91 protein-coding genes, 1 tRNA gene and 2 pseudogenes (1 of these 94 cut by a window edge) are annotated in these 115,343 nt (G+C 63.2%); 50 read left to right on the top strand and 44 right to left on the bottom strand.

Annotation, left to right across the window (positions count from 1 at the left end; genetic code table 11):
* The 11 genes from ACTYOL_RS26065 to tssA form a co-directional block, all read right to left on the bottom strand.
* Positions 1-1,837, bottom strand: the beginning of a protein-coding gene (locus ACTYOL_RS26065) for an RHS repeat-associated core domain-containing protein (protein WP_444757311.1). Its footprint begins 2,468 nt before the window's first position; the window shows 1,837 of its 4,305 coding nt (coding positions 1-1,837); its start codon is at positions 1,835-1,837; its stop codon lies beyond the left edge, outside the window.
* Between the two features lie 9 nt (positions 1,838-1,846).
* Positions 1,847-2,281, bottom strand: coding sequence for a DcrB-related protein (locus ACTYOL_RS26060; RefSeq protein WP_153773318.1), 435 nt, complete (start codon positions 2,279-2,281; stop codon positions 1,847-1,849).
* Between the two features lie 14 nt (positions 2,282-2,295).
* Complete coding sequence (locus ACTYOL_RS26055) at positions 2,296-4,230, bottom strand: type VI secretion system Vgr family protein (protein ID WP_444757310.1); 1,935 nt, start codon at positions 4,228-4,230, stop codon at positions 2,296-2,298.
* Positions 4,231-4,253: 23 nt separating this feature from the next.
* A complete protein-coding gene (gene tssH / locus ACTYOL_RS26050) occupies positions 4,254-6,926 on the bottom strand; it encodes a type VI secretion system ATPase TssH (protein WP_063541561.1) in 2,673 nt (890 codons plus the stop codon).
* Positions 6,919-7,968 carry a type VI secretion system baseplate subunit TssG gene (gene tssG / locus ACTYOL_RS26045; RefSeq protein WP_200602907.1) on the bottom strand — a complete coding sequence of 350 codons (1,050 nt, stop codon included), beginning with the start codon at positions 7,966-7,968 and terminating at the stop codon, positions 6,919-6,921. Before tssG ends, tssH begins: the two co-directional genes overlap by 8 nt.
* Positions 7,932-9,794, bottom strand: a complete 1,863-nt coding sequence (tssF, locus tag ACTYOL_RS26040; RefSeq protein WP_054891225.1) for a type VI secretion system baseplate subunit TssF — start codon at positions 9,792-9,794, stop codon at positions 7,932-7,934. Before tssF ends, tssG begins: the two co-directional genes overlap by 37 nt.
* Positions 9,791-10,306: a type VI secretion system baseplate subunit TssE gene (gene tssE / locus ACTYOL_RS26035; protein ID WP_063541559.1), complete on the bottom strand. Its 516-nt coding sequence runs from the start codon at positions 10,304-10,306 to the stop codon at positions 9,791-9,793. The genes tssF and tssE overlap by 4 nt, the downstream gene beginning before the upstream one ends.
* 129 nt (positions 10,307-10,435) lie before the next feature.
* Positions 10,436-10,924: an Hcp family type VI secretion system effector gene (locus ACTYOL_RS26030; protein WP_054891227.1), complete on the bottom strand. Its 489-nt coding sequence runs from the start codon at positions 10,922-10,924 to the stop codon at positions 10,436-10,438.
* A 65-nt stretch (positions 10,925-10,989) separates the two neighbouring features.
* Positions 10,990-12,483, bottom strand: coding sequence for a type VI secretion system contractile sheath large subunit (gene tssC / locus ACTYOL_RS26025; protein ID WP_063541557.1), 1,494 nt, complete (start codon positions 12,481-12,483; stop codon positions 10,990-10,992).
* Between the two features lie 10 nt (positions 12,484-12,493).
* Positions 12,494-13,009 carry a type VI secretion system contractile sheath small subunit gene (tssB, locus tag ACTYOL_RS26020; protein WP_054891229.1) on the bottom strand — a complete coding sequence of 172 codons (516 nt, stop codon included), beginning with the start codon at positions 13,007-13,009 and terminating at the stop codon, positions 12,494-12,496.
* A gap of 57 nt (positions 13,010-13,066) precedes the next feature.
* Positions 13,067-14,104 (bottom strand): type VI secretion system protein TssA, encoded by a 1,038-nt coding sequence (gene tssA / locus ACTYOL_RS26015; RefSeq protein ID WP_153773323.1) that lies wholly within the window; start codon positions 14,102-14,104, stop codon positions 13,067-13,069.
* A 396-nt stretch (positions 14,105-14,500) separates the two neighbouring features.
* Here tssA and tagH point away from each other — a divergent pair, with 396 nt between their 5' ends.
* The 15 genes from tagH (at position 14,501) to ACTYOL_RS25940 (ending at position 33,539) form a co-directional block, all read left to right on the top strand.
* Positions 14,501-15,856: a type VI secretion system-associated FHA domain protein TagH gene (gene tagH, locus ACTYOL_RS26010; RefSeq protein ID WP_444757309.1), complete on the top strand. Its 1,356-nt coding sequence runs from the start codon at positions 14,501-14,503 to the stop codon at positions 15,854-15,856.
* 48 nt (positions 15,857-15,904) lie between these two features.
* Positions 15,905-16,402, top strand: coding sequence for a type VI secretion system lipoprotein TssJ (gene tssJ / locus ACTYOL_RS26005; RefSeq protein WP_153773938.1), 498 nt, complete (start codon positions 15,905-15,907; stop codon positions 16,400-16,402).
* 15 nt (positions 16,403-16,417) lie between these two features.
* A complete protein-coding gene (gene tssK / locus ACTYOL_RS26000; protein WP_054891233.1) occupies positions 16,418-17,752 on the top strand; it encodes a type VI secretion system baseplate subunit TssK in 1,335 nt (444 codons plus the stop codon).
* A gap of 6 nt (positions 17,753-17,758) precedes the next feature.
* The gene (locus ACTYOL_RS25995) at positions 17,759-19,066 is read left to right on the top strand and encodes a DotU family type VI secretion system protein (protein WP_063541553.1); all 1,308 of its coding nucleotides are present in this window, start codon (positions 17,759-17,761) and stop codon (positions 19,064-19,066) included.
* Positions 19,063-22,569 carry a type VI secretion system membrane subunit TssM gene (gene tssM / locus ACTYOL_RS25990; RefSeq protein ID WP_197890360.1) on the top strand — a complete coding sequence of 1,169 codons (3,507 nt, stop codon included), beginning with the start codon at positions 19,063-19,065 and terminating at the stop codon, positions 22,567-22,569. The genes ACTYOL_RS25995 and tssM overlap by 4 nt, the downstream gene beginning before the upstream one ends.
* Positions 22,566-23,228, top strand: coding sequence for a type VI secretion system-associated protein TagF (gene tagF / locus ACTYOL_RS25985; RefSeq protein WP_112899385.1), 663 nt, complete (start codon positions 22,566-22,568; stop codon positions 23,226-23,228). The genes tssM and tagF overlap by 4 nt, the downstream gene beginning before the upstream one ends.
* The gene (locus ACTYOL_RS25980) at positions 23,225-23,944 is read left to right on the top strand and encodes a PP2C family protein-serine/threonine phosphatase (RefSeq protein ID WP_065863914.1); all 720 of its coding nucleotides are present in this window, start codon (positions 23,225-23,227) and stop codon (positions 23,942-23,944) included. Before tagF ends, ACTYOL_RS25980 begins: the two co-directional genes overlap by 4 nt.
* Positions 23,945-23,952: 8 nt before the next feature.
* Positions 23,953-26,943, top strand: a complete 2,991-nt coding sequence (locus ACTYOL_RS25975) for a serine/threonine-protein kinase (RefSeq protein ID WP_200602774.1) — start codon at positions 23,953-23,955, stop codon at positions 26,941-26,943.
* On the top strand, positions 26,943-27,647 hold the full coding sequence (locus ACTYOL_RS25970) for an ABC transporter ATP-binding protein (protein ID WP_054891238.1): 705 nt from the start codon (positions 26,943-26,945) through the stop codon (positions 27,645-27,647). The genes ACTYOL_RS25975 and ACTYOL_RS25970 overlap by 1 nt, the downstream gene beginning before the upstream one ends.
* Positions 27,647-28,855, top strand: coding sequence for an FtsX-like permease family protein (locus tag ACTYOL_RS25965; RefSeq protein ID WP_444757308.1), 1,209 nt, complete (start codon positions 27,647-27,649; stop codon positions 28,853-28,855). The genes ACTYOL_RS25970 and ACTYOL_RS25965 overlap by 1 nt, the downstream gene beginning before the upstream one ends.
* The gene (locus ACTYOL_RS25960; RefSeq protein WP_444757307.1) at positions 28,848-30,626 is read left to right on the top strand and encodes a formylglycine-generating enzyme family protein; all 1,779 of its coding nucleotides are present in this window, start codon (positions 28,848-28,850) and stop codon (positions 30,624-30,626) included. Before ACTYOL_RS25965 ends, ACTYOL_RS25960 begins: the two co-directional genes overlap by 8 nt.
* 72 nt (positions 30,627-30,698) lie before the next feature.
* Positions 30,699-31,622 (top strand): type VI secretion system-associated lipoprotein TagQ, encoded by a 924-nt coding sequence (tagQ, locus tag ACTYOL_RS25955; RefSeq protein ID WP_054891241.1) that lies wholly within the window; start codon positions 30,699-30,701, stop codon positions 31,620-31,622.
* A 110-nt stretch (positions 31,623-31,732) separates the two neighbouring features.
* Positions 31,733-32,647 carry a hypothetical protein gene (locus ACTYOL_RS25950; protein ID WP_054891242.1) on the top strand — a complete coding sequence of 305 codons (915 nt, stop codon included), beginning with the start codon at positions 31,733-31,735 and terminating at the stop codon, positions 32,645-32,647.
* On the top strand, positions 32,647-33,108 hold the full coding sequence (locus tag ACTYOL_RS25945; protein ID WP_197890335.1) for a hypothetical protein: 462 nt from the start codon (positions 32,647-32,649) through the stop codon (positions 33,106-33,108). The genes ACTYOL_RS25950 and ACTYOL_RS25945 overlap by 1 nt, the downstream gene beginning before the upstream one ends.
* Complete coding sequence (locus ACTYOL_RS25940; RefSeq protein WP_444757306.1) at positions 33,108-33,539, top strand: hypothetical protein; 432 nt, start codon at positions 33,108-33,110, stop codon at positions 33,537-33,539. Before ACTYOL_RS25945 ends, ACTYOL_RS25940 begins: the two co-directional genes overlap by 1 nt.
* 30 nt (positions 33,540-33,569) lie before the next feature.
* Here the strand turns inward: ACTYOL_RS25940 and ACTYOL_RS25935 are convergent, their stop codons facing one another.
* From ACTYOL_RS25935 to ACTYOL_RS25910, 6 genes are all read right to left on the bottom strand, one after another.
* Positions 33,570-34,952: a flavin-containing monooxygenase gene (locus tag ACTYOL_RS25935; RefSeq protein ID WP_416766395.1), complete on the bottom strand. Its 1,383-nt coding sequence runs from the start codon at positions 34,950-34,952 to the stop codon at positions 33,570-33,572.
* 525 nt (positions 34,953-35,477) lie between these two features.
* Positions 35,478-37,991: a TonB-dependent siderophore receptor gene (locus ACTYOL_RS25930; protein WP_444757305.1), complete on the bottom strand. Its 2,514-nt coding sequence runs from the start codon at positions 37,989-37,991 to the stop codon at positions 35,478-35,480.
* A 105-nt stretch (positions 37,992-38,096) separates the two neighbouring features.
* Positions 38,097-39,065 carry a FecR domain-containing protein gene (locus ACTYOL_RS25925; RefSeq protein ID WP_444757304.1) on the bottom strand — a complete coding sequence of 323 codons (969 nt, stop codon included), beginning with the start codon at positions 39,063-39,065 and terminating at the stop codon, positions 38,097-38,099.
* Entirely contained in the window at positions 39,062-39,577 is a 516-nt protein-coding gene (locus ACTYOL_RS25920) for a sigma-70 family RNA polymerase sigma factor (protein WP_151925965.1), read from the bottom strand. The genes ACTYOL_RS25925 and ACTYOL_RS25920 overlap by 4 nt, the downstream gene beginning before the upstream one ends.
* Before the next feature lie 100 nt (positions 39,578-39,677).
* The gene (locus ACTYOL_RS25915) at positions 39,678-41,045 is read right to left on the bottom strand and encodes an ATP-binding protein (protein WP_444757303.1); all 1,368 of its coding nucleotides are present in this window, start codon (positions 41,043-41,045) and stop codon (positions 39,678-39,680) included.
* 1 nt (position 41,046) lies between these two features.
* A complete protein-coding gene (locus ACTYOL_RS25910) occupies positions 41,047-41,763 on the bottom strand; it encodes a response regulator (RefSeq protein WP_372821884.1) in 717 nt (238 codons plus the stop codon).
* Positions 41,764-41,902: 139 nt separating this feature from the next.
* On the opposite strand from ACTYOL_RS25910, the gene ACTYOL_RS25905 reads away from it, so the two are divergent.
* The 8 genes and pseudogenes from ACTYOL_RS25905 (at position 41,903) to ACTYOL_RS25870 (ending at position 51,526) form a co-directional block, all read left to right on the top strand.
* Positions 41,903-44,200 carry a TonB-dependent siderophore receptor gene (locus ACTYOL_RS25905; RefSeq protein WP_444757302.1) on the top strand — a complete coding sequence of 766 codons (2,298 nt, stop codon included), beginning with the start codon at positions 41,903-41,905 and terminating at the stop codon, positions 44,198-44,200.
* Positions 44,201-44,275: 75 nt separating this feature from the next.
* On the top strand, positions 44,276-44,623 hold the full coding sequence (locus tag ACTYOL_RS25900; protein WP_153773949.1) for a metalloregulator ArsR/SmtB family transcription factor: 348 nt from the start codon (positions 44,276-44,278) through the stop codon (positions 44,621-44,623).
* An 18-nt stretch (positions 44,624-44,641) separates the two neighbouring features.
* The gene (locus ACTYOL_RS25895; RefSeq protein ID WP_444758178.1) at positions 44,642-45,925 is read left to right on the top strand and encodes an arsenic transporter; all 1,284 of its coding nucleotides are present in this window, start codon (positions 44,642-44,644) and stop codon (positions 45,923-45,925) included.
* 27 nt (positions 45,926-45,952) lie between these two features.
* Positions 45,953-46,423, top strand: a complete 471-nt coding sequence (locus ACTYOL_RS25890; RefSeq protein WP_444757301.1) for an arsenate reductase ArsC — start codon at positions 45,953-45,955, stop codon at positions 46,421-46,423.
* 186 nt (positions 46,424-46,609) lie between these two features.
* Positions 46,610-47,263: a glycosyltransferase family 25 protein gene (locus ACTYOL_RS25885; RefSeq protein WP_153773952.1), complete on the top strand. Its 654-nt coding sequence runs from the start codon at positions 46,610-46,612 to the stop codon at positions 47,261-47,263.
* A gap of 243 nt (positions 47,264-47,506) precedes the next feature.
* A complete protein-coding gene (locus tag ACTYOL_RS25880) occupies positions 47,507-47,746 on the top strand; it encodes a type II toxin-antitoxin system RelB/DinJ family antitoxin (protein WP_060478286.1) in 240 nt (79 codons plus the stop codon).
* Positions 47,736-48,034: pseudogene (locus ACTYOL_RS25875) on the top strand (type II toxin-antitoxin system RelE family toxin). The gene ACTYOL_RS25880 and the pseudogene ACTYOL_RS25875 overlap by 11 nt, the downstream one beginning before the upstream one ends.
* A gap of 480 nt (positions 48,035-48,514) precedes the next feature.
* Positions 48,515-51,526, top strand: coding sequence for a DEAD/DEAH box helicase (locus ACTYOL_RS25870; RefSeq protein WP_444757300.1), 3,012 nt, complete (start codon positions 48,515-48,517; stop codon positions 51,524-51,526).
* A gap of 209 nt (positions 51,527-51,735) precedes the next feature.
* Here ACTYOL_RS25870 and ACTYOL_RS25865 read toward each other — a convergent pair whose 3' ends face one another.
* The 14 genes from ACTYOL_RS25865 to ACTYOL_RS25800 all read right to left on the bottom strand — a co-directional run bounded on the left by ACTYOL_RS25865 (position 51,736) and on the right by ACTYOL_RS25800 (position 63,033).
* Entirely contained in the window at positions 51,736-52,608 is an 873-nt protein-coding gene (locus ACTYOL_RS25865) for a hypothetical protein (RefSeq protein WP_426739243.1), read from the bottom strand.
* 310 nt (positions 52,609-52,918) lie between these two features.
* Entirely contained in the window at positions 52,919-53,194 is a 276-nt protein-coding gene (locus ACTYOL_RS25860; RefSeq protein ID WP_125488208.1) for a hypothetical protein, read from the bottom strand.
* Complete coding sequence (locus tag ACTYOL_RS25855) at positions 53,191-54,171, bottom strand: integrase domain-containing protein (RefSeq protein WP_426739242.1); 981 nt, start codon at positions 54,169-54,171, stop codon at positions 53,191-53,193. The genes ACTYOL_RS25860 and ACTYOL_RS25855 overlap by 4 nt, the downstream gene beginning before the upstream one ends.
* A 931-nt stretch (positions 54,172-55,102) precedes the next feature.
* Positions 55,103-56,422, bottom strand: coding sequence for a tyrosine-type recombinase/integrase (locus ACTYOL_RS25850; RefSeq protein WP_426739241.1), 1,320 nt, complete (start codon positions 56,420-56,422; stop codon positions 55,103-55,105).
* A gap of 163 nt (positions 56,423-56,585) precedes the next feature.
* Positions 56,586-56,661 (bottom strand) — tRNA-Thr (locus ACTYOL_RS25845).
* Between the two features lie 97 nt (positions 56,662-56,758).
* Positions 56,759-57,013 (bottom strand): hypothetical protein, encoded by a 255-nt coding sequence (locus tag ACTYOL_RS25840; protein ID WP_226938352.1) that lies wholly within the window; start codon positions 57,011-57,013, stop codon positions 56,759-56,761.
* Between the two features lie 21 nt (positions 57,014-57,034).
* A complete protein-coding gene (locus ACTYOL_RS25835; RefSeq protein WP_153774287.1) occupies positions 57,035-57,415 on the bottom strand; it encodes a hypothetical protein in 381 nt (126 codons plus the stop codon).
* An 18-nt stretch (positions 57,416-57,433) separates the two neighbouring features.
* Complete coding sequence (locus tag ACTYOL_RS25830) at positions 57,434-57,640, bottom strand: helix-turn-helix domain-containing protein (RefSeq protein ID WP_043211003.1); 207 nt, start codon at positions 57,638-57,640, stop codon at positions 57,434-57,436.
* Between the two features lie 9 nt (positions 57,641-57,649).
* Complete coding sequence (locus ACTYOL_RS25825) at positions 57,650-58,228, bottom strand: hypothetical protein (protein ID WP_054895538.1); 579 nt, start codon at positions 58,226-58,228, stop codon at positions 57,650-57,652.
* Positions 58,229-58,720: 492 nt separating this feature from the next.
* Positions 58,721-59,938 carry a methyltransferase gene (locus tag ACTYOL_RS25820; RefSeq protein ID WP_444757299.1) on the bottom strand — a complete coding sequence of 406 codons (1,218 nt, stop codon included), beginning with the start codon at positions 59,936-59,938 and terminating at the stop codon, positions 58,721-58,723.
* Positions 59,939-60,055: 117 nt separating this feature from the next.
* The gene (locus tag ACTYOL_RS25815; RefSeq protein WP_063541436.1) at positions 60,056-60,745 is read right to left on the bottom strand and encodes an ABC transporter permease; all 690 of its coding nucleotides are present in this window, start codon (positions 60,743-60,745) and stop codon (positions 60,056-60,058) included.
* Entirely contained in the window at positions 60,742-61,437 is a 696-nt protein-coding gene (locus ACTYOL_RS25810) for an ABC transporter permease (protein ID WP_063541434.1), read from the bottom strand. The genes ACTYOL_RS25815 and ACTYOL_RS25810 overlap by 4 nt, the downstream gene beginning before the upstream one ends.
* A 57-nt stretch (positions 61,438-61,494) precedes the next feature.
* On the bottom strand, positions 61,495-62,247 hold the full coding sequence (locus ACTYOL_RS25805; RefSeq protein ID WP_054895292.1) for an ABC transporter substrate-binding protein: 753 nt from the start codon (positions 62,245-62,247) through the stop codon (positions 61,495-61,497).
* A 12-nt stretch (positions 62,248-62,259) separates the two neighbouring features.
* The gene (locus tag ACTYOL_RS25800; RefSeq protein ID WP_444757298.1) at positions 62,260-63,033 is read right to left on the bottom strand and encodes an ABC transporter ATP-binding protein; all 774 of its coding nucleotides are present in this window, start codon (positions 63,031-63,033) and stop codon (positions 62,260-62,262) included.
* A 644-nt stretch (positions 63,034-63,677) separates the two neighbouring features.
* Between ACTYOL_RS25800 and gabP the strand changes: the two genes are divergently transcribed.
* Entirely contained in the window at positions 63,678-65,066 is a 1,389-nt protein-coding gene (gene gabP / locus ACTYOL_RS25795) for a GABA permease (RefSeq protein WP_054895290.1), read from the top strand.
* A 77-nt stretch (positions 65,067-65,143) separates the two neighbouring features.
* Here gabP and trmL read toward each other — a convergent pair whose 3' ends face one another.
* Positions 65,144-65,599 (bottom strand): tRNA (uridine(34)/cytosine(34)/5-carboxymethylaminomethyluridine(34)-2'-O)-methyltransferase TrmL, encoded by a 456-nt coding sequence (trmL, locus tag ACTYOL_RS25790; RefSeq protein WP_112899365.1) that lies wholly within the window; start codon positions 65,597-65,599, stop codon positions 65,144-65,146.
* Here trmL and ACTYOL_RS25785 point away from each other — a divergent pair.
* Positions 65,598-66,035, top strand: a complete 438-nt coding sequence (locus tag ACTYOL_RS25785; protein ID WP_444757297.1) for a hypothetical protein — start codon at positions 65,598-65,600, stop codon at positions 66,033-66,035. The genes trmL and ACTYOL_RS25785 overlap by 2 nt on opposite strands.
* Before the next feature lie 578 nt (positions 66,036-66,613).
* On the opposite strand, the gene ntrC is transcribed toward ACTYOL_RS25785, so the two are convergent.
* From ntrC to glnA, 4 genes are all read right to left on the bottom strand, one after another.
* Positions 66,614-68,050, bottom strand: a complete 1,437-nt coding sequence (gene ntrC / locus ACTYOL_RS25780; protein ID WP_063541426.1) for a nitrogen regulation protein NR(I) — start codon at positions 68,048-68,050, stop codon at positions 66,614-66,616.
* A complete protein-coding gene (gene glnL, locus ACTYOL_RS25775) occupies positions 68,047-69,132 on the bottom strand; it encodes a nitrogen regulation protein NR(II) (protein ID WP_063541424.1) in 1,086 nt (361 codons plus the stop codon). Before glnL ends, ntrC begins: the two co-directional genes overlap by 4 nt.
* A 263-nt stretch (positions 69,133-69,395) precedes the next feature.
* Entirely contained in the window at positions 69,396-69,938 is a 543-nt protein-coding gene (locus ACTYOL_RS25770; RefSeq protein WP_112899363.1) for a chorismate mutase, read from the bottom strand.
* Positions 69,939-70,089: 151 nt separating this feature from the next.
* Positions 70,090-71,496 carry a glutamate--ammonia ligase gene (glnA, locus tag ACTYOL_RS25765; protein ID WP_065863890.1) on the bottom strand — a complete coding sequence of 469 codons (1,407 nt, stop codon included), beginning with the start codon at positions 71,494-71,496 and terminating at the stop codon, positions 70,090-70,092.
* A 480-nt stretch (positions 71,497-71,976) separates the two neighbouring features.
* On the opposite strand from glnA, the gene thiI reads away from it, so the two are divergent.
* Together thiI and typA are read left to right on the top strand one after the other, a co-directional pair.
* The gene (gene thiI / locus ACTYOL_RS25760) at positions 71,977-73,431 is read left to right on the top strand and encodes a tRNA uracil 4-sulfurtransferase ThiI (protein ID WP_444757296.1); all 1,455 of its coding nucleotides are present in this window, start codon (positions 71,977-71,979) and stop codon (positions 73,429-73,431) included.
* A gap of 127 nt (positions 73,432-73,558) precedes the next feature.
* Positions 73,559-75,379, top strand: coding sequence for a translational GTPase TypA (gene typA / locus ACTYOL_RS25755; RefSeq protein ID WP_054895282.1), 1,821 nt, complete (start codon positions 73,559-73,561; stop codon positions 75,377-75,379).
* Positions 75,380-75,595: 216 nt separating this feature from the next.
* Here the strand turns inward: typA and ACTYOL_RS25750 are convergent, their stop codons facing one another.
* Positions 75,596-76,000 carry a YkgJ family cysteine cluster protein gene (locus ACTYOL_RS25750; protein WP_054895281.1) on the bottom strand — a complete coding sequence of 135 codons (405 nt, stop codon included), beginning with the start codon at positions 75,998-76,000 and terminating at the stop codon, positions 75,596-75,598.
* Positions 76,001-76,186: 186 nt separating this feature from the next.
* On the opposite strand from ACTYOL_RS25750, the gene ACTYOL_RS25745 reads away from it, so the two are divergent.
* From ACTYOL_RS25745 to ACTYOL_RS25735, 3 genes are all read left to right on the top strand, one after another.
* Entirely contained in the window at positions 76,187-78,637 is a 2,451-nt protein-coding gene (locus ACTYOL_RS25745) for a glycogen/starch/alpha-glucan phosphorylase (RefSeq protein WP_444757295.1), read from the top strand.
* Positions 78,638-78,865: 228 nt separating this feature from the next.
* A complete protein-coding gene (locus tag ACTYOL_RS25740; RefSeq protein WP_054895279.1) occupies positions 78,866-79,876 on the top strand; it encodes a class 1 fructose-bisphosphatase in 1,011 nt (336 codons plus the stop codon).
* A 3-nt stretch (positions 79,877-79,879) separates the two neighbouring features.
* The gene (locus tag ACTYOL_RS25735; protein ID WP_054895278.1) at positions 79,880-80,476 is read left to right on the top strand and encodes a DUF924 family protein; all 597 of its coding nucleotides are present in this window, start codon (positions 79,880-79,882) and stop codon (positions 80,474-80,476) included.
* Between the two features lie 52 nt (positions 80,477-80,528).
* Here the strand turns inward: ACTYOL_RS25735 and ACTYOL_RS25730 are convergent, their stop codons facing one another.
* Positions 80,529-81,254: a methyl-accepting chemotaxis protein gene (locus ACTYOL_RS25730; RefSeq protein ID WP_370671317.1), complete on the bottom strand. Its 726-nt coding sequence runs from the start codon at positions 81,252-81,254 to the stop codon at positions 80,529-80,531.
* A gap of 129 nt (positions 81,255-81,383) precedes the next feature.
* Positions 81,384-82,418, bottom strand: a pseudogene (locus ACTYOL_RS25725) (HAMP domain-containing protein); the annotation flags it as partial.
* Positions 82,419-82,640: 222 nt separating this feature from the next.
* Here ACTYOL_RS25725 and bamE point away from each other — a divergent pair.
* Both bamE and ACTYOL_RS25715 read left to right on the top strand, forming a co-directional pair.
* Positions 82,641-82,895, top strand: coding sequence for an outer membrane protein assembly factor BamE domain-containing protein (gene bamE / locus ACTYOL_RS25720; protein WP_054895277.1), 255 nt, complete (start codon positions 82,641-82,643; stop codon positions 82,893-82,895).
* Complete coding sequence (locus ACTYOL_RS25715; RefSeq protein WP_065863888.1) at positions 82,892-83,464, top strand: lipocalin family protein; 573 nt, start codon at positions 82,892-82,894, stop codon at positions 83,462-83,464. Before bamE ends, ACTYOL_RS25715 begins: the two co-directional genes overlap by 4 nt.
* 55 nt (positions 83,465-83,519) lie before the next feature.
* On the opposite strand, the gene ACTYOL_RS25710 is transcribed toward ACTYOL_RS25715, so the two are convergent.
* Positions 83,520-84,884, bottom strand: coding sequence for a formimidoylglutamate deiminase (locus tag ACTYOL_RS25710; RefSeq protein ID WP_444757294.1), 1,365 nt, complete (start codon positions 84,882-84,884; stop codon positions 83,520-83,522).
* 143 nt (positions 84,885-85,027) lie between these two features.
* On the opposite strand from ACTYOL_RS25710, the gene hutC reads away from it, so the two are divergent.
* Both hutC and ACTYOL_RS25700 read left to right on the top strand, forming a co-directional pair.
* Positions 85,028-85,738 carry a histidine utilization repressor gene (gene hutC / locus ACTYOL_RS25705; RefSeq protein ID WP_172964844.1) on the top strand — a complete coding sequence of 237 codons (711 nt, stop codon included), beginning with the start codon at positions 85,028-85,030 and terminating at the stop codon, positions 85,736-85,738.
* Positions 85,735-86,310: a HutD/Ves family protein gene (locus ACTYOL_RS25700; protein WP_063541408.1), complete on the top strand. Its 576-nt coding sequence runs from the start codon at positions 85,735-85,737 to the stop codon at positions 86,308-86,310. Before hutC ends, ACTYOL_RS25700 begins: the two co-directional genes overlap by 4 nt.
* Positions 86,311-86,414: 104 nt before the next feature.
* On the opposite strand, the gene ACTYOL_RS25695 is transcribed toward ACTYOL_RS25700, so the two are convergent.
* Positions 86,415-86,747, bottom strand: coding sequence for a hypothetical protein (locus tag ACTYOL_RS25695; RefSeq protein ID WP_444757293.1), 333 nt, complete (start codon positions 86,745-86,747; stop codon positions 86,415-86,417).
* Positions 86,748-86,759: 12 nt separating this feature from the next.
* Here ACTYOL_RS25695 and hutU point away from each other — a divergent pair, with 12 nt between their 5' ends.
* The 9 genes from hutU (at position 86,760) to hutG (ending at position 97,904) form a co-directional block, all read left to right on the top strand.
* Positions 86,760-88,439, top strand: coding sequence for a urocanate hydratase (hutU, locus tag ACTYOL_RS25690; protein ID WP_063541406.1), 1,680 nt, complete (start codon positions 86,760-86,762; stop codon positions 88,437-88,439).
* Positions 88,440-88,599: 160 nt separating this feature from the next.
* Positions 88,600-89,568, top strand: a complete 969-nt coding sequence (locus ACTYOL_RS25685; RefSeq protein WP_444757292.1) for an ABC transporter substrate-binding protein — start codon at positions 88,600-88,602, stop codon at positions 89,566-89,568.
* 26 nt (positions 89,569-89,594) lie between these two features.
* Positions 89,595-90,446 carry an ABC transporter permease gene (locus tag ACTYOL_RS25680; protein WP_063541402.1) on the top strand — a complete coding sequence of 284 codons (852 nt, stop codon included), beginning with the start codon at positions 89,595-89,597 and terminating at the stop codon, positions 90,444-90,446.
* Positions 90,443-91,273, top strand: a complete 831-nt coding sequence (locus tag ACTYOL_RS25675; RefSeq protein ID WP_054894807.1) for a quaternary amine ABC transporter ATP-binding protein — start codon at positions 90,443-90,445, stop codon at positions 91,271-91,273. Before ACTYOL_RS25680 ends, ACTYOL_RS25675 begins: the two co-directional genes overlap by 4 nt.
* 8 nt (positions 91,274-91,281) lie before the next feature.
* Positions 91,282-92,805 (top strand): HAL/PAL/TAL family ammonia-lyase, encoded by a 1,524-nt coding sequence (locus ACTYOL_RS25670; protein WP_444757291.1) that lies wholly within the window; start codon positions 91,282-91,284, stop codon positions 92,803-92,805.
* A gap of 23 nt (positions 92,806-92,828) precedes the next feature.
* The gene (gene hutH, locus ACTYOL_RS25665; RefSeq protein ID WP_444757290.1) at positions 92,829-94,361 is read left to right on the top strand and encodes a histidine ammonia-lyase; all 1,533 of its coding nucleotides are present in this window, start codon (positions 92,829-92,831) and stop codon (positions 94,359-94,361) included.
* A gap of 104 nt (positions 94,362-94,465) precedes the next feature.
* The gene (locus ACTYOL_RS25660; RefSeq protein ID WP_444757289.1) at positions 94,466-95,869 is read left to right on the top strand and encodes an amino acid permease; all 1,404 of its coding nucleotides are present in this window, start codon (positions 94,466-94,468) and stop codon (positions 95,867-95,869) included.
* A 15-nt stretch (positions 95,870-95,884) separates the two neighbouring features.
* Positions 95,885-97,090, top strand: a complete 1,206-nt coding sequence (gene hutI, locus ACTYOL_RS25655) for an imidazolonepropionase (protein ID WP_112899353.1) — start codon at positions 95,885-95,887, stop codon at positions 97,088-97,090.
* 10 nt (positions 97,091-97,100) lie between these two features.
* A complete protein-coding gene (hutG, locus tag ACTYOL_RS25650; RefSeq protein ID WP_197893376.1) occupies positions 97,101-97,904 on the top strand; it encodes an N-formylglutamate deformylase in 804 nt (267 codons plus the stop codon).
* A gap of 56 nt (positions 97,905-97,960) precedes the next feature.
* Here the strand turns inward: hutG and ACTYOL_RS25645 are convergent, their stop codons facing one another.
* Positions 97,961-103,462 (bottom strand): dermonecrotic toxin domain-containing protein, encoded by a 5,502-nt coding sequence (locus ACTYOL_RS25645; RefSeq protein WP_444757288.1) that lies wholly within the window; start codon positions 103,460-103,462, stop codon positions 97,961-97,963.
* Positions 103,463-103,639: 177 nt separating this feature from the next.
* Here ACTYOL_RS25645 and pip point away from each other — a divergent pair, with 177 nt between their 5' ends.
* From pip to ACTYOL_RS25610, 7 genes are all read left to right on the top strand, one after another.
* Entirely contained in the window at positions 103,640-104,611 is a 972-nt protein-coding gene (pip, locus tag ACTYOL_RS25640) for a prolyl aminopeptidase (RefSeq protein ID WP_054894800.1), read from the top strand.
* Positions 104,608-105,045, top strand: coding sequence for a D-aminoacyl-tRNA deacylase (dtd, locus tag ACTYOL_RS25635; RefSeq protein WP_065863878.1), 438 nt, complete (start codon positions 104,608-104,610; stop codon positions 105,043-105,045). Before pip ends, dtd begins: the two co-directional genes overlap by 4 nt.
* Positions 105,046-105,308: 263 nt before the next feature.
* Positions 105,309-107,054, top strand: a complete 1,746-nt coding sequence (locus ACTYOL_RS25630; protein ID WP_081255321.1) for a glucan biosynthesis protein G — start codon at positions 105,309-105,311, stop codon at positions 107,052-107,054.
* A complete protein-coding gene (gene mdoH, locus ACTYOL_RS25625) occupies positions 107,047-109,620 on the top strand; it encodes a glucans biosynthesis glucosyltransferase MdoH (RefSeq protein WP_444757287.1) in 2,574 nt (857 codons plus the stop codon). The genes ACTYOL_RS25630 and mdoH overlap by 8 nt, the downstream gene beginning before the upstream one ends.
* Positions 109,621-109,841: 221 nt before the next feature.
* A complete protein-coding gene (locus ACTYOL_RS25620) occupies positions 109,842-110,639 on the top strand; it encodes a transporter substrate-binding domain-containing protein (RefSeq protein ID WP_054894813.1) in 798 nt (265 codons plus the stop codon).
* Positions 110,640-110,717: 78 nt separating this feature from the next.
* The gene (locus ACTYOL_RS25615) at positions 110,718-111,680 is read left to right on the top strand and encodes an amino acid ABC transporter permease (protein ID WP_054894812.1); all 963 of its coding nucleotides are present in this window, start codon (positions 110,718-110,720) and stop codon (positions 111,678-111,680) included.
* The gene (locus ACTYOL_RS25610; protein WP_153774291.1) at positions 111,673-112,407 is read left to right on the top strand and encodes an amino acid ABC transporter ATP-binding protein; all 735 of its coding nucleotides are present in this window, start codon (positions 111,673-111,675) and stop codon (positions 112,405-112,407) included. Before ACTYOL_RS25615 ends, ACTYOL_RS25610 begins: the two co-directional genes overlap by 8 nt.
* A gap of 74 nt (positions 112,408-112,481) precedes the next feature.
* Here the strand turns inward: ACTYOL_RS25610 and ACTYOL_RS25605 are convergent, their stop codons facing one another.
* Entirely contained in the window at positions 112,482-114,425 is a 1,944-nt protein-coding gene (locus ACTYOL_RS25605) for a HAMP domain-containing methyl-accepting chemotaxis protein (RefSeq protein WP_444757286.1), read from the bottom strand.
* 152 nt (positions 114,426-114,577) lie between these two features.
* Positions 114,578-115,291, bottom strand: a complete 714-nt coding sequence (locus ACTYOL_RS25600) for a methyl-accepting chemotaxis protein (RefSeq protein ID WP_444758177.1) — start codon at positions 115,289-115,291, stop codon at positions 114,578-114,580.
* Between the last annotated feature and the right edge of the window lie 52 nt (positions 115,292-115,343).

Here is a 115,343-nt window from a genome sequence, read left to right as displayed (position 1 = left end):
CTTGAGGGTCTACCGCGCCCAACAGCTGACGTTCATCGTTCCATTCGAAATGCCAGGTGTTCGCCAGGGCGTCGGTGTGTTCCACGACTTGATATTGGTCGTTCCAGCGATGCGTATTAGTGCGTTGCAGGCTGTCCGTAACATGGGTCAGCCCGGCGATCAGGTCGTAGGAAAACTGGTATTGATCACCCTCGGAAGTCCAGTGCCGACAGACGCGCCATTCATCGCCGAGGGCTTGCCACTCATAGTGACAACGTAATCCCGAGGCGTTCCGGTGTTCAATCAGCCGTCGGTGTTCACCATAGACGAAAAGCCGCTGCACTTGGCCGCTGCCATCCCTGACTTCAGCCAGCTCCCCGAACGCGTCGTAGTCATAGACAACCAGCGGTTCGTTGCTCCCGTCACTGTACACGCGAACAATCTGGGCGACGCGAGAGGGCCATCGGGAGCTATAGCGCAATTCCATTCTGGTAGCGCCGTACGTGTCATCGAGCCCGATCAGGCGACCATGCTCGTCGTACCGAAGGTGCACCCGATTGTCATTGCGGTCACCCAACAGGCGCAGGCGCAGGCGTTGGGGATCTATTGGGGAGGGTTCGAATAATCGATAGAGGCCGTCCATATCCTCGATCAACAACTCGCCATCAGCCGCGCGTCTTACGCTCAAACCTTCGCCGGCACTGAATACTGCGTCGCCTGGGGGGATCGTGCCCATATCGATGATCCGCGCCTGCTCATCCGTGTACAGCAGGCGTTCTCCGCCATCCGAATCGGCGATCAGGTTCACGCAGACTTCGTAGGGAACGCTCCAACCTCTGCCGAGCAAACCGTCCTGGCGTTCGTCCAGGCTGCTATAGAAGCGCTGCCAGACCAGTGGCATCAGCGCCGGTAGTGTGAAGTCCAGCTCCTGCTCGCCGCTCAACACTTTCGCGCCAGTGGCTGCATGCACCGGGTTGGGTGCACCGGTTATGGCACGTGTGAGTGCCCCCGTCACCTGGCTACTGACGACACTCGCGGCGCCACCGAGCAGCATGCAGCCAAACTTGCTGTAGAACTTGCCCCCACGGCCACGCAACATCATCAGCGCGGTGATGGCCAAGCCTATGCCTGGCGTCTTACCGCTGCGGATCTCTCGTACGACGATTTTCTCGCCACCAATGCGGACGTTGTCCGATATCAGGCCGGAGTCGACGATCACCGCGTCGCAGGTGCTGCGATCGCCGCTGCGCGCCGCTGGTTGGCCATTGATGCTGACCTTGTCAGAGCCCTCGGCGATATATTGGGGAGGCATCGCCGGATGCTTGGTGCACAGCACCTTGTCATCGTCCGCAGGTTCGGTGTTCGGTGCTGGCGAGGCTACGGTAGGCCGCCACATTTGCGAAAAGAACGCCTTCGTCATGTCGAGGAAGGTTTGCTCTTGTTCTTCTTCTCCTTCATCAGCCTGGCCAGCGGCGGGGGGAGGCAACACCACACCTGCAGCCCGGGCTGCAGGTTTTGAGTTTATGTAGGTATTTTGCGAACCACTGGCAATGTGGGCCTGCACTGTCGGTGGAAAAAGCGCGTTACCTATACCTTCGCAGAACCGACTCAGTGCGGTGTCCGCTCCGGTGCTCGCCATTGCCACGCCGACCACCACCCCCACGACAGCGCCCAGCACAACGCAGCCCAGACCACCGGTAGCAGCAGTGATGCCAAGCGCAGCCCCGACCGCAGCCGTGGCCAAGGCCCCGATGGCGATGGTGGCGGCGACTTCGAGTACTCCGCCGACGATGTCGGCCATCATCGAGGTGTGCATCAGTGCGTCGCCTTCGCGCGCAGCCCAGAGTGCGTCGGACATGGCAGTCGTTCAGCCGAGGTTGTCGAAGTCGAGCGACTGTTTGAGAGCCGCCCAGTGCGCCGCTTCCTCCTCACCCAATGGCTGCGGCTTCACGTAGCTCAGGGCGAGCATCTTGCGCGAGCCCGGCAGCAACAGCGCCAGTTGATATTGGTGAACCTTCTCTTTGCCCTTGGTGAACTGGCTCTGCAACTCGATGCCTTCCAGTTGCCCATCTGCTCCCAGCTTCACCGGCTGGGGTGTGTGCAAGCGCAGATCCAGCACCTGCTGGCGCAATCGCTGGATCTGGTCGTCGAAGTTGCTTTGCAACGTTTCCCCTTCGTTCAACAGGCTGCGGCTGACTACCAGTGAGGTGCCCAGTGTCTCGAAACGCAGGATGTTGATGCTGGTATCTCGCACCTGATCGGTCGGAAGGTCGAAGCGAAATTCGTTGAGGCGATAGTTCATGATTCGGGTGTCCGTCACTGGCGGGGGAATTTGTCGCTGACCCTACCGTCGATGCTGCCTTTGTCACCATGGCTGCCCGGTGTGGTGCCTGCTGCTCCACCGATGTTCAGGTCGAGAGTGCCTTTGGGGGTATTGATCTGTGCATGTTCGCTGGCGTTGATGTTCAGGCGTATGCCTGTGAGATTGATGTGACCGTTGGCGTTGAGCTCCAGCACACTGTCGCCGCACACCAGACGCAACTTTTCCCCGGCCTCCATCAGGTAGGTGGTGCTGATGCTGTCGGTCTTGCTGGCGCCAACCAGCAAGGTATCGTGATGGCGTACTGCGCGTACTCGATCCTGGCCGATGGTCACCATCTCCACCATTCCGACGCTCTTGGTCCGGCTTATGCCCACCGACAACGTCTCATTCTGCTCCACCACCGTGTCCATGTTGCGCTCGGCATGCACATACAACTGCTCCTGCCCGCGCTTGTCCTCCATGCGAATCTCGTTGAAGTTGGCCGGGCTGCCGCCCTTGCTCGAACGGCTCTTCATGCCGCTCTGGGTGGCGTTGCCGGGCAGATCGTAGGGCACGGCCTGCTCGGCGTTGTACACCCGGCCAGTGATGATCGGCCGGTCGGGGTCGCCCTCGAGGAAGCTGACGATCACTTCCTGGCCGATCCGCGGGATCTGCATCGAGCCCCAGTTCTTCCCGGCCCAGGCCTGGGATACGCGGATCCAGCACGAGCTGTTCTCGTTGGACTGGTCGTGGCGGTCCCAGTGGAAGTGCACCTTCACCCGACCGTACTGGTCGGTCCAGATCTCCTCGCCGGCCGGGCCAACCACCACGGCAGTCTGCGGGCCCTTGACCAGCGGGCGCAGGGTGCTCGATACCGGCCGGTAGCTCTGCTGGGCGTCGATGCAGCTCAGGTTGCTCTCGAACTGCGCCGAGCCGCTGCCGCCGCCGGTTTCCAGGCGCTCCTGCACCACGTAGTAGCGGGCGGCGACGATCAGGTACTCGCGGTTCTGATCCTGGCGGGAGAAGCCGCTGAGGCTGAACAGGTGGCCACTGCCAAGACCACGGGCGTTGCCGCGCAGCTCCACGCGTTCATGCAGGCTCTGCAGCGACTCGAGACGGGTGCGCGCATAGTGCTCGCCATCCTGGGTCTGCTCATAGGCGCCGGGGTAGTCGTACAGCGGGTAGTCGCCGGCCTGGTGCGGACGTGGCATGACCGAGCGCACATCGATGCGCGCGCTGGGCCGCTGGAAGTCGTAGTCGTTGAGCTCCATCGAGCCGGACTGCACCTCTTGCGCCAGGTGCCAGTCGTTGATGTGGTCGCGCTCGCGGTGCTGGCCGTCGGGCGGATAGAACGGCACCGACTCGTAGCCCGGCGCCTTCTGGTGTGCGCCATAGGCGTCGGCCAGCACCAGGACGTGACGCGCCTCCTCATGGCGGAAGAAGTAGTAGATGCCTTCTTCTTCCATCAGCCGGCTGACGAAGTCGAAGCTGGTCTCGCGGTATTGCACGCAGTATTCGCGCTCGCGATAGCTGCGGCTCAGGGCATCCTCGAAGTCCGAAAAGCCCAGGTCGCGGAATACCTGCTTGATGATCTGCGGTGCGCTCAGGTGCTGGAAGATCCGGCAGTCGCTGGTGCGCGTCAGCAACCACAGCCAGGGCCGCAGGGTGACGCGGTAGCTGGCGAACTGCCCGCGATCGACCGACTGGCTGCAGCGCGCGACGATGCCGTGGAAGTGACGCGAAGTCATGCCGCTCAATTGCAGCGACAGGCTCATGGGTTTGCCGAGCAGCTGGTTGAGGTCGATGGCCGGATCGTCGCTGGTCAGCTGCAGCTCATAGTCGAACAGGCGGCCGAGCTCCTCGCTGCCGCCCATCTCGCTGAGGATCAGCACGTTCGGCCCCAGGGGGCTGTTGATCTGCGCCAGGCGCGTCAGTTGCGTGAACAGCATGGATGTTCCTGTATGCGCGAGACTCAGGCCGCGCTGAAGTCATAGTGCAGTTCGTTGTCGCGCGCGCCGATGCTGACGCTGGCCAGCGGCTTGCCTTCGAGCAGACGGGTAAGGAACTCGCGGCTCATGTCCGGCAGCAGGCCGTTGGTCAGGATCGCATCGATCATCCGCCCGCCGCTCTCGGTCTCGGTGCAGCGCGAGACGATCAGGTCCACCACCGCATCGTCGTAGGCGAAGCCGACCTTGTGCGTAGCCTCCACGCGCTTGCGGATGCGCTCCAGCTGCAGGCGGGTGATGGCCTTGAGCATGGCGTCGCTGAGCGGGTAGTAGGGGATGGTCACCAGGCGACCGAGCAGCGCGGGCGGGAAGATCTCCAGCAGCGGCTTACGCAGCAAGGTGGCGACTGCATCCGGTTCGGGCAAGGTCTGCGGGTCCTTGCAGATGTCGGCGATCAGCTCGGTGCCGGCATTGGTGGTGAGCAGGATCAGGGTGTTGCGAAAATCGATCTGGCGCCCCTCGCCATCTTCCATCACGCCCTTGTCGAACACCTGGAAGAAGATCTCGTGTACGTCAGGGTGGGCCTTTTCAACCTCGTCGAGCAGCACCACGCTGTAGGGGCGACGGCGCACGGCCTCGGTCAGCACGCCACCTTCGCCGTAACCGACATAGCCGGGCGGCGCGCCCTTGAGGGTGGAGACGGTGTGCGCCTCCTGGAACTCGCTCATGTTGATGGTGATCAGGTTCTGCTCGCCGCCATACATGGCCTCGGCCAGCGCCAGGGCGGTCTCGGTCTTGCCCACGCCCGAGGTGCCGGCAAGCATGAACACGCCAATGGGTTTGTTGGGGTTGTCGAGGCCGGCGCGGGAGGTCTGGATACGCTTGGCGATCATCTTCAGGGCGTGGTCCTGGCCGATGATGCGCTTGCCCAAGTGGCTGTCGAGGTTGAGCACCGTCTCGATCTCGTTGCGTGCCATACGCCCCACCGGAATACCGGTCCAGTCGGCAACCACAGAGGCCACGGCCTGGTAGTCGACGGTCGGCAGGATCAGCGGGCTTTCGCCTTGCAGGGCGCTCAGGCGCTGCTGCAAGTCGACGAGTCGCTCGCGCAGCTCATGGCTGCCTTGGGCATCGACCTCCTGATCGACCACCCCGACCTGCTCACGCAACTGGGCGCGGGTGGCCAGCAGTTCGTCGACCAGGGTCTTTTCTTCGGCCCAGCGGCCTTCCAGCTCGAGCAGGCGCTGACGCTCTTCGGTCAACAGCGTGTCGGCCTGTGTCTGGCGTTGCTCGGTGGCGACGCCAATGGCGGCTTCGCGGGCGATGATCTGCAGCTCGACTTCCAGCGCCTCGATACGCCGGCGGCTGTCATCGACCTCTGCAGGCACTGCATGCAGGCTGATGGCCACGCGTGCGCAGGCGGTATCGAGCAAGCTCACCGACTTGTCCGGCAGTTGGCGTGCGGGGATGTAGCGGTGCGACAGCTTGACCGCGGCTTCCAGCGCTTCGTCGAGGATCTGCACCTGATGGTGCTTCTCCATGGTCGAGGCCACGCCGCGCATCATCAGCAGCGCCTTTGGCTCGCTCGGCTCATCGACCTGCACCACCTGGAAGCGGCGGGTCAGTGCCGGGTCCTTCTCGATGTGTTTCTTGTACTCAGCCCAGGTGGTCGCGGCCACGGTGCGCAGGCTGCCACGGGCCAGTGCCGGCTTGAGCAGGTTGGCGGCATCGCCGGTCCCGGCAGCGCCACCGGCACCTACCAGGGTGTGGGCTTCGTCGATGAACAGGATGATGGGCTTGGGCGAGGCCTGGACGTCCTCGATGACCTGGCGCAGACGCTGCTCGAACTCACCCTTCATGCTGGCGCCGGCTTGCAGCAGGCCGACATCCAGGCTGCGCAACTCGACATCCTTGAGCGCAGGCGGTACGTCGCCGGCAACGATGCGCAAGGCGAAGCCCTCGACGACAGCGGTTTTGCCGACGCCCGCTTCGCCGGTGAGGATCGGGTTGTTCTGGCGGCGACGCATGAGGATGTCGACCAGTTGGCGGATCTCTTCGTCGCGGCCCACGATCGGGTCGAGCTTGCCACTGCGCGCCTGTTCGGTCAGGTCGACGGTGAAGCGCTTGAGTGCTTCCTGCTTGCCCATCGCCGCGGGGGCCACGGCGCCGCTGGCTTCGCCCGGCGCTGCCGCGGTGAAGCCGTCGCTGGCGGCCAGATTGTTCTCGGGGGAGTCGCCGACGTACTCGTCGAAACGTTCACTCAGGGCCTCGACCTTGAGCTTGGCGAACTCGCTCGACAGACCCAGCAGGGCATTGCGCAGGCTCGGGGTCTTGAGGATGCCGACCAGCAGGTAGCCGGTGCGCACCTGGCTCTCGCCGAACATCAGGCTGCCGTAGACCCAACCGCGTTCCACTGCCTCTTCGACCTGCGAGGACAGGTCGGTGATCGAGGTGGAGCCCCGCGGCAGGCGGTCGAGGGCGTCGGTCAGGTCGCGGGCCAGGCGCGCCGGCTCGACGTTGAACTGGCGCACGATACGGTGCAGGTCGCTGTCCTGCAATTGCAGCAACTGGTGCAACCAGTGCACCAGTTCCACGTAGGGGTTGCCGCGCAGCTTGCAGAACACCGTGGCGGCTTCGATGGCCTTGTAGGCGACGCTGTTGAGTTTGCCGAACAGCGCGGCGCGGCTGATTTCACCCATGTTCCTGACTCCTTGTGCAAGTCGGTTGGACCGGCTGCGCGGCGTAGTAGCGAGCGAGCTTGAGGTCGTTGGCATCGTGTTGTGGACGGCCGAGCCAGGTGTCGAAACCCAGGCGCCTGCCGGCATCGAGTTCCAGCGCGGGCACGTGCTCGCGCGCGAGAATGAGGTTCAGGTCCCAGTCCAGTTCGTGGCCCTGGTACTCGGCGACCCAGGCCGCCAGTTCGATGAACGCCTGCCCGCCCGGCAGCAGCGCGTGGTATTGCTCCAGCGTCAGCGGGCCGAGGCACAGGCGGAACTTGTGCTGGCGATCCCAGACGTAGCGGCCCAGGCACAGGTCCATGCCCAGGCGGTTGGCGTGCACGCCGAGGCGGCTGCGCTCGGGCAGTTCCAGCCATTGGCCGACGTACTCCTCGATGCGCACCGGCACGCCGAAATAGCTCGCCAGGATGCTGGCCAGCCCGTCCGGATAGCGCGTCTGTGCGGCGAGGTGGCCGGAGTAGTGCAGCTTGGCGGTATGCGGCAGCGGGCCCTGGTCCTGCAGTTCGGGCTGGCCGCGCCCGCTCAGGGCCGCCAGACGCGCGGCCCAGTAGTCATCGCCGGGGCGGTCGTGACTGACGGTTGGCCGCGCTTCGGCCCAGGCACGGTAGAACAGGCTCAGCAGGCGGTGATGGAAGATGTCGAGGAAGCGCTTGCTGGTGTGGTCGGCGTGGTTGCGCTGGCGTTCGCGCATGTACTCGGTCAGGTGCAACGGCAGCGGTCCGTTGGGGCCGCCGAGGCCGAAGAAGAACTGTTCCAGGCGCGCCGGCCCTTCGCCGTCTTGCGTTACCGAGGCCAGGGTGGCCGGGGCGAAGCTGCAGTCCAGGCGCTGGCCGAGGCGCACCGGCTCATCGGCCAGGCGCTGGGCGTGACCGAAGCGAGGCAGCTCGGGGTGCTCGGCCTCGAGGCGACGCAGCGCCTGGAAGAAGTCGAACTCCCAGGGTTCGGCCTGCATGGCCTCGAGTATGTTCACAGGGTCGGCCTGCGTCCGGGCTTGGCTTTCCATCGCATGATCTCGCCGCGCTCGCTGGTGCGCAGCACGGTTTCGGTGAAGCTGTTGATGGACACGTAGCGGGTCAGGAAGCGTTCGAACACCGCGCCGAGCAGGAAGACGCCGGTGCCGCGGAAGGCGTTCTCGTCGAATTCCAGGGTAATTTCCAGGCCACGGCCAAAAACGATCGGGCCGGGCATCGGCAGGCGCCGGGTGCAGGGCTTGCTGCTGACCTCGCGCAGGCCGTCGATCTGCAGGTGCAGTGCGCTGTCCTGGCTGTCGCCGTACAGGCGCAGCAGCTCGCGCAGGGCGGCAGCCCCCTGGCCTTGCTCGGCCAGCGACAGGTAGTTCAGCGACAGTTGGCTGATCAGGCGCCAGGCGCGGTTGTCATGGGCATGGCTGGCTTTGGGCCGGCTGGGGCCGGCCAGGCAGCGCACGGCAGACACGGGGGCGCTGTCGGCGAGGCTGAAGTCGCTGCGCCCATCGCCCACGCTCATGAACAGCGGCAGGTCGCGGTTGCTGCACAGCGCGCTGATGCCCAGCTGGCGCAGGTCGTGGCGGTGTGGCGCTTGTTGGCCATCGACCAGGCTGATGAAGGTTTCGCTGCCCATGTAGCTTGAGCGCGTGCCGTTGCGCCGCTGTTCGCTCGACAGCACTCGCTGCTCGCGGCGCACGATGTAGTAGGCCTGATCGCGGCCATAGCGCGAGGGGTCACGCACGGCGTAGAAGGGCAGGAACTCCTGGTCTGCACCGGTGCCGTGACCGGTGACGCGCTGCAGCGAGTGGATCTCGAAGTCGGTGGGGCGGGTACGGTCGGCGATCACATGGTGTTCGTTGACCTTGTCGGTCAGGTGGATGCGGTCGACCCGGCGGGGGAACAGGTTGATCGCCGGGGTACAGAAGGGCACCAGGCGCTCGGCGCCGACGCTGCTTTCCAGCGCCGAGTCGAAACGCTCGAACAGCACCAGCAGCTCCAGCTCCTGGCCGTTGCAGCGCTTGACCGCCCGTTCCAGGCCCGCGAAATCGACGAACAGAAAACGTTGTGGCAGGGCAAAGTATTCCTGCAGCAGTCGGTAGCCCTGGAACGCCTGCGGCACCACCGGCAATGCCGCTTCGCTGTCATCGAAACCGCAGGGGCGCAGGGCGTGCTCCAGCGGGATACGCTCGACCCAATCAGCGCCGGGCTGGCGGGCGAACACTGCACAGGCGTTGCCCAGCAGTTGTTCGTAGAGACGGTAGGGCGTTTCGTCGGCACCGTTGAGGTACAGCGGCAGGTGCGTCAGCGGCAGGCTCGAGAACGGGATCTCGGCACCGCTGCGCAGTGTCAGCCGCAATGCGGCGCGGGCCTTGGGTTCGCTGGCGGCGAGGCGGCCGAGCACGGTGCCAGGGTTGCCGAAATATTCGGCGCGGGCCACCTGCAGCGGCCACAGGGTGACGTCCTGGGTGCTGCGAAACTCGCACGGGGTCTGCGAGTCGCGGCCAAGGTTGGCGCGCAATACGCTGCCGCGTGGCAGCGGGAAACCGGCGCTGAGCGAACCTTCGTCAGGATCGGTCTGCAGCTGCACCACGGTCATCGAGGGCGTCGGCGCCAGGTAGTGCGGGTAGGCGATTTCCAGCAGGTTGTGGGTGAAGGTCGGGTACTCGGCGTCGAGCTTGAGCTGCACGCGCGCGGTGAGATAGGCGAAACCTTCGAGCAGGCGCTCGACGTACGGGTCGGCACAGTCGATGCCGGACAGGGTCAGGCGCCCGGCGATCTTCGGGTACTCGCGGGAGAACTCCGCCGCGCTTTCGCGGATGTGCCGCAGTTCCTGGTTGTACAGATCGAGCAGGCGCGGGTTCATGCGCGTCTCCTGCGTTCGGCGGGGGCTACGTGCACTTGCCCGGACTCCAGGTCCAGGTCGGTCTGCAGCAGTAGTGGTAGCGCCGCAGGCTGGGCCCAGAGATCACCTTCGATCTCGAAGCTCAGGGCGTTGGCGTTCATCTCGCCGGGGGCGACCATGGCGCGCACCTTGAGGGTGTGGGCCAGGATGCGCGGTTCGTAGGTGGAAATGGCCTGGTGGATGATGCGCTCCAGGGCCAGCAGGTCGATGTTCGAGGCGCAGTTGCCGGCCAGGGCGGGCAGGCCGTAGTTGACCACCGAGTTGCCTGCGGGAGTGTTCAAAGTGCTGGTGCTGTCGAGCAGCGACGTGGTGTTGAGCAGCCAGGCCAGGTCGCGCAGTACCGATGCCTTGAGCTGCTGCAGCGACAGCACGCGCTTGTCCGGGGCTTCCTGCGGGTTGCCGGGATCATCGTCGGTCAGACGATCCAGCAGCGAGGGTTGCAGGCGGTCACGGGCGGCGATGTCGGCTACCACGGTCGGGTTCCTTCAAGGGGTCGGGGTCGTGGCGACTGCTTCGCGGGCAAGCCCACTCCCAGAAAGGAGCAGGGGTGCGCACTTTTCCCGGTGGGAGCGGGCTTGCCCGCGAAGCAGTCGACAGCGCTATCAGATCTTGACGTTCTGACGCACGTTCCAGCCGTACTTGATGGCGCCGCCATCCTTGGTGCCGTCGGCTTTCTGTGGCTGGTAGTCCACGGTGACCTTGGCGAAGTTCAGGGTGACGTTTTCGGTCAGGCGGTCATCGCTGCCCGAGCCGCCGGTGCTCAGCGAGCTGATGATCACCTCTTCGAGGTTGATGATCAGGTACTCGACCTGGCTCTCGCCACCGGCCTTGCGCACGGTCAGCTTGACCTTGTCGATGTGCTTGCCGCTGGAGCAGTGGGCCATCAGGTTGGGGCTGGACTTGTCGACGTACTTGGTGATCGACAGGTCCTGGATATTGACCTTGCCGGCACCGCCGCCTCCGCCCATGTGCATGTTGCCGGACTGGGACATGCCCCAGCTCCAGTTCAACACGTCGATTTCTTCCTTGTGGGTCTTGTCTGCGGACTCGCCCTTGATGTCGCCGATCTTGATGAAAATATCTACAGCCATGATGTCCTCGGTATTTCGCGTCGGTTGGCAGTTCTATCGGGCTGCGCAGCAGCCCCGGTTCAGGCTCAGGCGCCTTTGGCCGAAGGCAGCTTCGAGACCAGACGCAACGACACGGTCAGCCCTTCGAGCTGGTAGTGCGGGCGCAGGTAGAAGCGCGAGTTGTAGTAGCCAGGGTTGCCCTCGACTTCTTCCACCACCACTTCAGCCGCCGCCAACGGGTGCTGTGCCTTGGTGGTTTCGCTGGAGTGCGCCGGATCGCCGTCGACGTAGTTCAGGATCCAGTCCTGCAGCCAGCGCTGCATCTCGTCCTTTTCCTTGAACGAGCCGATCTTGTCGCGAACGATGCACTTCAGGTAATGGGCGAAGCGGCAGGTGGCGAACAGGTACGGCAGGCGAGCAGCCAGGTTGGCGTTGGCGGTGGCGTCCGGGTCGTCGTACTCGGCCGGCTTCTGCAAGGACTGGGCGCCGATGAAGGCAGCGAAGTCGGTGTTCTTCTTGTGCAGCAGTGGCATGAAGCCGTTTTTGGCCAGCTCCGCCTCGCGGCGGTCGGAAATGGCGATTTCGGTCGGGCACTTCATGTCCACGCCACCGTCGTCGGTGGGGAAGGTGTGCGCCGGCAGATCCTGCACTTCACCGCCCGATTCGACGCCGCGGATGCGCGAGCACCAGCCGTAGTGCTTGAACGAGCGGTTGATGTTGACCGCCATGGCGTAGGCAGCGTTGGCCCAGGTGTACTTGCTGCTGTCGGCGCCGTCGGTATCTTCCTCGAAGGCGAAGGCCTCGACCGGGTCGGTCTTGGCGCCGTAGGGCAGGCGTGCCAGGAAGCGTGGCATGGTCAGGCCGATGTAGCGCGAGTCTTCCGATTCGCGCAGCGAGCGCCAGCCGGCGTACTCCGGGGTGGTGAAGATCTTGGTCAGGTCACGCGGGTTGGACAGCTCCTGCCACGAGCCCATGCCCATCACCGTTGGCGATGCAGCGGCAATGAACGGCGCATGCATCGACGCACAGACCTTGGACATCTCGCCCAGCAACTCGACATCGGGTGGCGACTGATCGAAGTAGTAGTCGCCCACCAGGCAGCCGTAGGGCTCGCCGCCGAACTGACCGTATTCCTCTTCGTAGAGCTTCTTGAACACCGGGCTCTGGTCCCAGGCGGTGCCCTTGAATTTCTTCAGGGTCTTGTGCAGGTCGGTCTTGGAGATGTTGAGCACGCGGATCTTCAGCTGCTCGTCGCTCTCGGTGTTGTTGACCAGGTAGTGCAGGCCGCGCCAGGCGCTTTCCAGCTGCTGGAAGTCATCGTGGTGGATGATCTGGTTGACCTGTGCGGTGAGCTTGGCGTCGATGGCGGCGATGATCTGTTCGATCGAACCGATGGCATCGTTGGAGACCAGGTTGGTCTGCGCCAGGGCCTGTTCGGCCAGGGTGCGCACGGCGCTTTCGACGGCTTCCTTGGCACGCTCGGTCTTGGGTTTGAATTCCTGCAGCAGCAGGTTGGCGAATTCGCTGGCCTGCTCGGTGGTGGCCGGCTGGGCCTGGGTATCGCGCAACGGATCGGTCATGGCGGGCTCCTCAGGCGCTCGGCTCGTTATCGGAAGGTTTCGGGGCGCTGGCCAGGGCCTGCAGCAGGGCAGGGTCCTTGATGGCCTTGAGGATGATGTCCTCGGCACCGGTCTTGCCGTCCATGTAGGTCAGCAGGTTGGCCAGTTGGGTGCGCGCCTCGAGCAGCTGGTTCAGGGCATCGACCTTGCGCGCAACGGCGGCCGGGCTGAAGTCGTCCATGCTCTCGAAAGTGATGTCCAGGCTCAGGTTGCCTTCGCCGGTCAGCTCGTTGGGGACGTTGAATGCCACCCGTGGCTTCATGGCCTTGAGGCGGGAGTCGAAATTGTCGACATCGACTTCCAGGAACTTGCGGTCGGCCACGGCGGGCAGTGGTTCGGCCGGCTTGCCGGCGAGGTCGGAGAGCACGCCCATGACGAAGGGCAGCTGTACCTTCTTCTCGGCGCCATACAGTTCGACGTCGTACTCGATCTGCACTCGCGGCGCGCGGTTGCGCGCGATGAATTTCTGGGAGCTGTCTTTGGCCACGTGGTTCCTCCTGGTCGCCGCTGGGGGCGCTGTCGTTCGTTGCGGCTGTCGGTGGTATCAGTCGTCCTGGGGCCCGCGCAGGTTCTCGAACTGCGAAAGGCCCTCGGGAATCAGGTCGCGTACGATGGTCGCGAAATCGGCGTTGACCAGGTTCTTGGCCCGGCGCAACAGCACCGGCAACGGGCTGGAAGGCTCGTGGCGGGCGTAGTACTGGAGCAGGCGCTCGAGGCTTTGCTGAACGTCGTCGCGGTTGTTGATCTCGCCGGGGCGTGCAGCGGCACGAGCGGCTGGCGCTGCGGCGGTGGACGTCGAATGGTCGTCCTGGAAATGTTCCTGCGGCGCTTCGCTGTTCTCGGCGGCTGGCGGCGAGCCGCCGGGGGCGTAGTCGGCCAGTACCTGCTGTGCCAGGCGCAGCGGTTGCTTGAGTGCCGACAGGTCGACGCCGCTGGCCGAGCCGACCTGGTCGCTGACCCGGCGCTCGATCGCTTCGCAGGCCTCGCGAGCCAGGCTCAGGGCTTGGCGAGTCTGTTCGAGCTCATCGGGGTCGGCATCACGCAGCGCAGCGGCCAGCGCTTCGACGCTCAGGTCTTCGCTGGCGAAGTGCTGCAGGCCGGCGGCGTGCAGGGCCGCGCGCAAGGTGACCGGGCCGAAGGCGCGCGAGCGTGCCAGCACGGCTTCGCGCAGCAGGGCGATGTTGGCGTCGCAGGTCAGGCCGGACAGGGCGTTGACACGCACCGTCGGGTCGTTGTCGTCGGAGGCGTCGAGTTGCGGATGCAGGTGCAGCCAGTATTCGCCGAGCAGGTCGCGGATCAGTTCCAGGCTGGCGGCCAGGCCGACGAAGCCTTGCAATGCGAGTTTGGACTGCACCAGGAAGTGGGTGATGCGCAGGTCCTTGCTGCGTTGCAGCAGGTCGGTGCAGGTCTGTTCGATGGTGCGCCACTGCGGCGGTTCGGCAGGTTGTACCGCATCGCCCATGACCCGCTCCGGACGCCCTTGGGCATCGCGTTCGAGTTGCAGGAAGTCCGCGTCGTATTCGAGATCTTCACCGCATGGGAAGTCATCGGAAATAGCGGCGAGCAGCAGCGGCGAGTTCACCAGGAATCGATCTCCATATCGGCCCGTGGCGGGGCTTTAGTTGCGCGAAGTTGCAAATGTGAACTGGCGCACAAAAACTTGTAGAGGAGCGGGCGATTGATGTCAGCGTGATATCAATGGCAGGCTCCAAAGTTGCGCATTTATGGTTTATTTCCAAAATGCTGTCAAGGTAAGCTACCCGCCCCTGAGTGGAGGTGTGACCGAGTTTGCAGCTTTGAAGGCCCATCTGTCGGATGCCATCAATGTGCCTTGCTGCTGTGGTTAAATTCGCCGATATGTCGCGATAAAACAGCTAAAGACGGTATTTATGTCGTTGTTTTTGAAGGATTTATTGGCGATTTTCGCTATCCACTCATTTGAATGGAATCACGATACACATTATATGCAGGAGGCGTGATGGCACTTTGCCTTACTATCACTAGTTATCACAAGATTACTCCGGGCCAACGTGCGGAGATGCTTGTGGAGACTGGTGCCGTCACCATCGGGCGAAGTCCGGACAATGATTGGGTATTGCCGGATCCTGAGCGATTGGTATCGTCCAATCATTGTGTCATCCAGTTTCGAGATGGCCGTTATTACCTGACCGATAGCAGCACCAATGGCGTGGAGTTGGTACACGCTGGCGTGCGTTTGCGCCGCGGAAACAGCGAGCCCTTGATGGATGGCGAAGTTATCCGGATTGGCGAGTACGAGATCCAGGCGCGCATCGATTCGGGGTTCTCGCTGGAGGAGAGTCGCCAGCCTGGCGCACAGAGCTTCGAGGCGCTGATGGCCGGGCAGGCGACGCCCTCCGAGCCCCCTCTTGCACCCGCCCCGGCTGCTTTCCTGCAGGGGGCGTCGAGCCACGACACGCTGCCCGACATCTTCGATTTCCTTGGGCCCGCCAGCGTGCCGGCGGCGAGCCAACCTGACCATGTGCCGGCCCAGCAGCACGACTTTCGTCCGCCCGCGCCGGTAACGCCCGCCGTGTCGCCTGCCGCACCCGCCCCGGGGGTGATTCCGGCGGACTGGAACCTGTTCGACGAGGTCCCGGCCTCCAGCCCGCTGCCTGCGCAAGAGCCGATCGCGCCTGTTGCCGCAGTGCCTCCACCGCCTGCACCTGTCGCCGCACCCGCACCCGCACCCGCCCCCGTCCCGCCCCCCACCCAGGCCATGCCCGACCAGGCACTGCTGCAGGCGTTCCTGCGCGGTGCGGGCATCGAGCACCTGCGCATCGACGCTGGCGATGCCGCAGCGCAGATGGAGGCGGTGGGCCGCAGCTACCGCCTGATGGTCGAGGGCCTGATCGACGTGCTGCGCGCGCGCAGCAGCCTCAAGGGCGAGTTCCGCATGCAGCAGACCACCATCGCGCCGGTGCAGAACAACCCGCTGAAGTTCGCCCCCAACGCCGATGAGGCGCTGTTGCTGCTGCTGCGCCAGGGCAACCAGGCGTTCATGCCCGCCGACCAGGCGGTACGCGACAGTTTCGATGACCTGCGCGCCCACCAATTGGCGGTCATGGCCGGCGTCGAGGCGGCGATCAAGCACGTGCTGACGCGTTTCGAGCCCGCCCGGCTGGAGGCTCGCCTGGCGCCGGCCACAGGCCTGTCGAAGGTATTCGGCGGCTCGCGCCAGGCCCATTGCTGGCAGCAGTTCACCGAGCTGTACGGGCAGATATCAGCTGAAGCCCAGGACGATTTCCAGGACTTGTTCGGCCGCGAGTTCAGCCGTGCCTACGAGGCACACAACGCCCGACTGCAACGCTCTTGAGGCTGATGCCCAAGGCAGGAAGAACACCAATACGTCATGAGGACGAGGATGAGTGCAACAAGACTGATGGCAGCCCTGGCCTTCGTGCTGCTCAGTGCCTGCAGCAAGGATGCGTCGGTGGTGCCGAGCTCCGACGCTGAGCCGGCAGAGCCAGGCGTCACCCTGTACTTCAGCGCCGCCGCCGGGCTCAACCCCGGTGCCGATGGCACGCCGGCACCTGTGCGGGTGCGCATCTACGAGCTGAAGAACGCCGCCGCCTTCGAGCGCGCCGATTACTTTGCCCTGGCCGAACGGGCGCAGGCCACGCTGGGCGCCGACCTGATCGACCAGGACGAAGTACTGCTGCAGCCCGGTCGTCAACTGCAGCTGGATCGCCCACTGAACCCGGCGACGCGCCAGGTCGGCCTGGTGGTCGGCTACCGCGAGATCGACCGTGCGCAGTGGCGCAGCGTGCTGGCCGTCCCGCCTCGCGATTACCAGATCAGCCTCGATGTGCGCGCCGTGCGCAGCGCCGTGGCCACCCCACAACCTGTGCCTGCCCGCTAGGCAAACGGAGAACCCATGTCCTGGAACAATCGTGTGGTCTGGTCGGAAGGCATGTTCATCACGACCCAGCACTTCCAGCAGCACGACCGCTATCTGGAAAACTTCATCGATGCCCGCAGCCGCCCTCTGTCGAGCGCGGCCTGGGGCTTTTCCGAGCTGCTGGTCGACCAGGGCCTGCTGGCCCAGGGCAAGCTGGCAATCCTCAGTGCCCGTGGCCTGTTGCCGGACGGCACGCCCTTCGATATTCCCCGTGATGACCTGCCACCGGCGCCTCTGGAGATTCCCGACGACCTGCGCGACGGGGTGATTCACCTGGGCCTGCCGCTCAAGCGTGCCGGTGCCCGCGACACCGTCGACGAAGGCGAGGCGCTGGACGGCGCGCGCTATGTGGCGCGGGTCAGCGAAGTGCGCGACGACAATGCGCCGTTCGAGAATCGCGCACCCCTGGCCCTGGGAGGCCGTGCGCTGCGCCTGCTGCGTGAGGAAGATGGCCTGGGCGATTTTGCCGCGCTGGGTGTGGTGCGCATCCGGGAAAAGCGTGCCGACCGGGCCCTGGTGCTGGACGACAGCTACATCCCGCCGCTGCTGGATGTGGCGGCCAGCAACCCGCTGTCGAATTTTCGCAGTGAGCTGCTGGGGCTGCTGCACCAGCGTGGCGAGGCACTGGCCGGGCGGGTGGTGGCCTCGGCCAATGGCGGCGCCTCGGAAATTGCCGACTTCATGCTGCTGCAACTGGTCAACCGCGCACAGCCGTTGATCGAGCACCTCGGCCAGCTCAGCCCGCTGCACCCGGAGCGGCTGTACAGCGAACTGGTAGCGCTGGCAGGCGAGTTCGCCACCTTCACCCGCGAGGGGCGTCGCCCCGAGAGCTTCCCGGTGTACCAGCACGATGATCTTGCGGCGACCTTCCAGCCGCTGATGGCATCGCTGCGTGAAGCGCTGTCGATGCTGATCGACAGCAAGGCGGTGGCTATTCCGATCGTCGAGAAAGCCTACGGCGTGCACGTGGCCATGCTCGCCGATCGCAGCCTGCTGGACAGCGCCAGTTTCATCCTCGTGGTGCGCGCCGATGTGCCGGGCGAGACCTTGCGCAGCCGCTTCGGCCAGCAGAGCAAGATCGGTTCGGTGGAGCACATCCGCGACCTGGTCAATCTGCAGTTGCCTGGCATCGGCCTGCTCCCGTTGCCGGTGGCGCCGCGGCAGATTCCGTTCCATGCAGGTTCCACCTATTTCGAACTCGACCGCGGCAGCGAGCACTGGAAGCAGTTGCAACATTCGGGAGGTTTCGCCTTCTACGTCGCTGGCGAGTTCCCTGGCCTGAACCTGGCCTTCTGGGCCATTCGAGGATAAGCCGCGATGCAGCACGACGATCCGCAGGCCAACGACCGCACCCAGTTCATGCCTCGCCCGGGCGGACGAGGCCCGCAGCCGACGGCGGCACCCCAGGCCGCACCACCGCCGCTGAGCGTACCGGCCGAGCCGCTGGCGCCGGGCCAGGGCAAGGGCCTCAATCCGCTGGAGCAGGCGGCCGGTCCGCTGCTGGCAATGCTTACGCGTCTGCGCAATACCATCGCCCATCCAGCCCCGGCGAGCCTGCGCGCGCAACTGCTCGCCTACCTGCGCCAGTTCGAGGAGCGCGCCGAGGCTGGCGGTGTACCGCGCAACGAGGTGCTGCTGGCGCGCTATGCCCTGTGCACCGCCCTCGATGAAGCCGTGCTCAGCACCCCCTGGGGCAGCAGCAGCGACTGGGGCAAGCAGAGCCTCTTGATCACCGTGCACAACGAAGCCTGGGGCGGTGAAAAGGTCTTCCAGTTGCTCGAGCATTGCCTGCAGAGCCCGCGCGAGCGTCTGAACCTGCTGGAGCTGCTGTACCTGTGCATCAGCCTCGGTTTCGAGGGCCGCTACCGGGTGATGAACGGGGGGCGTGCACAGCTCGAGGCGCTGCGTGAGCGTACCGCTGCGACCCTGCGCAGTGCGCGCGGGGAGATCGAGCGCGAATTATCCCCGCACTGGCGCGGCGTCTCGGTCAGCCGCGATCGTCTGACCCAGTTCGTGCCGCCCTGGGTAGGGCTCGCGGTGGCCCTGGCCTTGCTGCTGCTGTTGCTGTTCGGTCTGCGCCTGAAGCTGGCCTCCGATGCAGAACCCGTATTTCGCGGCATCCATGCCCTGGGTGAAATCCCGGTGCAGGCCATGGACCGCCCGGTGGTGCAGCCCAAGCCGGTCGAGCGCCCGCGCCTGGCAGGTTTCCTTGCCGATGACATCAAGGCCGGTCGGGTCTCGGTGGAAGATGCGGTCGACCGTTCGGTGGTGACCATTCGTGGCGACGAGCTGTTCGCGTCTGCCAGCGCCAGTATCAAGGGCGATTTCGAGCCGCTGATGCTGCGTATCGCCGAGGCGGTTTCCAAGGTGAAGGGCAACGTGCGCGTCACTGGCCACAGCGATAACCAGCGCATCGCCACGATCCGCTTCCCCTCCAACTGGGCGCTGTCCCAGGCCCGCGCCGAAGAGGTCAAGGCAATGCTCGCCGCGCGCACCGGGCAGCCGCAGCGCTTCAGCGCGCAAGGCCTGAGCGACACCGAGCCGCTGGCCTCCAACGACACCGCACAGGGCCGGGCGAAGAATCGCCGGGTCGAAATCACCGTACTGGCGGAGGGCGTCGAGTGAAGGCGTTTTTCAGTTTTGTCATTCGCTGGGTGATCCCGGTGCTGGGGCTGATCGCCCTCAGCCTGATCATCTGGTTCATCGGGCCGCTGCTGGACGTGCTGGCGCCGCCGGCGCCGCGCTGGATTCTGATCGTCCTGCTGTTCGCGGTTTGGATTGCCTACCGTACCTGGCGCATCGTCCAGGCGCGTCGCCAAGCCGCCAAAGTGATGGAGAGCCTGGCCGCCGAAACTGCGCCGGATCCTGCGAGCCTGGCCACCGCCGAAGAGCTGGCGACCCTGCGCCAACGCATGGACGAGGCCCTGGTGCTGCTGAAGAAAGCGCGCCTGGGCGGTGACGAGCGCCGCAACCTCTACGAGCTGCCGTGGTACGTGATCATCGGCCCGCCGGGCTCCGGCAAGACCACCGCGTTGGTCAACTCGGGGCTGCATTTCCCGCTGGCGGCACAATTGGGCGAGGGCGCCATCCGTGGTGTCGGTGGCACGCGCAACTGCGACTGGTGGTTCACCGACCAGGCGGTGCTGCTCGATACCGCCGGACGCTACACCACCCAGGACAGCCATGCGCAGGTAGACAAGGCCGCCTGGCTGGGCTTTCTCGACCTGCTCAAGACCCAGCGCTCGCGTCGCCCCATCGACGGGGCGTTCATCGCCATCAGCCTGTCCGATCTGCTGCTGGGCAGCGACGCCGAACGCGCCGCCCATGCGGCGGCGATCCGCACCCGAATCCAGGAGCTGTACAGCCAGCTCGGTGTGCGTTTCCCGATCTACCTGATGCTCACCAAGCTCGACCTGGTGCCGGGCTTCATGGAGTACTTCGACAACCTGAGCAAGGACGAGCGCGCGCAAGTGTGGGGCATGACCTTCGCGCTGGATGACGGGCAGCAGGGCGACGGTCCACTGGCCGGCTTCGACCAGGAGTTCGGCCTGCTCGAGCAGCGCCTCAACCAGCGTCTGGTCGAGCGCCTGCAGCAGGAGCGCGACCCGGCGCGGCGCGACCTGATCTATGGCTTCGTCCAGCAGTTCGCGGCACTGCGCGGCAATCTCAAGACCTTCCTCGACGGCGTGTTCAAACCCAACGCCTTCGAGGCGCGGGCGCTGCTGCGCGGTGTGTACTTCACCAGCGGCACCCAGGAAGGCAGCCCCATCGATCGCCTGATCGGCAGCATGGCGCAGAGCATGGGCCTGGACCGCGCGCACCTGGCGCGCCAGACCGGCACCGGACGCAGCTACTTCATCGAGAAGCTGTTCAGCGCCGTGGCCTTCGCCGAGCGTGGGCTGGTGGGCAGCAACCCCAAGGTCGAGCAGCGCCGCAAGTGGATCACCCGAGGTGCCCTGGCGCTGAGCGTGGCTCTGGTGCTGGTGGTCGGCACCCTGTGGACCCTGAGCTACCGCGCCAACCAGCAGTACATCGCCGAAGTCGACAGCCGCCTCAAGCCACTGGGCAAAAGCGTGCAGGAACTGAGCCCGGCGCAGCGCGAGGTGATCGAAGTGCTGCCGCTGCTCAACGCCGTGCGCCGCCTGGCAGACGATCCGCCGGCCTGGGCCGAGGGGCTCGGGCTGTACCAGGGCGACATGCTGGAGACCGAGTCCACCAGCGTCTATCGCAAGCTGTTGATCGCGATCTTCGCCCCGCGGCTGGTCACCCGCATCGAGGAGCAACTGTACGCCGGCGGTCCTTCCGACTATCTGTACGAGGGCCTGAAGGCCTATCTGATGCTGGCCGACGGCGAGCATTACGACGCGGACTTCCTCAAGGCCTGGATCAGTCTCGACTGGGAGCGCCATCTGCCGCGCGATCTGGCTCCCGAGCAGCGCCAGGCACTTGAACAGCACCTGGCGGCGCTGTTCGACAAGCGCCCGCCGAATGCGCGCCTCGACCAACGCCTGATCGACGACACCCGCCGCCAGTTGCAGCAGTTGCCGGTGGCGCAACGTGTGTATGACCGGGTCAAGCGGCAGAAGCTGCCGGCCGGCGTCAGCGATTTTCGCATCAGCGACGCCGCTGGACGTGATGCCGCGCTGGTATTCCAGCGCAAGAGTGGCAAGCCGCTGACCGAGCCGCTGCCGGGGATCTTCACTGTCGAGGGTTATCGCAAGGCGTTTCTCGCCGCCAGCGTCGCCCACAGCGAAACCCTCGCCGAAGAGCGCTGGGTGCTCGGTCGCGAGCTGAGCGAGGCCAGTGATGCCAAGCGCCTGGCGGACGATGTGCGCCAGCTCTACTACCAGGACTACATCCGCCACTGGGACGCGCTGTTGGCCGACCTGGACTTTGTGCCGATTACCAGTGTCGGGCAGGCCGCCGATGTGCTGCGGGTATTGTCCGGCCCTACCTCGCCGATGAAGAAACTGTTGCAGGCGGTGGCCAAGGAAACCGACCTGCAGCAGCCCACCACTCTCGACAAGGCCCAGGCCAAAGTCGAACAGGCCGGTGTCGATCAACTGCGCCAGCGCCTGGGTGGTCTGCTCGGCGACACGCCGATCCCGGGCACTGAGCAAGGTGCGCGTGAGGTGGACCCTGTGACCGCACACTTCGCCGAACTGGCCGAGTTGGTCGAAGGTGGCGAAGGCCAGCCAAGCTCGATCGACGGTCTGCTCGCCGATCTCAATGCCCTGTACGTGCAGGTCAGTGCGATGGTCGGCGCCAGTGGCGAAGCCCTGCTGGGCGAGGCCAAGAACCAGGCTCAGGCTGCCTCGCAGAGGGTTTCGCTCGGTGCTGCGCGGCAGCCGAAAGTGGTGCAGAACCTGGTCGGCTCGGTGGTCGGCTCGACCAACGCCATCGTCATGGGTGGCGTACGCAACCAGCTCAATGCCGCCTGGACCAGCGAGGTGGTCAACGTCTACCGACAGTCCCTCAGCGGTCGCTACCCGCTGACGGCCGGCAGCCCGCGTGATGCGACCCTGGAAGACTTCGGCCAGTTCTTCGGTGTTGGCGGGGTGATGGACAACTACTTCCGCAAATACCTGCAGCCTTACGTCAACACCTCCACGTCGCCGTGGAGCTGGCAGCCAGGGGCGGCGCAGAAGCTGGGGATCAATGCCGGTGTGCTCAACACCTTCCAGCGCGCCGCGACTATTCGCGATGCCTTCTTCCGTAACAGCAGCGGCCTGACGCCAGGCGTGCGTTTCGAACTCAAGCCGGTGGCGATGGATGCGTCGATCACCCAGTTCATGCTCGACCTCGATGGCCAACAGGTCAGCTATGACCACGGCCCGAGCCGTCCGGTGTCGTTGCAGTGGCCGAACCCGAACAGCATCGGCGTGGTGCGCCTGTCGATCTCGCCCCCTTCGGCCAGTGGCCGCTCGGGGCTCACGCTGGAAGGCCCGTGGGCGTGGTTCCGCCTGCTCGACCAGTCCGACCTGATCGCCGGCACCTCGCCCGAGCGCTTCAGCCTGCGCCTGCGGGTCGACGGTGCCAGCGTGTCCTATGAGCTGCGTGCCAGCAGCGCCTTCAACCCGTTCCGCAGCCGAGTGGTCAGCGGTTTCAGCCTGCCGGAGCGCCTGTGAACGACGTCGGTTTCTACGGAAAGATGGCCTGCCGCGGTGACTTCGTCAGCCGCGACCTGCCACAGAGTTTCATCCAGCCCTGGGACCAGTGGCTGGCCGCAGGTATCCAGGCCAGCCAGCGACAACTGGGCGAGCAGTGGCTGCAGGCGTACCTGGTCAGCCCGCTGTGGCGCTTTGCCCTGGCCGCGGGCGTGTGCGGGCCGCAGGCGATGATCGGGGTGGTGATGCCGAGCATCGATCGCGTCGGGCGGTATTTTCCGCTGACCGTGGCGCAGGCGCTGGAGCCGCAGGTTTCGGTGGCGGTTGCGGTGGTGGGGGCGGATGAGTGGTTCGAGCAGGTCGAAGCGGCTTTGCTCGGCACGCTGGAGGAAGGTGCGCAGCTCGAGGCATTCGAGGATGCGGTGCGGCCCTATCGCGGCACCACCCCGCTGCCACAGGGGATAGCGAGCGCGCCTGCGGTGGGTGGGTTGCAACGTCTGGCCGCGACCACGCCTGAAGGGCGGGAGCGAGCACTGGCCGAGTGCGCCTGCGAAGGCATGAGCCTGTGGTGGGGCAGGGGCTCGGAGCGGATCGCGCCGGGCCTGATGCGCTATCCGGGCCTGCCGCGCAGCGAGGATTTCGCCGGGTTTCTTCTGGGTAGCGAGGCTGCGCGCGCATGACCGACCTGCAGTACACCGCGGCCAGCTACAGCCATGTCGGCATGGTACGCAAGATCAACGAGGACGCTTGCCTGGACCTGACCTGGGCGGGCCTGTGGGCGGTGGCCGACGGCATGGGTGGCCATGCGGCGGGCGACTATGTCAGCAGCCTGGCAGTGGACAGCCTGCGCCGCCTGCCGATGCTCGACTCGCTGGCGGAGTTCGCCGACGAAGTGCGTGACGGCCTGGCGTGGGTCAACCTCACGGTCCGTGAGGAAACCGCGCGCCGTGGCGTGGCGATGATGGGCAGTACCGTGGTGGTGCTGGCCGCACGCGGCGACCAGGCCATCGGCCTGTGGGCCGGTGACAGCCGTCTGTACCGCCTGCGCGGCGGGCGCATCGAGCGCCTGTCCCACGATCACAGCTACGTCCAGGAACTGCAGGACAGCGGCCTGCTCAGCGAAGCCGAGGCGCGGGTGCATCCGCGCGGCAACATCGTGACCCGTGCCATCGGCGTCGAGGACCACCTGGAACTGCAGGCCGTGGCCTTGCAGGTGCGCCCTGGCGACACCTACCTGCTGTGCAGCGATGGCCTGACCAAGACCGCCGAAGACCTCGAGATCGGCGAGGTGCTCAACCATGCCGACCCCTATCAAATAGTACGCAGCCTGGTCCACCTGGGCCTGACCCGAGGCGCGCCCGACAACATCACCGCCGTGGTGGTGAAGGCCAATTGAAGAACATCATGGACATGCAGATCCCCGGATTCGACATCGACGGCGAGATTGGCCAAGGCGCCATGGCCAGCGTCTACCTGGCCACCCAGCGCTCATTGCAGCGCAAGGTCGCGCTCAAGGTGATGGCCGCGAGCCTGGCGGCCGATCCGACCTTCTGCGAGCGGTTCCTGCGCGAAGGCCGCACCCTTGCGCGCCTGGCCCATCCGCACATCGCCACCATCCACGATATCGGCAATGTCGGCGAGCTGTACTACATGGCCATGGAGTACCTGCCCAGCGGCACGCTCAAGGAGCGCATCGCCGCCGGGCTGACGCCGGAGCAAGGGTTGGTCTATGTGCGCCAGATGGCCCAGGCGCTGGGTTATGCCCATGCCCAGGGCCTGGTGCACCGCGACGTGAAACCGGCCAACATCCTGTTCCGTGCCGATGGCAACGCCGTGCTGTCGGACTTCGGCATCGCCAAGTCCCTGGACGATCACACCCAGTTCACCCAGGCCGGTTTCGCGGTGGGGACGCCCAGCTACATGAGCCCGGAGCAGGCGCGCGGGCTTGAGATCGACGGGCGCGCCGACCTGTATGCGCTGGGGGTGGTGCTCTACGAAATCCTCGTGGGCAAGCTGCCCTACAGCGGCACCGATGCACTGTCCACGGCGCTGGCGCACCTGACCGAGCCGCTGCCGGAGTTGCCCATCGAGCATGGGCGCTACCAGGAAATCCTGCGCGGCTTGCTGGCCAAGGACCCCAACGAACGCTTCGCCGATGCCGCTGCCTTGTTGGCGGCACTGGATCGCCTGCCGGCCGACGACAACCAGAGCACGGTGATCCGGCCACTGATCGTGCCCCCGGCAACCCCCGAGCTCGCAGGGTTGACGCCAGTGTCCATCGAGATTCCCCAGGCACATGCGCAACCCGAGCCAGTCCAGCGTGAGCCAGAGCAAGGCCGCCCGGCGCCTGTCGTTGCGCCGAAGAAAAAACCCGCGGTGGCGCTGCTGGCGGTGGCCATCGCAGCGGCACTGGGCCTGGCGGCGGGTGGCTACTGGTTGTTCGCCGGTCACGACGAACCCGCCGTCGCCACACCTGTGGTACAGACACCGGCCCCACCCAGCGCGCCACCTCCTGTCGCCAGCACCTCGCAGGACGATCAGCGCCCGCTGCTCATGGCGGGCAAGAAGACCCTGTTCCAGCGCGTGCTGACCAAGCCCGGCGCACGCCTGGCCGACACCCCCGGTGGCGCTGCCGGTGACAGCCTGCCGGCCTTCTCGGTGCTCTACGTTTATCAGCGCAAGGATATCGACGGCAAAGCCTGGGTTCAGGTCGGGGCTGCCAGCGATGGTGCGCGTGAAGGCTGGCTGCCTGCAGAGCAGACCAGCGACTGGAAGCAGAGCCTGGTGCTCAAGTTCACCGAACGCTCTGGCCGTGCGCCGGTGATGTTCATGCGTCAGCCCGACGATGTGCAGCAGTTGCTCGACGACAGTTCCCAGGCCCGCGCGCAATTGCTCAAGGCACAGAACGACCCAGCTCAGGTACCGCGTGTGCTGGCACTAGAGCCTGCGGCCAATGCGGTGCCGCAGGACCAGTTCTACCTGATGCCGATCTTCGATTACCGCGAGAGCTTCGACGCCGACGGCCAGCCGGTGCAACTGCTCAACATCGCATCGATCGATCCCGGCAGCAGTGCGGCCGGCAGCACGCCGCAGGCCGCAGGTGTTGCCGGCGCCGGCGACAACAGCTTCCGCACCGGTATCGTGCTGGTGGTGGACACCTCGGTGTCGATGCAACCCTACATCGACCGGGTGCGCCAGGTGGTCAGCGAGTTGCAGCAGCAACTGGCGGCACGCGGTGAGCTGGACAGCGTCAGCTTCGGCCTGGTGGGCTTTCGCAACAGCGTCAAGCGCACACCGGGCCTGGACTACCTGAGCAAGACCCTGGTTACCCTCGATGAAGGCCGCGACCCTGCGCGCTTTCTCAAGGCCGCGTCGCAGGTCAAGGCCACCACCGTGTCCAGCCATTCGTTCAACGAGGATGCCTTCGCCGGGGTCATGCAGGCGGTCGAGGGCATGGACTGGTCCGGCTACGGCGGGCGCATCGTGTTGCTGGTCAGCGATGCTGGCGCCTTGCGCAAGAGCGATCCCGAGAGCAGTACGCGGATGAACGAAGCCGAGGTGCGTCAGGCGGCGTTGAGCAAGCAGATCAAGATCTACGCCCTGCACCTGCGCACCCCCGCCGGGGTGAAGAATCACGGCTCGGCCGAGCAGCAGTACCGCGTGCTCACCGCCGATAGCAACCCGCGTATCGGCGACCTCTACGTGGGGGTGCCGGGCGGCGATGTGAACGCCTTTGGCGCGCGAGTGCAGGAGATCGGTTCGACCTTCGCCGAGCTGGTTCACCAGGTGCGCAACCAGCAGCCGCAGGCCGTGCCGCTGCTCGCTAGCGGCTCCAGCCTCGCCGCCAAGACCCAGGCTGTGGGCTATGCCATGCACATGGACTTCCTCGGCCGCCGCAGCGCCAGCCAGGCGCCGCAACTGGTGAGTGCCTGGACCGCCGACCGTGACCTGACCAACCCGGCGCTGCCGACCTTGCAGGTGTGCGTGATGCTGACCAAGCTGCAGCTCAACGACCTGCAGCAGTCGCTCAAACTGATCGTCGATGCGGCGCGCAAGACGCGCACCTCGCCGGGCGACTTCTTCAATGAAATCGCCAGCGCCAGTGCCTACATGAGCCGCGACCCGGGCGCGCTGAGCAAGGGCGCCAACCTTGCTCAGGGCGGCGTGCTTGGTGAGTACCTCGAAGGCCTGCCGTATCGCAGCAAGTCGCTGAGCATGACCCAGGACCTGTGGTTGTCGCTGTCGGTCGCCGAGCAGGAGGACTTCATCGACGAGCTCGACTCGAAGATTCGCCTCTACGAAACCTTCCACAACGACATGGCCAACTGGGTACGCTTCGGCAACGCCGAACCGGGCGACGCCCTGTACCGTGTCCCGCTGTCGACGCTGCCGTGATGATCAGTCTGCAGGGGGTGCACAAGACGCGCGGGCGCTACCGCCTGGAGATCGGCGATCTGCGTCTGGGCGCCGGTGAGCGGGTGGCGTTGGTCGGCCCCAGCGGCTGCGGCAAGAGCACGCTGCTCGACCTGCTGGCACTGGTGCTGGCGCCGGATGCGGCGGACGCCTTCACCCTGGAACTTGAGGGTAGCGTGCAGGATGTCGCCGGGCTGTGGCGTGGTCGTCGTCTCGACCGGCTGGCCGCCTTGCGCAGCCGGCACCTGGGCTATGTGCTGCAAGCGGGCGGGCTGCTGGGCTTTCTCGACGTACGCGGCAATATCCGCCTGCCGCGTCAGTTACTGGGGCTGGCCGACGACGGTGGCGTCGAGCGCCTGGCAGCCGCGCTGGATGTGAGCGACCAGTTGGACAAGCGTCCGGCGGCGCTTTCGCTAGGGCAGCGCCAGCGGGTCAGTTGTGCCCGTGCCCTGGCCCATGCGCCGTCGCTGTTGCTGGCGGACGAGCCGACTGCAGCGCTCGATCCGGTCAATGCCGAGCGGGTGATGCAGCTGCTGCTGCGCCAGGCCGAGGCGCATCGGGTGACCTGCATCATCGCCACCCACGACGAGACCCTGGCCCGCGACGCCGGGCTGCGGGTGCTGCGCATGCACTGTCGACGCGATGCCGAAGGCGGTGTCATCGCGACCTTGGGGCAGGCTGCCTGATGCGCCCGTTGCTGATCGCCGGGTTGGCCTGGCAGGACTACCGCACCGACGCGCGGCTGTCGGCCTGCGCGGTGCTGGCGCTGGTGGCGGTGATTGCGCCACTGCTGGTGCTGTTCGGCCTGAAGTTCGGCCTGATCGGCAGCCTGACCGAGCGTCTGCAGCGCGACCCGAGTGTGCGTGAGGTCATTCCCTTGGGCGGGGGACGTTTCACTGCCGATTTCATCGCCGGGCTCGCGGCGCGTCCGGATGTCGCCTTCGCCATCCCGCGCACCCGCCAGATCGCCGCCACCGCCGAGCTGTTGCTACCTGCACAAGGGCGTGGGGTGACGGTCGAGATGCTGCCGACCGCGCCCGGTGATCCGTTGCTCGACGGCGCCGTGGCCCCCGATGCAGCCGACCTGCGCGACGTGGTGCTGAGTTTCACCGCGGCGGAAAAGCTCGGTGCCCGTCCTGGCGATCACTTGCAGGCCAGTTTCAATCGCCAGCGTGCGGGCGAGGTGCAGTGGCGCCAGACCTCGTTGCACGTGCGTGCCGTGCTGCCGCTGGCAGCGTTCGAGCGCGATGCATTGTTCGCACCGCTGGCCTTGCTGGAGGCCGCCGAGGACTACCGCGACGGGCGTGCGGTACCGGCGCTGGACTGGGCGGGCGAGCTGCAGGCCGGTAACGCGACGCGGGTCTACCCGGCGTTTCGCCTGTATGCCCGCACGCTCGAGGACGTCGAGCCGCTGCGCCAGTTCTTCGCCGAACGCCAGTTGCTGGTGTCGACCCAGGCGGCGCAGATCGCCCAGGTGCAGTCGCTCGGGCGCAATCTCGACCTGGTGTTCTGGATCATCGTCGCGTTGGCCGTGGCCGGGGCGGTTGCGGCGGTTGCCGCAGGTGCGGTGGCGGCGGTCGAGCGCAAGCAGCGTGAGCTGGCGGTATTGCGCCTGCTGGGCTTCGGCACCGCCGCGCTGCTGTTGTTCGTGGTGTTGCAGGCGCTGTACAGCGGCCTGCTCGCCGCCGGGCTGGCGGCCCTGTTGTATGCCCTGGCCGAGCACGGCCTGAACCGACTGTTCATGCAGGTGCCCGGCGAATACGCCGCTCACCTGCTACCCATGCACTATCTCGTCGCGCTGCTCGCCGTGCTGGCGGCCAGCACCGCTGCCGCCGCCCTGGGTGGCTGGCGGGTGGCGCGGATCGACGCCTCGCAAGGAATTCGTGATGTCTGAACTTCGCCTCAAGGTAGCGGCCTTGATCGTCACCACACTGGGCCTTGTGGCCTGCTCCCCCGCCGATGGCGAGGACAAGCCCCAGGCCTCCGCAGTCAACACCGCCACGCCCGACCCCGCCGCCACCAGCAAGCTGGACAACCCCAAGCCTCTGGCCGACGACGTCAGCTTGCCGCTGCCCTGTGGCGGCGAGATTGTCTTCCGGCATGTCTACGTGCTGGCGCAAGGCAGCCTCGATGACCGCGAGGTCAACTTGGGTTACCCCTTCAGCGAAGGCGAGGCGGGTTACAAGCAGTCGTTCATTTCCGGATATCGCCGCGACTTCATCAATGGCCAGTTCAGCCTGCAGGACCTGTCCCCCGCCTGGCAGAAGCAGGTCGGCGCCAGCCTGCCCAAGGTCGAGGCGGGCAGCCCGCTCAAGCCGATGATGTATTTCATCGGCAAGTACGAGGTGACAGCGCGCCAGTATGCCCAGGTCATGGCCCAGGCTCAGTCGCTGGCCAGCGGAGAGGCCGAGCCTGCCTGCGAACCGGTCACCGAGGCCGCCGGTCGCCTGCCCAAGGTCAAGCTGTCGCGCTTCGAGGCCGAGCGCTTCGCTGCGGTGTACAGCGCCTGGTTGATGAAGCACCACCGCGAGTTGCTGCCGGTCAGTGGCCGGGGCAGCAAGGCCGAAGATGGCGGGACCGGTTTCGTGCGCTTGCCCACCGAAGTGGAATGGGAGTTCGCCGCCCGCGGCGGTTCGGCGGTCAGCCGCCAGGAGCTCGATGGGCGTTTGTTCCCGCGCAAGGTCGAAGGCAGCGACGGTGACGGGCCGTTGGCCGACTGGGCGGTGTTCAACCAGGTTGCGGGTGGCACCGGACAGGCTGCGCGACTGATGCCGATCGGGACCAAGCAACCCAACCCGCTCGGGATGTTCGATGTGATCGGCAATGCCGCCGAAATGGTCCAGGAGTCGTTCCAGCTGGTGCACGCTGGTCGCCGTCAGGGCGCCTACGGCGGCTTCGTGGTCAAGGGGGGCAACTACCTGGAAGGCGAGACCACGCTGTTCACCGGCATGCGCCGCGAGTATCCGCTGTTCGGTGCCGACGGCACTGAGCAGCGTAACGAGACCACCGGTTTCCGCGTCGCCATCGGTGCCTTGTCGGCGCCGCGTTCGCGCTACCAGGAGCTGTTCGAGCAGTGGCAGAAAGAGGGGCGCCTGGCTGGCCTCACCGACGACATCAATGCCGCCGATGACCCGACCACGCGCCTGGACGGCATCATCGCCGGCGCCAGCGACCCGCGCCTGCAGGCCGAGCTGGGTCTGGTCAACGAAGAGCTCAAGCGCAATGTTTCGCTGATCGCCCGCCAGCGTGAGGAAGCGGCCGGCAACCTGATCCAGTCGGCGGCCCTCGTGGCCGAGACCATCAACAACTACAACATCCGCCTGACCAACCTGCAGAACACCCAGGCCAAGGCCCAGGCCTCGGGCGACCAGGCCAGCGCCAGCATGTATGGCGCCGCCATCGCCAACGGACGCAGCGCGCTGGACGGCGCGCTGGCGATCTACATCGACAACCTGGCCAGCGGCACGCGCTACACCGACGCGGTGATCCAGGCGCAGTTCCAGCGGGTCAAGCAAGAGCTCGAGCGCAAGCCGGTGCTGGGCAAGAGCCTGGAGACCCGCGCCACCCTGTTCGTCCGCCACGTCGGGGAGTACCGCCAGAACCGGCGGGCCGACCCGGCGACGATCCTCAAGGAGCTGCTGGCATCGGCTGCTCCGCGACCTTGAAGAAACCCTGAAAAAAGACCCCGGCCCGCATGAAGCAGGCCGGATCAGCACAACCCGAGAGAGAACCCGACCATGCGCTTGAATCGCACCTCCCTGATCACCGCTTCCAAGGCCCGTGCCGCTCTGCTGCTGGCTGCCGGTTTCAGCAGCGTTCTGCTGACCGGCTGCGCCGGCTCGCCGGTTTCCAAGATCGGTGCAACGACCAAGGTGGAGTACTACCCCAACTGCTACGAGCCGGTGCAGCACCTGCGCTCCACTGACGGCGACATGACTCGCTCGGTCGCCACCGGCGCACTGCTCGGCGCGGTAGGCGGTGCCCTGACCGGCGCCCTGGTGGACGGTGACAACCGTGGTCGCAACGCTGCCATCGGCGCCGCCGGTGGTGCCCTGGTCGGTGGTGCGGCGGGCTACTACACCGAGCGCCAGAAGCAGATCAGCGACGACAAGCAGCGCATCGCTTCCTACGCCGCCGACATCGACAAGAGTGCCGCCGACCTGGACCGCACCACCCAGTACGCCAAGGCGTCCCAGGCCTGCTACCAGCGCGAATTCGCCAGCCTGATCCAGAACCGCAAGGCCAACCGCATCAACGATACCGAAGGCCGCAAGCGCCTGGCCGAGATCGTTGCCGGCCTGAACGAGTCGAACCAGCTGCTCGGCACCGTCAACGGTCGTCTGGGTGAAAACCTGAACAACTACACCCAGGCCTACGAGCAGGACCTCAAGCAGGTGGGCGTGCAGCGTTCGGAAGTGGCGGCCGTGGTCCAGCCACCGAAGGCGACCAGCAAGTCTGGCACCAAGAAGGGCCAGGCTGCGGGCAAGACCAACACCAAAGTGCCGACCGAAGCAGTCGCCACCGAGAAGACCCTGCAGAACGCCACCGGCAAGAAAGCCGAGGCCCAGCAAGTCGCCAAGGCGGGCGTGGACCAGGTCAACAGCATGTGCCGCAACCCGGACATGGGTGACTGGGCACCGGTGCCTTGCCCGAACGTTTGATGGGATTGCAGGGGTGCATCGCGCCCCTTTCGCGACGCAAGGCCGCTTCGGTAGGGAGCGGCTTTGTGCTGTGGACAGGCCAGCCTGTAGCTGAGTAAGGACACGTATTCATGAAAGACCTTCTGGTCAACGAATTGGCCAACACCTCGCAATTTCTGGCGCAGCAGCGCCTGCAGGGGCGCATCGACCAGCAGAAGCTGTTCAAGGCGATCGATGCCGACCCTGGCATCGTCGGTGCGGGTGTCGTGTATATCGATGCCGACTACAACGTGATCGTGCTGCGCGAGTTTCAGCCCATCTGCAGTATCAAGCCCAAGCGCATCATCCTGCGCGAGGCGCCTCGCTACATTGCGCCCCAGCAATTCATGAACCAGTTGCAGACCAACCCGCGTGAGTCGCGCGTGGTCAAGGAGGCGGTAGGCACCACGCTCTCCTGCGCTGGTGCGATCCTGGGTTGGGTCGTCATGTTCAGCGGCACTATCGCCGTCCCCTTCTCCGGCGGTGTGAGCCTCGCGCTTACCGCTGCCGGATATGCAGCAGCAACCGCCAGTACCGCACAGTGCTTTATCGGTGTTGTCAGAACGGTCAACGAGGTCAACGACCCGTCAGCCAATGATGCGATGGATCAGGAGGCCTGGTACAGGGCCGCCACACCGTTGCTCGACGGTATATCGCTGCTCGGCGTCGGTAGCTCGGCCCTCACGACTGTACGCTTCCTGCAGGTGCGCAAGGCTGCCACGGGCGCCAACTGGCTCGACCTGACCCGTTCATTGAGCCGGCAGCAGCGTAGCGCTCTCACCCGCGAGTTGCTGTCGATCAAGCATCCTTCGCTCACCGCGAAGCAACTCAAGCTGCAACAGAGCACGGGCGAGCTGATCAAGCGTCACACGCCCACGCAGATCAAGCACGCCACTCAAACACTGATCAAGGATTCGCTTGGCGCTTCCATCGGTTTTGTAGGCAGCGGGACGGTGCAGGACAAGACCAAGAGCATCGCTCTGGGGCTCTATGAGGAGTTCGAGTAATGAGTCGGCACCCTGACCTTCAGAAGTTTCTCGATCGCTACTTCATGGTGTTCCTGGCGGGGTATTTTCTCTCGCTGTACGCCATGGCCGGGACGTTCTCTTTGGTATGGAGTACCTATTGCCGTGACTGCAGCCGGGAGATCAACTATCCGCTCAGCCTTGGTGTGCTGGTGGTGACGCTGGTCACGGCGCATGCGGCCGTAGTGCGAGGTCGTGACTGGGGGGTATGGATGGTCGCCGCCCTTTGTATCGGCTCCGTGGTTTTCCTGTTGCCGACCTATGGGTTCAGGCCGCATATGGGGATCTTCCTGAGCATCATAGTCGTCGCGCTGCTGGCATTGCTGGTACTCAACAGCAAGAAATACCGAGAGATGCGCGTGCTACTTGCCGAGTATCGACACAAGCGTCAAGCCGATAGAGCCTCAAAGGCCCAGCGCCCCAAAGTTCGACGGTCTCGATGATGGGCGAGTATCAACGCCCTCTTGAATTTCACGCATTCATGCGTCGTTACTTCCCGACGTTCCTGTTGGGCTTTTTCACCTGTGTGCTCTCGGTGGCATTGGTTCTTGCCATGTGGATCGACGAGCATTGGCGCAGCCATCCGGATAATCCCGTCTACACGATGGTTTCGAGTACAGCACTGGCGGCGCTGTTGTGCCTGGGTCACTTGGCGATGATTCGTGGGTATGGATGGGCAATGTGGGCCGTCTTGCCAGTACCGCTGATGGCGCTGCTGATCGCCCTGAGCCTGTTGGGCAACGGCCTGCATTTCATGTTGTTGGCTGCCATCCTGCTCTTGCCACTACTGGCACTGCTGGTGTTCAACAGCGAGCGGCACAGGGAGATGCGCAGACGGCTCGTCGCGCTACGGCAGGCCAGAACCCGGCGCTGAAGCGCCGGGCCCGTAAACGCCTTTCTCGCCTCAACGCTCCGGTCGCAGCACCTTCACGTCCCCAGGCTCCGCCGTTTCCCGCAGGTATTCTTCCAGCGAATCGTCCAGCGCCTTGATCCAGCGGGTGTGGTGCGGCACCGAGGCGGTGCCGGTCATCACCGAGCGGTACGAGCGGTCGCGGTAGCCCATGATGTCGTGCTTCTTGTCGTTCTTCCATTTGAGGAAGATGCGGTTCACCGCGTCGATGTCGAAGCGCGGGTAGTCGGTCTGTTCGATCAGGCGCGCGATGTAGCTCCCCTGGAATTCGTACATCGAGGCCGTGGTCTGCAAGGCCTCTTCCTCGGCGCGCCAGTGCTCGCTGTCGGCGCGCATGGCGGCCAGATCGGGCAGGGCGATGCGACCGAGGATCACGTCGCGCACGAACCAGGCCTGGGCGTCGAACAGGTTGAAGCTGTACCACAGGTCCTGCATCCCCAGGTACATCAGCTGCGGGTTGGCCTCCCACACCACGCCCTGATACAGGCCCAGCGGCCACAGGCGGTTGCCGGTGCGCAGGGTCAGGTCGTCGGGCAGGAACGGGAAGTGATGCTGGTAGCCGGTGCACAGGATGATCGCATCGACACGCTTGCTCGAGCCGTCGGCAAAGTGCGCGCGGTCGCCGTCGACCCGCTGCAACTGCGGCCGCTCTTCCCAGCCCTTGGGCCACTTGTAGCCCATGGGCTGGGTGCGGTAGGCGCTGGTGATCGAGCGCGCGCCGTACTTGTAGCACTGCGAGCCGATGTCTTCGGCGGAGTAGCTGCTGCCGATGATCAGCACATCCTTGCCGGCGAACTCCAGTGCATCACGGAAATCATGGGCGTGCAGGATGCGTCCGGAGAAGCGCTCGAAGCCTGGGAATGACGGCACCTGGGGTGTGGAGAAATGCCCGCTGGCGACCACCACGTAGTCGAATACCTGTTCGTAGCGCTGGCCATTGGCGTAGTCGTGGGCGGTGAGGGTGAAGGTGCGGCTGGCGCTGTCGAAGCGTACGTCCTTGACCACGGTGTCGAAGCGGATGTACTGGCGTACGTCGGCTTTTTTCACCCGGCCCTGAATGTAGTCCCACAGCACTTCGCGCGGCGGATAGGAAGAAATCGGGCGGCCGAAATGTTCATCGAAGCTGTAGTCGGCGAACTCCAGGCATTCCTTCGGGCCGTTGGACCAGAGGTAGCGGTACATGCTGCCGTGTACCGGTTCGCCGTGCTGGTCCAGGCCGGTGCGCCAGGTGTAGTTCCACATGCCGCCCCAGTCGGCCTGCTTTTCGAAGCAGACGATTTCGGGCATGGCCGCGCCCTTGGCGTGGGCGGATTGGAAGGCACGCAGTTGCGCCAGGCCGGAAGGGCCGGCGCCGATAATGGCGACGCGAGTGGTCATGAAAAAGTCCTGTGATCACGGAAGAAAGGCAAGACTTCCCTAGCCCCGAACGGCAACGAACCGTGGGCGGTGGAAGCGCGGAAACTTCAGGGGTCAGCAGGCAGGCGGAGGCACGGGGCGCTTGCGCTTGTGCGCCAGCAGGACATCGCGGGGCGGGATCGACAGGGTGTGGAAGAGTGTCGAGAGCGGGGAACAGCCGAGGCTGGAGACGGCGACAGGGAAGGGCCCGGTGGACTTGCCGATCAGGTTGGCAAGCGGGCCATGCGGCCGACGGATACGTGTGATCTCGTGCATGGGGGCGTGGTTAGCCTCTTTTCGTTATGGGTGCCTTTTTAGCTATAACGCATTGGGGGAAGCGGTTCAAGGTTTGGGATTGTAGCGGCCACGGTGTCAGAAATTTTGTCCTGGTGAAAATCAGGGCCTGCCTGGCGGCAGGCCACTGCCGGCCCGAACGCAAAAAACTGACAGTTCCGGGCAAGTGCGCTCCCACACTTAGTCCACGGCCCTTGGCAATGAAGCCCTACATCAGAAGTTGCCTCTTAGCGTCACTGTGAAGTTGCGCGGCTCACCATAGAAGTTACCCCACGAAACCGCCCCCACACTCTGGTAGTACTTCTTGTCGAAGAGGTTGTTGCCATTGAGCGCCAGCGACCAGTTCTCGTCGATCCGATAGCCGATCCGTCCACTCCAGATACCATACCCCGGCTGGACGGATTTCACTGCCACGGGCCTGATATTGCCATCCCGGAACGCGACATCACTCTGCGCCGTTACCCCAGCACCCACGCTCCAGCGCTCCAGTGCTCCCGTCAGTTGGTAGTCCGCCGAGGCCCGGAACAGGTGACGCGGGAAGTAGGTGGTGGAAAACGCCGGCTCCTGCGGATTGGCACTGGTGCTGTCCAGGTACTTGGTCTGGGTGTAGGTATAGCCCGCCAGCACCTGCAAGCGCTCGATCACCTCGCCACTGATTTCGGCCTCGAAACCCTGTGCCCGGACCTTGCCCACATCGCTGTAGCAGAAGCCGTCCGAAGACCCTGGGCAGCTGCTGTCGTAGTTGGCCTCCGCGCGATGTTCCTCGACGGTGCGGAACAGGTTGAACGAGGTGTTCACGCGCCCATCCAGCAGTTCGCCCTTGATCCCCAGCTCGTAGCTCGCGCCGGTCTTGGGCTGCAAGGGGCTGCCTGCCTGGTCGGTGTAAGTGCTCTGCGGCTGGAAGATCGCGGCATAGCTGGTGTAGACCGACCAGTTGTCGTTCAGGTCGTAGATGAGCGCGCCGAATGGCGTCACTTCACCGTTCTCCTGGCTGCGGTCGTGCTGCCAGTAATCCCATGCTTGGGTGTAGGAGTCTCGACTGTTGCGGTACCAACTGACGCGCGAACCCAGCACCAGGGTCAACGGCTCGGCCAGCTTCAGGCGAAGCGTGGCGTAGGTGCCGAATTGCCGGGTGTCGGTCTCGGTCGGGAAGGGGCCGCCACGGTAAGCGTTGGGCGCGTAGAAGCCATCGCTGGGCTCGGGGATGTGCGGGTTGGGATTGAACGGATCCTGCGACGCGCCGAGTAGGCCGGTCATGTTGATCAGCGCCCAGTGGTCGCGGGTCTGGGCGCGGCTGGCGTTGGCGCCTACGACCAATTCATGCTGCAGGCCGAAGGCATCGAATTTGCCATCCAGGTACGCGTCGAAACCGTAGTCGGTCTGGTCATAGTCGAACAGGCCCGAGTACACCGAGGATGGCGCCGAGGTCGCCCCTGCAGGCACCCCGCCAGGGGTCTCGGAAAGGGCGTACTTGATGTCCTGGTCGTTGTGGGTCCAGGCCCCGGCGAACTTGAACGCCCACTCATCGTTCAACTGGTGCTTGAGGTCGGCGAACACCGTGGTGCGCTGGCTGTCCCAGGTGTTCCACGAAGCGCCCAGGCAGGTCGAGCGACTCAGCTTCAGGTCCTTGCCATCGCTCCCCCTTGGCAGGCCGTGCCAGCAGGGCCGGGCGTCGAGCCGCTCGTAGGCGACGCCTAAGCCCAGGGTGGTATCCGGCGTCAGGTCGTAGTCCAGGGCTCCGTAGAGGATCTGGTCCTTGCGTTTACCCAGGTCGTAGAAGTACTGGCGATCCTGCAACGCTACCACCGCCCGGCCACGCAGCGTGCCCGAGGTGTTGAGCGGGCCACCGGTATCGATCTGGCTGCGGTAGTTGTCCCAGGAGCCCGCCGACAGGCTCAGGCTGGTGGTGGGCGTGCTCTGGCCGCGTTTGCGCACGAAATTGACCCCGCCCGCCGAGCTGCCCGAGCCCTTCATCATGCCCGCCGCGCCCTTGAGCACTTCGACCCGGTCGTAGTAGGCCATGTCGCCCGAGAAGCTGTTGGCCTGTACATACTCGCCGCCCACATCCAGCGGCACGCCGTCGTACTGGTACTGGCCCTGCATCATGAAACCACGCGAATAGAAGTACTTGCCGCCCATGGGCGATTCGTACACCGCGATACCCGGGGTTTTCTCCATCGCCTGGTCGATGGTGTTGATGTTCTGGTCGTCCATGTACTTGCGGGTCAGCACGGTCACCGCCTGGGGTGTCTCGCGCAGCGTGTGTGTGCCCTTGCCGATGGTCACCGCCCGCGCGGCGTAGGCCCCGGTGCCTTCGGAGGTGGCGTCCAGGCGCTGGCTGGAGATGGTCGTGGCGTCCAGCTCCAGCGAGCCGTCATTGCGCGGCGACGGGCGCAGCACATAACTGCCATTGCTCTGCGCGACCACCTGCAACCCTGTGCCTTGCAGCAGCAGCGCGAAGCCCTGGGCAACGCTGTAGCGGCCTTGCAGCCCCGGCGAGCGATGGCCGTCGGTCAAGGCGGCATCGAAGGAGAAGGCACTGCCCGAGGCCGATGCAAAGGCGCTGAGCGCCTCCGTCAGGCTGCCGGCAGGAATCTGGTACTGGCGCAGCTCACTGACTTCGGCTGCATGGGCGAACGCCGCCAGCGTGGTCAGGGCCACACTGCAAAACCCCAGGCGAATGGCTGCGGCCACCGGTTTCAGTCGGCGCGCATACGGGTACGTCATGATGGTCCTCCCCCAATTGATCCGCTCAAACGGCAGATGTCTGAGCAATGGCCGAAGGACGTGAGAAAAAAGTGCAACGCAGATGTGTTTTTTTTTCGCGACGCCTCAACTGACCCGAGGCATGACACTGACCCAGTAATCGGTACGCCGCACGATGCGCAGCTCGAAACCGCTGGCCAGTGCGGCGAGGGCGAGGTCGATGTCGTGTAGCGGAAAGGCCCCGGAAATCCGCAGCCCGGCAATCGATGGATCACAGCGCAGCCAGCCACGCCGGTAGCGCGACAGTTCTTCCAGCAAGTCGCCCAGCGGCCGGTTGATGGCTATCAGGCTACCCGTTTGCCACGACGCTACCGAAGCGTCGCTGCGCCACGGCTCTCCAAGCCGAGAGCGATCAAACCGCACCTGCTGACCCGCTTCCAGACGCAGGGTTTGTGCGCTGTTCAGCGGACGCACCTGTACGGCCTTTTCCAGCACCGTCACCTCGCAGAACCGCTCGTCGGCGTCGACCGTGAAGCGGGTGCCCAAAGCCTGCACCTGCCCCTGCGACACCTCCACCAGAAACGGACGCGCCAGGGCATCAGCGGCCGTTTGCACCAGCACCCGCCCGCCCAGCAGACGCAGTACACGCTGTTCTGCGTCAAAGCGCACATCCAGGGCCGAACGGCTGTCCAGCAGGATCTGGCTGCCATCCTCCAGCACCACCTCACGCTGCTCGCCGACCCCGGTGTGCACGCTGGCCATCAGCGTTGTTCGCAGCTCGCTTCTCCAGCCGCCTATACCCACCACACCGACGCCCGCCAGCACCAGCAACTGACGCAGCACCCGCCTGCGCGACTCCCGAGCCTGACGCAGGGCCGGCGCTGCAATCTGCCGTGGCACCCCCTCGACCATCCGCCGAACCGCCTCAACCTGTTGCCAGGCCTGCTGGTGCAGAGGATCTGCATCGTGCCAGAGCTGCCAGCGCTGCTGCTCGCCCGCATCCTCGAGCCCCGACGACAGCCGCGCATACCACTGCGCCGCACAGCGCAACGCCTCGCGCTGCGCTGTGCTCAACGGCGATGACACGGCGCTCACAGCAGCCCCAGGCGCATCAGGCAGCACTGCTCCATCGCCTTGGCCATGTGGTTGTTCACCGTGCGTACCGAGACGCCCAGGCGCTCGGCGATCTGCGGATACGTCAGCCCCTCGAACTGTGACAGGATGAACGTCTGACGCACCTTGTCGCCCAGGCTGTCTAGCATGCGATCGATTTCCATCAAGGTTTCCAGAACGATCGCCTGGTCTTCCTCGGATGGGTGGTCGCAGGCGGGCAGGGAGGCCAGCGCCTCGAGATAGCTCTGCTCTAGCGCCCGGCGGCGGAACAGGTCGATGACCAGACCTTTGGCGACGGTGCTCAGATACTGGCGCGGCTCGCGGATATCCAGGGCACGACGCGCCTTGATGACCCGCACGAAGGTGTCTTGTACCAGGTCGGCGGCATCGCTGGTGGAGTCCAGACGCTTGCGCAGCCAGCCACGCAGCCAGGCGCTGTGGGTGAGGTAGAGAGCCTCGGTGGCGGAGCGCAGGGCAGAATCGGTGGGGGGCATGGGGGAGTGGAGTTGTTAATGGGAATTAGTGCGATTTGAACTCTTTTGGGCAGGGTTTGGCAATGGGGGGCTTGAGGTGTGCGCTGTGGGCGGGCTGGTGCTAGCGTGGCAACACCACAGTCGCCTCCAGCCCACCGCCATCGCGATTGGAAAGCCGCAACTCACCGCCATGGCTGGCCGCAATCCGCTGGGCAATGCTCAGCCCCAGGCCATACCCACCAGACGCCTGGTTGCGCGAACCCTCTCCGCGCACGAACGGATCGGTCACGGTATCCAGCAGGCCCACCGCAATACCCGGCCCGCGATCCTCGACATGAATCCGCACCTGCGCCGCATCCGCCTCGAGCCGCAGCGAAACCGCCTTGCCATAACGCAGGGCATTGACCAACAGGTTCTGCAGGCACCGCTGCATCAGCAAGGCATCGACCTTCACCTTGCCCACTTCACCCTGGATCGGCAGCGGCTCTTCGGCGCTGGCCAGGTCGGCGCACAGGCGCGCCACCAGTCGGTCCAGGTCCACCTCCTGCAGGTTCTGTTGCTCGCCGGCCCGCAAGTAGTCCAGTACCTGGCCGATCATGCCGTCCATCTGCACGATGTTCTGGCGCAGGCGCTCTTTGTGTTCGCCATCCTCCAACCGCTCCAGGCGCAGGCGCATGCGGGTCAGCGGCGTACGCAGGTCGTGGGAGACCGCCGCGAGAAAGTAGGCCTTGTCGTTGACCATGGCGATCAACCGTTGCTGCATGGCGTTGAACGCCTGCGCCGCCTGGCGCACTTCCTCGGGGCCCTCCAGGGGCAGGGCGGGTTGTTCCAGGTTGCGGCCCAGGCCGCGGGCAGCATCGGCCAGACGGCGCAGTGGGCGCAAGCACAGGCGTACGGCCACCAGGCACACCAGCAGCACGGCGACGATGCGCAGCGCATAGACGCGCAGCAGGTAGTCGCTGATCAGCACCCAGGCCGACTCGCCACTCCAGCCCTGCAGCTCTTCGCCGTCGATCACCAGCCAGTGGCCATCCTCCATCGGCACGGCGAACTGCAGGTGCGCCTGGGCGGTACGCAGGCCGAACAGGCTGCGCCAGACGATCGGCTGACCAAGCTCATCGGTCAGTTGCACCTTCAGCAGGCGCGCCGGCTGGTCGTGGCCGAGCTCGTAGGCCAGCGCCTGGTGCAGCAGCAGTTCGATGCGGTGACGGCCGCGCCGGTCGTCGCGCTGGGCCTTGGGCAGCGATTCGGTGCAGCGCAGGTGATAGCGCGCCGGCACCTGCAACTGCCCGGCATGGCAGTCGGCCTGGGCGATCAGCGGGGCACTGCGCGCAGCGATCAGCCGCACCGGGGCTTCGAACACCTGGGCGAAGCGCACGTCGAACCAGATGCTGCTGGACATCAACTGGATCAGCAGGGTGCCGCTGATCATGATCAGCAGCAGTTGGCCGAACAGCGTCCGTGGCCATAGCCGGCGCAACAGGCGCACGTCAGGCGCCTGGCTCGCGGGCGATGCTGAGCAGGTAGCCTTCGTTGCGAATGGTGAGGATCTGCGCGCTGCCATTGACGGCGCGGCGCAGGTGCTGGCGCAGGCGGCTGATGCACATGTCCACCGAGCGGTCGTCGGGCAGGTGGTCACGGCCAAAGGCGCTGCGCGTCAGGTGATCGCGCGATACCACGCGGTTGTTGGCCTCGAGCAGCTCGCGCAGCACGCGGTAATCGGAGCGGGGCAGGGTGAGGGCCTGGCCGTCGGGGTGAGTGAGCAGGCGTTTGATGTGGTCGAGGCTGAACCCTGCGAACTGCTGCGCCTGGCTGGCGGGCTCTTCGCTCGGCGTGTCGAGGCGCTGCGGGCGGCGCAGGACAGCCTTGATGCGGGCAATGAGTTCACGGGGCTCGAAGGGCTTGGACAGGTAGTCGTCGGCGCCCACTTCCAGGCCGATGATACGGTCCAGCGTGCTGCCCTTGGCCGACAGCATGATCACCGCCAGGCCCGGCTGCGCCTGCAGTTGGCGACACAGGCTGAGGCCATCTTCGCCGGGCAGCATCAGGTCGAGCACCACCAGCTCGACCTTGTGCCGCGCCATTTGCTGGCGCATCTGCTCGCCATCGGCGGCAGCCAGCACCTGGTAGCCGGCATCGGTCAGGTAATCGCAGAGAAGTTCGCGGATCTCGTCGTCATCGTCGACAACCAGCAAAGTTGTGCTCATTGCGGGGGACACCTGTCAGGGGCGCTTGAACGGCGCCCGTTACGTTCCATTACATCCCCGTACAAGCCGGGCATGGAGCCCAGAGGGCACATCCCTAGAATCGTAGCAAAAACCATCTGCGAATACGAAGCCTTCCCAAATGAAACCTCAGAGCATCCCCGGCGCCTGCGCCCGCTTCACCCGCGGTGGCAGCCGCCTCTCGCCACTTGCCTTGTGTGTCGCCTTCAGCCTGTCTGCAGGCGCCTTTGCGGCTGATCCCCAGCCTCTGGAGCTGGGCGCCACCAACATCGAAGACAGCGCGCTGCCCAGTGCCGACGACGCCGGCCAGCTCGGCTACACCGTCGAGAGCACGCGCAGCTCCACCGGCCTGAACCTGACTCCGCGCCAGACGCCGCAGTCGGTGACCAGCATCACCCGCCAGCAGATGGACGACCGCGATGTGCACAGCATCGAGCAGGCGCTGGACACCGCGCCGGGGATCAGCGTCAGCAAGATGGAAGTAGGCGGGCGAACCGATTTCCGCGCTCGTGGCTATTCGATCAGCAATTGGAAGATCGATGGCCTGCAGTTCCCCGGCGGCTCTGACTTCAGCGGCAGTGGCAACGCGCTGAACCTGGACCTGTACGAGCGCATCGACATCGTCCGTGGTGCCAACGGCCTGCTCGGTGGCACCGGTGACCCGTCGGCGACGGTCAACCTGATCCGCAAGGCGCCAACCCGCACCTTCGGCGGCAGCGCCTATGCCACCTACGGCAGCTGGGACAAACGCCGCCTGGGCGCCGACCTCAACCTGCCGCTCTCCGAAGACGGCCGCCTGCGCTCGCGCTTCGTGGTCACCCAGCAGGACGCCAACTCGTTCCGCGACAACCAGTCCGAGCGCGCCCGCGCAGCGCTGGCCAACTTCGAGTTCGACCTGGACGACGCCACCACCCTCGGCGTCGGTTACCAGTACGAATACAACAAGGTGGTCGGCGGCGGTTGGGGTGCCAACATCCCGATCTGGTATGGCGACGGCAGCAAGACCGACCTGCCGCGCAGCACCAACGTGGTGCCCAGCTGGAGCTTCGGCGAGTACATCACCCGCACCACCTTCGGCTCGCTGCAGCACCGCTTCGACAACGACTGGACCCTGGACCTGAAAGGCTCGCAGAGCACCAGCGATGCCCTCAACCACCGCGGCCTGGCCAAGGTCAACTCGTCCGGGCGCGGCGTCTACGGCGGCTACTGGGACCAGGATGGCAGCGGCGCGGTGCTCAACGGCCTGCACAGCTCCAGCGACACCACCCAGCAATCGGCGCAGATCGACCTGTCTGGCCCGTTCCAGATGTTCGGCCGCACCCACCAGGCGATGGTCGGCTACAACGACAGCCGCACCGTGGCCTGGTCGCCGGAATACACCTGCACCATGGTCAGCGCCAACAGCGTCAGCGCTCCTGCCCTGGGCTGCCAGTTCCGCGCCAATAACGGCCTGCCCCTGAGCAACTGGCTCAACGGCGTGGACAGCGACTACGACATGCTTGCCTCGCAGACCGGCCGTCATAGCAAGACCACCACCCGCCTGCAAGGCATGTACGCCGCTACCCGCCTGAGCATCACCGACCCGCTGTCGGTGATCCTCGGCGTGCGCAGCACCGACTACTCGGCCACCACCCGCAACGTCAGCGGCGTGCGCAGCAACCAGCAGAACAACGGCATCGTCACCCCCTACCTGGGCGCGGTGTATGACCTCAACGACACCTACTCGGTGTACGCCAGCTACACCGACATCTTCAACCCGCAGACCGAAGAGACCGCCAGCGGCACCAAGGTCGAGCCGATCCGCGGCCAGAGCTACGAGACCGGCATCAAGGCCGCCTGGTTCGACGGCCGCCTGAACGCCTCGGCGGCGTACTTCCGCACCAAGCAGGAGAACAAGGCCGTCACCGATGGCGACCTGCTGACCCCGACCGGCGCCACCGCCTACAAGGCAGGTTCCGGCCAGGAAACCGACGGTATCGACCTGGAGCTCGCAGGCGCCCTGACCGAGAACTGGAACGTCTACGCCGGCTACACCTACCTGCACTTCCGTCGCCTCGACAGCGACGGGCGCAGCGATCCGTCGCACCTGTTCAAGGCCTCGACCACCTACCGCCTGTCCGGCCCGCTCGACCGCCTGACCTTGGGCACCGGCGTCACCGCGCAGACCAACATCCGCGCCCTGTCCACCCCGGCCGGCCAGCCGACCAACGGTGTCAGCCGTAGCTCGAGCGACGTCAACTGGTCGGGCTATGCGATCTGGAATGCCATGGCCAAGTACCAGCTGACCGACGACACCAGCGTCAGCCTCAACGCCAACAACCTGTTCGACAAGCACTACTACACCCGCTACGGCTTCTACGCCGGAGCGATCTATGGCGATCCGCGCAACCTGTCGCTGACCGTCAGCACGGCGTTCTGATCAAACAAAAGCACCTGTTGCAATCTACATATGGAAATCCGTATATTCGGTTTTCCATATGTTCAGGTGCCTCCCATGATCACCCCCACCCAGGTCTTCAAGTCCCTCGCCGACGAGACCCGCGTTCGCGCCACCTTGCTGATCGCCCGCCTTGGCGAACTGTGTGTGTGCGAGCTGATGTGCGCCCTCGACGACAGCCAGCCGAAAATCAGCCGCCACCTCGCGCAGTTGCGCAGCGTCGGCCTGTTGCTGGACCGCCGCCAGGGGCAGTGGGTGTACTACCGCCTCAACCCTGAACTGCCCGCCTGGGTCAGCGAGCTGTTGCAAGTCACCGCCCAGGCCAATGCCGCCTGGCTCCAGGACAACATCGCCCGCCTGCAGCACATGGACGATCGCCCCGTCCGTGCCGCTGCCGGCTGCTGAGTGGACGAGTACCTGCCGATGCTGATCGCCGCCTGCGTCTTCGTCTTCACCCTCATCCTGGTCATCTGGCAGCCCAAGGGGCTTGGCGTCGGCTGGAGCGCCAGTTTCGGCGCACTGCTGGCGCTGCTGTTCGGCGCGGTGTCGTTGCACGACATACCCGCCGTCTGGGCGATCATCTGGAATGCCACGGCCACCTTCATCGCCATCATCATCGTCAGCCTGCTGCTCGACGAGGCCGGCTTCTTCGAGTGGTCCGCCCTGCATGTGGCGCGCTGGGCCCGCGGCAGCGGACGCCGCTTGTTCGCCTTCATCGTGCTGCTGGGCGCCGCAGTTTCTGCTCTGTTCGCCAACGACGGCGCCGCGCTGATCCTCACCCCCATCGTCATGTCGATGCTGCTGGCGCTGCGCTTCTCGCCCGGCGCGACCCTGGCCTTCGTCATGGCCGCAGGCTTCATCGCCGACACCGCCAGCCTGCCGCTGGTGGTGTCGAACCTGGTGAACATCGTCTCGGCCGACTACTTCGGGCTGGGCTTCAGCACCTACGCCTCGGTGATGCTGCCAGTCAACCTGGTGGCCGTGGCCGCCACGCTGCTGGTGCTGTTCCTGTACTTCCGGCGCGACATCCCGGCGCGCTATGCCCTGGATGACCTCAAGGCCCCGGCCCTGGCCATCCGCGACCGCGCGACCTTCCGCGTCGGCTGGGTGGTGTTGTTGGCGCTGCTGGTGGGCCTGTTCGTGCTCGAGCCGCTGGGCATCCCGGTCAGCGCAGTGGCCGCCGCCTGCGCCGCCGTGCTGTTCGCCGTCGCCGCCCGTGGCCACGTGATCTCCACCCGCCGCGTGCTGCGCGAAGCGCCCTGGCAGATCGTGGTGTTCTCGCTGGGCATGTACCTGGTGGTGTACGGCCTGCGCAACGCCGGCATGACCGACGCCCTCGCCGTAGTACTCGACCGCCTTGCTGCCCACGGCCTGTGGGCTGCCACCCTCGGCACCGGCCTGATCGCGGCGTTGCTGTCGTCGGTGATGAACAACCTGCCCAGCGTGCTGGTCGGCGCCCTGTCGATCCAGGCCAGCGGCGCCGAAGGGCTGGTGCGCGACGCGATGATCTACGCCAACGTCATCGGCTGCGACCTCGGCCCGAAAATCACCCCCATCGGCAGCCTCGCCACGTTGCTCTGGCTGCACGTGCTGGCACGCAAAGGCATGCGCATCACCTGGGGGTACTACTTCAAGGTCGGCATCCTGCTGACCCTGCCGGTGCTGCTGATCACCCTTTCCGCCCTGGCGCTGCGCCTGGGCCTTTGAAAACCGCCACGCGGCGGGGAGCGAGCGATGCGAATCCTGTTCATGTGCACGGCCAACAGCTGTCGCAGCATTTTGTGCGAAGCCCTGTTCAACCACCTCGCCCCGCAAGGCTACGAAGCCATCAGCGCCGGCAGCTTCCCACGAGGCCAGGTGCTGCCGCGCAGCCTGCAGACCCTGCAGCAAGCCGGCATCGCCGTCGATGGCCTGAGCAGCAAAGGCAACGAAGCCTTCAAAGACAACCCGCCAGACATCGTCATCACCGTCTGCGACAAGGCCGCTGGCGAAGCGTGCCCGGTGTACTTCGGCCCGGCGCTCAAGGCCCACTGGGGGTTGGAAGACCCTTCCGACGTGGTGGGCGACGACGCCACGATCGACGCCGCGTTCCGGGCGACCCTGGCGCATATTCAACGGCGTTTCGAGGCGTTCTTTGCGCTGCGTCCGGATACCCTCGACCGTGATCAGCTCAAGCGCGAGCTGGACCGCATCGGCACGCTCTGAGGAGGGACCACGTCAGACATCCTGCCCAACCTCGACCTGTCGCTGTTCGACGACCTGCCCGGACAGCCGCTGGATGCGCCCAGGTAGACAAAGCAAGCATGGCTTTGTGATATCAGATTCTCCCGATATTATTGCCGCTCTATTCAGCACCACCATATGACAGGCAGTAGTTAAAGGGATTGATTGGTGGGCAGGATTCATTTCGATGTTGACGCCGTCTATTGCATCTCGCTCGATGCACGGAGTGACAGGCGTGAGTTGTTCAGGAAGAGCATTGGCAAGGTGCTCGACAACCAAGTGATATTTCATGTCGTGCAGAAGCACGGCGACCCCAAGCGCGGCTGCTACGAGTCGCACCAGCAACTCGCCCAGCGCGCGCTCGAGGAGGGCCTGGAGCGGATTCTGATTTTTGAAGATGACGTGATGCCCTACGAGCTGAAAGCCTCGAGGATCGCCTGGGTGAACCGCTTCATGCGTAGCCATCGATTCGAGGCCTTGCACCTCGGCTACAGCATGGGCCGAACCTGGTTAACCTGGTTCCCGTTCATTGCCCGGGGCCGCGTGGTGGCCCTTCATGCATACGTGCTGTCACGCAAAGGTTGCGCCATCCTGGCCCAGACACCGTACGACGGCACGCCCGTGGATGTGATGTTCAAGCGACGGATCCGGCAACACTGTGTGTTCCCGATGATGTTTCGCCAGCATGCTGCTGCTGTCACGGGTAGCGACCTTGAGGACGTGGTGAAGAACGAAGACGACTGGTGGGAGCGTAATTGGCGTAAACACTGGCGTTCTCCGCTGAAGAACTTCTGGCGCACTGTATTGCGTTTGGATTTCTGACCGGAGGGGGGTGGGATCCATGCCGTTGGCGAGCCGCTGTTTGATCTCGAAGCGCTTGCGACGTGCCGTCCCCATCCCGACCACCGGATAGCTGCCAAGGGCGGTCAGGCCTTCGCGGCCGAAGAGCTTGTACTCGCGCTCCCTGGGCTTTGTCCTTCGTCGGCTTGTGCTCCTAAGCCACTTGTCTGGTGCCCGGAAATACGTCACTGTAAAGACCATTGTCATTACAGTGAGTAAGCCACCATGGCATCCATCAATGTTCGTATCGACGACGATCTCAAAATCCGAGCCTATCGTGAGCTTGAGCGGTTGGGTGTTACACCCTCCGAGCTTATGCGCCAAGCATTGCAGTACGTCGCCGAGCGCGGCCAGCTGCCTTTTAAACCTGTCCTCATGACCGATGAGGATGAGGCGCTGCTAGCGACCGTTCGCGAGCGCCTTGCCGACCCTCAGCGAGTGAAGGTTTCTCTGGATGACCTATAGCCTTGAGTTCGACGCGCGAGCGCTAAAGGAATGGCAAACGCTGGGGGATACGGTCCGGCAGCAACTCAAGAAAAAACTCGTCTCGGTTTTACTGAATCCGAGGATCGAAGCGAACCGGCTGCATAGCTTGCCGGACTGCTACAAGATCAAGCTGCGCAGCAGCGCTACCGATTGGTCTACCAAGTGATCGATCAGGAGGTTGTTGTTTTTGTGGTAGCTGTGGATAAGCGCGAGCGAGAACAGGCTTATCGCAAGGCGGCAGAGCGAGTGGTAGGTAAAACGTCATAACGAACAAATTGCCAAAGGGCGGGTTGTGGTGGCCTTGGAGGTATTCGTTGGTATGCAGCTGATTTAGATGCGGCACCAAGAGTCGAAATTAACTATAAATATATGTTTTGTATATGTTTTTTATAAACTTACTCCCCGCTATATCTCTAAAAATATCCTTTTAAAGGCACCCCAAGCTGTCACTCATGCCAGGAGATCTATTAAAGAATTACCTCCTTGAGGCGTGGCAGCCACCCTTTCGAATATTGGTTCCTGTGGATGACCCAAAGGTGCAGTTGGTAGAGGACTCCCTAGCCCAGAGCGGACGAAGGATGGTCTCGCGTCCTCCGGTGAAAGGAAGCTCGATCGTCTCCTATATGGGCTGATCAAGTATCTACCATTGGCGCTGAGGTGTATGGAATAATGGCGTTTTGATGCCGCGCCTCCGCATCGTGGCCTGAAGATCCTAAAAGACCCTATTCAATTACATGGAAGACCGCTGTGACTATCTTGGAATATCTGGATTCTAATGAAGAAAAGCTAAGAAAGTGTCAGTTAGAAGCAGTGCGCAGCTTCGTTAGGTATGCCGAAGAGAATGATACTGAGAGAGGCTTTCTGATCAACCTGCCGACAGGTGCGGGGAAAACAGGAGTTATCTCTCTTATATCACATCTGTCAGATGCCTTGAAGGTTCTTGTGATATGTCACAGAAAGGCCGTGAAAGATCAATTATTTAAAGAGATTTCGAAAAAATTCTTCCGTAATACAATTGGTGATCAAGCGTTTGAGTTAAAGAAAACCTATAGGGACCCTAATTTTGATCAGGGTGACGGAGTTTATATCACAAGCTTTCAAAAGCTGACGATGCTGAGCGACGAAGAATTAAAGAATGTCCAAAGCGATTTTGATCTAATTATTGTAGATGAAGGGCACTCTGAGCCCTCTCCAGTTTGGCGTGAGATAATACGTCAGTCCGCAGCTATGAAAGTAGTGGTTACGGCAACTCCTTATCGTAATGATTTGTTTGAGCTGAACGTAAGTACCGATCATTTTTATGTTTTTACATTTAAAGAGGCGATCGATGATGGGGTTATTATGGAGCCCCAGTATGAGCAAGTTGATAGGGAGGAAGATTTGCTTGCAGGCATTCTAGGCTACCTAGGTGCAAATGAAGATGTGAAATGTATCGTGAAATGCAAGAGTCTGGAAGAGATATTAAAATACCATGAACTCCTGTCTCAATCATTTATCACGGCAAGCGTGCACGAGCGACTAGAAATCGACGAGGCGCAAAATAAATTTAAGCGAGTTGGTCCAGCTCTTAAAGTTGAGGGGGTGCGGGTGATAATTCACCAGCACAAGCTTGATGAAGGAGTTGACATCCCTGAGGCTAAGTTACTGATACTTACCTATGAACTGGGTAGTGGTCGTGAGCTAGTTCAGGCAGTAGGTCGGATTGTACGCCGGTATGGAGCAACCCAACCGCTGGTGATCGACCTGAGCCGCGGGGCAAATGAGGGCATGTGGGATGGATATCAAAAATTTGATAGCTATCTCGCCAATGGTGGTGCAGGCGAATTTGTTAGCTCGTTAAGCACAAGTTACTTGATTGAATCTTTCTTAGAGAGCTTTCCAAGATATAGTTATTTTGATGGTAAGTTCAAAGAAAGAGTTGACCTCAATAGTGTTGATCCAGAAGACGATCTCAAGATTCCTCATGCGTCAGTCTGCTTTGTACAAAAAGAGGTTGATTTCTCTCTGCCGCTACTGATGGATCGGTTGTATTGGGAATTGCATGGTTCTGGATCGCTAGTCAAATCTTATGAAGAAGTTCTTGATTTGCAGGTCATGATTTATGTTGAGTTCAAAAGTTCAAAGTTTTTTACAAATAAGCTTTTCTTTGAGCCTAGGCTGCATGTGGTTGTGGTAAAAGAAATTGATTCTGGTGTCGCTATCTTCGATAGCGGCGGTGGCCGTTATTATAATCAGGAGCAGTATAGGCTTGGTAATGCAATTCATATTGACAAGCTGACTGCTTTGGCTGCTAAAACAGCAATTAATCAGATTAAGGAAACTCACGCTCGTGCTATTGGCCGGGCCTTGCGCCGTCCAGAGTCCGTAGCATTGAAAGGGCACAATCTTGATGGCGGGCGCGGCAGTCAAAGTAACTCCCGTTACGCATTAACTATGGTGAAGGTCGATAATATTGGCCTAGACGGCAAAAGAGACAGTAGTTTTTACATTGGCGCTAGGTCCGGGCGGGTTGTCGATCAAAAAGAATCCAACTTCACTCTTCAAGACATTTCTGAATGGGTCGATACGATAAGCCAATGTATCAATGCTGGAGGGAATGCTGGGCGACTTATCAAGTCCTATGCTCAGCCGGTCAGCGAAAAACCCACGTCAGAAATTTTGTCAGTGCTGCTAGATTTTACCGATCTTGAGGGGCCTGAAGCTACGAATCACGGAGTGATTTATCCTGATTTTGTTTATGTTGACTATCAGCAGGGGATTACTTTCGACGCTCAAGGTGATCTTATAGAGCTTTCGTTAAGTTACTCGGATGATGATGGGTTTTTTGAAGTTGCTCTAAGTGGAGCGTCAGAAGGAAGAGCTGATATCGAGTGGATAGTGGAGTATTTGAATTCCGGACATAGATTGAAAGTGCTGTACGAGGACGGTGTAACGTATCTGGCAGGAGCTTTTTACAAGCTAGCCTTACCCTACGAACGCGGAATTCCTGCTGAAGAAAGCTTTGCAGGCAATGCCATTTTTCCGCTTGACGCACTTAGAGCTCCAGCTCTCAGGGAGAAGGGGCACACTCTCGACCATAAGTATCATCGGACTACTAGAGCTGATTTTGATACGGATTCGATATTTTATTTGATCGACTTGCTGAAAGGCTATGGGGACCAAACAACCCCAATTGGAGCACTGGGTCCTTTCGCAACATATATCCCTGCTTGTGATATTGTTCTTTGTTGTGATATGGGTGTTGAGCCTGCTGATTTCATTTTGTCTTCGCCGGAAAAATTGTGCTTTGTTCATGTTAAGTGTGGTGATTCATTAAACCCTCAATCTCCAGCCGGTGCTATTGCGGAAGTTGGAAGTCAGGCAATAAAAAACGTTCACATGTTGATTTCAGGGGTTAAAAGGGTGAAGCCTGGAAACTTCTCTACATGGAAGCAAGCTTGGCCCGCTGCTGGTGCTGAGTTTCCGCTAGATACACGTTACAGGTTAGTGGAAGGAGCTATCAATCATCCTGCACCACTTGATGACTCACTCTCTGAGAGAGTCTGGGATGTTATCTGTGAGCGGAGAGTATCGATGAAATGTAAGAAGGAGATTTGGATTGTTGCCGGAAACTCTTTCTCAGCTAGTCATTTCACAAGAAGTATGCAAAGCCCACTAGCGTGTTCGCCCACAAGTATTCAGGCGTATCAACTAATTGAAGATTGGCTGAGCACTGCAGATGAGCTTGATGTGGATCTCAAGATTTTTACATCCCCGTAAGCTCGCTTCTACTAGTAAGAATTAAAGTGTATAGGCCTCTAAGTTTCGAGGCCTTTTACCTTTGAAGGAAGGTGGAGGCGAGCCTTGCTTGGCTGCGCCCCGTGCTGGAGCGTCTGCCGCATGCGCGATCATGGAAGACTTCAAAGCCTTGTTACAAGGCTGGGCGAGAATTTTTCTGTACGGAAACCATCACCAATTTTTCAACAGGATCACACGCGAGCATTCTCATAGATTCTGTCGTGACACTCAATGAAGGCTTTGAAGCGATTCTGTACATTCGGTTCCTTTCGACTAGTCCATGATGCAGATGTCCGAATCATGTTAATTGGCGGATCCATATCTGGCACGTGAGCAATGAACGACGTGGAGACCAGCACGCCATCACATGCCCCTCGACTTGCTATGTGTGCAAAGTAACGCTCATTTTCCCGTATAAATTTTGTATTAAACTTATCAATACGCTCCTTGAGTTCAGTCTCTGAAGAAAATCCAAACAAAGGGCCCTTGGGGAGAATATCATCTAGATTGAAGGCAACCACTCCTGGCTTTCCATGAGTTTTAAGTTGATTACACCCCACCTTGAAGGATTCTTGAGCGCCGGCTCTGGAATATATTTTCTTACATGCTATAGCGTACTCCCCGTGGCTCTCGCCAAGAGACACAACTAAATCCGGCTCTTCGAAACAAACGAGTACGCCTCCTAGTTTGAAGCGTCTATATAAATCAAGCTCCCATAATGCATCCTTTCCATTGGACTCTTGTCGGGTACCAAGATTCATGTCACTCGTCGTAATACGATGAATCGCCTCCTGCGCTCCAATGTCATCTAGCACGGCCTCGACAGCGTTGAGTATACGTATGGCCTCAGTGGACTTAATAAAAGATTTATGCCACTGTCTTTCATTCTGATTCTCTGATTGTTTAGCTATCCGGCGTATTGAGGAAAACAACGAGCCAAGCGCGCTACCGGAGTGGCACTTTAATCGGCGCGCAGCGAATGCTTCCTCCACCCGCGAGAGCGTTTCAATCAAGTTCTTGTAATCAAATAAAATTTGAGCTGGCTTATCTTCTTTTTTGCTCATACCAAACACCTCTATCAAATTTTGGAATAAGCTATCATTGATGGAGCTGGAATGGAATTAGGAATTACCACTTTTAGTCAAAATGCTGTCTCTCAGAAAAAGCGATAATAAATTAGAGCTCTGCATCCCCTGATGACTGAACAATAGATCAGGGTAGGAATGGCTGCCTACTGCTCCACACAGTTCTGTGCTAGGAGCTTTAATGTTAGGTTCATGTAGCGGTTACACTGTAGCTATTCAGGAACTCTAGATATCTCGCTCTGCTTCTTGCTAATTTCTGATGGCGATATCCGATAGCACCAGATCGCAATTAAAGATGGAAAAGCCATGACGTGCCTAGACGTCGAGCGAGCAGACGGACCGTCAGCAAGTAGTAGTAACTTGTCGCCTCACTGCGGTGGCTAAGGTGGTGCTTGAGAAACCAGGTCAGATGCTTTTTCTGCCAAGCCCAAGGCGTTTCTAGTTGCCAGCGCTTCGCAATTTCGGCCTGGATGATTTTTGCCTGTCGCACATGGCGTTGCCGGGTTGCGTGCGAGCCGGTCAGAACGCCAGCCAAGAACAAATCCATATCGAATGGCTTGCTCATGCCTGTCCTCCAATATAGGCAGCAGCTACGTCGATCCGACCGTGTCCCAGCTCATAGCTGATTTGTCTTCGGGCCTCCCGATCAAGGTTGCGATCTACCTGGTAACATTCACCGCCGTTGATAGGTGCGCGGTGTTGGGTGTTTTGCTCATAACGCTCACATGCGTAGGCCGCTCGTAGCTCATGGAAGCCTTTCAAGTTGTGTGCATGGAGGATGACCCGCGCAGGGCGGATGTTTTCCTGAAGGACACTCAGGTAGGTTTGGTGGGGTGCGATCAGGTTGCGGCTGCCCACAGGCGACACTTGCCGTGAAAACTCGAGGGCGCCTCGAACACTGTCGCTCACCGCGATCCAACGTGGCGCTGAGGCGCCGGCGCGGCCGCCTTTGGTGCCGTCTTGGATATTGATCTTGTCGAAGGCTTCAGCCTCACGACTTAGCCGTGGCAAGTCAGCCAAGATGGCTTCACGCAAGCGCATGCCGGTGGCTCGCGCCAACAGAACGATCGCGGCGGCCCGGAGCAGATTTTGGCTGCAAAGCGCGTCGACGACTTGCTTCACCTGTTCGCGGTCCTGCCCCTGTGGCACAGACTGGCGAACCCCGGTGCGCTGCATACCCAACGCCTTGCTCGGACTTGGCAATTTCACGTATTGATCACCGCGAAGCGCTGCCATGGTTCTGTTAATGCTGGATAGCCGGTTTTGTGCGGTGCTGACGGCGAGGTCACCGCGCCTTACCACGTCACGCAGATACGCTGCATAGTCGGCCAACACTTTGCGATCAATCTGCCGCGCATCATTGATACCGGGTCCCTGCTCTGAGCGGCACCACTTAACGAATGCCTGCCACCGATCACAGTGCGCCTTGACCGTGCCGTAGTGGCCGCCGCCGAATATGTCCTTAAGCGCCTGCGGCCCTGCATAGCTCAATTGCCTGCCATAACCGAAATTGCGACCATTACGTCTTCCTACCAATGCCATGTCGGTCACCTCATCTGCCGTTCTCCGATCCTCGCCCCACGTCATCCCGCCAAGAATGCTGAGTGTTATCAGGGATCAAGGCCCCTGCGACCTGTGGGGAATTTCCTCTACGCGGGACTGGCGGCTCCTTACGACCGGGAGCAAGGGCATCTCATGATCTGGCCTCCTGAGCACCGTTACCGGTGGGCGGGTAGAGGCTGCATTGGCTGACGAGACCAGTGCCGCGAGATCCTGAGCCGGGTGAACGCAGCACTGCGATGACCGGGGCATGCCTGACTGTCAGTCAGGTGCAGTCCATTCCTTGGTCTGCGGCACCATCATCTACAGCGCTGTTGCTGGTGACATCGGCGTTTGTCATGCCGATTGTCACGAGGGGGAATGCCGCAAAGCCTTGTGCGATCAGGGCTGCAGCAGTGGTAGAAGTGCCCGTCTCTTTCCAGAAGAAAGAGACGGGCACAGGTTGGCGCAAATTTTCGGCCAAGCGGATAGGTTGCTGCAGGGCAGCGAGGTACGGAGTATCTGGCGCACGAGCGCTATATGTGTAAGAGCATTCATCACATGGGTAGTGACCGGGCGAGCTGCCGAATGCTAATCGCCCTTGGGGAGAACCACCGCGGGAGCGGCGTGACCTTCAAGGTTCGGGTCACCTAGGGTGCTGTCATCGACAGCGCTTGCAACTCCCGGTCTACGCCTGTGGACAATGTTCGTCAAGCAAAGCAATTTCAGGAACTTAGCGCTTGTGGATAAAACTATCCCCCGGTGGAAATCTGTGGTTTTCCACAGACGTACGCTGTGCCAGCGGTTTTTTTTCTTAGGTATGGTCCTTTCAAACGGGGCGGCTTTGCAGCCCCGTTTGAAAGGACCCGCGCGGAGGAGCTTCATGCGGTGCTGTGGGTAACTTCACAGCGAATTGAGGTGGTGGTGCGGCGGTTTACTCGGTCCTCTTGGCACTGCGAAGGCGCGTGACGTTCTCGCCCGCCTGCTTGGCAAACTCATGCGGCGTCACATGGTCCTCGCGGTTCGCCTCCAGAAACCGGCTCCACCAGGTCATGATCATCCGGCGCTCTTCGAGGAACTCGGCCTTGTGGGTATAAGCGGCCCGTACGTTGTTGCGTTCCTTGTGACTCATCTGCCGCTCGATAGCCGTCTCCGACCACAACCCGGACTCAACCAGCGCACTGCACGCCATGGCCCGGAACCCGTGGCCGCAGATATCCACCTTGGTGTCGTAGCCCATCGTCCTGAGCGCCGCGTTCACCGTGTTCTCGGACATCGGTTTCCACGGCTTGGCATCCCCCGCGAACACCAGCTCGAACTTGCCGGTGATCGCGTGGATCTGCTCAAGCAAGGCCACTGCCTGCGGCGATAAGGGTACAACGTGAATATCCCCGGCCATTTTTGTACCCCTTGTGGAAAACGGCACGCCGTCTAGTGCCGGGCGGGTGTCGGGGATTTCCCAGATGCCGCGCTTGAGGTCGAATTCGTTCCAGCGGGCGAAACGCATTTCGCTGGAGCGTACGAATACATGCAACGACAGCATCACCGTGAGGCGCGTGAGCGGGCGACCTCTGTAGTCCTCAATGCATGCCAGTAGCTCTGGCAGCCGCGATAAGGGTAGTGCGGGTCTGTGAGTTACCCGAGGTGTCTTGATCGAGCCATCGAGGTCGTGAGCTGGATTCGCTGTGATCAACCGCAGCCGTTTGGCTTCACGCATGATGCTTTGCAGGTAGTTCTTGATCCTGAGCGCCACGTCGATGGTGCCGCGCTTCGTCACGGCTTCCAGTGGCTGCATGAGGTCGTGGGTGTCCAACTCAACGATTGCTCTGGCACCGATCAAAGGGAATACGTGAGTCTTCAAACGGCTGAGCACTGTCTTGGCGTGGCCGGGCGCCCACTTGGGCACCATGCTCGCGTGCCAGTCGAGCGCAACGCTTTCAAAGGTGCGGCCGTTGATCACGGCCTGGGTCTTGTTTTGTTGCTTGTACTGAATGGGGTCTATGCCGTTGGCGAGCTGCTGCTTGATCTCAAAGCGCTTGCGGCGTGCGTCGCCCAGCCCGACCACCGGATAACTGCCGAGAGCGGTCAGGCCTTCGCGGCCATCCGGTTTCACGTACCTGAGCCGCCAGCCTTTGCGGCCGTTGGGTTGCACAAGCAGGTAAAGACCGTCGCCGTCGAAGAGCTTGTATTCGCGCTCTCTGGGCTTTGCCGTGCGACAGGCGGTGTCTGTAAGCGGGGCAGTGGTGCGGGCCATAAGGGTAGTCTCCGATATCGAAACGGACCTCTATCCTTAAAACTACCCTTATTAGCGCTGGCTACCCCCGGAATCCGACGGAACGCCAAAACGAAAAAAAACGCCAGAAGGCGGGTTTTTCGGGGGTTCCAGAGATTTTGAAAGCTTTCTATGGAACCTTGAATGGTGCCGGCACCAGGAATCGAACCCGGGACCTACTGATTACAAGTCAGTTGCTCTACCATCTGAGCTATACCGGCACAGGGGCGTCATTATAGCGATCGGTTGGCTGCTGTAAACCACTTCCTTGCATTCAACACGAAATCGCCTAAGTCACCGCCCCAAAAGGAGAAAATCCTACCAGCCGCGGTGGATGGTGTTGACGCTCGGTTCAGGCTCTGCGGGGTTGAAAAACAGCTTGTGGTTGTCGCAACCGCGCTTGCGGCAGCGGTCGTCCACTCGCAGGGGCAGGCCGCGGTCGCCGCCGAGCTGCATGCCGGGGGTTTCCCAGTCCAGGTTCGAAGTCCTTGGGGTGTAGCTGCTGCTACTGCTGGAGCAGCCGCTCAGGGCCAGGCCAAGGGCCAGAAGGGTGAAAGGCGTGGTGTATTTCACGTGTCGAAATCCGTTCATCTATCAATCTGGGTTGCGAATGCGCTGGATGGTGCCACCGCAGGCCATGTAGCAGCTGTCGTAATCGCGGCCGCAACTGTAGCTGGACGAGCTGCCGAATGGGTAGCTCGGCTGGTAGCAGTTGTGACGCGCTTCCTTCTTGCTCTTGCCGGTCTTGCAGTACTGGTAGGCACGCATTTCGGCCTGGTACAGGGCGCGCTGGCTGTTTTCTTCCAGACGCTCCAGTTGCTGGCAATGCCTGCGCTCGCTCGAGCAGTTGTTGATGCAGTTCATGCCATGCGCGCTGGGCGGTGGCGAATACCTATACGTGTAACTCGGGCCGCAGCCGCTGATCAGCCAGGTGGCCAGCAGCACGGCGAGTAAACCTTTGTGGGGCAAATACATGGGTGTTGCAGTCCTTGATCATTCTTCGCTGAACTCCAGCAGGTCGCCGGGTTGGCAGTTCAGCGCGCGACACAGCTTCTCAAGGGTCTCGATCTTGAAGCCCTTGATCTTGCCGTTCTTCAGCAGCGACAGGTTCGCTTCCGTTATGCCGATGATTTCCGCCAGGTCCTTGGAACGGATCTTGTTCCGGGCCATGACGACGTCGAGGCGGATGATTATCGGCATAAGGGGTGGCTAGACATAACAGTTGTGTTCATCGCTGATGGTCTTGGCGTCACGCATGAGCAGCGAGAAGGCGCAGAGCAGAATGCCTTTCATGATCTCGTAGACAGCCTCGGATGATACACCGATCGACACGCTGAAGCTCCTTTCGCCAGCAGGCAGGTCGATGGCCAGTGCCAGGCCCTCGAAGGTGCCGATCAGTGACCAGAGCAGCGGCGAGCCGATGCAGAGCAGGCCGACCCACCAGAGCAGGCGGATGTTGGGCAGGGTCCAGGTCTGGCCCTTGGACAGGCGCATGAAGAAGATGCCGGTCAGCAGCAGGGCGAATGCCGAGATGGCGGTGGGAATCAGGTCGAGGAAGAACACCAGGCCGATCGCCAGGTGGGACGGTTGGTAGCCTTCGGCCAGGAGCAGCGGCATCTGGTCGCCGTAGGCCTGTAGGTAGGCAGAAACCATGGTGGGGTAGTCGAGCAGCCAGAGCAGCGGCGTGCCGCCGAACTCGACGGCAGCGGTGGTCCAGGCCAGAAGGGCGGCCAGGGCGCCAATGGTGCGCAATCGGGAGCGCGCATAGGCGACGGATCTACTGTTCATGGGGTGCCTCCGTACAGTGATGAACGGGGCGGATTATTCTTGATAAATTATCGTAATACAATAATTTATTTTGCTGTAATGGCTTTTGCGACGCTTTGCCGCAGTGGGATCTTGAACTAGGTGTGGGAGCGGGTTTACCCGCGAAAAAGACACCGCGCTGCCTGGCACGGGCTGCGCCCGTGTTCGCGGGACAAGTCGGGGCGCCGAACCGCCGCTCCTACAGGGTTTAGGCAGGCCTTTAGATTCTGAACAAGACAGTTGCTGCAAGGGGCTTGCGCCGGACCCGGGATTTGGCTTATGCACAACCGGCATGCAAGCGCTGCGCGAAAGGCATGCCGAAGCGCTGTGCCGTTGGTCTTTGCGCAAAGGCCTGTTTTTGCTGGCGTTCGCTTACTGAAGGGAATAAGCGAAGCGTGTGAAATAGCCAGTGGATCCAATAAACCGTGAATTTCATCACAAGCTTGTTCACAGACTTATCCACAGGTTGTCCGGCTAGTTTCGCTCGCCCAGCAGCAGCAGGTTTCGGGGTGTCAGTGGGTAGTCGCAGAACACACCCAGGCGCACGTTGTAGCCGTTTTCCTGAAGAAACAGCGCACGATCGAGTACCAACCACAACTCCAGCGGGCGACGGAACAGGTTGCGCAGCAGTTCGAGGTTGCGCACTTGCGCCAGTCGTTGCCAGCCAGCGGCCTCCAGGGCGATCCAGTCGGGGTTGCCGCTTAAAGGCACTTCGCGCAATGCGGCGAGGTCGCGGCAGTAGTCTTCGAAGGATTTTTCCAGCCAGGCCGTGGGCAACGAGGGCGTGGGCAGGTAGTCGTCGGTCTGTCGTTGCTGACGTTGCAGCAGGTCGAAGCCCAGGCGGCGGGCCATCGAGGTGTCGCGCTGGCGACGGGTGCGGGCGCTGGAGGTGACGGCTTCGCTCAGCGGCAGGCCCAGGTCGGTGACGCTCAGGCGCAACTGCGAGGTTTGCGCGGGGCCCGACAGGGCCTGGTAGTGCTCGGCCTGGATGCGGTTGTAGCAGCATGGGGCGACGGCGATCTGCCGGCAGCCCCGGGCGCTGGCCAGTTGCAGCAGGCGTACGTGCAGGTCGCCGCAGGCGTGCAGGGCGATCACGCTCTTGTCGCCGTCCAGGTGGCGGGCGATGTCGCTGGCCATCACGTCCTGCTGCACGTGGCTGGCGCGCAGGTGGTGATGGTCGCTGAGGGTTTGGCCGGCGCTGACCAGTGCGGCGTCGTATTCCAGGCAGGTGAGCTGCTGGCCGGGTTGCAGCAGGCGACGGCCCAGATGCCCCTTGCCAGAGCACCAGTCCAGCCAGTGGTGGGCGGGTTGGCTGAAGCTCAGGTGGCTGCCGAAGGCTTCGATCTGCTGCCACTTGCGGCCGGGGACGTGGACGTTCAGGCGGTGACTGCCCGGCGGCAGTGGCGCCAGGGGCAGTTCGCCGACATTCGACAGTTGCAGGGCCTGCTGCGCGAGCTGCGGGAAGGGCGCGGGGGCTGGCAACTGTTCGAGGTGATGCTCGGCGGCCTCGGCCTGTTCCAGGGTGCGGTTGCGCAACCAGTGGGCGAGTTCGGGATAGCGGGATTCCCATTCCAGGTGCAGGGCGGTAAAGGGCCGGGGTTTCCACAGGGATTCGTGCTGGAGCAGGAACTGGTCCAGGGCCTGGAAGCGCGCGCTCAGTTGGTCGGGGTGGAGGAATGGGGTCGAGGGCATGGAGGGTGGTCGGTGGTGAGGCCTTCGCGGGCAAGCCCGCTCCTACAACAACCCTCCAATCATGCAGGGCAGCTGTGGTAGCGGACTTGCCCGCGAAAAGGTCAGCTCGGTTTCAGCTCACCGCCCCTGGCAGGCGTCGACGCGCAACCAGCGCTCGAGCAGCTTGAAGCCCTGCACCAGGACGAACGAAATCAACAGGTAGAACACGCCCGCGGCAAAGAAGATCTCCACCGGCAGGTAGGTGCGGGCGATGATCGTGCGCGCCATGCCGGTCAGTTCCAGCAGGGTCACGGTGCTGGCCAGGGCGCTGGCCTTGAGCATCAGGATCACTTCGTTGCTGTAGGCCGGCAGGCCGATGCGCGCGGCGCGCGGCAGCATGATGTAGAACAGCGCTTTGCCCCGCGACATGCCCAGCGCGCGCGCCGCCTCGATCTCGCCTTTGGGGATCGCCTGCAGCGCACCGCGCAGGATCTCGGCGATGTAGGCGGCGGTGTGCAGGGTCATGGTCAGTACGGTGCACCAGAACGGATCGCGCAGGTACGGCCACAGCGAGCTGCCGCGCACCAGGTCGAACTGCGCCAGGCCGTAGTACACCAGGAACAATTGCACCAGCAGCGGCGTGCCGCGGAAGAAGAAGATGTAGCCGTAGGGCAGGGCGCGTACGTACCAGTGGCGCGAGGAGCGGGCGATGCCCAGCGGGATGGCCAGGATCAGCCCGGCGATCACCGCGATGGCCACCAGCTCCAGGGTCAGGGTCGCGCCCTGGGCCAGGCGTGGCAGCCACTTGATGATGACTTCCCAGTTCATTGCGCGGCCCTCATGAAGCCGCGAGCGGCGCGTTTTTCAAGGAAGTGCATGCCGGTCATGGCGACGATGGTCAGGCACAGGTAGATGCACGCGGCGACGGCGTAGAAGGTGAACGGTTCCTTCGTCACGGTCACGCCGATCTGCGCGTGGCGCATGATTTCTTCGAGGCCGATCACCGACACCAGCGCCGTGTCCTTCATCAGGATCATGAACAGGTTGCCCAGGCCCGGCAGGGCCACGCGCCACATCTGCGGCAGGATGATCCGCGAGAGGATGCGCCCCTTCGACAGCCCCAGTGCCAGGCCCGCTTCACGGTGGCCCTTGGGGATCGCCAGGATGGCGCCGCGGAACACTTCCGTGGCGTAGGCGCCGAAGCACAGCCCCAGGGCGATTACGCCGGCGGCGAAGGCGCTGAGCTCGAGGCCGGGCATGTTCAGGGCATCGCCGAGGCTGCTCATCAGCCCGACGGTGCCGAAATAGATCAGCAGGACCCACAGCAGTTCGGGCACGCCGCGAACCAGGGTCGAGTAGGTGCCACCAAGCCATTGCAGTGGCTTGATCGGCGAGGTCTTGGCCAGTGCGCCGAGCAGTCCAAGGACCAGCCCCAGCAGCAAGGCACAGAGCGCCAGTTTTACGGTCATCAGGGTGCCAGCCAACATGGCCGGACCGAATCCGTGCAGGTCGATATTCATGGGCAGGGTGCGTTCAAGGGACCGGCACCGCGCAGCGGCGGTGCCAGTCGGGGCGTATCAGTAGATGCTGAACGGGAAGTACTTGTCGTTGATCTTCTTGTACGTTCCGTCGGCGATGATTTCCTTCAGAGCAGCGTTCAGCTTCTCACGCAGCGGGTCGCCTTTACGCACGGCGATACCGATCTTGTCGCTCTCTTCCACCGGGTCGCCCTTGAACTCGTAGTTCTGGCCGTCCTTGCTCTTGAGCCACTCGTACTGCACGTACTTGTCGGCCAGGATGCCGTCGATGCGGCCGGCGATCAGGTCCAGGTAGGCGTTTTCCTGGGTGTCGTAGAGCTTCACGTCGACATCGCTGCCGTAGTGGTCTTCCAGCCAGGTGCCGGCCAGGGTGGCGCGCTGCGTGCCGATGGTCTTGCCCTTGAGCGAAGCCTTGTCGGTCTTGAAGTCAGCGTTCTTCGGCGCGATGAACTGCAGCTTGTTGGAGTAGTAGGGGTCGGTGAAGTCCACGGCCTGCTTGCGCTCATCGGTGATCGACAGCGACGACACCAGGAAGTCGAACTTCTTGGCGTTCAGGGCGGGGATGATGCCGTCCCAGTCGGAGGTCACGACCGAGCACTCGACTTTCATCTTGGCGCACAGGGCGTCGCCGATGTCCTTGTCGAAGCCGACCACGTTACCGCTGGCATCCTTGTTGTTGAACGGCGGGTAGGCCGCCTCGATACCCATGCGCAGTTTTTCCGCGGCCAGGGCGTTGGCCGACATCACCAGCGTGGCGGCAGCGGCCAGGAGGAATTTCTTGTAGGTCTGCATGTGTTGCTCCGTTTAGCGGTGGCTGGACATGAATTGCTTGCAACGCGCCGAGGTCGGGTTTTCGAAGACCTGTTGCGGCGATCCTTGCTCTTCCACGAGGCCCTGGTGCAGGAAGACCACTTCACTGGACACCTGGCGGGCAAAGTTCATCTCGTGCGTTACCAGCAGCATGGTACGGCCTTCGTCGGCCAGTGCGCGGATAACGTTAAGCACTTCCTGGACCATTTCCGGATCGAGCGCCGAAGTCGGCTCGTCGAACAGGATGACCTTGGGCTTCATGGCCAGGGTGCGGGCGATGGCGGCGCGCTGCTGCTGGCCACCGGAAAGCTGGGCGGGATAGCTGTAACGCTTGTCGTAGATGCCGACTTTGTTCAGCAGCGCCTCGGCCGCTTCGATGGCCTCGGCCTTGCTCTGGCCGAGCACGCGGCGCGGCGCCTCGATGATGTTGTCGAGGATCGACATGTGCGGCCACAGGTTGAAATTCTGGAAGACGAAGCCGATTTCGCTGCGCAGACGGTTGATCTGGCGGTTGTCGGCGGCGATCAGGTCGCCGGTCTTGGTGGCCTTGAGCTTGAGCGCTTCGCCGGCGACAAGGATTTCACCCTGGTGCGGGTTCTCGAGCAGGTTGATGCAGCGCAGCAGGGTGGACTTGCCGGAACCGGACGAACCGAGGATCGAGATCACGTCACCGTCGCGCGCGGTCAGCGAAATGCCCTTGAGAATTTCCTGATCGCCGTAGCGTTTGTGCAGATTGCGGATTTCCAGCGCGGGCGTGGCCTGGGCCATGTGCGGTCCTCATGTGTTCGGGTGCGTTCCCAGCTGTTGGCGGCCTTCCTGGCGAGCGCAACGCTAGCATAGCGGCGTAATGGCGGCCAACCGGGTCGCAGCGGGCTCGGGTCGTTGGCGGGACAGTTTGTCGCATCGCTGCAGTGCAACGTCGCGCGGATGTCCGCAATGCGTTGCGCTTGGCACCGGAGCCTTGATGAAAAAAGGCGCGATGGTGCCAGTTTTGGGCGGGGGAGGGAAGGAGTTTCGGTTTTGTTCGGTGGCGCGCCCCCCGCCCAAACCGTAGGAGCGGGCTTGCCCGCGAAGGCCACACCACCGACTCAAGGTTGCACGCCGAGGTTGCACCTTTTGTGCCCTCGATCAGTGCAAAGGTGTTACCAAGGACTACCTTTAGTGCATTTGTAAGTGGGTATTTCAGTAATGCACACTTGGCCCGCGAGCCTCGACGGGCATTCGGTCAAACCCTGGCCAAATGCTCGCAAGGCCCCGCCATTCGGGACTGAGACATTATTCAGACGAATGATTTTCCGCGCTGGCGCACTTATTGCCAGCTGGAAAGCGCCGATTGCCAAGGCGTCTAAATCAACCCCTGGCGCGCTTCGTTATCAGCAATCGGGTGGTCCACTCCTTACAAAGGTAGTTTTATGAGCGGTAAGCACAATTCCAATGACCTCGCTCAGGGGCTCAAACAACGGCATGTCACCATGCTGTCCATTGCTGGCGTCATCGGCGCCGGTCTGTTCGTCGGCTCCGGCCACGCCATCGCCGCAGCCGGCCCGGCGGTCCTGCTCGCCTATGCCGCTGCCGGTACCCTCGTGGTGCTGGTGATGCGCATGCTCGGCGAAATGGCCGTCGCCTCGCCCGACACCGGTTCGTTCTCGACCTACGCCGACCGCGCCATCGGGCGCTGGGCCGGCTTCACCATCGGCTGGCTGTACTGGTGGTTCTGGGTGCTGGTAATCCCGCTGGAGGCCAACGCCGCTGCCGCGATCCTGCATGCCTGGTTCCCGGCCGTCGACCTGTGGGCGTTCTCGCTGGTCATCACCCTGGCGCTGACCATCACCAACCTGTTCAGCGTGAAGAACTACGGCGAGTTCGAGTTCTGGTTCGCCCTGCTCAAGGTGCTGGCGATCATCGCCTTCATCGTCGTCGGCTGCGCGGCCATGTTCGGCATGGTGCCGGGCAGCCAGGTCAGCGGTGTCAGCCACCTGTTCGATACCCAGGGCTTCATGCCCAATGGCCTGGGGGCAGTGCTTGCAGCCATGCTGACCACCATGTTCTCGTTCATGGGCACTGAAATCGTCACCATCGCGGCCGCCGAGTCGAAGGATCCGGGCAAGCAGATCAGCCGTGCGACCAACTCGGTGATCTGGCGCATCTGCCTGTTCTACCTGGTGTCGATCTTCCTGGTCGTGGCCATGGTGCCGTGGAACGATCCGACCCTTGCGGAAAAAGGCTCCTACCAGACCGTCCTGAGCCTGATCGGCGTGCCCAATGCCAAGCTGATCGTCGACATCGTCGTGCTGATCGCCGTGACCAGCTGCCTGAACTCGGCGCTGTACACCTCTTCGCGCATGCTGTTCTCCCTGAGCAAGCGTGGCGACGCACCCGCCGTGGCCCAGCGCACCACCAAGGCGGGCACCCCGCACTGGGCGGTCATGCTGTCGACCGCTGCGGCCTTCCTGTGCGTGTTCGCCAACTTCGTCGCTCCGGCCCAGGTATTCGAGTTCCTGCTGGCCAGCTCCGGCGCCATTGCGCTGCTGGTGTACCTGGTGATCGCCGTTTCCCAGCTGCGCATGCGTGCCCAGCGTGAAGCGCGCGGCGAGAAGATCTCGTTCAAGATGTGGCTGTTCCCGGGGCTGACCTGGGCGACCATCGCCTTCATCGTGGCTGTGCTGGTGGTGATGGCGCTGCGTGAAGATCACCGGATCGAGATCATCGCCACGGCCTTGCTGAGCATCGCCGTGGTGGCGGCAGGCCTCCTGCTGCACCGCAAACGCGGGGCTGCCGGGCAGGTGGCGCTGGATAACTGATCCGCACCGCGTAAATGAAAAGGCCGCGTCCTGTGAGGGACGCGGCCTTTTTCATGGGCGGCGAATCGCGATCCTGCTCAGGCGAAGCCTTGTTGGCGCCAGGCCTCGTATACCGTGACGGCCACGGTATTGGACAGGTTCAGGCTGCGGCACCCGGGGCGCATCGGCAGGCGCAGGCGTTGCTCGGCGGGCAGGCTGTCCAGCACCTCGGCGGGCAGGCCGCGGCTTTCAGGGCCGAACAGGAAGGCATCGCCTGGCTGGTAGGCCACTTCATGGAAGGGGTGCGAGGCCTTGGTGGTGAAGGCGAACAGGCGCGGTTGCCCCAGGCTTTGCAGGCATGCTTCGAGGCTCTCGTGGCGCTTGAGCGTGGCATACTCGTGATAATCCAGCCCCGCACGACGCAGGCGCTTGTCGTCCAGCTCGAAGCCGATCGGCTCGATCAGGTGCAGGTCGCAACCGCTGTTGGCGCAGAGGCGGATGATATTGCCGGTGTTCGGCGGAATTTCTGGTTGAAAGAGGATGACGTGAAACATGCACGGCTCCAGGCACGAAGATGACGAGCATTCTACCCTCGAACCGGACCCGCGTTCGAAGGCTTGGCCACGGGTGTTGCTGTCGATGGCGATCGTCGGCGTGATGGTAGGGCTGATGATCGGTCGCCTGACTGCGCCCGAAGAACGTGTGCTCGAGCGCGTTGAGGCGGTTCAGGACGGCCTCGACCTGTGGTTCAACGCAGAGCCCAGGCTGCATGGCGAGAACGTCGAAGGTACGGTGGCCGTGGTGTTCCAGGCCGAGGGCAAGGCCCAGCGTGGACAATTGAGCCTGCAGGGCAAGCCGGTGGGCTGGCGTTTGCAGCAGAGCGAGGAAGGGCTGGTGCTGACGGTGGTGGCCGCGCGTCCCCTGAGCGGTACGTGGGCCGCTGCAGAGGACGCTGGGCGCTGGCGGGTGCAGGTGAGGCTGCACGAATAAAAGAGGGGATGTCTCGGCCTGCCTGTACCAAGGTCCCCAAAACGGGCGATGTTGCGTATAAAAGAGGGAGTCCCGGCCTGCCTGTACCGAGGTCCCCGAAACGGGCGGTGTTGCGAATAAAAGAGGGAGTCCCGGCCTGCCTGTACCGAGGTCCCCGAAACGGGCGGTGTTGCGAATAAAAGAGGGGATATCCCGGCCTGCCTGTACCGAGGCCCCCGAAACTGGAGATACAGTACCTATTGCAGGGGGCGTGCCAGTTTTGAAAGGCCCGGAAATACTGGGCTTTCAGGGCGGTTTTGCGGGGATTGGAGGGAATTTGTGCCTTGCCGAGGTGCGAGTGGCACAGGATCGGTGCATGAGGGGAGCGTGCGGCGGAGACTTGTAGAAGCTGCTTGCCTGCGAAGCAAGCACCGCGGTGCATGGCACGGGCTACGCCCGTGTTCGCGGGACAAGTCGGGGCGCCGAACCGCCGCCCCCACAGGGATTGGGCTGGTCTTTAGATTTTGAGCAAGACAGTTGCCCCTACAGGAGCTGGGCTTGCTTCGGGATCGGATGAGCGCAGTGCGACGCGTCAGTCGTCAGTGATCCTCACCCTCATCGTCATCCCCGCCATCGACCTTCATCCCCAGCTCCTTGATCTTGCGGGTCAGGGTGTTGCGCCCCCATCCCAGCAGCACTGCGGCATCGCGGCGGCGTCCGGCGGTGTGCTTGAGCGCGGTCTCGATCATGATCCGTTCGAAGCTCGGCACGGCGCTGTCGAGCAGGTTCGACTGCCCGCGCGCCAGGGCCTGGTCGGCCCACTGGCGCAGTGCCTGCTCCCAGTTGGTGACCGGTGCGGCATCGTGCGGCAGGTTGAGCAGCTCTGGCGGCAGGTCGCCGATCAGCACTTCGCGGCTCGAGGCCATCACCGTGATCCAGCGGCAGGTGTTCTCCAGCTGACGCACGTTGCCAGGCCATGGCAGGTTGCGCATGAACTCCTCGGTTTCCGGCTTCAGCAGCTTGGGCTCGACCGCCAGCTCCCGCGCCGCACGGCCCAGGAAGTGGCGGGCGAGGGCCGGGATGTCCTCGCGCCGGTCAGCCAGGCGCGGGATGTGGATGCGGATCACGTTGAGGCGGTGGAACAGGTCTTCACGGAACTTGCCGGCCTGTACCAGCGATTCCAGGTTCTGGTGCGTCGCGGCGATGATGCGCACGTCCACCTTCACCGGCACGTGGCCACCGACCCGATAGAACTCGCCATCGGCCAGCACGCGCAGCAGGCGGGTCTGGGTGTCGGCAGGCATGTCGCCGATCTCGTCGAGGAACAAGGTGCCGCCGTCAGCCTGTTCGAAGCGTCCGCGCCGCTGGTTGGCCGCGCCGGTGAAGGCGCCTTTCTCGTGGCCGAACAGCTCGGACTCCATCAGGTCCTTGGGGATCGCCGCCATGTTCAGCGCGATGAACGGCGAAGCCGCACGCGGGCTGTGGCGGTGCAGAGCGTGGGCGACCAGTTCCTTGCCGGTGCCGGACTCGCCGTTGATCAGCACGGTGATGTTGGAATGGCTCAGCCGGCCGATGGCGCGAAACACCTCCTGCATCGCCGGTGCCTCGCCGATGATCTCGGGCGTGCGGGCGAGTACGGGCGGCGCTTCGAGCGCCTGCTGTTCCTGGGCGTGCTGGTTGGCGCGCTTGACCAGCGAAACCGCCTCATCGACGTCGAACGGCTTGGGCAGGTACTCGAAGGCACCCCCTTGGTAGGACGCCACCGCGCTGTCCAGATCGGAGTGGGCGGTCATGATGATCACCGGCAGGCGCGGGTGCTGTTCGCGAATCTGCGCGAGCAGGTCCAGGCCGCTGGCGCCAGGCATGCGGATGTCGGAGATGATCACGTCCGGCTGCTGCCGGGCCAGGCGACCCATGACCCCGTCGGCACTGTCGAAGCTCTGGGTGGTCATGCCCTCTTGTTGCAGGGCTTTTTCCAGGACCCAGCGGATGGAACGATCATCGTCGACGATCCACACGGTTTCACTACGGCTCATGGGGCTGTGGCTCCTTGTTCCAGGGGCAGGAAGATCGAGAAGGTGGTATGGCCGGCATGGCTTTCACACTCGATCAGGCCCTGATGCTGACTGATGATGTTCTGGGTAATGGCCAGCCCGAGCCCGGTACCGTCCGGGCGCCCGCTGACCATGGGATAGAAGAGGGTGTCCTGCAGTTCTGCGGGAATGCCGGGGCCGTTATCGATGATCTCGACCCGTGCCACCAGCCTGTGGCGCACATGGCCGATGGTGAACTGGCGCACCGCGCGGGTGCGCAGGGTGATGCGGCCCAGGCGCAGTTCGTTCTGCCCGCTGATTGCCTGCATGGCGTTGCGCACGATATTGAGTACGGCCTGGATCATCTGCTCGCGGTCGATCAGCACGTCCGGCAGGCTCGGGTCGTAATCGCGCACCAGGGTGATGCCGCCCTGGCTTTCGGCCTCCACCAGGCTGCAGACACGCTCGAGCACTTCGTGCACGTTGGTCATCGACAGCGACGGCAGCTTGTTCGAACCAAGCATGCGGTCGACCAGGTTACGCAGGCGGTCGGCTTCTTCGATGATGACGTTGGTGTAGTCGCGCAGACCGTCTTCGGGCAACTCGCGGGCCAGCAACTGCGCTGCGCCACGGATGCCGCCGAGCGGGTTCTTGATCTCGTGGGCGAGGCCGCGCACCAGCATCTTGGTGGTTTCCTGCTTGCTCAGTTGCGCCTCTTCCTTGGTGATGCGCAGCAGGCGGTCGCGCGGGTGGACTTCGAGCAGCAGCAGGGTGTTGCCCTGGTGCAGGATCGGCGTCACGGCGTAGTCGACGGTGATGCTCTGGCCGGTCAACGAGGTCAGTTGGGCTTCGCGCTTGGTGAACGGGTGCGCCTGTTCCACGGCCTGGCGCAGGGAATTGAGCGCCTCGGTCGATTCGGTGAACAGCTCACTGATGAACTGGCCATGGCTGCGCTGGCCGCTGACGGCCAGGAGCATTTCCGCTGCCGGGTTCATGTACTCAAGGCGCAGGTCGCTGTTGAGCAGCAAGGTGGCAGTGGTCAGGTTGTCCAGGAGCAGACGGTGCTGTGCATCGCTGATGGTCATGGTGCGTGGTTGACCTCTTTTGGCGCTGTTCTGGCACATGGCGCCCCTGGCTCGACCAGGGGCGGGCACGCTGGTAATCCGCTGATAGCCTGAAAATGCAAGAAACAAACCAAGGCTCCGAAAAGAAGCGGAATTGCCCGATAAAGCGCTGGATATGCGCAAAATCGGCTCAGAAAAGCCTGGTTTACCGATTCTCCTGACCTAATTTGGGGTGCATTGCGGGGCGTTCAGCGGTTTTGTGCACCAATATAGAGCATAGAGCGTCAGGGGCGTTGGCACAGGTTGGCGGTAGCCCTGATCAGGAACAGGCGACGCGGGGCATCGGTAGTTCTCGATGCAATTGCTTCAGCCAGGGCTTCACTGCAGCGCTGCGGACGTTGCTGGTCGAACTCGGCCAGTGCATCGAGCAATCGGTCCTGGAGCTGATCCAGTATGGGGCGGATCTCGCTGGCGAGGTCCTGGCGCGGAATATCAGGCGCTTGATGTTGCAGGTGCCACTGGTTGAGCAGGTGGTACTGCCTGAGCTTGTTGGCTTCTATCTGATCGGCAAAGAACTGTTCGGCACGGTCGGCGCTCAATCGATGTGCACTGGCTGCCTGGCCGACCTTGGCCAGTACCTGTTGCTCACGTGGGCTGTCTTGAACCGGTTGGTGGCGATCCCATTTATGCAGTGCGACAGCCTGGGCGATTTCCAGTCGCTGTTCGATGCTGTCGAGCAGGGGATCGAAGGGGGAGCGGGGCTCGTTGGCATTCACGCAAGCGGACAGCCCTGCGATGCAGGAGAAGGTGATAAATGAACGACGCATGGGAGTCTCCATGGGGTTGGAGCCTCTGAGTCTCGCAGCAATTTTACTAACCTTCTAGTAGGAAGGTTCTGTAAATTCTGGATGTGAAAACGCAAACGGCCTCCCGAAGGAGGCCGTTCTCTAGACGGTCACGGCGCAGGCGCCGCGCACATCAAACGCTGTAGTACAGGTCGTATTCCAGCGGGTGAACGAAGGTACGGACCTTGATCTCTTCTTCGGACTTCAGCTCGATGTAGGCGTCGATGAAGTCGTCGGAGAACACGCCGCCCTTGGTCAGGAACGCACGGCCCTTGTCCAGCTCTTCCAGGGCTTCTTTCAGGCTACCGCAAACCTGTGGGATCTCTTTGGCCTCTTCAGGCGGCAGGTCGTACAGGTTCTTGTCGGCGGCATCGCCTGGGTGGATCTTGTTCTGGATACCGTCCAGGCCGGCCATCAGCAGTGCAGCGAAGCACAGGTACGGGTTGGCAGCCGGGTCCGGGAAGCGCGCTTCGATGCGGCGGGCTTTCGGGCTGGAAACGTAAGGGATACGGATCGAGGCCGAGCGGTTGCGGGCCGAGTAGGCCAGCATGACTGGGGCTTCGAAGCCTGGTACCAGACGCTTGTAGGAGTTGGTAGCCGGGTTGGTGAAGCCGTTCAGGGCCTTACCGTGCTTGATGATACCGCCGATGAAGTACAGGGCGGTGTCGGACAGGCCGGCATAGCCTTCGCCGGAGAAGGTGTTCTTGCCGTCCTTGGAGATCGACATGTGAACGTGCATGCCCGAGCCGTTGTCGCCGTACAGTGGCTTCGGCATGAAGGTTGCGGTCTTGCCATAGGCGTCGGCAACGTTGTGCACGCAGTACTTCAGGGTCTGGACTTCGTCAGCCTTGGTGACCAGGGTGTTGAACTTCACACCGATCTCGTTCTGGCCGGCAGTCGCCACTTCGTGGTGGTGAACTTCGATGACCAGGCCCATTTCTTCCATGGCGTTGCACATGGCGGTACGGATTTCGTGGTCGTGGTCGCACGGCGGAACCGGGAAGTAGCCGCCTTTGACGGCAGGGCGGTGGCCCTTGTTGCCGCCTTCGACGTCCTGGTCGGTCATCCAGGAGCCTTGTTCGGAGTAGATCTTGAACATCGAGCCGGAGATGTCCGACTTGAACTTGACCTGGTCGAAGATGAAGAACTCAGGCTCTGGGCCGACGAACACGGTGTCGCCGATGCCGGTGGTCTTCAGGAACTCTTCGGCACGCTTGGCGATGGCGCGTGGGTCGCGGTCGTAGCCTTGCATGGTGGACGGCTCGATCACGTCGCAGACCAGGATCAGGGTCGGCTCTTCGGTGAACGGGTCGAGCACGGCGGACGAGTCGTCCGGCAGCAGGATCATGTCGGAAGCTTCGATGCCTTTCCAGCCCTCGATGGAGGAGCCGTCGAACATCTTGCCAGCTTCGAAGAAGTCTTCATCCAGCGCATCGCGAGCCGGCATGGTGACGTGGTGCTGTTTGCCTTTGGTGTCCGTGAAACGCAGATCAATCCACTTGACGTCATGATCTTTGATGAGTTGAACCGACTTCGACATGTTGTCCTCCGGATGGTCTAGGGTGCGCTTGGCCGCTGCCCTGGAAAAAGGGTGTCGCCGGGCGCGGATAGTCGGCCAAGCTTACCTGCATCACAAGGGAGCAAATTGCATGCCAGTGCCCGAAAATGGCGAGGGCACCGTGAAAGTGGGCGTTTGCGGGCGTTTGGCGAGGGAAGTGAGTGGGGCAGTGCACTCATAAAAGGCATTTACTCGCGTTAATGCGTCATTTTGGTGCGCTTATTTGGATGTGATGCGTTTTTTGAGGGCCTCTTCGCGGGCAAGCCGGCTCCCACGGGTTACCGGTTGGCGCAGATCCTGTGGGAGCGGGTTTACCCGCGAAAGGGCCTTTGCAGGCTCCATCAATCCCGCCTGGAAAGCCCTCGAACAAACCTCTGATCAAAAGTTGCTCAAACCTCGAGCCATTTCCGCTATAATTCGCGCCCCTCATTTTCGGCAGGCCCCGGGCGCGCTGTTAACCCAATGAAACTTATCGTCAAAGTCTTCCCAGAGATCACCATCAAGAGCCGGCCGGTGCGCAAGCGCTTCATCCGCCAGCTCGGCAAGAACATCCGCAACGTGCTCAAGGATCTGGATCCGGAGCTCGTGGTCGATGGTGTCTGGGATAATCTCGAGGTGGTCACCCGCATCGACGACGAGAAAGTCCAGCGCGAGATGATCGAACGCCTGACCTGCACCCCAGGGATCACCCACTTCCTGCAGGTGCAGGAGTATCCGCTGGGCGACTTCGACGACATCGTCGACAAATGCAGGCAGCACTTCGGTCACCTGCTGGCCGGCAAGCGCTTCGCCGTACGCTGCAAGCGCGGCGGCCACCACGACTTCACCTCGATGGACGTCGACCGCTACGTCGGCAGCCAGCTGCGCCAGCAGTGCGGCGCCGCCGGCATCGACCTGAAGACCCCCGAAGTGATGGTGCGCATCGAAATCCGCGACCAGCGCCTGTACGTCATCCACAACCAGCACAACGGCATCGGCGGCTACCCGCTGGGTGCGCTGGAGCAGACGCTGGTGCTGATGTCCGGTGGCTTCGACTCCACCGTGGCGGCCTACCAGATGATGCGCCGCGGCCTGATGACCCACTTCTGCTTCTTCAACCTCGGTGGCCGTGCCCACGAGCTGGGCGTGATGGAAGTTGCGCACTACCTGTGGAAGAAATACGGCAGCAGCCAGCGCGTGCTGTTCATCAGCGTGCCGTTCGAGGAAGTGGTCGGCGAGATTCTCGGCAAGGTCGACAACAGCTATATGGGCGTGACGCTCAAGCGCATGATGCTGCGTGCCGCGGCGCGCATGGCCGATCGCCTGGAAATCGACGCCTTGGTCACCGGCGAGGCGATCTCGCAGGTTTCCAGCCAGACCCTGCCCAACCTTGCGATCATCGACTCGGCCACCGACAAGCTGGTGCTGCGTCCGCTGCTGGCCAGCCACAAGCAGGACATCATCAATACCGCCTACCAGATCGGCACCGCCGATTTCGCCAAGCACATGCCCGAATACTGCGGTGTGATCTCGGTGAACCCGACCACCCATGCCAAGCGCCACCGCATGGAGCATGAAGAGAAGCAGTTCGACATGGCGGTGCTCGAGCGCGCCCTGGAACGCGCCAAGCTGATCTCCATCGACCACGTGATCGACGAGTTGGGCAAGGATATCGATATCGAGGAAGTGGCCGAGGCGCTGCCAGGTCAGATCGTCATCGACATCCGTCACCCTGACGCCCAGGAAGACGAACCGCTGCAGATCGACGGCGTCGAGGTCCAGGCACTGCCGTTCTACGCGATCAACAGCAAGTTCAAGCAGCTCGATGCCAACCGGCAGTACCTGCTTTATTGCGACAAGGGTGTGATGAGCCGTCTGCACGCACACCACCTGCTCAGTGAGGGACATGCCAATGTGCGTGTTTATCGTCCGGCATAAGACGCCAGGGCTGTATGGCGGCAGCATCCGCCATCGCCCTCCCGACCTGCGGGCCCGCTGAGCCTTTTACCTTCATATTGGCCGCCTAGACTGGCGGCAAACCGAATCCTCTGCACGAGATACAGTTGTGATCGAAAATCTGCGTAACATCGCCATCATCGCCCACGTTGACCATGGTAAAACCACCCTGGTCGACAAACTCCTGCGCCAGTCCGGCACCCTGGAGCGTAACGAGCTCAACGACGAGCGCGTCATGGACTCCAACGACCAGGAAAAAGAGCGCGGCATTACCATTCTGGCGAAGAACACCGCCATCAACTGGAACGGCTACCACATCAACATCGTCGACACCCCCGGCCACGCCGACTTCGGTGGCGAGGTTGAGCGTGTAATGTCGATGGTCGACTCGGTGCTGCTGCTGGTCGACGCCCAGGACGGCCCGATGCCGCAAACCCGCTTCGTAACCAAGAAAGCCTTCGAAGCCGGCCTCAAGCCAATCGTCGTGATCAACAAGGTCGACCGTCCGGGCGCGCGTCCTGACTGGGTTCTGGACCAGATCTTCGACCTGTTCGACAACCTCGGTGCCACCGACGAACAGCTGGATTTCAAAGTCGTCTACGCTTCGGCCCTGAACGGCATCGCCGGTCTGGACCACACCGAAATGGGTGAGGACATGACCGCGCTGTACCAGTCGATCGTCGACAACGTACCTGCGCCGAACGTTGACCGTGAAGGTCCGTTCCAGATGCAGATCTCCGCTCTGGACTACAACAGCTTCCTCGGTGTTATCGGCGTTGGCCGTATCGCCCGTGGTCGCGTCAAGCCGAACACTCCGGTTGTCGCCATCGACACCGACGGCAAGAAGCGCAACGGCCGTATCCTCAAGCTGATGGGCCACCACGGCCTGCACCGCGTCGACGTCGAAGAAGCCCAGGCTGGCGACATCGTCTGCATCAGCGGTTTCGACGAGCTGTTCATCTCCGACACCCTGTGCGCCCCGGACGCGGTAGAGGCGATGAAGCCGCTGACCGTCGACGAGCCAACCGTTTCGATGACCTTCCAGGTCAACGACTCGCCGTTCTGCGGTAAAGAAGGCAAGTTCGTCACCAGCCGCAACATCAAGGATCGTCTGGACAAGGAGCTGCTGTACAACGTAGCCCTGCGCGTTCAGGAAACCGACTCCCCTGACAAGTTCAAGGTATCGGGCCGTGGTGAGCTGCACCTGTCGGTTCTGATCGAAACCATGCGCCGCGAAGGCTTCGAGATGGCTGTAGGCCGTCCTGAAGTGATCATCCGTGAAGTGGACGGCGTGAAGCAGGAACCGTTCGAGAACGTCACCATCGACATCCCTGAAGAATCCCAGGGCAAGGTCATGGAAGAGATGGGCCTGCGTAAGGGCGACCTGACCAACATGGTCCCGGATGGCAAGGGCCGTGTGCGCCTGGAATACAACATTCCGGCCCGTGGTCTGATCGGTTTCCGTAACCAGTTCCTGACCCTGACCAACGGTGCAGGCATCCTGACCTCGATCTTCGATCGCTACGACACCATGAAGTCGGGCCAGATGTCCGGTCGTCTGAACGGTGTTCTGGTTTCGGTCGAGACCGGCAAGGCCCTGACCTACTCGCTGGAAACCCTGCAGGCGCGCGGCAAGCTGTTCGTCGAGCACGGCCAGGAGATCTACAACGGTCAGATCATCGGTCTGAACAGCCGTGACAACGACCTGGGCGTGAACCCGACCAAAGGCAAGAAGCTCGACAACATGCGTGCTTCTGGCAAAGACGAAGTCATCGCCCTGGTTCCGCCGGTTCGCCACACCCTCGAGCAGGCCCTGGAATTCATCCAGGACGACGAGCTGTGCGAAGTGACGCCGAAGTCGATCCGTCTGCGCAAGAAGATCCTGGACGAAGGCGAGCGCACCCGCGCTGCCAAGAAAGCCAAGAACTGAGTTAGCTCAGGCTGAATGAAAACGCCCCCGGTCGAAAGGCCGGGGGCGTTTTTTTTGCCTGCAGGATTTGCGCTGACCATTTCGCGGGCAAGTCGGGGCGCCGAACCGCCGCTCCCACAGGGATAGGGCAATGCCCGAGGCCTGCGCAGCACCTGTGGGAGCGGCGGTTCGGCGCCCCGACTTGCCCGCGAAGAGGCCCGTACCGGCGCTACAGGCCTATCGCCCAACCACCTTGGGCTTGTACGCGCAATACCCCGGTCGCGGTCCGACCTTGGGGTGGTTGCGACAGGTGTCCGGGCGCTTGTCATAAATGGTGCACAGCCGGCTCTTGCGGTCCAGATACATGCAATCGTCGTTGCTCATCCGGGTCAGGGTGAAGATGCCCGACTTCTGGTTGAAGCGTTCGATGATGCCTTCTTTCTGCAGGCGCTTGGCAACGTTCTTCGGCGGCTCGTCCTTCTCGAACTCGTCCACCACGCCGATGCGGATCAGATCCTTGATCTTCACCTCCACGGGCAGGGTGCAGCAGGTCGAATGGCAGCCATGGCACATGCTGCTGGTGTAGCGCTGCCAGGTTTCCAGGCGGTCGACTTCGGCGGCGGCGATCAGGGTCGGTTTCATTTTAATAGTGGGCGGATCACGGTCTTGGGGCGCGCGATCATACCGGAGTTGTTCAATTTGTGAACAACCTTTTGCCGGAATCGCCAAGGCGGCATGAAAACTGCGAACCGAGCCTGTCACTCCCTGTCGAAGGGTCTAGTCTCTTCAATCTCCCTCCGTATTCGTCAACTTGCCCGAGGATGCCGCATGTCCCAGGAACCCAAAGCTCGTGACGCCGAGGTGGCCGCGTTTCGCGCCGCTGTACTGGACAAACTGACCTACGCGGTCGGCAAAGACCCGGAACATGCCTTCGACCATGACTGGTTCGAAGCCATCGCCCTGGCCGCCCGCGATCACATGGTCGACCACTGGATGGACCACACCCGCCAGGCCTACCGGCGCAGCCAGAAGCGGGTCTACTACCTCTCCCTGGAGTTCCTCATCGGCCGGCTGCTGTACGACAGCCTGAGCAACCTGGGCTATCTGGAAATCGCCCGTGAAGCGCTCGAGGGGCTGGACGTGGACCTTGAGCGCATCCGCCTGCTCGAGCCCGATGCAGCGCTGGGTAATGGTGGCCTGGGACGGCTTGCGGCGTGCTTCATGGAAAGCATGTCGACCCTCGGCATCGCCGCCCATGGCTACGGTATCCGCTACGAGCACGGGCTGTTCCGCCAGGCCATCGTCGATGGCTGGCAGCAGGAGCAGACCGAGAACTGGCTGGACTTCGGCAATCCTTGGGAATTCGAGCGCGCCGAGGTGATCTACCCGATCAGTTTTGGCGGCAGTGTCGAAACGCTGCACGATGCCCATGGTGCTGCGCGGCAGGTCTGGACGCCGGGCGAAACCGTTCGTGCAGTGGCCTACGATACGCCGGTGGTCGGCTGGCGCGGCTCCAGCGTCAATACCTTGCGCCTGTGGCGTGCCCGGGCGCTCGAAGAGTTGCACCTGGAGCGCTTCAATGCCGGCGATCACCTGGGGGCGGTGGCCGAAGTGGCGCGGGCCGAAAGCATCTCGCGGGTGCTTTATCCGGCGGACAGCACCGAAGCGGGGCAGGAATTGCGCCTGCGCCAGGAGTACTTCTTCGTCTCCGCGTCGCTGCAGGATCTGCTGCGACGTCACCTGAACATGCACGATGACCTGCTCAACCTGCCGGACTCGGCGGCGATCCAGCTCAACGACACCCACCCCTCGATCGCCGTCGCCGAGCTGATGCGCCTGCTGGTCGACCAGCACGGGATTCCCTGGGAAAAGGCCTGGGAGCTGACGGTCGGCACCCTGGCCTACACCAACCACACCCTGCTGCCCGAGGCCCTGGAAACCTGGCCTGTGGCGCTGATGGAGCGCATGCTGCCGCGGCACATGCAGATCATCTACCTGATCAACGCATACCACATCGACGCGCTGCGGGCCAAAGGCTTGCACGACTTCGACGTGCTGCGCGCGGTGTCGCTGATCGAGGAGGACAACGGCCGCCGTGTGCGCATGGGCAACCTGGCGTTTCTCGGTTCGCACAGCGTCAACGGCGTGTCGGCGCTGCACAGCAAGTTGATGAAGAGCACGGTGTTCGCCGAGTTGCACAAGCTGTATCCGCAACGGATCAACAACAAGACCAACGGCATCACCTTCCGCCGCTGGCTGTACCAGGCCAATCCGCAGTTGACCGGCATGCTGGTCGACGCCCTGGGCGCCGAGGTGCTGGACGATCCGGAGGGCAAGCTCAAGGCGCTGGCGCCTCATGCCGATAAAGCCACCTTCCGCAAGCAGTTCGCAGCCCAGCGCCTGCACAGCAAGCGCGCACTGGCGAGCATCATCCAGGACCGCATCGGCGTGACGGTCAACCCCGAAGCGTTGTTCGACGTGCAGGTCAAGCGTATCCACGAGTACAAGCGCCAGTTGCTCAACCTGTTGCATACCGTCGCGCTGTACCAGGCCATGCGCAATGACCCCGGCACCGCTTGGGCGCCGCGGGTGAAGATCTTCGCCGGCAAGGCGGCAGCCAGCTATCACCAGGCCAAGCTGATCATCAAGCTGACCAACGACATCGCCCGGGTGGTCAACAACGACCCCACCGTGCGCGGGCTGCTCAAGGTGGTGTTCCTGCCCAACTACAACGTCAGCCTGGCCGAGAGCATCATCCCGGCGGCCGACCTTTCCGAGCAGATCTCCACTGCCGGGTACGAAGCGTCCGGTACCAGCAACATGAAGTTCGCCCTCAACGGCGCGCTGACCATCGGCACCCTCGACGGCGCCAACGTCGAGATGTGCGAGCAGGTTGGCGCGGAAAACATGTTCATCTTCGGCCTGACCGCCCAGCAGGTCGAGGCGCGCAAGCGCGCGGGCGATTTCGGTGCGGCGGCTGCCGTGGCAGCGTCGGGGCGCCTTGGCGATGTCCTGCAAGCGATCCGCAGCGGTGTGTTCTCGCCGGATGATCCAGGGCGCTATGCCGGACTGATCGACGGCCTGGTGGCCTATGATCGCTTCCTGCTGTGTGCCGATTTCGATGCGTACTGGGATGCCCAACTGCGGGTCGAGGAGCTGTGGCATACGCCGCAGGAGTGGTGGCGCATGGCGGTGCTCAATACCGCACGGATGGGCTGGTTCTCGTCGGACCGGACCATTCGCGAATATGCCACTGAGATCTGGAAGGCATTGGATTAGCAGGGTGTCAGTTCCGGCCCGGTCGCAGGGCAAGCCGCTCCTGCAAAGGACGGCGCTGGCCCTGTAGGAGCGGGCTTGCCCCGCGATGGGGCCGCCGCCGACCAACTGCCTGAACTCATCGCCCGAACCACCGTCTGATCCGCCAGGCGAGTCTCTTCGCTCGCTAGGCTGCCACTCTCCCTGTAAACTGCGGGGGTTTTTCTACCCCTTTCCACTTCGGAGCCATACATGTCCCGCGTTACCCTGAGTCGCTATCTGATTGAGCAGACCCGCAGCAACAACACTCCTGCCGATCTGCGCTTCCTGATCGAAGTGGTGGCGCGCGCGTGCAAGGAAATCAGCCACCACGTGTCCAAGGGCGCCCTGGGCGGCGTGCTGGGCAGCATGGGCACCGAAAACGTGCAAGGCGAAGTGCAGAAGAAGCTCGACGTCATTTCCAACGACATCCTGCTCGAGGCCAACGAGTGGGGCGGCCACCTGGCCGGCATGGCGTCCGAAGAAATGGACAACGCCTACCAGATCCCGGGCAAATATCCCAAAGGCGCCTACCTGCTGGTCTTCGACCCGCTGGACGGCTCGTCGAACATCGACGTCAACGTCTCGGTCGGTACCATCTTCTCCGTGCTGCGTTGCCCGAACGAGTACCTGAGCCAGAACGAAACCCTCAACGAAAACGCCTTCCTGCAACCAGGCACCCAGCAGGTCGCCGCCGGTTATGCGATCTACGGCCCGCAGACCATGCTGATCCTCACCCTGGGCAATGGCGTCAAGGGCTTCACCCTGGACCGCGAACTGGGCAGCTTCGTCCTGACCCACGAGAACATCCGCGTTCCGGAAACCACCGCCGAGTTCGCCATCAACATGTCCAACCAGCGCCACTGGGAAGCCCCAGTGCAGCGTTACGTGGGCGAGCTGCTGGCCGGTGAGACCGGGCCGCTGAAAAAGAACTACAACATGCGCTGGATCGCCTCGATGGTGGCCGACGTGCACCGCATCCTGACCCGTGGCGGCCTGTTCATGTACCCGCGCGACGCTCGAGAGCCGAGCAAGCCGGGCAAGCTGCGCCTGATGTACGAAGCCAACCCGATGTCGTTCATCATCGAGCAGGCCGGCGGCGCATCGACCAACGGTTACGAGCGCATCCTCGACATCAAGCCTGAGAGCCTGCACCAGCGCGTGTCGGTGATCCTGGGCTCGAAGGAAGAGGTCGAGCGCGTCACCGCCTATCACAAGGAGTAAGTCATGCTCGCACCTTGGCAGCCGTTGCTGGAATGGTGGTTCGGTTGGGGCACCAATGCCCAGGCCGTGGCTGACGAGAAAAACACCCGCTGGTTCGGCAAGCATGACGATGCCGAGGCCCAGGCACTGTTCGGCGATCTGGTCGAGCAGGCCCTGGCGGGTGGGCTCGATGAGTGGCAGCAGAGCCCGCAGGGCTGGTTGGGGTTGTTGATCCTGCTCGACCAGTTGCCGCGCATGATCTACCGCGACACACCGCGCGCCTTCGACGGCGACCGGCGTGCCCAGGTGGTGGCCATGCAGGGTTTGCAGAAGGGCTGGGACTATCAGCTGCTGCCGATCCAGCGCGTGTTCGTGCTGCTGGTGCTGGAGCACGCCGAGGTGCTGGATTGGCAGAACCTGTGCGTGGAGCGCTACCAGGTCTTGCTGGACGAGCAACCCGAGGCCAATCGCCGGTTGTTCGAAGGTTTCCTGGACTATGCCGAGCAGCACCAGCGGGTGATCGCGCGGTTCGGGCGTTTCCCGCATCGCAACCTGATGCTGGGGCGGCCGAGTACCAGTGAAGAGATGGACTTCCTGCTGGAGCCGGGTTCCCGGTTCTGAATCAGCGGCGCCTTCTTCGCGGAGTTATCCGCGAAGAAGGCGCCGCCGAACCTTATATCCTGAAACTCCCCACCAACTGCTTCAACCGATCGACCTGATGCTCCAGGTCGTTGCAGGCACGCAAGGTGCTCTGCAGGTTCTGCACTCCTTGCTGGTTCAGCGTATTGATCTCGGTGATGTCGACATTGATCGACTCCACCACTGACGTCTGCTCTTCGGTCGCCGTGGCCACCGACTGGTTCATGCCGTCGATCTCGCCGATGCGCTGGGTCACGCTGCCCAGGCGGTCGCCTGCGCGGTTGGCGATCTCGACGCTGTGATCACTGTGCTGCTGGCTCTGGTTCATGGTGCTCACCGCCACTTGCGCGCCGGCCTGCAATTCCTCGATCAGCCCCTGTACCTGCTGCGCCGACTCCTGGGTGCGGTGCGCCAGGTTGCGCACTTCATCGGCCACCACGGCAAAACCACGCCCTGCCTCGCCGGCCCGCGCTGCTTCGATGGCGGCGTTGAGCGCCAGCAGGTTGGTCTGCTGGGAGATACCGCTGATCACGTCGAGAATCTGGCCGATGTTCGCGGTATGGGCGTTGAGCGTCTCGATATTGCCGCACGAATCGCTGATTCGCGCCGACAGCTTGTTCATCACATCGATGGTCTGGCCAACCACCTGCTGGCCTTCCGCGGCCAGGTCGCGGGCGTCGCTGGAGTGCTGCGAGGCGAGGGCGGCGTTCTGGGCGATCTCCTGGGCTGCGGCGCCCAGCTGGTTGATCGCCGCCGCCACGCTGCTGGTGCGGCTGGACTGCTGGTCGGCGTTGTCGATGGAGGCGTTGGATGCACTCACCACCTGCTTGGCCACGGCGTTGACCTGGCCAGTGGCCGAAGCCACTTCGCGGATCGACTCGTGTATACGCTCGACGAAGCGGTTGAACGACTGCCCCAGGCTGCCGAATTCGTCCTGCCCGTGGATGGTCAGGCGCCGGGTCAGGTCGCCTTCGCCCTCGGCGATATCGCGCATGGCTCGGCCCATCACGTGCAGCGGCTCCATCAGCACACGAATCAGCAGGCCCAGCAGGGCGATGATCACCACCACGGCAATCAGCGTGGCCACCACCGCCGAGGTGCGCAGTTCGCCGAGCATGGCGAAGGCAGCATCCTGGTCCAGGACCAGTGCGACGTACCAGTCCGCCGGCACGCCATCGACGTGGGTGAAGCTGATGAACTGGCTGCGACCGTCTGCCTCGACTTCGGCCAGCCCCTTGCCGATGCGCGGGGTGTTGTTGGGGTAGACGTCTGCCAGGGTCTTGAGTGCCAGCTCGGCCTTGGGATGGATGAGGATCTTGCCTTCGCCGTTGACGATGAAGGCGTGGCCCTTGCCGCCGAAGTCCAGGGCGTTGACCAGGTTGCTGATGGTCTGCAGGTCGGTGTCGACGCCGCTGACGCCAATCAGTTGGCCGGCCTGCTGCACGGGCGTGGCAAGGGTGATCACCAGCTTGCCGGCCGACGCCGAGATGTAGGGCTCGGTGATGATGGTCTGGTTGGCGGCGCTGGCGGCCTTGTACCAGCCGCGGGCGCGCGGGTCGTAGTCGGGGGCGCGATTGCCGGCCGGCACCGATTGCATACGGCCGTCCTTGCCGCCGAAGTAGGTGAGCTGGAAGTTGCTGGCGTAGACCGGCAGCGCCAGGCTGCGGTCAAGGCTGGCCTTTTCCGGGCCGTCCACGGCGACCTGCTGGCCCAACGACTGTAGCAACTGGATGCGGCTGTCGAGCCAGGTGCGGATATTGCCCGCGGTGAGGTTACCCAGTTCCTGCAGGTTGGTTTCGGTATCACTGCGCAGCGACTGGCGCTGGCGATAGTCGTTGAACAGCACGAAGCAGGCGAAGGCGACGGCCACCACGAGTGCGGCGGCCACCAGGATCTTGTGGCTGAACTTGAGATTTTTTGTCATGTGCAAGGTCTGCGCAGGCATTTCGGGAGGAGGGTGCGGCAAAGGGCCACATCGCTGAATGCTATGTCGCCCGTGATGAATTAGCCATGAGAGATTTGTGACGGGACCCGACCAACGGCATGGTACGAAAGCAGGGGTAGCAGGGAACCGGGGAGGCATTTTCGCTTCTAAGGTCTCTGCAGGCCGTCTCGCCTGTTGCATCCATCTCCAGGAGAGCCCTTCATGTCGTTGCGTTCCCTCGCCCTGTTGTCCTTGTTGGTCGTCCTGACCGCCTGCAGCAAGATCAACCAGGAAAACTATTCCAAGCTCAAGGCCGGCATGAGCAAGGCCGAGGTCGAGCAACTGCTCGGGTCGCCGAAGGAGTGCTCGGGCGCGCTCGGCATGAGCAGCTGTACCTGGGGGGACGAGAAGAGCTTCATCAGTGTTCAGTACGCCGCTGACAAGGTGTTGATGTACTCCGGGCAGGGCCTCAAATGAGGGCCGCGCATCTGCTGCTGGCGCTGGGTCTGGCGTTGGTATTGGGCGGGTGTGCCAGCTCGTCGGTGGATTCGTTGGCGCCCAAGACGGCCGGCAACGTCGACCTCAAGCGCTACCAGGGCAAGTGGTTCGAACTGGCCCGCCTGCCGATGCGCTTCCAGGAAGGCTGCGCGCAGTCCGAAGCCCATTACAACCTCAAGCCCGATGGCAGCCTGGGTGTGCTCAACCGTTGCCGTACCGAAGGTGATGAATGGTTGCGCGCCGAAGGTCGTGCGGGCATCGAGGCGCCGGGGCACACCGACAAGTTGTGGGTAGAGTTCGACAACTGGTTCACGCGCCTGGTACCGGGGCTGACCAAGGCGGACTACTGGATCCTGTACGTGGACGATCACTACCGCACTGCGATTGTCGGCAGCCCGAATCGCAAGTACCTGTGGATCCTGTCGCGAACTCCGAGCCTGCCGGCGTGGGAGCGCGAGAACCTGCTGTCGAAAGCTCGCCAGCAGGGGTATGACACCAGTCGGCTGATCTGGCGGGTGTCGGACAAGGCGATCGTTGCCCGGCATTGAGTCTGCCGGGCTCCAGGTCAGGCCTGGCGCGATCCGCAGCTGATCGCGCCGGCTTTCAGCCCAGCAGCGTGCGCAGTACCGCGGCGAATGCCTGCCCGCTTTGCTCTTCCAGCGCATGTCGCCCCTGGCGTACCACCCACTGGCCGTTGACCATCACATCACGTACCTGACGGTCGCTGCCGGCGAACAGCCAGCGGTTGAGGATGCCGTCGCCGCTCGAGGTCGCCAGGTACGGATCCTGGCCATCGAGCACCAGCCAGTCGGCACGCTTGCCCACCGCCAGCTCGCCAATGCCTTGCCCCAGGGCCTGCGCGCCGCCTGCCAGCGCCGCGTCGTAGAGTGTGCGGCCGACCATCGGCTGGTCGCTGCGGTACAGCCGGTTGCGTCGCTGATCGCGCAGGCGTTGGCCGTACTCCAGCCAGCGCAGCTCTTCGACCACGCTCAGCGAGACATGGCTGTCCGAGCCGATGCCCATGCGCCCGCCCTGGGCCAGGAAGTCGACGGCCGGGAAGATGCCATCGCCCAGGTTGGCCTCGGTGGTCAGGCACAGCCCTGCCACCGCGCCGCTGCGGGCCATGGCGCTGACCTCGTCGGCCTCGACGTGGGTTGCATGCACCAGGCACCAGCGCGAATCCACCTCGACGTGCTCGTACAGCCATTGCACCGGGCGACGGCCGCTCCAGCCCAGGCAGTCGTTGACTTCCTTCTGCTGCTCGGCGATGTGGATGTGCACCGGGCACGCCTTGTCGCTGGCGCCCAGCACTTCGGCGATCTGTTGTGGCGTTACCGCGCGCAGCGAGTGGAAACACAGGCCCAGGTGCTGCGCGGGTTGCGCGGCCAGCAGCGGCTTGAGCTGGTCCTGCAGGCGCAGGTACTGCTCGGTGGAGTTGATGAAGCGACGCTGGCCCTCGTTCGGCGCCTGGCCGCCGAAGCCGGAATGGGAGTACAGCACCGGCAGCAGCGTCAGGCCGATGCCGCTGGCGCTCGCTGCCGCGCTGATCTGGCGCGACAGCTCGGTGGGGTCTGCGTAGGGCGTGCCGGCATTGTCGTGGTGAACGTAGTGGAATTCGGCCACCGAGGTGTAGCCGGCCTTGAGCATTTCGATGTACAGCTGGCGGGCGATGACCTGCAATTGCTCGGGAGTGATCAGGCCGACCAGGCGGTACATCAGGTCGCGCCAGGTCCAGAAACTGTCGTTGGGATTGCCGACCACCTCCGCCAGGCCTGCCATGGCGCGCTGGAAGGCGTGGGAATGCAGGTTGGGCATGCCCGGCAGCAGCGGGCCGGCCAAGCGTTCGGCGCCTTCGGCGCTGGCGTTCACGTCTATTTTTTCGAGGCGCCCGTCGGTGGACACCTCGAGGCGGACATTGCTGGCCCAGCCTGAAGGGAGCAGGGCGCGTTCGGCGAAGTAGGCGGACATCACTCGGTCATCCTGTATCGTTATTTGTATATACATATACAGACGTTTGCCTGCCGGGTAAACTGCGGCAAGCTACCGTCAATCAAATTGCACAAGGATGCATAGCCGTGCCGACACCTTCCGTCTCCGCGCTGGTGGCCCAGATGGGCGAAGGGCCGGCGCCGCTGTATGCGCGGGTCAAGCAGATGATCGTCCAGCAGATCGAAAACGGCAGCTGGCCGCCTCATCATCGCGTCCCGTCGGAAAGCGAGCTGGTCAGCCAGCTGGGCTTCAGCCGCATGACCATCAACCGCGCCCTGCGCGAGCTGACCGCCGAGGGCCTGCTGGTCCGCATGCAGGGCGTCGGGACCTTCGTCGCCGAACCCAAGACGCGCTCGGCGCTGTTCGAAGTCAACAACATTGCCGACGAGATCGCCAGCCGCGGGCATCAGCACCGCTGCCAGGTGATCATCCTCGCCGAGGAGGCCGCAGGTTCCGAGCGCGCCATGGCCCTGGACATGCGCGAGGGGCAGCGGGTGTTCCATTCGCTGATCGTGCACTACGAAAACGATGTGCCGGTGCAGATCGAGGATCGCTATGTGAACGCGGCGATCGCCCCGGATTACCTGCGCCAGGATTTCACCCGGCAGACGCCTTATGCGTACTTGTCCCAGGTCGCGCCGCTGACCGAAGGCGAGCACGTGGTCGAAGCGATCCTGGCTGACCCAGACGAATGCAAGCTGTTGCAGATCGAGCGTGGCGAGCCCTGCCTGCTCATCCGTCGGCGTACCTGGTCAGGCCGCCAGCCGGTCACCGCCGCGCGCTTGATTCATCCCGGTTCCCGTCATCGCCTGGAAGGACGTTTTAGCAAATGAGCCAGCTGCAGTTGTTGCGTGCCCGCGATTATCCGCGCATGCCCTGGAAGAACGGTGGTGGGTCTACCGAAGAGATCACCCGCGATGCGGGCGTTGGCCTGGACGGGTTCGGCTGGCGCCTGTCGATCGCCGATATCGAGGCTTCCGGCGGCTTTTCCAGTTTCACCGGTTACCAGCGGATCATCACCGTGCTGCAGGGCGATGGCATGCGCTTGTCGGTGGACGGTCACGAAAGCCGGCCGCTGCTGCCGTTCGATGCCTTTGCGTTCAGCGGCGAGAGCCAGGTCGCCTGCACGCTGCAGGGTGGACCGATCCGCGACTTCAACCTGATCTATGCGCCGAACCGCTACCGCGCGCGGTTGCAGTGGTTCATGGGGGGTACTCGCCTGTTCAGTTCGGCCGAGACCGTGCTGGTGTTCAGTGCCGAGGCGGACCTGCGCGTCGGGATCCAGGGGCAGGCGTCGGTGCTTGGGTTGTATGACTGCCTGCAACTCAGTGGTAACGCGGGTTTGCTGGAGGTCGAGGTATCGGGGCGCTGCTGCGTTATCGAGTTGAGCCCTCAACTGTTGTAAGTCTTCAGGGCCCTATCGCGGGACGAGCCCGCTCCTACAGGTTCAGCGCCGGTCTGGCTGGCGCATCGAACCTGTAGGAGCGGGCTCGTCCCGCGATAGGGCCCTCAAAAACCCTGCAAAACAGTTACCCGGTAACGCCCGCAAACAGCGCGCCCTGTTACCGAATGCCCCAAAGTGGCGCAAAGCCATTGCTGTCTGAATTCCCCGGCAAATCCTTCCCGCGATTTTTCTTCACGTCCCAAGGCCTTGAACCACGAGGCCTTCAGCCCATCGCCCGAGCCTCTCGAACCACCCGTTTCGATGACTTGGCAATTCAATTGCATATGCTTGTATGTACAAGTAAAGATAAGTGCGCGATAGTGGATAGGCCGTCCCATCCGCACGGTACCGAACAGCCCCGGCCCGCCGATCTCGTCGGGTTTGAATAGATCGCTCAAGGAGCACCTTTCGTGACTGACAAAAAGCCCACCACTTTCCGTGACGTCGAGATCCGCGCCCCACGTGGCACCCAGCTGAACGCCAAGAGCTGGCTGACCGAGGCCCCGCTGCGCATGCTGATGAACAACCTTGATCCGGAAGTGGCCGAAAACCCCAAGGAGCTGGTGGTGTACGGCGGCATCGGCCGTGCTGCGCGCAACTGGGAGTGCTACGACAAGATCGTCTCCACCCTCAAGGAGTTGAACGACGATGAAACCTTGCTGGTGCAGTCGGGCAAGCCGGTTGGGGTGTTCAAGACCCACAGCAACGCCCCGCGCGTGCTGATCGCCAACTCCAACCTGGTGCCGCACTGGGCCAACTGGGAGCACTTCAACGAACTGGATGCCAAGGGCCTGGCCATGTACGGCCAGATGACCGCCGGCAGCTGGATCTACATCGGTAGCCAGGGCATCGTCCAGGGCACCTACGAAACCTTCGTCGAAGCCGGTCGCCAGCACTACGGCGGCAGCCTCAAGGGCCGCTGGGTTCTGACCGCAGGCCTCGGCGGCATGGGCGGCGCCCAGCCTCTGGCCGCGACCCTGGCTGGCGCCTGCTCGCTGAACATCGAATGCCAGCAGGTCAGCATCGACTTCCGCCTGCGCACCCGTTACGTCGACGAGCAGGCCACCGACCTCGATGACGCCCTGGCGCGCATCGCCAAGTACACCGCCGAAGGCAAGGCGGTTTCCATCGCCCTGCATGGCAACGCCGCTGAAATCCTCCCGGAACTGGTCAAGCGTGGCGTGCGTCCGGACATGGTCACCGACCAGACCAGCGCCCACGACCCGCTCAATGGCTACCTGCCGATCGGCTGGACCTGGGAGCAGTACCGCGACCGCGCCAAGACCGACCCGGCTGGCGTGGTCAAGGCCGCCAAGCAATCGATGGCGGTGCACGTGCAAGCCATGCTCGACTTCCAGAAAGCCGGCGTGCCGACCTTCGACTACGGCAACAACATCCGCCAGATGGCCCAGGAAGAAGGCGTGAAGAATGCCTTCGACTTCCCAGGCTTCGTGCCGGCCTACATCCGTCCGCTGTTCTGCCGCGGTATCGGCCCGTTCCGCTGGGCAGCCCTGTCGGGCGACCCGCAGGACATCTACAAGACCGACGCCAAGGTCAAGGAGCTGATCCCGGACGACGAGCACCTGCACCGCTGGCTGGACATGGCCCGCGAGCGCATCAGCTTCCAGGGCCTGCCAGCACGTATCTGCTGGGTTGGCCTGGGCCTGCGCGCCAAGCTGGGCCTGGCGTTCAACGAAATGGTGCGCAGCGGCGAGCTGTCCGCCCCGGTGGTGATCGGCCGTGACCACCTGGACTCCGGCTCCGTATCGAGCCCGAACCGTGAAACCGAATCCATGCAGGATGGCTCCGATGCCGTGTCCGACTGGCCGCTGCTCAACGCCCTGCTCAACACTGCGGGTGGCGCCACCTGGGTTTCCCTGCACCACGGCGGTGGCGTGGGCATGGGCTTCTCCCAGCACTCGGGTGTGGTGATCGTCTGTGACGGTACCGACGAAGCGGCGGCGCGTATTGCCCGCGTCCTGACCAACGACCCGGCCACCGGTGTGATGCGCCATGCCGACGCCGGTTACCAGATTGCGATCGATTGCGCCAAAGAGCAGGGTCTGAACCTGCCGATGATCACGGGTTGATCCGCGTCCCAGGGGTTGCTGCGCAGCCCCATCGCGGGACAAGCCCGCTCCTACTGTAGGAGCGGGCTTGCCCGCGAAGGGGCACGCAGTGGCTCCAGGTGATCCACCTTCTTTGCAAGGACTGCCGATTTCCACTTCTTAAGTTTGGGAGCGTCACGCAATGAAAACCAACAAGACCTTGCTTGCTTCGCTGTTCGCCCTTGGCCTGCTCGGCAGCGCCGGTGCCACTCAGGCCGCTACCTGGTGCGAATCCGGCAAACCGGTGAAATTCGCCGGGCTGAACTGGGAAAGCGGCATGCTGCTGACCGATGTGATGCAGTTCGTGCTCGAGAAGGGCTACGGCTGCAAGACCGACAGCCTGCCGGGCAACTCCATCACCATGGAGAACGCCCTGGGCACCAACGATATCCAGGTTTTTGCCGAGGAGTGGGTGGGTCGCAGCGAAGTGTGGAAAAAGGCCGAGGCAGCCGGCAAGGTGGTCGGCGTCGGCGCACCGGTGGTCGGTGCGGTCGAAGGCTGGTACGTGCCGCGCTACGTGATCGAGGGCGATGCCAAGCGCAAGCTCGAAGCCAAGGCGCCAGGCCTGAAGAGCGTGGCCGACCTGGCCCAGTACGCCAGCCTCTTCAAGGACCCTGAAGAACCAAGCAAAGGCCGTTTCTACAACTGTCCGGCCGGCTGGACCTGTGAGCTGGACAACACCCAGATGCTCAAGGAATACGGCCTGGAAGACAAATTCACCAACTTCCGCCCGGGCACCGGCCCTGCGTTGGATGCGGCGGCGCTGTCGAGCTACAAGCGCGGCGAGCCGATCCTCTTCTACTACTGGACGCCAACCCCGCTGATGGGCCAGATCGACCTGGTCAAGCTCGAGGAAAAACTGGGCGTCGACAAGACCGTGTCGATCAAGGTCGGCCTGTCGAAAACCTTCCACGAACAAGCGCCGGAGCTGGTCGGCGTGCTGGAGAAGGTCAATATCCCGATCGACATTCTCAACCAGAACCTGGGGCGCATGAGCAAGGAACGCATCGAATCGCCGAAGCTGGCCAAGATCTTCCTGAAGGAACATCCTGAAGTCTGGCAGGCGTGGGTCAGTGAAGACGCTGCCAAGAAGATCAATGCGGCGCTCTGAGCGTCCTCACCTGATGAGTGGTACCTATGTTCCCTGACAATCTCACATTCTCCATCGCCGACTGGGTCAATGGTTGGGTCGATGCGCTGGTGACCAACTACGGCGATGTGTTCCGGCACATTTCCGACACCCTGCTGTGGGCCATCGTCAACCTCGAAGGCCTGCTGCGTGCAACGCCCTGGTGGCTGATGCTGGGTATCGTCGCGGTCATCGCCTGGCACGCCACCCGCCGCATCCTGCCGACCTTGGTGATCGCCGGCCTGCTGTTCCTGGTCGGCGCCGTCGGCCTGTGGGACAAGCTGATGCAGACGCTGGCGCTGATGCTGGTGGCCACGCTGATCTCGGTGTTGGTGGGCATTCCGTTGGGCATCCTGTCGGCGCGCAGCAACCGCCTGCGGGCGGTGTTGATGCCGCTGCTGGACATCATGCAGACCATGCCCAGCTTCGTGTACCTGATTCCGGTACTGATGCTGTTCGGCCTGGGCAAGGTGCCGGCGATCTTCGCCACCGTCATCTACGCCGCACCACCGCTGATTCGCCTGACCGACCTGGGCATTCGCCAGGTCGACGGCGAGGTGATGGAAGCGATCAACGCCTTCGGCGCCAACCGTTGGCAGCAACTGTTCGGCGTGCAGTTGCCGCTGGCACTGCCAAGCATCATGGCCGGGATCAACCAGACCACCATGATGGCCCTGTCGATGGTAGTGATCGCCTCGATGATCGGCGCCCGTGGCCTGGGCGAGGATGTGCTGGTCGGTATCCAGACCCTCAACGTTGGCCGCGGCCTCGAAGCGGGCCTGGCCATCGTGATTCTCGCGGTGGTGATCGACCGCATTACCCAGGCCTATGGTCGGCCACGTCATGAGGTGAGCAAATGAGCACGCAGCCGATCAGCAAGATCGAAGTGAAGAACGTCTTCAAGATCTTCGGCGAGCGCGCCGGGGAAGCCCTGCAACTGATCCGCGAGGCGCGCAGCAAGGAGCAGGTGCTGTCGCAGACCGGCTGCGTGGTCGGGGTCAACGACCTGTCGCTGTCGATCGGCAGCGGCGAGATCTTCGTCATCATGGGCCTGTCCGGATCGGGCAAGTCCACGTTGGTGCGCCACTTCAACCGCCTGATCGACCCCACCAGCGGGCAGATCCTGGTCGATGGCGAGGACATCCTGCAGTACGACATGGAAGCCCTTCGCGAATTCCGCAGACGCAAGATCAGCATGGTGTTCCAGAGCTTCGGGCTGCTGCCGCACCGCAATGTGCTGGACAACGTCGCCTACGGCCTGAAGGTGCGTGGCGAGAGCAAGCAGCTGTGCCAGGAGCGCGCGCTGCAGTGGATCGAGACCGTGGGCCTGAAGGGCTACGAGAAGAAGTACCCGCATCAGCTCTCCGGTGGTATGCGCCAGCGTGTGGGCCTGGCCCGGGCACTGGCCGCCGATACCGACATCATTCTCATGGACGAGGCTTTCAGCGCCCTCGACCCACTGATCCGCGCAGAGATGCAGGACCAGTTGCTGGAACTGCAGAAAACCCTGCACAAGACCATCGTCTTCATCACCCACGACCTGGACGAGGCGGTACGCATCGGCAACCGCATCGCCATCCTCAAGGATGGCCGCTTGATCCAGGTTGGTACGCCGCAGGAAATCCTGCACTCGCCGGCCGACGAATACGTTGACCGTTTCGTTCAGCGCCGCGCCGTCGCGGTATGAGGAGCATCATGTCGGAACCTGAAGTCGTGGTGATCGGCAACGGGCCGGTACGCTGGCAGGACATCGCCGCCGTGGCTCGCCACGGCGCGCGCCTGGAGCTGGCGCCGCAGGTGTGGGCGCGTATCGACAATGCCCAGGCCATCGTCCGGCGTATCGTCGACAGCGGCGTGCGCGCCTATGGCGTGAACACCGGCCTGGGCGCCCTGTGCAACGTCTCGCTGCAGGGCGAGCAGCTCAGCGCGCTGTCGCGCAACACCTTGCTCAGCCACGCCTGCGGCGTCGGTCCGGCGCTGCCGGACGAACAGACGCGAGCGATCATCTGCGCCGCCATCGTCAACTACAGCCATGGCAAGTCGGGCCTGCAGCGCTCGGTGGTCGAGGCGCTGCTGGCGTTGCTCGAACAGGGCATTACCCCGCAGGTCCCGTCCCAGGGCTCGGTGGGCTATCTCACGCACATGGCCCACATCGGCGTGAGCCTGCTGGGTGTGGGCAAGGTCAGTTATCGCGGGCGCCTCGTCGAGGCCGCCGAGGCCTTGGCCGATGCCGGGCTTGCGCCGGTGCAGCTCGGAGCCAAGGACGGGCTATGCCTGGTCAACGGCACGCCGTGCATGACCGGCCTCGCCAGCCTTGCGCTGGATGACGCCAGCCGCCTGCTGCAATGGGCCGATGTGATCGGCGCCATGAGCTTCGAGGCCCTGCGCGGCCAGATCGCTGCGTTCGACGCCGAGATCATCGCCCTCAAGCCACACCCAGGCATGCAGCTGGTGGGCGAGAACCTGCGCGCGCTGCTCGATGGCAGTGAAGTGATCGCTTCGAGCAAAGGCATCCGGACCCAGGACGCCCTGAGCATTCGCTCGATTCCTCAGGTGCACGGCGCGGCCCGCGACCAGCTGGCCCATGTGGTGCGTCAGGTCGAGGCCGAGCTCAACGGCGCCACCGACAACCCGTTGCTGCTCGGTACACCGGACGATTTCCGTGTGGTCTCGCAGGCCAACCCCCACGGCCAGTCGGTGGCCCTGGCTGCCGACCTGCTGGCGATCGCCATGGCCGAGATCGGCTCGATCGCCGAGCGCCGCCTGGACCGCCTGGTCAACCCGCATGTCAGTGGCCTGCCGGCGTTTCTGGTCAGCAACCCCGGCGTCAACTCGGGGATGATGATCGCCCAGTACGTCGCCGCCTCGCTGTGCGGGCAGAACCGCCAGTTCGCGCAGCCGGCGGTGCTCGACAATTTCGTCACCTCGGGGCTGCAGGAAGATCACCTGAGCATGGGCACCAATGCCGCACTCAAGCTGCACCAGGTATTGGAGAACTGCACGCAGATCCTCGCCATCGAGTACCTGCTGGCCGCCCAGGCATTCGAATTCCTCAAGGAACAGCGTTTCGGCGCGGGCACCGACGCGGCCTGGCGCTTGCTGCGCGAGAGCGTGCCGGCCTACCTGCAGGACCGCTGGCTGGCGCCGGACATCGCCAGCACCGCGGCCTTGCTCAAGGATCCCCGGTTGCCGCAGCCGTTGCTGGCTGCGCTGCACTAAACAAAATAACAAGGAGCATGAACATGGAAGCTTTGACCCTGACCCCCGGCCAGTTGACCCTGGCCCAGTTGCGCCGCATCCACCAGGCGCCGGTGCGCCTGAGCCTGGATGCCGACGCGGGTGCCGCCATCGACGCCAGCGTTGCCTGCGTCGAGCGCATTCTTGCCGAAGACCGCACGGCCTACGGCATCAACACCGGTTTCGGCCTGCTGGCCTCGACCCGCATCGCCAGCCACGACCTGGAAAACCTCCAGCGCTCGCTGGTGCTGTCCCACGCTGCCGGGATCGGCGCGCCGCTGGACGATGCGCTGGTGCGCCTGATCATGGTGCTGAAGATCAACAGCCTCAGCCGTGGTTTCTCCGGCATCCGCCGCAAGGTCATCGATGCGCTGATCCGCCTGGTCAACGCCGAGGTCTATCCGCACATTCCGCTGAAGGGCTCGGTTGGCGCCTCTGGCGACCTCGCGCCGCTGGCGCACATGTCGCTGGTATTGCTGGGCGAGGGCAAGGCACGTTACCAGGGACAATGGCTGAATGCCAACGAAGCCCTCGCGGTGGCCGGCCTCGAGCCGCTGACCCTGGCTGCCAAGGAAGGCCTGGCCCTGCTCAACGGCACCCAGGCGTCCACCGCCTATGCGCTGCGTGGCCTGTTCCAGGCCGAAGACCTCTTCGCCGGGGCCATTGCCTGTGGTGCGCTGACCGTGGAAGCGGCACTGGGCTCGCGCTCGCCGTTCGACGCCCGTGTCCATGAAGTGCGCGGCCAACGTGGCCAGATCGACGCCGCTGCCTGCTACCGCGACCTGCTGGGCGACTCCAGCGAGGTTTCGCAATCGCACAAGAATTGCGGCAAGGTCCAGGACCCGTACTCGCTGCGCTGCCAACCGCAGGTCATGGGCGCCTGCCTGACCCAACTGCGCCAGGCTGCCGAAGTGCTGGCCGTGGAATCCAACGCCGTCTCTGACAACCCGCTGGTGTTCGCCGCCGAGGACGAAGTGATCTCGGGCGGCAACTTCCACGCAGAACCGGTCGCCATGGCGGCTGACAACATCGCCCTGGCCATTGCCGAGATCGGCTCGCTGAGCGAGCGACGCATCTCGCTGATGATGGACAAGCACATGTCGCAGTTGCCGCCGTTCCTGGTGGAAAACGGCGGGGTCAACTCCGGCTTCATGATCGCCCAGGTCACCGCCGCTGCGCTGGCCAGCGAGAACAAGGCGCTGTCGCACCCGCACAGCGTCGACAGCCTGCCGACCTCGGCCAACCAGGAAGACCACGTGTCGATGGCCCCGGCCGCGGGCAAGCGCCTGTGGGAGATGGCCGAGAACACCCGTGGCGTGCTGGCCATCGAATGGCTGGGCGCTTGCCAGGGCCTGGACCTGCGTGAGGGCCTGAAGACCTCGGCGAAGCTGGAGCAGGCGCGCCAGACCCTGCGCCGCGAGGTGCCGCACTATGACCGTGACCGCTTCTTCGCGCCGGATATCGAGGTGGCTGTGGAGCTGCTGGCCGACGGGCGCCTGACCGGCTTGTTGCCGGCTGGAGTGCTGCCGAGCCTGTGATCGGTGTCCATGCCTTCGCGGGGCGAACCCGCTCCCGCAGTCGAACCTGCAGGAGCGGGCTGGCCCCGCGATGAGGCTCTTGAGAACAACAATAAGGACGAACCATGCAACCAGCACAAGGACTCAAACGCGGGCTGACAGCCCGACACATTCGATTCATGGCCTTGGGATCGGCCATCGGCACCGGCCTGTTCTACGGCTCGGCGTCGGCGATCCAGATGGCCGGGCCAGCGGTGCTGCTGGCCTACCTGATCGGCGGCGCGGCGGTGTTCATGGTCATGCGCGCCCTCGGTGAAATGGCGGTGCACAACCCCGTGGCCGGTTCTTTCGGGCAGTACGCCAGCACCTATCTCGGGCCAATGGCCGGGTTCGTGCTCGGCTGGACCTATGCCTTCGAGATGATCATCGTGTGCATCGCCGACGTCACCGCGTTCGGGATCTACATGGGCTTCTGGTTCCCCGAGGTGCCGCGCTGGATCTGGGTACTGGGCATCGTGTTCCTGATCGGCGGGCTGAACCTGTGCAACGTCAAGGTGTTCGGCGAGATGGAGTTCTGGCTGTCGCTGCTCAAGGTCGGCGCCATCGTTGCGATGATCGTGGCCGGCTTCGGCATCATGGCGTTCGGTCTGGGCCAGGCCGGTGCCGAAACCGGTGTCGGGGTCGCCAACCTGTTCGAGCATGGCGGCTTCCTGCCCAATGGTATCGGTGGCCTGACCGCCTCGTTCGCGGTGGTGATGTTCGCCTTCGGCGGTATCGAGATCATTGGTATTACCGCCGGTGAGGCGCAGGATCCCAAGCGCGTCATCCCCAAGGCGATCAACGCCGTGCCGCTGCGCATCCTGCTGTTCTACGTGCTGACGCTGTTCGTGCTGATGTGCCTGTACCCCTGGCCACAGATCGGCACCCAGGGCAGCCCCTTCGTGCAGATCTTCAGCAACCTGGGCATCGGCTCGGCCGCTGCGGTGCTGAACGTGGTGGTGATTTCCGCGGCGGTCTCGGCGATCAACAGCGACATCTTCGGTGCGGGTCGCATGATGTACGGCCTGGCCGAGCAAGGCCAGGCGCCGCGAGGGTTCGCACAGTTGTCCCGGCACGGCGTGCCGTGGCTGACGGTGCTGGTGATGGGCGCTGCGCTGCTGCTGGGGGTGCTGCTCAACTACCTGATTCCGGAAGACGTCTTCCTGCTGATCGCCTCGATCGCCACCTTCGCCACCGTGTGGGTGTGGCTGATGATTCTGGTCACCCAGGTGGCCATGCGCCGGCGCATGAGCCGCGAGCAAGCGGCCGCGCTGGAGTTCCCGGTGCCGTTCTGGCCCTGGGGCCCGGCGCTGGCGATTGTGTTCATGTTGTTCATTTTCGGTGTGCTCGGCTACTTCCCGAACACTCAGGCGGCGCTGCTGGTGGGCGTGGCGTGGGTGGTGTTCCTGGTGCTGTCCTACCTGCTGTGGTGCAAGCCGCGCTCGGGGCAGGGGCAGGTCGCCCGGGAGCAGGCCGAACTGCACCGCTGACTTGTGGAGAGCTTTATGAGAACCCTTTGGCAGCACTGCCACGTTGCCACCATGGCCAACGGCAGCTACTCGATCATCGAGGACGCGGCGATCGTCACCAATGCCGGGCTGATCGAATGGATCGGCCCCAAGGCCGAACTGCCGGGCGTCGATGCCGAGCGTGTGGTCGACCTGGGTGGCGCCTGGGTCACTCCTGGCTTGATCGACTGCCATACCCACACAGTGTTCGGCGGCAACCGCAGTGGTGAGTTCGAACAGCGCCTGCAGGGCGTCAGCTATGCCGAGATCGCCGCCCAGGGCGGTGGCATCGCCAGCACCGTGCGTGCCACGCGTGCGGCCAGTGAGGACGCACTGCTGGCCAGCGCCCGTCAGCGTGTTCAGGCGTTGCTGCGCGATGGCGTTACCACACTGGAGATCAAGTCCGGCTACGGCCTTGACCTGGCCAATGAGCGCAAGATGCTGCGCGTTGCCCGGCGCATCGCCGAAGAGCTGCCAGTGACCGTGCGCGCCACCTGCCTTGCCGCTCACGCATTGCCGCCGGAGTACGCCGGGCGGGCCGATGACTACATCACCCATATCTGCGACGAGATGCTCCCGGCCCTGGCCGCCGAAGGGCTGGTGGATGCGGTGGATGCGTTCTGCGAACACCTGGCGTTCTCGCCGGCGCAGGTCGAGCGGGTGTTCATCAAGGCGCGTGAACTGGGGTTGCCGGTCAAGCTGCACGCCGAGCAGTTGTCGTCGCTGCATGGTTCGAGCCTCGCGGCACGCTACCAGGCGCTGTCGGCCGATCACCTGGAATTCATGACCGAGGAAGATGCCATCGCCATGGCCCAGGCGGGCACCGTCGCCGTGCTGCTGCCGGGGGCGTTCTATTTCCTGCGTGAAACCCAGTTGCCGCCGATGGACGCCCTGCGTCGGCATGGCGTGAAGATCGCCCTGTCCAGCGACCTCAACCCCGGCACCTCGCCGGTGCTTTCGCTGCGCCTGATGCTGAACATGGGCTGCACCCTGTTCCGCATGACCCCGGAAGAGGCCTTGGCCGGTGTCACCGTGCACGCCGCCACGGCCCTGGGCCTGGGCGACAGCCATGGTTCGCTGGAGGCTGGCAAGGTCGCTGACTTCGTCGCCTGGCAGATCGATCGTCCTGCCGACCTGGCCTACTGGCTGGGTGGCGACCTGCCCAAGCGCGTGGTGCGCCTGGGCCACGAAATTTCCCACTGAGCGAGGCGTCATGGACAAGGTATTGAGTTTTCATCAAGGTCGCCTGCCGCTGCTGATCAGCATGCCCCACGCCGGTCTCAAGTTGACCCCGGCGGTCGAAGCCGGGCTGGTGGACGAGGCCAGGAGCCTGCCGGACACCGACTGGCATATTCCGCAGCTGTACGACTTTGCCCGTGAGCTGGGGGCCAGCGTGGTGGCGGCCGAGTACTCGCGCTTCGTCATCGACCTGAACCGCCCGGACGACGACAAGCCGTTGTACGTCGGCGCCACCACCGGGCTGTACCCTGCGACGCTGTTCGACGGAGAGCCGTTGTTCAAGGAAGGGCAGGTGCCGTCGGCCGACGAGCGTGCCACCTACCTGGAGAAGATCTGGCGCCCGTACCACGGCACTCTCCGCCAGGAGCTGGATCGCCTGCGGGCCGAGTTCGGTTACGTGCTGCTGTGGGACGCCCACTCGATCCGTTCGCTGATTCCGCACCTGTTCGAGGGCAAGCTGCCGGACTTCAATCTCGGTACCTTCAACGGCGCGAGCTGCGACCCGGCGCTGGCCGAGCGGCTCAAGGCGGTGTGCGCCGACGCACCTGCCTACAGCCATGTACTCAACGGGCGTTTCAAGGGCGGGCATATCACCCGTCACTACGGCGACCCGGCCAACCACGTCCACGCGGTGCAGTTGGAACTGGCGCAGAGCACCTACATGGAAGAGGTTGAGCCGTTCGCCTACCGCGAGGATCTGGCGCGGCCCACGCAGGAGGTGCTGCGGCGCCTGCTCGCCAGCGTGCTCGAATGGGGCAAGGGGCGTTACGGCAAGTGAGGGCAACCCCGGGCCGGGACAAAGCCGGCCCGGGGTAGTGCGGTGTCGCCAGCGGGTCATTCGCGCTCGGGGTTGGCCTGGAGGGTCAGCTCCTGTATCAGGCGGGCTTCCTTTGCCTGCTTTTCATGCTTCAAGCTGTCGAACTCCGGCGCGAGTTGCTCCAGGGTGCTGTCGGGGAACTGCTCGGGCAACGCCAGTACCTGCGCCTGGTACTGCTGTTCGATCGCTTCGAAGCGCGCCTGGTGGGTGTGGCGCAGGTAGCGAATCCATTCTTCGTTGCTGGTGGCGTAGTTCAGGAACGACTCGCCCTGTTCTTCGCGGTGCACCTGGTCCACGGCCAGCGCCAGCTCGTTACGGCTGACATCGGCGAAAGCCTCGTACAGCATGTTGTCGTCCGGTACGCCAAGCTTGAGTTCCGCATTCAACCCGCGTCGATAGGCCAGGCGCACCTCTGCCTCGTCGCGCCCCCTGGCTTTGTCCCGGGCGATCTCGTCCAGCCGGTGCAGGCGGAAGAGACGACGCAGCTCCCGGTAGAGCGTGTGCTCCGACTCTGCCGCCTCGGTCAGCAAGCGCCGGCCGTCGATCAGCAGTTCGATGTTCTGGAACACCAGCAGGGCGCCGTCATGGCAGGTCTGGTTGCCGGTGTCGGGCTGCACCAGGGCCTCTTCGGCCACGGCGTTGAACAGCAGACGCTCCTCGGTATTGACCGCGGCCTTGACCAGCATCAGACGCACGCGCTCGCAGAACGATTGGCGGGTCTGGCCGTTGCGATAGGGGGCAGCCTGGCGCAACCGACCGACCAGCGCCAGCAGGTTGGCAGCGTCACCGCTTTCTTCGAGGGTTTCCCAGGCGCTTCTCAGGGCCTCGTTCTGCGCCTGGGCGCCGAGCGACCAGTCGTCGACGTTGGGCAGGTCGTTATCGGCAGAGAGCATCGGGTTATGCAGGTGTCCGCCAGCCATTTCATCATCTGAAGAGGTGAGCAAGAGCAGATCCTCGGGCACGTCCATGGCGAAGGTATAGCTGTGCTGGCTGTCCGATGAGGTGCGCGCGCGCGTCATGGTGTCCATGCTCAACGGGTTGCCGAACAATGCGATCGATGAGATCGGGAAACCGTTATCGATGTTGCTGAGGATGTATTCGGGAAGTTCGGTGAGCTGGTTTTCACTGAGATCCAGCATGTCCATCGGCAGCAGGCTGTCGATCCATGCCGGCCATTGCTGCAGGCCCATGTTGTTCAGGTCGAGGCGGCGCAGGTTGCGTAGCGCTTCGGGCACTTGGGTGATGTTGCCCATGTGGTTGCCGCCCAGGTCCAGCACTGTCAGGTTGCTCAAGTGGGCGAGGGTTGCAAGCATGCTGTCGTCCACCTCCAGGTTCATGTCGCGCATCGAAAGATAGGTCAGGCGTGGCAGGCGGAGCAGTGCCGTGGGCAGGGTCTGGGTGGCGCCGATGTATTCCACCAGGTTCAGGCTCTCGACGTTCGGGAGTCGGGCGAGAAACGCATCCAACTGCTCTGTGCTTCCACTCGCTCGGGATAGGGACAGGTTGCGCACCCGCTCGTTGAAGAAGGTCGGCAACTGTGGCGGGAAATGCCCCAGGTCCATGTCTTCCAAGCGCAAGGTCGTCTGGGTCAGGCCTTGTTCCTGGCTCTGCCAGAAGGTGCTCAACGCGGAGCCGATACGGCGGCGGGCAAGTGTCGCGGCTTGGCTTGGCGGTGCGCTCGAACTGGAGGCGTTGGCCCACTGGTCGATGGCCTCGTGCAGCGTCTGGCGTTGCTGGAGGTGCTGGTCGAGACGGGTACGCAGGCTGGGCGAGATATCGACCGTGACGTTGGGGCTCGACGCTTCCTGGGCCAGCAGCAGGCGCAGCAATTGGTCATCGCTGATGCGGTTGCCTTCCAGTGTGATGACGGTGTGTGGGCGTGCGTCGGCGTGGCTGTTGAGCAGCATGCCAGGCAGTACCCGCAGGTTGTTGTCGCGTAGCGAAAGTTCGCCGATGTTCGCCAGTGCCCCTAGGCCCAGACCCTGCGGCCAGTGGTCGAGGGTCATACGGTCGAGACCAAGGTAGTCCAGCGTGAGCTCGCGAAAATCCGGGCGGTAGCGTTCGGAAAGGCGGTTGCCGCTGAAGTCCAGGCGACGCAGGCGAGGCAGGCCGGCGAGGCTGTTGATGTCGCTCTCGGACAGTTGCAGGTTCTGGTTCAGCAGGCTGAGCGATTCGAGTTCGGGGAAGTGTATTGCCATCAACCCAACGCTGAACAGCATTTGCGATGGGGCGGCGGTTTGCGAGTAGGGGCGGCTGATTTCGAGTGAGCGCACGCCTGGCAACTGTCGGAACAGGTTGTTCAGGTGCCGCTCGTATGCGGTCCAACCCACGCTACTGCCAAATGACGGCTCGGTCAGTTGCACGTGCGTGATGGTCGCCCTGAGGAAGTCGGGCAGGTCCGAAGGGAAGCTGCTGAGGTCGATGCGCTCCAGGTGCAGCGGGGCTTGGGTGTCTCCGAGGGCGGGCAATGCGTTGCGGTGCCAGTGATTCATGAAGCGTGCCTGAAGCTCGGAGAACGTTTGTGGCGGGACAAGGATGTCGGGGTGGACCGCCGTGCGCCAATCGTCCAGCCAGCGCTGCAGGGCGGTGCGCTGTTCTTGCAGCTCGCGCAGGCGGTTATGGATGTCCGAACGGTTCATGCCGCTGGTTTCAAGGCGGGTCAGGATCTGTTCGGCCGAGCGGGAGAGGTGTTCGGGCAGTTCGAGGGTGCGGATGATGCGCAGCAGTGTATGGCGGGTGAACGAACCCCCAACCGCACCTCGACCGCCCAGTGGGTAGCCGATGCGCCCGTCGGCCAGGCGCATCGGTGAGCGGTAGCCTGGGTTCAGCGGTTGCATGCCCAGCAGGCGCCTGAACGTAGCGCGTGGCAGGAGGTTGGCCTGGATCAGGCGTTGCAAGGCAAGGGTCTGTTCGGCACCGTCGCCCGCCAGTGTTTCGCGCAGGGCGGCGGGTATCACCTCGAGCAGTGCGCTGTACAACGAAGTATGCGAGGACAAGGAGGTGGCCGATTCCGCAAGGTAGCCTGAGGCGGTGCTGACGAGGGTCTGGCCCTGCGTGTCGGTGGTGCCGATCTCGAAGGTTCCGCCAGGCAACTGCTCCAGTGTCAGGCGGGTGCCGGTTGGCCAGTCGGACAACTGCTCCAGCGTGTACAGCGCCAGCCGCTCGCTATCGGCATTGCGCACCGAGTCCAGGAATAGTCCCTCGTAGGCACGCGCCAGGCGCACCTGTTGCTGATAGAGGCGTATTTCCTGGGCCAGGCGGTAGGGCACCTTGGCTTGTGCCAGGCTTTGCAGCTCCTCGGGCGTGGCGTGGCGCAGCAGTTCCTCGACGATGGCATTCGGCAGTTGCGGGTAGCGCTGCTGGATGAGCTCTGCGGACGGCGTCACGCTGCTCGACAAGGCGCTGTAACGCGTGGCGAATTCTGCCTGGGCCATGTGTGGCTCGGCGTAGGCGGGCGTCTGGCTGATCTGCTGGTCCAGCGTGAAGCGCACCAGGGTGTCTTCCAGCAGCGCGGGAAGCCGCTGGTTATCGGCGATGATCCGGCGCAGCACGTCTTCCTGGGTGTCGCTGATCTCCAGAATGCGGGTGATGGTTGCATCGTCGAACGCGGCGGCCAGCGGGCTTGCGCGACGCATGAGGGTAAGCGCCTGCCAGGTCAGCGGCTGGTCCAGTTCGTGCAGCCAGGCACCGGCACCATTGTGGCGCAGGCTCGGTTGGTAGCTCTGCGGGTTGTGCGGGTGTTCGAGCCGGTATTCACCAGTAGGCGTCGCCTGGCTCAGCGAATAGTGGGTGCCATCCAGCGCCAGCCAGGTCTTGCCTTGATGATGGTACAGGCCGAATTCATCTGGCTGCAGGTCGGCTGGCAGCAGAATGTCGTGCGCGAACGGCCGCAGGTCGGGCGCCCACAGGCGGGTCTGGCCATCGGGCAGTTCGATGGGGGTGAGTTCCTCGATGAACGAGGGCGTTTCCACCGGAATACGCTCGAGCGCCGGTACCTCGCCTGTGCCGCCGGCGGCCCCCAGTGCGGCGGTGAGCGCCACGTTCTCGACCACATCCATCAGGTACTCGAAGGCCTGTTGCTGGTCGCCGCTGGCCCAGCTGTCCAGGCCCTCGAACACCTCGTAGCTCAGTTGGATAGCGGCCACGCCCATCATCACCTGGCCCAGCACGGGTATGAAGAAGGCGCTGATGTTGAGCGCGTCGAATGCCAGCTGGGTGAAGTAGGCTCGACGCTTTTCGGCGGTCTTTTCGTCCTCGACGGCGGTGGGCACCGCGTGGAATGCCGCGTCGTCCTTGAGCCGCTGCTGCTTGTGCTCGACCTGATGGGTGAGCAGCGGCTGGCGCAAGGGCTCCAGGGTCACCGGAACCCAGGCGTCTGGGTCGCGGACCCGCTCGACCTGGCCGTCTTGGCCGTCGGGGCCAGGTTGTACGGTGCTCCAGTCGACCGGTTGCAGGCAGTCGCGCAGCTTTTCGAAGAAGGTGGCGCTGTCACGCGCCGGCACTGCGCGCTTGAGCTGATCGATCGGCATCATCCACAGCTGTTCGCGCAAGTGGGCCTGTGCCTCGTGCACCGAATGGTGCTGCTGCAAGGGGGTGTCGCTGCCGGGCAGGTAGGTGACGAGGAGGCCTTTGTGCGGCAATAGCAGCGGATCGTAGGTCAGTAGCTGCTCGGGAGAGGGGACGGCGCCGATGACCATGGCCCCGGTCAACGGCACCCCGAACAGGGCCAGCCCGGCGCAACGCACCGGGCTGCCCTGGTACTCGGCTGGCTTGTCCTCGACGAGGGCGAGCAGTATCGAGTGCAATTCGGCGTCGATCGCTTGGCTGAGTAAGGCTTTATGCACCTCCACGCGCAAGGCCGCCTGTTCGGTCGCGCGCAGCGCTGGCGCCGCGGAGTTCAACACGTCGCCGATCAGCGTCTGGTACTGGCCGCCGATGTCCAGCTCACGGCTCAGGGCCGCGAACTCGTGGGGAACGATGGAGAGTTGCTTCCCGTCCGGCGTAAGGAACGTAAAAGTGTTGCTGTCGACAACGGCTGCGCTGAGCCATTGTCCATCTAACCCATTGGGCTCGGCTTCGGCCTCCTCGAAATTCTGCAGCGCACAGTGCAGCAGCGATTGAGTGGCCAGTTTCAACGCACGCTGCCCATTGACGACGGGATCGCCTTCCAGCTGCAGTTTGTAGGCTTCTGCCTTGCTGGCATTGATCAGGTAGTGGGTGGACACGTCGAGGGACAACGTGAACCGCTTTTCAATCGCCTGGCGCAAGTGCTGGGTGGCGAAAGCTGTCAGCGCCGGGAGCGCACCCAGTTGCGCATTGAGCTCGGTGCTGTGGGCCTGGTAGTCGGTATAGGCCTGGGCAAGGTCGCGGGTGGTAGTGTTGGCCTGCGCGAACCAGGTCGGCGGGGTTTTGAGGGTTTCGCGCATGATGGTGTGCGCATGGGCAGGGGTTGTGTGCATCCACGGCGGCATCTTGTGTTCGATCAAGGCGTGGGGAGCGAGGGGGGCTGAAGGCTTCATGGCGGTGTCTCATGGGGAAATCGCCGATGCTAGTGAGCCGCGCAGGCCAGGCTGACATAACAGTTTATAGAGGCCGTGGGGCAATGATCTGGCAGGCCCATCACACGGGTACATGCTCAAAGCGCAATTCAGGTTTATGATGGCCCTCGGCCGAACAATCCTCACACGGAGTGCGCAATGCAGACCCTCTACCCGCAGATCAAACCCTACGCCCGGCACGATCTGGCCGTGGAAGCGCCGCACGTGTTGTATGTCGATGAAAGTGGTTCGCCTGAAGGTTTGCCGGTGGTGTTCATCCACGGAGGTCCGGGCTCGGGCTGCGACGCCCAGAGTCGTTGCTACTTCGACCCCAACCTCTACCGCATCATCACCTTCGACCAGCGCGGCTGTGGGCGCTCCACGCCACACGCGAGCCTGGAGAACAACACCACCTGGCACCTGATCGAAGACCTGGAGCGCATCCGCGAGCACCTGGGCATCGACAAATGGGTACTGTTCGGTGGCTCCTGGGGCTCGACGCTGGCGCTGGCCTACGCCCAGACCCACCCCGAGCGCGTGCATGGCCTGATTTTGCGCGGGATCTTCCTGTGCCGTCCCCAGGAAATAGAATGGTTCTATCAGGCGGGCGCCAGCCGTCTGTTCCCCGACTACTGGCAGGACTACATCGCGCCGATCCCGGCCGATGAGCGCGGCGACCTGGTCAAGGCTTTCCACAAGCGCCTGACCGGCCACGACCAGATCGCCCAGATGCAAGCCGCCAAGGCCTGGTCGACCTGGGAAGGCCGTACTGCCACGCTGCGTCCCAATCCGCTGGTGGTCGATCGCTTCTCCGAGCCTCAGCGTGCGCTGTCGATCGCCCGTATCGAATGCCACTACTTCATGAACAATGCCTTCCTCGAGCCGGACCAGCTGATCCGCGATCTGCCGAAGATCGCCCACCTGCCGGCGGTGATCGTGCATGGACGCTATGACGTGATCTGCCCGCTGGACAACGCCTGGGAGCTACACCAGGCCTGGCCGAACAGCGAACTCAAGGTGATCCGCGATGCTGGCCACGCCGCGTCCGAGCCAGGCATCACCGATGCCTTGGTACGCGCGGCAGACCAGATGGCGCGTCGCCTGCTCGACCTGCCCCTGGAAGAAGCATGAAGGGCCTGCTGCAGCGTGTACGCGCAGCACGGGTCGAAGTCGAGGGCGAGATCGTCGGCGCCGTAGACCAGGGTTTGCTGGTGCTGGTGGCGGTCGAGCCTGAAGATACCCGCGAACATGCCGATAAGCTTTTGCACAAGCTGCTGAACTACCGGGTGTTCAGCGACCCGCAAGGCAAGATGAACCTGTCGCTCAAGGACATCGGCGGCGGGCTGCTGCTGGTGTCGCAGTTCACCCTGGCCGCCGACACCCGTAGTGGCATGCGGCCGGGTTTTTCGACGGCGGCGCCGCCTGCACTGGGGGCCGAGCTTTTCGACTATCTTTTGCAGCAGGCTAAGCTTCAGCACTCGAACGTCGAGAGTGGCCGTTTTGGTGCAGATATGCAGGTTCACCTGGTCAATGATGGCCCCGTAACATTTATGTTACAAATATGAGCCGCAAAAACCCCTTGTTTGTAGGAAAACAAGGGGTTTTGTACGATAAATAGTTTGTCCAGCCTGATGCGTTGTAACGCAGCCTGCTGGATAATCGCGCGCTGCGTGAGCCTGCGTTCGCAGGTTCGTTTCACTCTGACTCGAGCATTGTCTGGATCCGTTTGGGGAATCATTGCGCCCTTGCGGGGTCCGAACAGTGCTCGCCAACCCGGCATTGGTCGCTGGCCGTTGGTTTCATGATCTGTTTACGGCGAGGGTTGCTCGTGATTGTAAGTCCCTGTAATGCACCAAGAATCCCCGGCAATCGGCTGCGCACGGCCTTGTTGGCAGGCGCAGCGCTGGTTGGCCTGATGAGCGCTGGCCAGCTGTGGGCATTCAATCTTGACGATGTTGCAGCCAAGGCAAAGGATCTGGCCGGCCAGAAGTACGAAGCACCGAAGAGCAACCTGCCTCCGGTGTTCCGCGACATGAAGTACGCGGACTATCAGAAAATCCGCTTCATCCAGGAAAAGGCCGAATGGGCGAATGACAAGACCCCGTTCAAGCTCTCCTTCTATCATCAGGGCATGCACTTCGACACGCCGGTGACCATCAACGAGATCACCGCCAAGAAGGTCGAAGAGATCAAGTACGACCCGAGCCGCTTCGAGTTCGGCGACGTACCGCACGACGCCGATGCCACCAAGAACCTCGGCTACGCCGGTTTCCGCGTGCTCTACCCGATCAACAAGCCTGACAAGCAGGATGAGATCATGACCCTGCTGGGCGCCAGCTACTTCCGCGTGGTCGGCAAGGGGCACGCCTATGGCCTGTCTGCCCGTGGCCTGGCCATCGACACCGCGCTGCCGTCCGGCGAAGAGTTCCCGCGCTTTCGCGAGTTCTGGATCGAGAAGCCCAAGCCCGCCGACAAGCACCTGGTGATCTACGCGCTGCTCGATTCGCCACGTTCCACCGGCGCCTACAAGCTGACCGTGCGTCCAGGCGACGACACCATCGTCGACGTCAAGTCCAAGGTGTTCCTGCGCGATCACGTCAGCCGCCTGGGCATCGCCCCGCTGACCAGCATGTTCCTGTTCGGCCCGAACCAGCCGTCGAAGGTACAGAACTACCGTCCTGCGCTGCATGACTCCGAAGGCCTGTCGATCCACGCCGGCAACGGCGAATGGCTGTGGCGTCCGCTGAACAACCCGAAACACCTGGCAGTCAGCAACTTCAGCGTCGAGAACCCGCGTGGTTTCGGCCTGATGCAGCGTCAGCGCGCCTTCAGCGACTTCGAAGACCTCGACGACAACTACCAGAAGCGTCCAAGCACCTGGATCGAGCCCAAGGGCGACTGGGGCAAGGGTACCGTCGACCTGGTCGAGATTCCGACTGCCGACGAGACCAACGACAACATCGTTGCTTTCTGGAGCCCGGAAACCTTGCCTGAGCCAGGCAAGCCCTTCGAGTACAACTACCGCCTGCACTGGACCATCAGCGAGCCCAAGTTCCAGGCCCAGGACCTTGGCTGGGTCAAGCAGACCCTGCGTTCCACCGGTGACGTCAAGCAAGCCAACCTGATCCGTCAGGCCGATGGCAGCGTGGCCTTCCTGGTCGACTTCAACGGCCCGGTGCTGGCGGCATTGCCGGAAGACACCGCGGTGCGCAGCCAGGTCAGCGTGGGCGACAATGCCGAGCTGGTCGAGAACAATCTACGCTACAACCCTGAGATCAAGGGCTGGCGTCTGACCCTGCGGTTGAAGGTCAAGGATCCGAAGAAGTCCACCGAGATGCGTGCCGCGCTGGTACGCGATGTTCCGGTCGAGGCGCCGAAGGAAACCAAACCTGCCGAAACCAAGCAGGACAAGGCGGCCGCCAAGCACGCCAAGGCTCAGCATGCCAAGGCCGAGAAGGCCGAGACGCCTGCCGAGCAACCAGCCGCCGACGCGGCGTCCACCAACGGGGCCCCGGCCACCACCGAGAAGGTGCTGACCGAAACCTGGAGCTATCAGTTGCCTGCCGATGAGTAACTCAAGCGCAAGGCCGGAATCGCTTGGCGAGTACCTGGCCCACCTCCCTCTGAGCGATGAGCAGCGAGCGGAACTCGCCAGCTGCTCTTCCTTCAGCGAGCTGCACCAACGCCTGGCGGCCGATCCGGCCGCCAGCGCCACCGAGGCCGTCCAGGCTTCGGTGGGTTCCCGTCTGACGGTTGGCAGTGCCGCCGAGCTCGAAGAGGCCGAGATGCTCGGCGTCGACGGCGGTGGCCGCCTGTGCCTGAAGATCGCCCCGCCGATCAAGCGTACCAAGGTCCTGCCCGAGCCCTGGCGCACCAATATTCTGGTGCGCATGTGGCGGCGCATGACTGGCCGCACCAACGCTCCGCAACCGCCCAAGCGCGAGTTGCCGCCGGCACGCTGGCGCCGGGTCGGTTCGTTGCGCCGCTACATCCTGCTGGCGCTGATGATCGGTCAGACCATCGTCGCCGGCTGGTACATGAAGGGCATCCTGCCGTACCAGGGCTGGTCGTTCGTCGACCTGGACGAAGTGGTCAACCAGCCGATCTGGGACACCGTCGTGCAGGTCTGGCCCTATGCCTTGCAGACCTCCATCCTGATTCTCTTCGGCATCCTGTTCTGCTGGGTGTCGGCGGGCTTCTGGACCGCGCTGATGGGCTTCCTCGAGCTGCTCACCGGCCGCGACAAGTACAAGATTTCCGGCAGCAGTGCCGGCAACGAGCCGATCCCGGCCGATGCCCGCACCGCGATCGTCATGCCGATCTGCAACGAAGATGTGCCACGGGTCTTCGCTGGCCTGCGCGCGACCTTCGAGTCGGTGGCCGCCACCGGCAACCTGGACCGCTTCGACTTCTTCGTGCTCAGCGACACCAACGACACCGACATCGCCGTTGCCGAGCAACAGGCGTGGCTCGAGGTGTGCCGTGAGGCGAAAGGCTTCGGTCGTATCTTCTATCGCCGCCGCCGCCGCCGCGTGAAACGCAAGAGCGGCAACCTCGACGACTTCTGCCGTCGCTGGGGGGGCGAATACAAGTACATGGTCGTGCTCGACGCCGACAGCGTGATGAGCGGTGAGTGCTTGAGCAGCCTGGTGCGCCTGATGGAGGCCAACCCGGACGCCGGTATCATCCAGACCGGGCCGAAGGCTTCGGGCATGGACACGCTCTATGCGCGCATGCAGCAGTTCGCCACCCGTGTGTACGGCCCGCTGTTCACCGCCGGCCTGCACTTCTGGCAGCTGGGCGAATCGCATTACTGGGGGCACAACGCGATCATCCGCATGAAGCCCTTCATCGAGCACTGCGCCTTGGCGCCATTGCCGGGCAAGGGCGCCTTCGCCGGCGCGATCCTGTCCCACGACTTCGTCGAAGCCGCGCTGATGCGCCGTGCCGGCTGGGGCGTGTGGATCGCCTACGACCTGCCGGGCAGCTATGAAGAGCTGCCCCCGAACCTGCTCGATGAGCTCAAGCGCGACCGGCGCTGGTGCCACGGCAACCTGATGAACTTCCGCCTGTTCCTGGTCAAGGGCATGCACCCGGTGCACCGCGCGGTGTTCCTCACCGGGGTGATGTCGTACCTGTCGGCACCGCTGTGGTTCCTGTTCCTGGTGCTGTCGACCGCATTGCTGGCAACCAACACGCTGATGGAGCCGCAGTACTTCATCGAGCCGTTCCAGCTGTATCCGCTGTGGCCGCAGTGGCACCCGGAAAAAGCCATCGCGCTGTTCTCCACCACCATCGTGCTGCTGTTCCTGCCCAAGCTGCTCAGCATCATCCTGATCTGGGCCAAGGGCGCGACCGAGTTCGGCGGGCGGATCAAGGTGACCCTGTCGATGCTGATGGAGATGCTGTTCTCCATGTTGCTGGCGCCGGTGCGGATGATCTTCCACACCCGCTTCGTGTTGGCCGCGTTCCTCGGCTGGGCAGCGACCTGGAATTCGCCGCAGCGTGACGACGATTCCACCCCGTGGAGCGAAGCGGTGCGGCGTCATGGCCCGCAGACCTTGCTGGGTATCGCCTGGGCTGCGCTGGTGGCTTGGCTGAATCCAAGCTTCCTGTGGTGGCTGGCGCCGATCGTCGGCTCGCTGGTGCTGTCGATCCCGGTTTCGGTGATCTCCAGCCGTGTGCGCCTGGGCCTGGCGGCCAAGGACGAGCGCTTGTTCCTGATTCCCGAGGAATACGCCACGCCGCACGAGCTGCTGGCAACCGACCAGTACACCCACGAGAACCGCTGGCACGCCCTGAACGATGGCTTCGTTCGCGCCGTGGTCGATCCGCGTCAGAACGCCCTGGCCTGCGCCATGGGTACGGCCCGTCATGGTCAGTCCGATGCGATCGAGACGCTGCGCGCCGAGCGTATCGCCAAGGCGCTGGAAGCGGGCCCCAAGGGGATCGACGGCAATACTCGCCTGGCCCTGCTGAGCGATCCGGTGGCGCTGTCGCGCCTGCACGAGCGGGTGTGGACCGAGCAGAACGAGGCGTGGATCAAGGTGTGGCGCAACTCCATCGCCAACGATCCGCACTCGCCGCTGTTGCCGCTGCATCCCGAGGGTGAGGGCCAGCCGGCACTTGTCGGCGCCTGATCCATCGCATTCGCGGGCAAGCCCGCTCCTACAAAGCCTGTAGGAGCGGGCTTGCCCGCGAAGCTTTTTCTGCTGCCATGATTTTTGGCCAACAAAGTCCCCACCGGCTCTAGGTCCCAGGGCCTGCATGCGTTAGCATCCGTCCCGACACAACGCACCGGTCGGAACGATCGTGCACACAATAAAATTCTGCGTACTTCTTGCTAGGGGACCTGGTGATGATGAAGAAATACCTGTCGCGCATGCTGCTCGGCGTCACCGCGCTGATCGCGGTCACAACCGCCCAGGCGGGCGCCATCGATGATGCGGTCAAGCGCGGCACCCTGCGCGTGGGTATGGACCCGACCTACATGCCGTTCCAGATGACCAACAAGCGCGGCGAGATCGTCGGCTTCGAGGTCGACATCCTCAAGGCGATGGCCAAGTCCATGGGCGTCAAGCTCGAAACCGTCTCCACCGCCTATGACGGCATCATCCCGGCCCTGCTGACCGACAAGTTCGACATGATCGGCAGCGGCATGACCCTGACTCAGGAACGCAACCTGCGCCTGAACTTCAGCGAACCCTTCATCGTCGTTGGCCAGACCCTGCTGATCCGCAAGGAGCTGGCAGGCGAGATCAAGTCGTACAAGGACCTGAACAACGAGAAGTACCGCCTGACCTCCAAACTCGGCACCACCGGCGAGATGGTCGCCAAGAAGCTGATCAGCAAGGCCAAGTACCACGGCTACGACAACGAGCAGGAAGCGGTGATGGACGTGGTCAACGGCAAGGCCGATGCCTTCGTCTACGACGCGCCGTACAACGTGGTCGCGGTGAACAAGGCAGGCGCCGGCAAGCTGGTCTACCTGGAAGAACCCTTCACCTACGAGCCGCTGGCATTCGGCCTGAAGAAGGGCGACTACGACAGCATCAACTTCATCAACAACTTCCTGCACCAGATCAAGCACGACGGGACCTACGATCGTATTCACGACAAGTGGTTCAAGAAGACCGACTGGCTGAAGGACATGGAATAAGAGCCCGGACCACAAGCCCTGGCGATGACCCTGACGCGCAGGCAACCCCTGCGCGTTCGCATTTACGGAAGCACCCACGTGATCAAACACAAGAAAGCCCAGTGGCCCTGGCACGCGCTTACCGCGCTGGTGCTGGTGGGCCTGGCGTTCAGTCTGTACATGGCCACCTCAATGATTTCCTACGAGTGGCGCTGGAACCGTGTGCCGCAGTACTTCGCCTTCCAGGCCGAAGACGTGCAGCGCGCCGCGGCCTACGGCACCGTCGAGGAGATCGTCGTGTCCGGTAACGACGCCCGCGTCACGCTCAAGAGCGAGGACGGCGAGGTACAAGTGCTGGAGGTGGTCAAGGACAGTCTGCAACTGAGCCGTGGTGACGATGTCGCCGAGGGCGACCAGATCGGCGTCACCCGCCACTGGGCGGCCGGCCCGCTGGCCTGGGGCCTGTGGACCACCTTGTGGATCTCGGTGCTTTCCGGTGCGTTTGGTTTGGTGATCGGCCTGTTCGCCGGGTTGTGCCGGTTGTCGAGCAACCCGACCCTGCGCGACCTGTCCACGGTCTATGTCGAACTGGTGCGCGGTACGCCGCTGCTGGTGCAGATCTTCATCTTCTATTTCTTCATCGGCACCGTGCTCAACCTGTCCCGCGAGTTCGCCGGGGTGGCGGCGCTGGCGCTGTTCACCGGCGCCTATGTGGCCGAGATCGTCCGTGCCGGTGTGCAGTCGATCGCCAAGGGGCAGAACGAAGCGGCGCGCTCGCTGGGCCTGAATGCCAGCCAGTCGATGCGCCATGTGATCCTGCCCCAGGCGTTCAAGCGTGTGCTGCCGCCACTGGCGGGGCAGTTCATCAGTCTGGTCAAGGACACCTCGCTGGTGTCGGTGATCGCCATTACCGAGCTGACCAAGAGCGGTCGCGAGGCGATCACCACGTCGTTCTCGACCTTCGAAATCTGGTTCTGCGTGGCAGGCCTGTACCTGCTGATCAACCTGCCGCTGTCGCACATTGCCAGCCGGCTCGAGCGGAGGCTTGCGCAAAGTGATTGAAGTCCGTGACCTGTTGAAAGTCTTCGACACCCGTGGCCAGGTGGTGCGTGCGGTGGACAGCGTCTCCACCCAGGTTGCCAAGGGCGAGGTGGTGGTGGTGCTGGGCCCCTCGGGTTCCGGCAAGTCGACCTTCCTGCGCTGCCTGAACGGCCTGGAGCATTTCGACGAAGGCCATGTGGCCATCGATGGGCTGCGCCTGGAAGACCCCAAGACCGATATCAACGCCTACCGCCGTGAAGTCGGCATGGTGTTCCAGCACTTCAACCTGTTCCCGCACATGACCGTGCTGGAGAACCTGTGCCTGGCGCAGAAGGTGGTGCGCAAACGTAGCAAGGCCGACCGCGAAGCCAAGGCCCGTGCACTGCTGGAGAAGGTCGGCATTGGCCAGAAGGTCAATGAATACCCCTCTCGCCTCTCGGGGGGGCAGCAGCAGCGGGTGGCCATTGCCCGCGCCCTGGCGATGGATCCGAAGGTGATGCTGTTCGACGAACCGACCTCGGCGCTCGACCCCGAGATGGTCGGCGAGGTGCTGGATGTCATGAAGACCCTGGCCCAGGAAGGCATGACCATGGTCTGCGTGACCCATGAGATGGGCTTTGCCCGTGAGGTGGCTGACCGGGTGCTGTTCTTCGACCATGGCAAGTTGCTGGAAGATTCGGCACCCGCTGCGTTCTTCGCGGCGCCGAGGGACCCGCGGGCCCAGGCGTTCTTGCGCCAGGTGCTTTGATCGGATCGCTCTTTGCGTGGGCAAGCCCGACCTCTTGTAGGCGCAAGCTTGCCCGCCAAGGCACACCACCGTTCCTACAGGCTGAATCGCCCCACCATCCCCCGCAACTGCTGCCCCAGCTGCTGTAGTTCACCACTGGAAGTGGCCGTCTGTTCGCTCGCCGAACTGGTGTGATCGGAAGCCTCGCGCACACTGATCACGCTGCGGTTGATCTGTTCGGCCACCACGCTCTGCTCTTCGCTGGCGGTGGCGATTTGCTGGTTCATCCCCTGGATGTTCGATACGGTCCGGGTGATCTGCCCCAATGCATCGCCCGCGCGGCGACTCAGCTCGACACTTTGCTCGGTCAGGGTCCTGCTGCTGTCGAGCAGTGAAGTGACTTCATCGGTGCCCTGGTGCAGGCTTTCGATCAGGTGCTCGATCTCCTCGGTCGACTGTTGGGTGCGCTGGGCCAGGCCCCGTACTTCGTCGGCCACCACCGCGAACCCGCGACCGGCTTCGCCGGCACGTGCCGCTTCGATGGCCGCATTGAGGGCCAACAGGTTGGTCTGTTCTGACACCGACTTGATCACGTCGAGGATACTGCCGATCCGTTGGCTTTCCCCCGCCAGGTGTTGCATCGAAGTGAGGCAGCGGTCCATCTGCGTTGCCAGCTGTTCGATACGCGCGATGGCTTCGGCCACTACCTGATCGCCCACTTGCGCCTGCTGGTCAGCGTCGGTTGCGGCCAATGAGGCATGTTCGGCGTTCTGTGCCACTTCCTGCACGGTCGCGCTCATCTGGTTCATCGCCGTGGCCACCTGGTCGGTTTCCTCGCGCTGCTGAGTGATGCGCTCGAGCGTGTCTGCGCTGGCCCCGGCCAGTTGCGAGGCCGCTTGTGACAAGTGCTCGACGCTCTGGTCGATGCCGCCGATCAGCTGGCGCAGGCTCAGCGTCATCTCGCACATGCTGCGCTGCAACTGGCCCATTTCGTCGCGACGCGCCACCGTTTCCACTTGGCTGAGGTCGCCGTGAGCGATGCGGGCGGCCTGGGCCAGTGTCTGGCGCAGTGGCTCGGTGATCTGCCGGGTGATCAGCCAGCCGGCCAGCACGCCGACAGCCAAGGCCAGCAGTGCCACGCTGGTCAGCAGTGAGCGAGCGGCTACGGCTTCATGGTCGCGTTGGGCAACTTTCTGCTCGGCCAGCGTCACGCTGGCGTCACTCAGGTCGTTACCGATGACTTCCATGTCGCTTTGCAGTTGTTCGACGCGGATCGCCGCGCGACGGTATTGCTCCAGGCTGGCCCGGTACTCGGCCAGGGCGGGCTTGGGGCGCGCCATGAGCTCGCTCGACAATGCGAGCGGTGCAAGTGCCGTCAGCATTTGCTCCAGGCTGGCTTGCGCAGCATCGAGCGCCGCATTGCCGACCTGTGCGAAGTCCTCGACGGGCGAGAACGTGTAGGCGGGTACCAGGCTTTGCTGGTTGGCGCTGTCGACCTGGCGCGTGAGCGTGTCCATCAGTCCGAGCAGGTTGCCCTGCGGCTGGTCGGCGGGAAGCTTGAGCAGCGCTTGGGTCTGCAGGTCGTCGATGACTTCATCCAGTATCCGGTCCTTGTCGCGCATGATCTTGCGCAGCTCGGCACGGCTATCGACTGCGCGCAGCAGCTCGGCGTAGTTCTCGCGCAGGCGCTGCAACTGACGCAGCTTCTCGCTGAGCAGCTCGCGCGACTGGTCGACGCTGCTGCGTTGCTGGAGCACGGTGAGCCGGCGTTCGAGCTGGTCGAGGATCGCGTCGATGCGTGTCTTGCTGGTGTCGTCGGCCAGCACGCGGTAGGTGATGCGTTCGGCGCGCAGGTCTTTGCTCAGGTCACTGATCTGCACGATCTCGCTGAGCTGTTGCGAGCGGATGATGGCGCCGTCCAGGGCGCGCCAGCCGCTGACGGTGGTTGCGAGTGTGAGCAACAGGACCACGGCGAAGCCGAGGGTGAGTTTGAGTCGCACGCTGAGGTTGGCGAGGCAGCGATTGAGATATCCGAACATGGCGAGTCTCCATCCATATGAGAGAAGGACCATGCTGGTAGGTTGCCAGCATGGTCCTTCTGCTCATCGGCAGAGCGCGCGTGGGACTCGACCTGTAAATCCTGTGGGAAAGTTCCACTGGCAGGTAGTGATTATTCCTTGCCCGGCGGCGCTCAGAGACGGAAGCGGGCTACCAGGCCCTGCAGGTGGGTGCCGAGCCGCGCCAGCTCGACGCTGGAGCTGGCAGTCTCTTCACTGGCCGCCGAGGTCTGGTCGGAAATATCCCGTACATTCATCACGCTGCGGTTGATCTCCTCGGCCACTGCACTCTGCTGCTCTGCCGCCGTAGCGATCTGCTGGTTCATCGATTGGATCGACGACACGGTGCGGGTAATGGTATCCAGCGAGCTGCCGGCGCGACGGGTCAGTTCGACGCTGCTGTCGGTGAGTTCGCGGCTGCTGTCCATCACACTGGATACCCGCTGGGTGCCGCTCTGCAGGTTGGCGATCAGTTCCTCGATCTCCTCGGTCGACTGCTGGGTGCGCTGCGCCAGGCTGCGTACTTCATCGGCGACAACGGCGAATCCGCGACCAGCCTCGCCTGCGCGTGCAGCTTCGATGGCGGCGTTGAGGGCCAGCAGATTGGTCTGCTGGGCGACCGACTTGATCACGTCGAGCACGCTGCCGATCTTGTCGCTCTCGGTCTTGAGCTGGTTCATCGCTTCGCTGGAGTTACCCACTTCGTTGGCCAGGCGCTCGATCTGGGCGATGACCTCGCCGACCACCCGATCACCCTCGCGAGCCTGCTGATCGGCCATCAGCGCGGCTTCCGACGCCTGCTCGGCGTTGCGCGCGACTTCCTGCACGGTGGCTGCCATTTCGTTCATGGCGGTCGCGACCTGATCGGTCTCCACTTTCTGGTTGTTGACCCCTGCGCTG

It is taken from the genome of Pseudomonas sp. A014 (assembly GCF_052378495.1).
GTDB classification, from domain to species: Bacteria; Pseudomonadota; Gammaproteobacteria; order Pseudomonadales; family Pseudomonadaceae; genus Aquipseudomonas; species Aquipseudomonas machongensis.
The sequence above is the reverse complement of the archived record's forward strand: the minus strand, read 5'-3'. Positions and strand labels throughout refer to the sequence as shown.

Bases quoted from the DNA above. Each gene is read 5' to 3' on its own strand.
- tssC (WP_063541557.1), bottom strand. From the start codon at position 12,483: ATGACCGATCCGTTGCGCGATACCCAGGCCCAGCCGGCCACCACCGAG.
- ACTYOL_RS25620 (WP_054894813.1), top strand. From the start codon at position 109,842: ATGAAGAAATACCTGTCGCGCATGCTGCTCGGCGTCACCGCGCTGATC.
- tagH (WP_444757309.1), top strand. From the start codon at position 14,501: ATGGCACTTTGCCTTACTATCACTAGTTATCACAAGATTACTCCGGGC.
- ACTYOL_RS26055 (WP_444757310.1), bottom strand. From the start codon at position 4,230: ATGCTGTTCACGCAACTGACGCGCCTGGCGCAGATCAACAGCCCCCTG.
- ACTYOL_RS25855 (WP_426739242.1), bottom strand. From the start codon at position 54,171: ATGGCATTGGTAGGAAGACGTAATGGTCGCAATTTCGGTTATGGCAGG.
- ACTYOL_RS25865 (WP_426739243.1), bottom strand. From the start codon at position 52,608: ATGAGCAAAAAAGAAGATAAGCCAGCTCAAATTTTATTTGATTACAAG.
- ACTYOL_RS25975 (WP_200602774.1), top strand. From the start codon at position 23,953: ATGGACATGCAGATCCCCGGATTCGACATCGACGGCGAGATTGGCCAA.
- ACTYOL_RS25745 (WP_444757295.1), top strand. From the start codon at position 76,187: ATGTCCCAGGAACCCAAAGCTCGTGACGCCGAGGTGGCCGCGTTTCGC.
- bamE (WP_054895277.1), top strand. From the start codon at position 82,641: ATGTCGTTGCGTTCCCTCGCCCTGTTGTCCTTGTTGGTCGTCCTGACC.
- ACTYOL_RS25740 (WP_054895279.1), top strand. From the start codon at position 78,866: ATGTCCCGCGTTACCCTGAGTCGCTATCTGATTGAGCAGACCCGCAGC.
- ACTYOL_RS25810 (WP_063541434.1), bottom strand. From the start codon at position 61,437: ATGAATATCGACCTGCACGGATTCGGTCCGGCCATGTTGGCTGGCACC.
- ACTYOL_RS25820 (WP_444757299.1), bottom strand. From the start codon at position 59,938: ATGCCCTCGACCCCATTCCTCCACCCCGACCAACTGAGCGCGCGCTTC.
- hutG (WP_197893376.1), top strand. From the start codon at position 97,101: ATGGACAAGGTATTGAGTTTTCATCAAGGTCGCCTGCCGCTGCTGATC.
- dtd (WP_065863878.1), top strand. From the start codon at position 104,608: ATGAAGGGCCTGCTGCAGCGTGTACGCGCAGCACGGGTCGAAGTCGAG.
- ntrC (WP_063541426.1), bottom strand. From the start codon at position 68,050: ATGAGCCGTAGTGAAACCGTGTGGATCGTCGACGATGATCGTTCCATC.
- thiI (WP_444757296.1), top strand. From the start codon at position 71,977: ATGAAACTTATCGTCAAAGTCTTCCCAGAGATCACCATCAAGAGCCGG.
- ACTYOL_RS25785 (WP_444757297.1), top strand. From the start codon at position 65,598: ATGCACGGCTCCAGGCACGAAGATGACGAGCATTCTACCCTCGAACCG.
- ACTYOL_RS25700 (WP_063541408.1), top strand. From the start codon at position 85,735: ATGAGCCAGCTGCAGTTGTTGCGTGCCCGCGATTATCCGCGCATGCCC.
- ACTYOL_RS25600 (WP_444758177.1), bottom strand. From the start codon at position 115,291: ATGAACGAAATGGCAGCCACCGTGCAGGAAGTCGCGCGCAACGCCGAG.
- ACTYOL_RS25815 (WP_063541436.1), bottom strand. From the start codon at position 60,745: ATGAACTGGGAAGTCATCATCAAGTGGCTGCCACGCCTGGCCCAGGGC.
- ACTYOL_RS25950 (WP_054891242.1), top strand. From the start codon at position 31,733: ATGAAAGACCTTCTGGTCAACGAATTGGCCAACACCTCGCAATTTCTG.
- hutC (WP_172964844.1), top strand. From the start codon at position 85,028: ATGGGCGAAGGGCCGGCGCCGCTGTATGCGCGGGTCAAGCAGATGATC.
- ACTYOL_RS25605 (WP_444757286.1), bottom strand. From the start codon at position 114,425: ATGTTCGGATATCTCAATCGCTGCCTCGCCAACCTCAGCGTGCGACTC.
- gabP (WP_054895290.1), top strand. From the start codon at position 63,678: ATGAGCGGTAAGCACAATTCCAATGACCTCGCTCAGGGGCTCAAACAA.
- ACTYOL_RS25800 (WP_444757298.1), bottom strand. From the start codon at position 63,033: ATGGCCCAGGCCACGCCCGCGCTGGAAATCCGCAATCTGCACAAACGC.
- ACTYOL_RS25685 (WP_444757292.1), top strand. From the start codon at position 88,600: ATGAAAACCAACAAGACCTTGCTTGCTTCGCTGTTCGCCCTTGGCCTG.
- ACTYOL_RS25710 (WP_444757294.1), bottom strand. From the start codon at position 84,884: ATGTCCGCCTACTTCGCCGAACGCGCCCTGCTCCCTTCAGGCTGGGCC.
- glnL (WP_063541424.1), bottom strand. From the start codon at position 69,132: ATGACCATCAGCGATGCACAGCACCGTCTGCTCCTGGACAACCTGACC.
- ACTYOL_RS25805 (WP_054895292.1), bottom strand. From the start codon at position 62,247: ATGCAGACCTACAAGAAATTCCTCCTGGCCGCTGCCGCCACGCTGGTG.
- ACTYOL_RS25910 (WP_372821884.1), bottom strand. From the start codon at position 41,763: ATGAGCACAACTTTGCTGGTTGTCGACGATGACGACGAGATCCGCGAA.
- ACTYOL_RS25660 (WP_444757289.1), top strand. From the start codon at position 94,466: ATGCAACCAGCACAAGGACTCAAACGCGGGCTGACAGCCCGACACATT.
- ACTYOL_RS25645 (WP_444757288.1), bottom strand. From the start codon at position 103,462: ATGAAGCCTTCAGCCCCCCTCGCTCCCCACGCCTTGATCGAACACAAG.
- ACTYOL_RS25850 (WP_426739241.1), bottom strand. From the start codon at position 56,422: ATGGCCCGCACCACTGCCCCGCTTACAGACACCGCCTGTCGCACGGCA.
- tssG (WP_200602907.1), bottom strand. From the start codon at position 7,968: ATGGAAAGCCAAGCCCGGACGCAGGCCGACCCTGTGAACATACTCGAG.
- ACTYOL_RS25960 (WP_444757307.1), top strand. From the start codon at position 28,848: ATGTCTGAACTTCGCCTCAAGGTAGCGGCCTTGATCGTCACCACACTG.
- ACTYOL_RS25945 (WP_197890335.1), top strand. From the start codon at position 32,647: ATGAGTCGGCACCCTGACCTTCAGAAGTTTCTCGATCGCTACTTCATG.
- ACTYOL_RS25680 (WP_063541402.1), top strand. From the start codon at position 89,595: ATGTTCCCTGACAATCTCACATTCTCCATCGCCGACTGGGTCAATGGT.
- ACTYOL_RS25860 (WP_125488208.1), bottom strand. From the start codon at position 53,194: ATGAGCAAGCCATTCGATATGGATTTGTTCTTGGCTGGCGTTCTGACC.
- ACTYOL_RS25980 (WP_065863914.1), top strand. From the start codon at position 23,225: ATGACCGACCTGCAGTACACCGCGGCCAGCTACAGCCATGTCGGCATG.
- ACTYOL_RS25900 (WP_153773949.1), top strand. From the start codon at position 44,276: ATGATCACCCCCACCCAGGTCTTCAAGTCCCTCGCCGACGAGACCCGC.
- hutH (WP_444757290.1), top strand. From the start codon at position 92,829: ATGGAAGCTTTGACCCTGACCCCCGGCCAGTTGACCCTGGCCCAGTTG.
- ACTYOL_RS25880 (WP_060478286.1), top strand. From the start codon at position 47,507: ATGGCATCCATCAATGTTCGTATCGACGACGATCTCAAAATCCGAGCC.
- ACTYOL_RS26030 (WP_054891227.1), bottom strand. From the start codon at position 10,924: ATGGCTGTAGATATTTTCATCAAGATCGGCGACATCAAGGGCGAGTCC.
- ACTYOL_RS25920 (WP_151925965.1), bottom strand. From the start codon at position 39,577: ATGCCCCCCACCGATTCTGCCCTGCGCTCCGCCACCGAGGCTCTCTAC.
- glnA (WP_065863890.1), bottom strand. From the start codon at position 71,496: ATGTCGAAGTCGGTTCAACTCATCAAAGATCATGACGTCAAGTGGATT.
- tagQ (WP_054891241.1), top strand. From the start codon at position 30,699: ATGCGCTTGAATCGCACCTCCCTGATCACCGCTTCCAAGGCCCGTGCC.
- ACTYOL_RS25890 (WP_444757301.1), top strand. From the start codon at position 45,953: ATGCGAATCCTGTTCATGTGCACGGCCAACAGCTGTCGCAGCATTTTG.
- ACTYOL_RS25670 (WP_444757291.1), top strand. From the start codon at position 91,282: ATGTCGGAACCTGAAGTCGTGGTGATCGGCAACGGGCCGGTACGCTGG.
- tssF (WP_054891225.1), bottom strand. From the start codon at position 9,794: ATGAACCCGCGCCTGCTCGATCTGTACAACCAGGAACTGCGGCACATC.
- ACTYOL_RS25970 (WP_054891238.1), top strand. From the start codon at position 26,943: ATGATCAGTCTGCAGGGGGTGCACAAGACGCGCGGGCGCTACCGCCTG.
- ACTYOL_RS25735 (WP_054895278.1), top strand. From the start codon at position 79,880: ATGCTCGCACCTTGGCAGCCGTTGCTGGAATGGTGGTTCGGTTGGGGC.
- ACTYOL_RS25825 (WP_054895538.1), bottom strand. From the start codon at position 58,228: ATGAACAGTAGATCCGTCGCCTATGCGCGCTCCCGATTGCGCACCATT.
- ACTYOL_RS25830 (WP_043211003.1), bottom strand. From the start codon at position 57,640: ATGCCGATAATCATCCGCCTCGACGTCGTCATGGCCCGGAACAAGATC.
- ACTYOL_RS25895 (WP_444758178.1), top strand. From the start codon at position 44,642: ATGCTGATCGCCGCCTGCGTCTTCGTCTTCACCCTCATCCTGGTCATC.
- mdoH (WP_444757287.1), top strand. From the start codon at position 107,047: ATGAGTAACTCAAGCGCAAGGCCGGAATCGCTTGGCGAGTACCTGGCC.
- pip (WP_054894800.1), top strand. From the start codon at position 103,640: ATGCAGACCCTCTACCCGCAGATCAAACCCTACGCCCGGCACGATCTG.
- ACTYOL_RS25930 (WP_444757305.1), bottom strand. From the start codon at position 37,991: ATGACGTACCCGTATGCGCGCCGACTGAAACCGGTGGCCGCAGCCATT.
- ACTYOL_RS25750 (WP_054895281.1), bottom strand. From the start codon at position 76,000: ATGAAACCGACCCTGATCGCCGCCGCCGAAGTCGACCGCCTGGAAACC.
- ACTYOL_RS25675 (WP_054894807.1), top strand. From the start codon at position 90,443: ATGAGCACGCAGCCGATCAGCAAGATCGAAGTGAAGAACGTCTTCAAG.
- tssJ (WP_153773938.1), top strand. From the start codon at position 15,905: ATGAGTGCAACAAGACTGATGGCAGCCCTGGCCTTCGTGCTGCTCAGT.
- tssH (WP_063541561.1), bottom strand. From the start codon at position 6,926: ATGGGTGAAATCAGCCGCGCCGCGCTGTTCGGCAAACTCAACAGCGTC.
- tssK (WP_054891233.1), top strand. From the start codon at position 16,418: ATGTCCTGGAACAATCGTGTGGTCTGGTCGGAAGGCATGTTCATCACG.
- ACTYOL_RS26060 (WP_153773318.1), bottom strand. From the start codon at position 2,281: ATGAACTATCGCCTCAACGAATTTCGCTTCGACCTTCCGACCGATCAG.
- ACTYOL_RS25835 (WP_153774287.1), bottom strand. From the start codon at position 57,415: ATGTATTTGCCCCACAAAGGTTTACTCGCCGTGCTGCTGGCCACCTGG.
- ACTYOL_RS25715 (WP_065863888.1), top strand. From the start codon at position 82,892: ATGAGGGCCGCGCATCTGCTGCTGGCGCTGGGTCTGGCGTTGGTATTG.
- trmL (WP_112899365.1), bottom strand. From the start codon at position 65,599: ATGTTTCACGTCATCCTCTTTCAACCAGAAATTCCGCCGAACACCGGC.
- ACTYOL_RS25940 (WP_444757306.1), top strand. From the start codon at position 33,108: ATGGGCGAGTATCAACGCCCTCTTGAATTTCACGCATTCATGCGTCGT.
- ACTYOL_RS25935 (WP_416766395.1), bottom strand. From the start codon at position 34,952: ATGACCACTCGCGTCGCCATTATCGGCGCCGGCCCTTCCGGCCTGGCG.
- ACTYOL_RS25995 (WP_063541553.1), top strand. From the start codon at position 17,759: ATGCAGCACGACGATCCGCAGGCCAACGACCGCACCCAGTTCATGCCT.
- ACTYOL_RS25905 (WP_444757302.1), top strand. From the start codon at position 41,903: ATGAAACCTCAGAGCATCCCCGGCGCCTGCGCCCGCTTCACCCGCGGT.
- ACTYOL_RS25965 (WP_444757308.1), top strand. From the start codon at position 27,647: ATGCGCCCGTTGCTGATCGCCGGGTTGGCCTGGCAGGACTACCGCACC.
- ACTYOL_RS25770 (WP_112899363.1), bottom strand. From the start codon at position 69,938: ATGCGTCGTTCATTTATCACCTTCTCCTGCATCGCAGGGCTGTCCGCT.
- hutI (WP_112899353.1), top strand. From the start codon at position 95,885: ATGAGAACCCTTTGGCAGCACTGCCACGTTGCCACCATGGCCAACGGC.